Source organism: Aureimonas pseudogalii (genome assembly GCF_014196835.1).
Lineage (GTDB): Bacteria > Pseudomonadota > Alphaproteobacteria > Rhizobiales > Rhizobiaceae > Aureimonas > Aureimonas pseudogalii.
In genome coordinates this window covers 1-111,499 of the sequence record NZ_JACIEK010000013.1, presented here as the reverse complement: position 1 = coordinate 111,499, position 111,499 = coordinate 1, and the positions used below count along the sequence as shown (strand labels likewise).

The window sequence follows — 111,499 nt, the reverse complement described above, 5'->3', positions numbered from 1 at the left end:
AGGACGTTCTGCGAGAAGCGCGTGCCGAGTTCGGCGAGGCGCGCGTTGAGGTCGGCGAAGCGCTCGCGATGGGGGCCTTGGAGCCGGGCGCCGGAGCGCAGGAAGCCTCCATGCACGCGCTCCAGCAGCCGCAATTGCTCCGGCGTCAGCGCCAGCGCCGCGCGGCGCTCGTGCAGCGCGTCGATGCGGGCGAACAGCGCCGGGTTGAGCGAGATCGCCGAGCCGTGGCGCGAGAGCTTCGGCGAGACCTCGCGCTCCACCGCCTGCAGCGCGTCGCTCGTCTCGGCGCCGGCAAGCGCGTAGAAGAGGGAGGCGACGCGCGAGAGCGTCCGCCCCGAGCGCTCGAGCGCCAGGATCGTGTCGTCGAAGCCGGGCTCGCCCGGCGCGTTCGCGATGGCCTCGACCTCGGCGAGCTCCTCTGCCATCGCGCGGTCGAAGGCGTCCGCGAAGTCGGCGGGCCCGATCGCGACGATCTCCGGCAGGGCCGTCGCCGAGGCGAAAGCGAAGCGCCGATCGAAGGCGGCGATGTGGTTTTCCAGCATGAGTTGTTCCATCGGGTCGTCGCTATGTATCAAGATTGCGCCACACTTGTATCATGATCACGCTACTGTAGGGGAAAGGACTTTCCCCTCGTCCCGTGATACGCTAGTCCCGTCCGAACGGTCGGATTTTTTTCGCGCGTCAATATCGAGGTCGGATCCGCTGCGAGCGGTCTATAGGCGGGAACAGACGTGTCAGAACTCACTTCGGGTAATACGTTCGGTTTCCTCCTCACCGATACGTCGCGCCTTTGGCGGCAGTATTTCGAGCGCACGGTGGCGGAAAACGGCCTCGGCCTCACGCCCGGCGAGATCCGCGCGCTCGGCAACGTCATCCGCTTCCGCGGGTCGCGCCAGGCGGCGCTGGCCGAGCGCATGGGCGTCGAGCCGATGACGCTGTCGGCCTATCTCGACCGTCTGGAAGGGCGTGGCCTGATCCGGCGCACGGTGGACTCCAGCGACCGCCGGGCCAAGCTGATCGAGCCCACCGACGCGGCCTTCGACATCATGAACAGCCTCGCGCCGCTCTTCGACCAGATCTACCGTCATGCCACCCGCGGCGTGACGAAGCCGGAGATGGTGGCGATGGCGGGCGTGCTGGCCCGGTTGCGCTCCAACTTGACCAACGACGCCGACATCATCGCGCCGATCGATCTCCTCTCGCCGCCCGCCGACACCCCGCGCGAGCGGGTCGTCGGCTGAGACCGACCTGACGCTACTCGGCCGCGATCGCCTCGCGCCCGTTTGCCAGGCGATCCATCGCCCGCGCCGCGATCTCGAAGGACGCGATGCGCGCGGCGGGATCGTGGATCTGTCCCGTGAGGATCATCTCGTCCGGCCGGTAGCGCTCGATCAGGCGTGAAAGATCGGCTTCGACGCGTGCGGGAGAGCCGACGGCGGAGACCCGCATCGCCTCGTCCACCATTGCGCGCTCGCCCGCATTCAGCACCGCGTCGATGTCGTCGACGGGGCGCGGCAATGGGCCGGGATGACCCGAGCGCAGCCGCGCGAAGGCCTGCTGCATCGACGACTGGAGCCGTCGCGCCGCCTCGTCGGTCTCGGCGGCGAAGACGTTGGCCGCCAGCATGAAGTAGGGCTCGGCGAGATATTCGGAGGGGCGGAAGGTGGTGCGGTAGACCTCCACCGCGTCGTCGAGGGCCGCCGGCGCGAAATGCGAGGCAAAGGCGTAGGGCAGGCCGAAATGGGCCGCGAGCTGCGCGCCGTAGAGGCTGGAGCCGAGGATCCAGACGGGCACGTGCGTTCCCTCGCCGGGCACGGCGCGCAGCCGCTGGCCGGGCGCGGCGTCGGCAAAATAGGCGAGGAGTTCCATCACGTCGGACGGGAAGTTGTCGGAATTGTCGAGCGAGCGGCGAAGAGCGCGCGCCGTCATCATGTCGGAGCCGGGCGCGCGCCCGAGACCGAGGTCGATGCGCCCCGGAAACAGCGTCGCCAACGTGCCGAACTGCTCGGCGATCACCAGTGGGGCATGGTTCGGCAGCATGATGCCGCCGGAGCCGACACGGATCGTGCGCGTGTGGGTGGCGACCTGTCCGATGACGATCGACGTGGCGGCGCTCGCGATGCCCGTCATGTTGTGGTGTTCGGCGAGCCAGAAGCGGTTGTAGCCGGCCCGCTCGGCCGCCTGCGCCAGCGCCACGGTGTTGGCGAGCGCGTCCGCCGCGGTGCCGCCTTCGGGAATGGGGGAGAGGTCCAGCACGGAATAGGGGATCATAAGGAAACCATCCTGTCTTTCCCTTCAAATGGGAACGCCGGCCCTCGATGTGTAGGGCGGACCGCTCCAGCATGCGGCCTCGCCCGAGTCACAGGGCGGCGAAGGCCTGTGCGATCTCTCCCGGCCGCGTCAGCCAGATCCGGTCGCGGTGCTCCGTGATGTGCCACAGCGCCCGGCGCAGCGCTCGCAGCCGGTGGGGCTGGCCGACGATGTAGGGATGCAGTGCGACGCTCATCACGCTCGGCGCCTTCACCGACGCCGCGAGCCGCTCGTCGAACTCGGCGACGATCATGTCGGCGAACGCCTCGGCGCTCGCGAGCCGCGTCGTGACGGTCGGGATGTCGTTGATCTCGTGGCTGTAGGGAATCGACAGGATGCCCGACCCGGAGCGGGTGCGCATCGCCACCGGCTGGTCGTCGTGGCACCAGTCGAGAAGGTAGCGGTAGCCCTCCTCCTCCAGAAGGTCGGGCGTCGTGGGGCTCTCCGAGATCCAGGGCCCGAGCCAGCCGCCGGGCAGCCGCCCCTCGTGCCGGCGATAGGCCTCGCTCGCCTCGCGGATCAGCGCCCGCTCGCCCGCCTCGTCGAGATCGCCCTGCCGCTCGGCGTTGGTGCGGCCATGGCCGACGATCTCGTCGCCGCGGGCGCGAAACGCCTCGGCAAGGCCCGGGCAGTCCTCGTAGACGTCGGAGTTCAGGAGCACCGCCAGCGGCAGCGAGAGCTCGTCGGCGAGATCGCGCAGGCGCCAGACGCCGACGCGGTTGCCCCAGTCGCGCCAGCCGTGGTTGAGCACGTCGAGCCCGGCGGGTTTGGGCGCCAGCGCCGCGCCCTCGCCGCTGCCGAAGCGGAAGGTCTCGACGTTGAGCGCCACGTAGACCGCGAGCCGGTGGCCGCCCGGCCAATCGAAGACCAGCCGGTCCGGCAGCGCCGAATAATCGTAGCGGCCGTGGGCGTGCATCGGGCGAGGGGGCATGGTGCGGGGCTCCAAGGTCGGGTTGCCCCCGCAACTGGAGGCCCGCGCCCCGCCGTCAACCGATGCGCTTCGATCAGAGCCCCTGGCGCTTGGCGAGCGTGCGCAGGCGCAGCGCGTTGAGGCGGATGAAGCCCGCCGCGTCCTTCTGGTCGTAGGCGCCGTGATCGTCCTCGAAGGTGACGAGCGCGTCGGAATAGAGCGACTTGTCGGACTCGCGCCCGACGACGATCACGTTGCCCTTGTAGAGCTTGAGGCGGACCGTGCCCTCGACATGCTCCTGGCTCTTGTCGATGGCGGCCTGCAGCATCAGGCGCTCCGGCGAGAACCAGAAGCCGTTGTAGATCATCTCGGCATAGCGCGGCATCAGCTCGTCCTTGAGATGCGCGGCGCCCCGATCGAGCGTGATGCTCTCGATGGCGCGGTGCGCGGCCAAGAGGATCGTGCCGCCGGGGGTCTCGTAGATGCCGCGCGACTTCATGCCGACGAAGCGGTTCTCCACGAGGTCGAGCCGGCCGATGCCGTTGTCGCGGCCGAGATCGTTGAGCCGCGCCAGAAGCTCGTGCGGCGCCATCGCCGCGCCGTCGATCGACACCGGGTCGCCCTTGGCGAAGCCGATCGTGATCGTCGTCGCGACGTCCGGCGCCTCCTCCGGGCTCACCGTGCGCTGGAAGACGTAAGCGGGCGCTTCCTCGGCGGGGTCTTCGAGCACCTTGCCTTCCGAGGACGAGTGCAGGAGGTTGGCGTCGACCGAGAAGGGCGCCTCGCCGCGCTTGTCCTTGGCCACCGGGATCTGGTTCTTCTCGGCGAAGTCGAGAAGGTCGGTGCGCGACTTGAATTCCCATTCGCGCCAGGGCGCGATCACCTTGATGTCGGGGTTCAGCGCATAGGCCGAGAGCTCGAAGCGCACCTGGTCGTTGCCCTTGCCGGTCGCGCCGTGGGCGATGGCGTCGGCGCCGCACTCGCGGGCGATCTCGACGAGGCGCTTGGAGATGAGCGGGCGGGCGATCGAGGTGCCGAGGAGATAGGTGCCCTCGTAGACGGCGTTGGCGCGGAACATCGGAAACACGAAGTCGCGGCAGAACTCCTCGCGCACGTCCTCGATGTGGATCTCCTTGATCCCCATCATCTCGGCCTTGCGACGTGCCGGCTCCAGCTCCTCGCCCTGGCCGAGATCGGCGGTGAAGGTGACCACCTCGGCGCCGAGCTCGGTCTGCAGCCACTTGAGGATGATCGAGGTGTCGAGACCGCCGGAATAGGCGAGGACGACCTTCTTGACGTCGCGGGGAAGAGCCATGCTGCGAGGATCCGAGGCTGGAGGAGATCTGTTCCGCTCTACAGCATGGGACGGCGCCGCGAAAACCCCGTGCGCGCCGATCAGGCCCGAATTCTGCGCCGCGAGAGCCACGCGCGCAGCACCCGCGCGCCGTCCGCAAACGCCTGGTCGAACGCCGCGCCGTGGTGCTCCGCCACGCGATGGAGGCTTGCCAGCACCAGCCCGACGAGCAGCCACGACATCACCACGTCGGAGAGGAAGTGCGAGCCGAAGGCGACGCGGTTGAGCGAGACGGCGATCGCAGGAACGGCGAGCAGCGCGACGCCTGCGCGTCGCCGGGCCGGCGGCAGCAGCATGGCCAGCGCCAGCAGCGCCATGCCCGACCCCGCCTCGCCGGAGGGAAACGAACAGTTTCGCATGCATTCGCCGGCGATCTGCCACGGCGCGGTAAAGAGGCTGTCGCCGCCGAACGCCAGAACGTCCTTCGGCCGCGCGCGCCCGACCAGCGCCTTCAGCCCCTGCACGATCGCCCCGCTCCCCAAGGCGTAGACGAGCAGCACGTACAGCGCCTGATGCGGGCGCAGCCCCCGCATCGCGCCGGGCCGGCAGGCCTCGGCCGCGAGAAGACCGGCGAGCAGGGGCAGAAGGATCTGCGGCACCAGGCGGTTGGCGTCGCGTAAGCCCAGCAGCGCCCGGTCCTGCGAGAGCGGGAAGCCGCCGTCCGCTCCGGCGAACCACGAGGAGACGGAGAGGTCGATCGCGGGGAGCGCGGTGAACACGAAGCTGGCCACGAGGATCGCGGAGACGAGGAACCGCACCGGGCGCCGGGCCATGTCGCGCCCGGCTTCCGCGGGCGCCCGCACGGCACGTATGCGGATCTGCGCGAGCGCGCGGCGCGAGGGTTGCAGCCGCGGGCCGGCGGCTTGGGGCAGAATGGCCGAGGTCATGAGATGCCGCTCCGTCGTGCTGCGCCGATCGCGGCCTTCCCTAGCGCGCCCACATTGCGGGCCGATGATGCCGGGCTGACAAATCCGTATAGTGCGCGCCGTCTCGCTGCTTGCCGGGCGGTGGCGCCCGCCCGCGGATGGGATTATGCAAGGGAAGACCGCAAGACCGGCCGTCGCCGGTCGGTCCCCGCCGCCGGATACGCCCATGGATTTCCTGCCCGCCGCCCCCGCGCTTCTCGGCTTCACACTCGCCGCCCTCGTGCTGACGATCACGCCGGGCCCTGACATGACGCTGTTTCTCGGCCGAACGCTGTCGCAGGGACGCGCGGCGGGTCTGGCGGCGATGTTCGGTGCCTGCGCGGGCGTTCTCGTGCACACGACGCTCGCCGCGGTGGGGCTCTCGGCGCTGGTGGCGGCCTCGCCCGAGGCGTTCCTTGCGCTGAAGCTCGCGGGCGCGGCCTATCTCGCCTGGCTGGCGGTGCAGGCGATCCGCAAGGGCTCCTCCCTCAGCCTCGAGCGCGAGGCGGGCGGGCGCCAGTCGCTCCGCGCGAACTGGCTGACCGGGGTCGGGATCAATCTCCTCAACCCGAAGATCATCCTGTTCTTCGTCACCTTCCTGCCGGTCTTCGTGGGTGCCGACGATCCGCACGCCTCGCAGAAGTTCTTCTTCCTCGGCGTCTACTTCATCGCCATCGCGGTGCCGATCTCGATCGCGATGATCGTGGCGGCGGACAAGATCGCGCTCGCGCTGAAGCGGCGGCCGAAGGTGATGCGGCTGATCGACTGGGTCTTCGCCAGCGTCTTCTCGGCCTTCGCGATCAACATCCTGATGGCCCGCGTCTGATGGGCTGGCTCGGCTGGGCGCTCGCCTCGGCCGCCTTCGCCGCGCTCACCGCGATCTTCGGCAAGGTCGGCGTGTCAGGCATCGCCTCGGACTACGCGACGCTGATCCGCACGCTGGTGATCCTGGCGCTGGTCGCCGCCATCGTCACGGCGAAGGGCCAGTGGCAGAGCCCGGCGGCACTGCCGGGCCGCGCGCTTCTCTTCCTCATGCTCTCGGGGCTCGCCACCGGCGCCTCGTGGCTCTGCTACTATCGGGCGCTGCAACTCGGGCAGGCCGCGCAGGTGGCGCCGATCGACAAGCTCTCGGTGGTGCTCGTGGCCGTCTTCGGCGCGACGTTCCTGGCCGAGCGCCTCGGCCCTGCCAACTGGGCGGGCGTCGCGATGATCGCCGGCGGCGCCATCCTCGTCGCGTGGCGCTGAACCCTCAGGCGTAGGCGTAGGGGCCGCCGCGCGAGAGCGCTTCCCTGTAGGCCGGGCGCGCATGGATGCGCGCGAGAAAGGCCGGAATGTTCGAGCGCAGGCCAAAGCCGAGGCGCGAGCCCACCGCCTCCAGCGGAAAGCTCATCATCACGTCGGCGGCCGAAAAGTCCGCGCCCGCGAACCAGCCGGTGGCGGCGAGCGATCGGTCCCAATGATCGAGATGAGTCTCCAGCTGCGGCCCCAGCAGCCGCTCGTTCACCGCCTTCACCGCCGCTTTCAGAATGGGCTTGGCGAAGAACGGCGCCTCCTGCGGCATGCGCGAGAGGATGAGCTTGAGGAAGAGCGGCGGCATGGCCGAGCCCTCGGCATAGTGCAGGAAATGCTGGTAGTCCCAGTAGTCGGGCGTGCCCCGCTCCGGCACCAGCCGCCCCGCGCCATGCGTCTCGAGAATGTAGGTCACGATCGCGCCGGTCTCGGCGATCGTCCGCTCGCCCTCGGTGAGGATCGGCGACTTGCCGAGCGGGTGCACCGCCTTCAGCTCGGGCGGCGCCTGCATCGTCTTCAGCCGCTCGTAGCGCTTCACCTCGTAGGGAAGGCCGAGCTCTTCGAGCAGCCAGAGCACGCGCTGCGAGCGGGAATTGTTCAGATGGTGGATCACGATCATCGGGGGCCACCTAAGCCGCCGCCGCCTCGCGGCAAGCGGCCGCCGGAAGCATCCGGAATCAGAGCCCGGCGGCGGCGCGCAACGCGGCGGTCATGCGGTCCTGCCAGCCCGGCCCGTCGGCCTGGAAATGCTCGAGCACGTCCGCCTCGACGCGCAGCGTCACGCTCTCCCTCGTGCCGGGAACGCGCGCCGGCTCGGCCGTGCGGCCGGCGGGCGCGGGCTTGGCCGGCTTGAACATCGCCTCGGCGGCGTCGCGCGGATTGATGGGGCGGCGGGACATGGGGCGGACCTTTCGGGGGAGGGGATTGCGTTCGGGACGGGATCAGGCGGGGGGGGGGCGGTGGGCGGCGCAGCGGTGCGGCGCGACCGCCGCCAGCGCCCGGCGCCCCGGCCCGCGACGAGCCAGTAGACGAGCGCGAAGGAGAGGCCGGCCACCGCGAAGGCCGTCTGCAGGCTGGTCTCGGTCACCGGTCCGCCCGGCAGAAGGCGCATCGCCGCAAAGCCCGCGACGAGGCCGGCGCCCATGTGAAGGAGGAGCGAGCGCCACCCGAGGCTCTCGCTCAGCCCCATGAACAGGCCCCAGGGCACCAGCGCCGTCGAGCCCACCTGCGCGGCCTGCGCGGTGAAGCCGAGCACCAGCTGCACCATGAGGAACGGATCCTGCGAGGCGCCGGGCGGCCAGTCGAGGAAGGGCCAGAGCAGCGCGAAGGCCGCGGCGGCGCAGGCCAGCACGAAGCCGATGGGAATGACGACGAGAAAGCGGAGGGCCGTGACCATGGGAGCGTGCGGCGGTGAGGGGAGAGGGCTCCGCTCAGACCGCGATCGCCGCCTCCATCGCCAGCCGGTCGCCCTTCTTCATGCGCTCGCTCTCGGACTTCAGCTGGCCGCAGGCGGCGAAGATGTCGCGCCCGCGCGGGGTGCGGATCGGCGAGGCGTAGCCGGCCTGGTTCACGAGTTCGGCGAAACGCTCGATCTGGTCCCAGTCCGAGCACTCGTAGTCGGTGCCGGGCCAGGGGTTGAAGGGGATGAGGTTGATCTTGGCGGGAATGCCATGCAGCAGCCGCACGAGCTGGCGCGCGTCCGCGAGGCTGTCGTTGACGCCCTTCAGCATCACGTATTCGAAGGTGATGCGCCGGGCGTTGGAGAGGCCGGGATAGGCGCGGCAGGCCGCCATCAGCTCATTCAGCGGATACTTCTTGTTGATGGGCACGAGCACGTCGCGCAGCTCGTCGGTCACCGCATGGAGCGAGATCGCGAGCATCACGCCCATCTCCTCGCCGGTGCGCGGGATCATCGGCACGACGCCCGAGGTCGACAGCGTGATGCGGCGGCGCGACAGGGCCAGCCCGTCGCCGTCGGAAACCACGCCCAATGCCGACTTCACGTTGTCGTAATTGTAGAGGGGCTCGCCCATGCCCATCATCACGACGTTGGAGACGAGGCGCCCCTCGCTCGGCACGATGGCGCCCTGCGGCGTCGCCGCGTCGGGAAAGTCGCCGAGCCGGGCGCGCGCGGTGAGGAGCTGGCTGACGATCTCGCCGGGCTCCAGATTGCGCACGAGGCGCTGCGTGCCGGTGTGGCAGAAGGTGCAGGTCAGCGTGCAGCCGACCTGGGAGGAGACGCAGAGCGTGCCGCGCCCCTCCTCGGGAATGTAGACGGTCTCGATCTCCACCGGGCGCCCGGCGCCCCGCGCGGGAAAGCGGAACAGCCACTTGCGCGTGCCGTCCACCGAGATCTGCTCTTCCACAATCTCCGGCCGGGCGATCTCGAACTTCTCGTCGAGAAGGGTGCGAAGGTCGCGCGAGACGTTCGCCATCTCCGAGATGTCGGAGACGCCGCGCACGTAGAGCCAGTGCCAGAGCTGCTGCACCCGCATCTTCGCCTGGCGCGCGGGCACGCCGGCCTCCACCAGCGCGGCGCCCAGCGCTTCGCGCGACAGGCCGAGCAGCGAGCGCTTGGCCGGCGCGGGTGCCGGGGCCGAGGGGCGGGGGCGGGCGTCGGCGGAGGTCAGGTCGATCGTCGCGCTCATGGGAGAGATCCTGCGGCACGGGCGTCACGCCGGGGCGCGTCGTCGAGAGTGGCGATTTCGTTCGGATGGCCTTCAAATGGGCCGAAACCGGAAAAATCGCAAGTCACGCCGCGGCGGACGCTCGCCGAGCCGCATATTCCGCGTGCCACCGAACGGACGAAGGCGCCGGCGGGGCGGCCGGCGCCTTCGTCACTTCCATGGGCGAAGCAGCTATTTGCAGGTCTTGATCGAGTTCAGCGCCGCCGTCACGCCGGCCAGCGAGTAGGTGTAGTTGGTGGCTGTGCCGCGCTGCGAGGTGGCGTCCACCTTCATCGCCTTGCCGTTGCGCAGCGCCGCCACGATCTGCGGCTCCTCGGCGGCGTTCTCCATCCAGGCGCTCTCGCCGCGGGTGAACATCGAGAAGGCCCGGCCGTCGATGGTCACCACCACCTTCGAGCCGTCCTTCATCGGGTAGCCCATGACCACCTGGGGCTCGTAGGTCGCGGCCTTGCCCTTCTGGGTCACCAGAAAGAAGATGTCGCCATGGTCGACCGAGCTCGGCTGCATGGTCTTGGGCGTCGTCAGCACGTAGCAGACCTTGGCGCCGTTGGCGTCGTAGGAATAGGTGCCCCAGTCGTTGAACTGGTTGAGACGGGTCGGGGTCTGGGCCGCCACGGTCGCACTCGAAAGCACCAGCATCGCCATCGCCGCCGTCAGGACGTATTTCATGGAGTTCAGCTCCCGCTTCGTCGTCAGTCGTATGGCCGCCGAGGCGCCCGGCTCGCGGCCGAGGCGTCCGGTTTCCTCGCCGGTTCGAAGCCGCAGAGTGAGCGAGGAGCTCTTTCCACAGGGTAAACGAACCCCGAATTTTCTCGTGCGATCCGTACCGATCCGCATGCCGCGATCCGCCGCGTCAAACGCCGCGAACCCGCGGGCGCCCGGTCACGGCGGCCCCGAAGTGCCTCCGAACAATCGATAAAATGAGGCGAGAGTTTGTTGCGAACACGGGGGAAAGCCCCCGTCGCGACGCCGTGACCGTCTAGCGCTTGGCGGTCTCGTCGCGGACGCATCGGCACGAGAAGCGCATGCCGATGCGATCCCGTCAGCGCGCGGCTTCGGTCTCCTCGTCCTCGGCCAGCGTCTCGCGCGCCTTCTCGTAGTGCTCCGGGCGGATGTTGGAGCGCACCGCCGTCAGCGCCGCGAGCAGCACCGCGGCGTCGTCGGTGAAGCCGAGGCCGACGATGAAGTCCGGCACCACGTCGAAGGGCAGCACGAAATAGGCGAGCGCGGCGAGGAGGATGCCGCGCGAGCTCGCGGGCGTGCGCGGGTCGAGTGCGCAATGGTAGGAGGCGACGACGTCCTGCGAGAACGGGATGTAGCGCGCGGCCCGCTTCAGCGTGCCGAAGAAGCCGCGGCGCACGCGCTTCTCCTGCCGCTGCTGCTTCTCTTCGTCGCCGGGCAGCAGCACCTCGCCCACCAGCGTCTCGCGCGTGCGCCCCGCGAACACCGCGCCGGCGGCGGCTTTCGGCGGGCCTTCGTCCAGCGGGTCGATCATGCCCGGCGCATCGCCGATGCCCAGCGGGTCGCTCGCCGTCGATGTCTCGCGTTCCCCGCTCATCGGTCCTCTCCTCTGTCGTTCCGCCGTCCCATATGGCGCGGGATCGGCGGCGTTCAAAGGTCCGGTCCAGCCGTTCAGCGTTCGGCGCCGGCGAACGCCGCCCCGATCGGCACGCCGCCGGTACGCGGGGCACGCAGCGCGAAGGCCTCTTCCAGAACGTAAGGCCCGCCGCCCACCGAGTCGCGCGAGGAGTAGAGGACGAAGCGCCCCACCGTGAAGCTCGGCGTGCGGAAGTCGCCGCGCCCCGCGAGGTAGCGCGCCACCTCCTCGACTTTCGGCTGGCGCAGCCGCGCCAGCGTCACGTGCGGCACGAACTTGCGGGCGTCGCAGGGTAGGCCGAGCCGCTTCATCGAGCGGTCGATGTCGCCCTGCAGCTGATCGAGCGCCGTCGAGGGCTCGACGCCGGCATAGACCGAATGCGGCTTCTTCGAGCCAAAGGCCCCGACGCCGCGCAGCGAGAGCGAGAAGGGCGCGCGCGCCACCCGGTCGAGCGCCGCGACGATCTCGTCGGCGGTGGGCGCGTCGACGTCGCCGAGGAAGCGCAGCGTCAGGTGGTAGTGTTCGGCGTCGATCCAGCGGGCGCTCGGCAGGCCGCCGCGCAGGAACGAGAGCGGGAGAGCCGCGTCGCGCGGAATCTCGAGAGCGGTGAACAGTCGCGGCATGAGACGTCCTTCCCGATCGGGAGCGCGTCGCTTCGTCCAGCCCGTTGAGCCTTCCGAAAAGCTCTGCGACCCCAGTGTCTGTCGCCCCACATGTTCACCACGCCAAGCTGACTTCAAGATGACGCATGGGTGCCATGCACAGAAGATCCGTACTCGTTGCCGCGCTGCACAATTACAGTCCGGGACGACCGGGGCTCGAGCCCCGGTCGCCGATTCCCCGTGGAGATGCCCGCCCCGATGCAGTTCGTTGCCGCCCATGCGTCCGGCTCCTCGCCCGCTCTCGGGCTGGTGCGTGCCCTGCGCGTGGGGGATCGCGCGGATGTCGCGGCCCATCTCCTGCGGCTCGACACGGCGAGCCGGCGGCAGCGCTTCGCGGGCTCGGTGGGCGCGGCCTTCGTGGAGCGCTACGCCCGCACCGTCGCCGACCCGAATGCGCACGCCCGCGGCCTCTTCGTCGACGGCGTGCTGCGAGGCCTCGGCGAACTCCGGTTCTTCGGTCCGTCCTGCGTCGAAGCCGAGATGGCCTTCAGCATCGAGGCCGACTGGCGCGGGCAGGGCGCGGGCTCGCGGCTCTTTGCCAGCCTCGTCGACGCCGCCGCCAACCGGGGTGCCGCGCATCTCGTGCTGCACTGCCAGGGAGACAATTCCCGCATGCTGCGCATCGCGCGCCGCCACGGTGCGGCCCTGACCACGGAGGGCGGCGAGGTGGTCGCCCGGCTCTGCTGCGCACCCAGCGAGGCGTCGGCCGCGCGCGAGGCGGCGGAGGAACGGGTATGGCGCATCGCGATGGCCGCCTGCCGCGGCGTCTATCGTCTGGCCATCGAGGCCGGGATCGACCTGCGCCACCGCGCCACCTGAGCGACGCCGGCTTCGCGCCAAACGTCAGCCCGCGCCGAGCGCCGTCTTCACCAGCGGCAGCATGCGCTCCACGATGACGGCGACGCCCCGCGCGTTGGGATGCATGTAGTCGGCCTGGTTCATGCCCTCGACGGTGGCGACGCCGTCGAGAAAGAACGGGTAGAGCGGCACTCGGTAAGTCTTCGCCAACTCGCCGTAGATCGGATCGAAGCTCTGCGCGTAGTCCGGCCCCATGTTGGGCGGCGCCAGCATGCCCGCAAGGATTACCTTCGTGTTGGCCCGCGCCGTCAGCTTGGCGAGGATGGCGTCGAGATTGCGGCGCGTCGTCTCGGGGGGAATCCCGCGCAGCGCGTCGTTGGCGCCGAGCTCCACGATCACCACCGCGGCGCTTTCCGGCACCGACCAGTCGAGCCGCGCCAGACCCCCCGTCGTCGTGTCGCCGGAGACGCCGGCATTGACGACGTTGGCCGCCACCCCCGCCGCCCCGAGCGCCGCGCCGAGCTGCTCGGGAAAGCTCTCGCCGGGGCCGACGCCGTAGCCCGCCGACAAGCTGTCGCCGAAGGCCACCACCTCCGGCGGAGCCGCCGGCGCGTCTTGCGCTCGCGCCGGCGCGCTCGCGAAGGCGAGACCCATCGTCACGAAGAGGAGAAGCGATTGGAACCGCGCGATCATCCACCCATATCCCTGCACTGCGGCATGACGCTGCCGGCGGTCGATCTTCGTTTGCGAAGACGCCCGGTCCGGCGCGTCGCCCGTCCGCATGGATATAGGAAGGCGACCGACGTGGCAGAACCTGCGATCCGATTACGAAAGGTTCATCTGACGCTCGGGTCCGGCCGCAGCGCGGTCCATGTCCTCAAGGGCGTCGATCTCGACGTCGCCCGCGGCGAATCGGTCGGCATCGTCGGGCCCTCGGGCTCGGGCAAGTCGACGCTGCTGATGGTGCTCGCGGGCCTGGAGCGGGCCGACGAGGGCCTCGTCGAGATCGCCGGACAGGATCTCGGCGGCCTTTCGGAGGATCGCCTCGCCGCCTTTCGCGGTCGCCATGTCGGCATCGTCTTCCAGTCCTTCCACCTCATTCCCAACATGACCGCGCTCGAGAACGTCGCGGTGCCGCTGGAGCTCGCCGGCCATCGCGACGCCTTCGCGCGGGCCGAGCGGGAGCTCGGCGCCGTCGGCCTCGGGCCCCGCGTCTCGCACTATCCGGGCGAGCTTTCGGGCGGCGAGCAGCAGCGCGTGGCGCTCGCCCGCGCACTGGCGCCCGAGCCCGCCATCCTCATCGCCGACGAGCCCACCGGCAATCTCGACGGCGAGACCGGCCGGCAGGTCGCCGACCTCCTCTTCGCCGAGCAGCGCCGCCGGGGGATGACGCTCGTGCTGGTGACCCACGATCCCGCGCTCGCCGCGCGCTGCGGGCGCGAGGTCGCCGTGCGCTCGGGCGAGATCCACGCCCCGCTCGGGCTGCCCGCGTGAGCGCGGCTGTCGAGAACGCCGCCGCCGGCGTCGGCGCCGCGTCGCCGGCGGAGCGCGGGCGGCTGCAGGATCTGCGCCTCGCGTTGCGCTTCGCCCTGCGCGAGATGCGCGGCGGGCTCTCGGGCTTCGCGATCTTCCTCGCCTGCCTGACGCTCGGCGTCGCCTCGATCGCGGCGGTCAACTCCGTCTCGCAGATGATGACCGGCGGCATCGAGCGCGAGGGCCGCACGATTCTCGGCGGCGACATGCGCTTCGGGCTCAACCAGCGCCGGGCCAGCCCCGACGAGCGCGCCTATCTCGCCGGCCTCGGCACGGTCGCCGAAAGCGGCTCGCTGCGCTCCATGGCGCGCCTGCCCGACGGCTCCAACCAGACGCTGACCGAGGTGAAGGCGGTCGACCCCGCCGCCTATCCGCTCTATGGCGCGGCCGCCACGACGCCGGCCGAGCCGCTGGCGACGCTGCTGGCCGAACGTGACGGGCGCTTCGGCGCCGTGGTGGCGCCCGAGTTCCTCGATCGCCTGGGCTTGGCGGCGGGCGCGATCGTCCGGCTCGGCACCGCCGAGATCGAGATCCGCGGCGTCCTCGACCGCGAGCCCGACGTCCTGTCGGATGGGTTCATCTTCGCGCCCCGCATGATGGTCTCGCTCCAGGCGCTCGACGCCACCGCGCTGGTGCAGCCGGGCTCGCTCGTCGAATACGACTACAAGGTCCGCTTCACGGAGCCCGCGCGCGATCCCGCCGCGGTGGAGACGGAAGCCAACGCCCGCTTCCCGCAGGCCGGCTGGAGCATCCGCGACGCGGCGGAGGCGGCGCCCTCGCTGCAGCGCAACATCGAGCGCTTCTCGCAGTTCCTCACCCTCGTCGGCCTCACCGCGCTCATCGTCGGGGGCGTCGGCGTCGCCAACGCGGTGTCGGCCTATCTCGACGCCAAGCGGAGCGTCATCGCCACCTTCAAGAGTCTCGGCGCCGGCGGCTCCTTCGTGGTGACGATCTATCTCCTGCAGATCCTCATTCTCGCCACCGTCGGCATCGCGCTCGGCCTCGTTCTCGGGGCGCTTGCGCCCTTCGCCACCGCGCGCTTCCTCGAAGCCTACATTCCCGTCGCCGCCCATGCCTCGGTCTATCCCGGCGCGCTCCTCATCGCCGCGCTCTTCGGCTACCTGACAGCGCTCGCCTTCGCGATCCTGCCGCTCGGGCGCACCCGGGACGTCGCGGCCACCGCCCTGTTCCGGGCGAACGAGCAGCCGGGCTCGCTGCGCCTTCGCTGGACCTATGCCGGCGCGGCGCTGGTCCTCGCCGTCGCCATCGCCGGGCTGGCGCTGGTGATGGCGAGCGACAAGGGCGTCGCGGCCGTGTTCCTCGCCGCCACCGCCGTCGCCTTCATCGTGCTGCGGCTCGTCGCCTTCGCGATCCGCAAGGGCGCGGCGCGGCTGCCGCGCGTGCGCTCGACGCCGCTGCGCCTTGCCATCGGCAACATCCACCGGCCGGGGGCGCTGACCTCGGCCGTGGTGCTGTCGCTCGGCCTCGGGCTGACGCTGCTGGTGACCCTCGCGACGATCGACACCAACCTTCGCAGCGAGATCGGCACCGGCATCGCGGCGCGTGCGCCGAGCTTCTTCTTCGTCGACATCCAGTCCGGCGAGATCGAGCCGTTCCGCGAGCGCATCGCGGCGCTGGCGCCGGGCTCGACGCTCGACGCCGCGCCGATGCTGCGCGGGCGCATCGTGCAGCTCAACGGCGTCGACGTCGGCAAGCTCACCGTGCCGCCGGAGGGCGCCTGGGTGCTGCGCGGCGATCGCGGCGTCACCTATTCCGCCAGCGCGCCGGAGAACGCCACCCTTACCGAGGGCCAGTGGTGGGCACCGGACTATGACGGCGAGCCGCTCGTCTCCTTCTCGGCCAAGGAGGGCGGCGAACTCGGCCTGAAGATCGGCGACACGCTCACCGTCAACATTCTCGGCCGCAACATCACCGCGCGCATCGCCAACTTCCGCGTGGTGGAGTGGGAATCAATGTCGATCAACTTCGTGATGGTCTTCTCGCCCGCCACCTTCCGCGGCGCGCCGCACGCCTGGCTGGCGACGCTGGAGACCCCCGGCGACGACGCGGCGGTGGAGCGCGGCGTGCTGCGCGGCATCTCCAACGATTATCCCGCCGTCACCACGGTGCGGGTGAAGGACGCGCTCGACGCCGTGAACGCGCTGATCGGGCAGCTGGCGCTCGCCATCCGGGCGGCCGCTTCCGTTGCGCTCGTCGCCTCGGTGCTGGTGCTGTCGGGCGCGCTCGCGGCCGGCAACCGGGCGCGGGTGCACGACGCGGTGGTGTTGAAGACGCTCGGCGCGACGCGCGCCACGCTGATCCGCGCCTATGTGATCGAGTATCTCTCGCTCGGCGCGGTGACGGCGGTCTTCGCGGTGGCGGCGGGGGCGCTGGCCTCCTGGTACGTCGTCGCCCGCATCATGAGCCTGCCCTTCCAGTTCGATCCGGTGGTGGCTCTGGCGACGCTGGTCGCCTCGCTGCTGCTTACCGTCGGCTTCGGCCTCGCCGGCACTTGGCGCGTGCTCGGCCAGAAGGCCGCGCCGGTGCTGCGCGAACTCTGAGAGGGCGAGAGGCCGGCCCGCGGAGCCGGCCTCTCGTGGCTCAATTCGAGGGCGCCAGATCCGTCCAGACGTTGCCCGCCCTGGACGAGGCGACGGCGGCCTCGATGAAGCGCATGCCGTCCAGCCCGTCCTCGACGGTCGGGAAGGTGGCCTGCGGGTCGACCGCCGCGCCGGTGCGCGCCGCGACGATGGCGCCGGCGACCTCGCCGTAGATCGTGGCGAAGGCTTCGAGATATCCCTCCGGGTGCCCGCCGGGAATGCGCGAGACGCGCGTTGCCTCGTCCCAGGCGCCCGCGCCGTTGCGGGTGAGGATCTGCCTGGGCTGCCCGAGCCTGGTGAACTCCATCCGGTTCGGCTCGGCCTGCACCCATTCGAGCCCGCCGGTCTCGCCGTAGACCCGCAGCTTCAGCCCGTTCTCGTGGCCGACCGCGACCTGGCTCGCCCAGAGCATGCCCTTGGCGCCGCCTTCGTATCGCAGGAGGATCTGCACGTCGTCGTCGAGCCGGCGCCCCTCCACGAAGGTCGTGAGGTCGGCGAGGAGCGAGCGGGCGCGAAGGCCGGTGACGAAGCCTGCGAGATTATAAGCGTGGGTGCCGATGTCGCCGATGCAGCCGCCGGCGCCCGAGCGCGCCGGGTCGGTGCGCCATTCCGCCTGCTTGGAGCCGGACTCCTCGGCGCGCTCGGCCAGCCAGTCCTGCGGATACTCCACCTGCACGAGGCGCAGCTTGCCGAGTTCGCCGGCCGCCACCATCGCCCGCGCCTGACGCACCAGCGGATAGCCCGTGTAGTTGTGCGTCACCGCGAAGATGCGCCCCGTTCGGCGCTGCAGCGCTACGAGCTCCTCGGCCTCGGCGACCGTCAGCGACAGCGGCTTGTCGCAGATGACGTGGATGCCGGCCTCGAGAAAGGCCTTGGCGGCGGGCGCATGCATGTGGTTCGGCGTCACGATCGACACCGCCTCGATGCCGTCCGGCCGCTTCGCCTCGGCTTCCGCCATCGCGGCGAAACTGTCGTAGGCCCGCGCCGGGTCGAGCCCCAGGTCGACGGCCGAGGCGTGGGCCCGCGCGGGATCGGAGGAGAGGGCGCCCGCCACCAGCGTGTAGCGGTCGTCGAGCCGGGCGGCGATGCGGTGGACGGCGCCGATGAAGGCGCCCTGGCCGCCGCCCACCATGCCGAGGCGGATGCGACCGCCCGTATGGGCGTCGCGGCTGGCTTCGATGGTCATGTCGGTGGTTCCTCGTTCAGCGGTCGGACAGCCCGAGCATCCGCCGGTTCGCGGCGTCGTCGGTGCCGGCGCCCGCGAAATCGTCGAAGGCGCGCTCGGTGGTCTGGATGATGTGGGCGGCGATGAAGGGCGCCCCTTCGGCCGCGCCCTGCTCGGGATGCTTGATCGCGCATTCCCATTCGAGCACGGCCCAGCCGTCGAAGCCGGCCTGCGTGAGCTTGGAGAACACGCCGCCGAAATCCACCTGCCCGTCGCCGAGCGAGCGGAAGCGCCCGGCCCGGTTCTCCCAGGACTGGAAGCCGCCGTAGACGCCCTGGCGCCCCGTCGGGTTGAACTCGGCGTCCTTGGCGTGGAAAGCTCGGATGCGATCCGCGTAGATGTCGATATAGGCGAGGTAGTCGAGCCCCTGGAGCACGAAATGCGAGGGGTCGTAGAGGAGGTTGGCGCGGGCGTGGCCACCGACGCGCTCGAGGAACATCTCGTAGGAGACGCCGTCGTGCAGGTCCTCGCCGGGATGGATCTCGTAGGCGACGTCGACGCCCATCTCCTCGGCATGGTCGAGGATCGGGCGCCAGCGCCGGGCCAGCTCGTCGAAGGCGGCCTCGACGAGGCCGGCCGGGCGCTGCGGCCAGGGGTAGACGTAGGGCCAGGCGAGCGCGCCCGAGAAGGTGGCGTGCGCCCGCAGGCCGAGATGGCGCGAGGCGGTGAGCGCGCGCTTCACCTGATCCACCGCCCAGGCCTGCCGGGCGGCCGGGTCGCCGCGCACCTCGGGCGCCGCGAAGCCGTCGAAGGCGAGGTTATAGGCGGGATGGACGGCGACGAGCTGCCCCTGCAGATGCGTCGAAAGCTCGGTGATCGCCAGCCCGTGGGCGGCGGCCGTGCCGGCGATCTCGTCGCAATAGTCCTTGGATTCGGAGGCGCGCTTCAGGTCGAAGAGCCGGGCGTCCCAGGTCGGGATCTGCACGCCCTTGTAGCCGTGCCCGGCTGCCCAGCCGCAGATCGCGTCGAGCGAATTGAACGGCGCCGCGTCGCCCGCGAACTGCGCGAGAAAGATGCCGGGTCCCTGGATCGTCTTCATGGTCATGCCTGTCGCTCCCTCGACGGGGTGTGAATTCGTATGTCGGGTGGGCACCGAAGCGCGAAGGCCGATGATCGCGCGGGCGCGTCGACGCGCCTTTCGGCCTGCATGGTGTGCTGCATCGAACCCCTCCCGGTCGGCGTTCTCCCGACGCCGTGCACCCGGCGAATACCGCGCACCCCCCGCAGGATGTCAAGCGAAGCCGGGCGTCACAGCGCCGCGAAGAAGCGCAGGCTCTCCACGATCTCGCCCGGCAGCGCCGAGGAATGATCGCCCTCGATGACCCCGCGCTCGACCCGCAAGCCGGCGCTCGCGGCGCGCGAGACCGTAAGCCGGTTTGCTGCGTCCGAGCGCGTCTCCGTGCCGGCGCGCAGCATCAGCACCGGGCAGCGGAAATTCGCGGCGAAGCAGGCGGCCGAGCGCATCTCGAACTCGGCCGGGCGGCCGGGGTCGAAGCGCAAATCCTCGGTAAAATGGCGGAAGAAGGCGGCCGCATCCGGATTGCCGGAAAACGAGGCGGCGCCGCGAAACAGCGGCGAGGCGAGGGCGGCGAGCAGCGTCAGCGTGCCGCCGACGCTGTGGCCGGCGACGAAGAGGCGAGCGGGATCGACGCCGGGCAGCGCGCGCAGCGTCTCGGCCGCCGCCACGACGTCGGCGGTCTCGTCGTAGAAGCCCGAGAAGGCGCCGGGCAGGCCGTTCTCGGCCCGCACCGCCGGCATCAGCGCCACAAAGCCGGCCTCCGCAAAGGGGCGCGCGATGTCCCAATGGCCGGGCCACAGCGCGTTGCCGCCGTGCAGCACGAGGATGCCGGGACGGAGCCTGGCGGGATCGCCGGTCTGCGACACCCAGGCGACGAGGTCGAGCCCGTCCGACCGATAGGAGATCGCGCGAACGCCCGGTGGTGCCTCCAGCGGCGGCGCGTCGCCGGGCGCGGGGCCGCGCCGCAGGAGCCGGGTCTCGAAGCCGCGCCGCGCCGCCGCGTAGTCCTCGCGGATCCAGCGCGGCTCCTGCGGCTCGGCGAGCACCGCGCCGGGCGTGCAGAGACCGGCCGCGAGCGCGGCGAGGACATGACGACGATGGAGGCGCATGGCGGAACCTTCGGAGGAGACGCCGCGGCAGCGTTCCCCCGGCCCACGGCGTGTCGATGGTGCGCCGGCGGCCGGGCGCGTCGGCCGCTGGGCGTCCTCGGTCAGATCCGCGCGGCCTGAACGAAGCGCGGGTCGAAGGTGCGGTCGAAGGCGATGTCGGCGCTCGCGAACTCGGCCGGCTCCAGCGTGCCGAGCATGGAGAGCATGGAGGCGAAGCCGTCCTGCGTGATCATGCCGTCCGGCGAATACATCGGCCGGGCCTTCTCGAAGGCGGTCTTGTAGAATTCGCGGTCGCCGAAATGATAGTCGGCCGGCACGGCGTCGGCGACCTCGTCGGGCGTCGCGGTCTGCAGGAACGTCAGCGACTTCAGGAAGGCGTTGACGATGCGCTGCGTCGTCACCGGATTGGCCTCGATGAAGTCCTGCCGCAGATAGACGGTGGCGGCCGGGTTGGTGCCGCCGAAGAGGGCGCGCGTGCCCTCCTCGGTGCGGGTGTCCAGCAGCACCGCGATGTCGCCGTCCTGTTCGAGGCGCGAGGTCACGGGGTCGAGATGCGAGAGGCCGGCGATCTCGCCGCGCTTCACCGCCGCCACCGCGCTCGTGCCGCCGCCGATGCCGACGAGCGACACGTCGCCCGGCTGCAGCCCGGCCTTCACCATCGCGTATTGCAGCATGAGGGCGGTGGAGGAGCCGGGCGCCGTGACGCCCATGGCGCGGCCCTTGAGGTCGGCAATGCTCTTGATCTCGCCGGCGAGATCCTTCTTCACCGCGATGGTGATGCCCGGGAAGCGGCCGAGATCGCAGACGGCGCGGATGTCCTGGCCCTTCTGCTGCATGCGCAGCGTGTGCTCGTAGGCGCCGGTGACGACGTCGATCGAGCCGCCGACGAGCGCCTGCAGCGACTTGGCGCCGCCGCCGAAATCGTTGATCGCGACGGTGAGGCCCTCTTCCTCGAAGAAGCCCTTGGTCTCGGCGATCGTCAGCGGCAGATAGTAGAGCAGCGGCTTGCCGCCGACGCCGAGCGTCAGCGAGGGCTTCTCGATCGCGGCACCCGCCTCCTGCGCGTAGGCCGGCAGGCGGGCGGCGAGCGCGGTGAGGGCGGCGGCGGCGGCACTGGTTGCGAGGAAGTCTCTGCGGTTCATGATGGTCGTCCTCCCGAGACGCTTGTTTCGTCGTTGTTGTCTGAAGTCAGGTCGCGGCGACCTGGGCCTGCGGGCGCCAGACGAGGAGCCGGTCCTCGACCAATGTCACCAGCGCGTCGATCACCAGCACGAAGCCCATCAGCACGAACATGCCGGCGAAGACGCCGGTGACGTCGAAGACGCCCTCGGCCTGCTGGATGAGATAGCCGAGCCCGGCCGAGGAGCCGAGATATTCGCCCACCACCGCGCCGACCACGGCAAAGCCGACGGCTGTGTGGAGCGAGGAAAACATCCAGGAAAGCGCCGAGGGCAGGTAGATGTGGCGCAGGAGCTGGCGCTCGCTCATGCCCAGCATGCGGGCGTTGGAGAGCACGGTCTGGTTCACCTCCTTCACGCCCTGGTAGACGTTGAAGAAGACGATGAAGAACACGAGCGTGATGCCGAGCGCCACCTTCGACCAGATGCCGAGGCCGAGCCAGAGCGCGAAGATCGGCGCCAGCACCACGCGCGGCAGCGCGTTGGCGGCCTTCACGTAGGGGTCGAAGACCATGGCGAGCAGCGGCTTGCGGGCGAACCAGAAGCCGATGGCGACGCCCGCCGCCGAGCCGATGACGAAGGCCAGCGTCGATTCCAGGAGCGTGATGCCGAGATGGTACCAGATGGTGCCGCTGACGAACCATTCGACGATGCGTGTCGCCACCGCGATCGGCTGGGCGAAGAAGAACTGGGCGTTTTTCGGGTCGCCGAAGAGCGAGGTGGCGGTGGCGAGGTGCCAGAACACCAGCACCACCACGGCCACCGAGATCTGGAGGAGGAGAAGCGTCGACCTCTTCATGGCGCGAGCCCGTTGCTCTGGCGATAGCCCTTCACGACCTCTTCCTTGAGGGCGTTCCAGATCTCGCGGTGGATGTCGTGGAAATGCGGGTCGAGGCGCACGTCCGCGATGGCGCGCGGGCGGGGGATGGGGATCGCGTAGTCGCCGATGACGCGCGCCTTCGGCCCGGCCGACATGATGACGACGCGGTCGGAGAGGGCGATGGCCTCTTCGAGATCGTGGGTGACGAACATCACCGCCTTGCGCTCGGCCGACCAGAGTTCGAGCAGCAGGTCGCCCATGATGACGCGGGTCTGCGCGTCGAGCGGGCCGAAGGGCTCGTCCATCAGCAGGAGGCGGGGATTGCGGATCAGCACCTGCGCGAGGCCGACGCGCTTGCGCTGGCCGCCCGAGAGCATGTGCGGGTAGCGGTCGGCGAAGGCGGCGAGCCCGACGCGCTCCAGCCAGCCCATGGCGCGCTCCCGCGCTTCGCGCCGGGGCGTGCCCGAGACGGTGAGCGCGATGGCGACGTTGTCGACCACGCTCTTCCAGGGCATCAGCGAATCCTGCTGGAAGAGGTAGCCGGCCTCGCCGTTCAGCCCCGTCAGCGTCCTGCCGAAGATGCGCACCGTGCCGGAGGTCGGCTTCAGGAGGCCCGCGGCGGCGTTGAGGAGGGTGGACTTGCCGCAGCCGGTGGGGCCGACGATCGCCACGAACTCGCCTTCGCGAACCACGAGATCGGTGGGCGCCACCGCCTCGAAGCGCCGCCCGTCGGCGAGGCGGAACGCGATCTCGACGCCCGCGAGGCCGATCGCCTCCGAGGCCGGTGCCGCGCCCGCCACCGTGCGGCCGTTCTCAGCGACCACGGTCAGCATGGCCGAAGTCCCGTTCCGTCCGCATGCGTTGGCCGATGAAAACTGCCAACGATCTGTCCTCTCCGGCGCGGTCCGCGCGAAGTCTCTGCATGGCCGTCCTCCCGAGACGTCGTTTCCATCGAACCTAAGCCCGCCTGACTTGGCATGACATGCGTTTGCCCGCAACGGACGTTTCCCGCTCGCGAACAGGGCGATCGTGCTCAGGCCGCGCAGGCGTCCGGACGGGCCCGGAGTACCGCCCGCGCCCGCCCGCCTGGCTGCGCGCCGGGCAGCGCCGCCGCTTCGTCGGCGAGATCGGCGAGCGCGGCGACATCGATGCCGGTGGAAACGCCCATGCGCTCGAACATCCACGCGAGATCCTCGCTCGCGACGTTGCCGGTGGCGCCGGGCGCGAAGGGGCAGCCGCCGAGCCCGGCAAAGGCTCCGTCGAACACCCGCACGCCTTCCTCGTAAGCCGCGAAGACGTTGGCAAGGCCGAGCCCGTAGGTGTCGTGCGCGTGCATCGCCCAGTGCCGCACGCCCGGAAACCGCGCGGTGGCCTCGCCGAAGAGGCGGCGCATCTGGTCGGGCACGGCGCGCCCGGTGGTGTCGCAAAGGCAGATCTCGACGCCGGCGCGCAGCGGCACGAGGCGGTCGAGGAGGACCATCACGGCAGCCGGCTCCACCCGTCCGTCGAAGGGGCAGTCGAAGGCGGTGGCCAGATTCAGCCGCACCGGCGTCTCGTCGGGAATGCCAGCCAGCAACCGCTCGTAGTCGGCGGCCGAGTCCTCGGGCGAACGGCGCACGTTGTTGCGGTTGTGCGCGGGCGAGACCGAGAGCACGTAGGCGATCATCGGCGCGCGCGCGGCCACCGCCTCCCGCCCGCGGCGTTCGGTCGGCACCAGCACCTGCGCGAGAAGCCCCGGCTCGCCGCGAACGGCATCGAGCACCGCCGGCGTGTCGGCCATCTGCGGCAGTGCGGCGGCGCTGACGAAGGAGCCGATCTCGACGCGCCGCAAGCCCGTGGCTTTGAGCCGGCGCACGAACTCGATCTTGGCGCTCGTCGGGATGAACGGCCCGATCGGCTGGAAGCCGTCGCGCGGGCCGACCTCGACGATCTCGACGTCATGGGGCGGGGACAGGGGGGAGACGGGGGTCATCGGATGGTGCCCTCCGCGCGCAGTTCGGCGATGGTCTCGGGGGAGAGGCCGGCCTGCGCCAGCACCTCGTCGGTATGGGCGCCGATCGAAGGGCCGGCCCAGCGCACGGCGCCGGGGTCTTCCGGCACGTGCGGCACGATGCCGGCCTGCAGCACCGGCCCGAGCAGGGGATCCTCGACCTCGCGCACCATGCCGCGCGCCCGGTATTGCGGATCGGCGGCGATATCGGCGGCGGTGAAGCAGAGTGTCGAGGGGATGTCGGCGGCCTGCAGGATGGCGTCGGCCTCGGCCGCGTCGTGCGCGCGCGTCCACGCGGCGATGAGGGCGTCGAGCTCGCCGACATTGGCGAGGCGCGCGGGATTGCCCGCGAAGCGCGGATCGTCGGCAAGTTCGGGCCGGCCGAGAACGCGCGCGAGGCGCCGGAACAGCGGGTCGGAATTGGCGGCGACGAGTAGCCACTGCCCGTCGCGCGTCGGATAGGCGTTGGTCGGCGCCGCCGTCTGGATGCGCGAGCCCTGCGGCTGACGGATCGTGCCGAAGACGCCGTATTCGGGGAGCGTGCCCTCCATCATCGAGAGCATCGCCTCGGTGAGCGCGACGTCGAGCGTGTAGGCCTGCTTCGTGCCGCCCGCCCGGTCGCGCTGCCAGAGCGTGGCGAGCAGCCCGAAGGCGCCGTAGAGGCCGGCAATGGAATCGCCGATCGAGATGCCGACGCGCGAGGGCGGCAGGTCGGTCTCCTCCGGCGGATGGTTGGTGAGGTGGCGCAGGCCCCCCATCGCCTCGCCGATGACGCCGAACGAGGCGCGGTCGCGATAGGGCCCGTCCTGCCCGAAGCCGGAGATGCGGGCGATCGCGAGGTCCGGCCGCGCCGCATGGAGCGCGGCCTCGCTCAGGCCGAAGCGGTCTAGCTGGCCGGGGCGGAAGTTCTCGACCAGCGCGTCCATGTCCTTCACGAGGTCGAGCACGAGCGCGACGGCGCGCGGGTTCTTGAGATCCAGCGCGATGCAGCGCTTGTTGCGCGCGTGCATCGACCACCAGGGGGAGTGGCCGTCGCGCTGCTCGCCCCACTGGCGCACGGGATCGCCGCCGAGCGGCTCGACCTTCACGACGTCGGCGCCGAGATCGGCGAGGAGCCGCGTGCAGAAGGGCGCGGCGACGAAATGGCCGATCTCCAGAACGCGGAGTCCCGCAAGCGGCCCCGCCGCCGGCATGGGAGAGGAAGGGGCCGCGCTCATGCGTGGCAAGCCGGGCGTCGGGTCATCGGGCGTCTCCTCCCATCGGCCGGGCGCCTCCCATTGGGGCGTCGCCGGCCGGCCGTCCTTTGCGCGATCCTGCGGCGGCGGCGGCGCGCCAGTCCAGTCGTCTCCCGTCAAGCCTCGTTCGCGGAGCGTGAACCTCGGGGTTCAAGAAGATGGGCGCGCAAGAGCCGGCAGGCCTGCGGCAGGGCCGCGGGATCGCGCGACACGAGCTTCAACTCGCGATGCGCCCAGCCGTCCGTGAGCGGGATCGCCGCGAGCTGCATCCCCCCGGCGATGACGGCAAAGGCGCGGTCGGGGATCAGCCCGACGCCGAGCCCGCTCTCCACCATGCGCAGCACCGCGTCGAAGCCGGGCACGTGGATGCGCAGCTTCACGTCGCGCCCGGCAAGCGCCGCCTCCACCGCCGAGCGGCGATAGATGGCGCTGTCCTGGTGCAGGCCGATATGCTCGTAGTCGAGCGTCTCCGTGAAGCCGATCTCGGCGCGCGCCGCCAGCGGATGGTCGCGCCGCACCGCCAGCACCAGCCGGTCGCGCCGGTAGGGCGCCGCCGCGAGATCGCGGCTGTCGGTGGTGGAGACGCAGAGCCCGATGTCGCCGACGCCCTCCTCGATGCCCTTCACCACGGCGGCGCTTGTGCGCTCCTCCAGCTCGATGCGCACTCGCGCGTTGGCCCGGCAGAACTCGGAGAGGTCGTCGGGCAGGAACTCCACGATCGAGGAGATGTTGGCGAGGATGCGGACATGGCCGAGCAGCCCCTGCGCGTGGTCGGCGAGCTCGGCGCCCATCTTGTCGACGCTGCGCAGGATCGAGCGGGCGTGATGCAGCAGCGAATCGCCGGCCGCCGTCGGGCTCATGCCGCGGGCATGGCGCACGAAGAGATCGGTGCCGAGCACGCTTTCGAGCTCCGCGAGGCGCTTCGACAGCGCCGAGGGCGCGATTCCCGCGCGCTCGGCGGCGCGCGTCAGATGCTCCTCCTCGCAGACGAATGCGAAGAGCTGCAGCGTCACGAGGTCGATGCGGCGGACGATGTCGGGACGGGCCATGCGGGCGATCTCGGGACGTGGGGCGTGCCGTCCCTCATAGAGCATTTCGCGGGGCCGGGCGCCCCCGCGAAGGGGCCGCCGATCTCGCTCGCCTTCCCCACCGGCTCAACCCGGAACGGTGTCGCTCAAGGTCCGGCGCACGGCGCGGCTCCAGCCGGCGAGCTTGCGGCCGCGCGTCACCGCGTCCATGCCCGGCTCGAAGCGCCGCTCCAGCCGCCAGCGGGCGGTGAAGCCGGCGGCGTCGGGCCAGACGCCGCTCTGGCGCCCGGCGAGCCACGCCGCGCCGAGCGCGGTGGTCTCGAGGACGGTCGGCCGGTCCACCGGCGCGTCGAGGAGATCGGCGAGACGCTGCATCGTCCAGTCGCTCGCCACCATGCCGCCGTCGACCCGCAGCACCGTGTCGGCGGCGCCCGGCCAGTCGCGGCGCATGGCCGACAGGAGGTCGGCGGTCTGGAAGCAGACGGCCTCCAGCGCGGCGCGGGCGATCTCGTCCGGCCCGGTCGCGCGGGTGAGGCCGTAGATCGCGCCGCGCGCGTCGGCGTCCCACCAGGGCGCGCCGAGCCCGGTGAAGGCGGGCACGAGATAGACGTCCTGGGTCTCGTCGGCGCGCTCCGCCATCGGCCCGGTCTCGGCGGCCTGCGCCACGATCTTCAGCCCGTCGCGCAGCCACTGCACCGCGGCCCCGGCGATGAAGATCGAGCCTTCCAGCGCGTAGGTGGTCTTGCCGTCGAGGCGGTAGGCGACCGTCGAGAGCAGGCGGTTGTTCGAGGCGACGCGCTCAGGTCCGGTGTTCAGCACCGCGAAGCAGCCGGTGCCGTAGGTCGCCTTCAGCATGCCCGGCTCGAAGCAGGCATTGCCGAGCGTCGCGGCGTGCTGGTCTCCCGCGATGCCGCATATCCGGATCGCCCCACCGAAATGGGCGGGATCGCTCAACCCGAAATCGGCGGCGCAGTCGCGCACTTCGGGCAGGAGCGAGGCGGGAACGCGCAGCAGACGCAGCAGCTCGTCGTCCCACTCGTTCGCGCCGGTGTCGAAGAGCATGGTGCGCGAGGCGTTGGTGGCGTCGGTGGCGTGGACGCGCCCGCCCGTGAGGCGCCAGAGCAGGAACGTGTCGATCGTGCCGAAGGCGAGCTTGCCGGCCTCGGCGCGTGCGCGGGCACCCGACACGTTGTCGAGGATCCAGGCGATCTTGGTGCCCGCGAAATAGGGGTCGATCACGAGGCCGGTCTTTTCCCGGATCACCGCCTCGGCGCCGTCTTCGCTTAGCCTCCGGCAGATCTCGGCGGTGCGCCGGTCCTGCCAGACGATGGCGTTGTGGACGGGCTCGCCGGTCTCGCGGTCCCACAGAACGGTCGTCTCGCGCTGGTTGGTGATGCCGATGGCCGCGATGTCGCGGGCCGAGAGCGAGGCGTCGGCGAGCGCGGCCTTGGCGGTGGCGAGCACCGAGCGCCAGATCTCCTCGGGATCATGCTCCACCCAGCCCGGGCGCGGCAGGATCTGCGGGAACTCCTGCTGCCCGACGCCGACGATGCGGGTGGAATCGTCGAAGACGATGGCGCGGGACGAGGTCGTTCCCTGGTCGATGGCGAGCACGTATCCCGACATGGCGGCGACGTCTTTCTGGATGGCGGTGATGGGGGCGGATACGAAGAGAGCCGGGACGGGCCCGGCTCTCTCCCCGTCTTGCAGGCGATGCGGCCCTACTTGGCCGGCGTCGCGGAGACCGGCGTCGCACCGGCCGGGGCGGCGTCCGCCCAGCTCTTCACCAGCTCGTCGTAGTTGATGGTGATCGGCTTTTCCTTCTCCTCGGCCTTCTTCGGCTGGGGCGCGATCGTGCCTTCCTTCTTGGCCTCGGCGACCCAGTAGTCGAGGTCGTGCTCCTCGTTGAGCTTCGGGCCCTTGTCGCCCTGGATGCCGGCGCGCTCGAGGCGGGCCATCACCTTCTCCTGCTCGGCGCAGAGCGAATCCATCGCCTCCTGCGGGGTCTTGTTGCCGGCGGCGGCATCGCCGATCGCCTGCCACCAGAGCTGCGCGAGCTTCGGATAATCGGGCACGTTGGTGCCGGTCGGCGACCACTGCGCGCGGGCCGGCGAGCGGTAGAACTCGACGAGACCGCCGAGATCCTTGGCCCGCTCGGTGAAGCTCTTGTCGCGGATCGTCGATTCGCGAACGAAGGTGAGGCCCATGTGGCTCTTCTTCACATCCACGGTCTTCGACGTCACGAACTGCGCGTAGAGCCAGGCGGCCTTGGCGCGCTCGGTCGGGGTGGACTGCATCAGGGTCCACGAGCCGACGTCCTGGTAGCCGAGCTTCATGCCCTCCTGCCAGTAGACGCCGTGCGGCGAGGGGGCCATGCGCCACTTGGGCGTGCCGTCCTCGTTGACCACGGGCAGGCCCTTCTTCACGGCGTCGGCGGTGAAGGCCGTGTACCAGAAGATCTGCTGCGCGACCTCGCCCTGCGCCGGCACGGGGCCGGATTCGGAGAAGGTCATGCCCTGGGCGGCCGGCGGCGCGTAGGCCTTCAGCCATTCGAGATACTTCTCGATGGAGTAGACCGCGGCCGGGCCGTTGGTGTCGCCGCCGCGCGCCACGCACGAGCCGACGGGCTGCGACTGCGCGTTGACGCGGATGCCCCATTCATCGACCGGCAGGCCGTTCGGCAGGCCCTTGTCGCCGTTGCCGGCCATCGACAGCCAGGCGTCGGTGAAGCGCCAGCCGAGCGAGGGGTCCTTCTTGCCGTAGTCCATGTGGCCATAGACCTTCTTCCCGTCGATCTCGCGGCCGGTGAAGAACTTGGCGATGTCCTCGTAGGCCGACCAGTTGACGGGCACGCCGAGGTCGTAGCCGTACTCGGCCTTGAAGTCGGCCTTGTTCTTCTCGTCGTTGAACCAGTCGTACCGGAACCAGTAGAGGTTGGCGAACTGCTGGTCGGGCAGCTGGTAGAGCTTCTTGTCGGGCGCGGTGGTGAAGCTGGTGCCGATGAAGTCGGCGATGTCGAGCGTCGGCGACGTCACGTCCTTGCCCTCGCCGGCCATCCAGTCGGTGAGGTTGCGAACCTGGTTGTAGCGCCAGTGGGTGCCGATCAGGTCGCTATCGTTGACATAGGCGTCGTAGATGTTCTCGCCCGACTGCATCTGCGTCTGCAGCTTTTCGATCACGTCGCCTTCGCCGATGATGTCGTGCGTCAGCTTGATGCCGGTGATGTCGGAGAAGGCCTTGGCCAGCACCTTCGATTCATAGTCGTGCGTGGTGATGTTCTCGGAGACGACCTTGATCTCCATGCCGGCGAAGGGCTTCGCGGCATCGATGAACCACTGCATCTCCTTTTCCTGGTCGGCGCGGCTGAGGCTGGAGAGCTCGCCGATGTCCTTGTCCAGAAAGGCCTTGGCAGCGGTCATGTCGGCCCAAGCGGGGCCGCTGGCGAGCGCGATCGCCAGCCCCGCGGCCGACATCATGCATCGCGTCTTCATGGTGGGCGTCTTCATGGTGGGTTTCCTCCCAGAAACGGTCGATGCCGGAGGGCGACGTTCCCTCCCCGCGCGACCGGCGACGCGCGGGGAGGGCTCGAAAGGCCGCTTCTAGACGAAGCGGAAGACCAGCCCCGCGTAGACGAGGCAGAGGGCGAGGGCGGGCCAGAGCGAGGCGTCCTCGAAGAAGAAGAGCGAGCCGAGGCAGAGGAAGGCCGAGCCGAGCAGCGACACGAACAGGCGGTCGCCGCGCGTCGTCTCGAAGCGCAGGATGCCGTGGCGCGGATGCCCGCCTGGCGAGGCGGCCTCCCAGACGCTCATCATCACGAGCAGCCCGAGGATCGCCAGGAAGAAGGCGGCGGTCGGCCAGGTCCAGGCCATCCAGGTGAAGTTCATCAGACCCTCCCGAGGGCAAAGCCCTTGGCGGTGGTGTTGCGCAGGAACGGGCTCGGACGATCCATCAGACCCTCCCCAGGGCAAAGCCCTTGGCGATGTAATTTCGCACGAACCAGATGACGATCGCGCCGGGGATGATGGTCAGCGCCCCGGCGGCGGCCAGCACCCCCCAGTCCATGCCGGAGGCCGAGACGGTGCGGGTCATGATCGCCGAGATCGGCTTGGCGTCGGTCACCGTCAGCGTGCGCGCGATGAGAAGCTCGACCCAGGAGAACATGAAGCAGAAGAAGGCGGCGACGCCGATGCCCGACGCGATGAGCGGGGTGAAGATCTTGAAGAAGAAGCGCGGGAACGAGTAGCCGTCGATATAGGCGGTCTCGTCGATCTCCTTCGGCACGCCCGACATGAAGCCTTCGAGAATCCACACCGCCAGCGGCACGTTGAAGAGGCAGTGCGCCAGCGCCACCGCGATATGCGTGTCGATGAGGCCGAAGGCCGAGTAGAGCTGGAAGAAGGGCAGCACGAACACGGCGGGCGGCGCCATGCGGTTGGTCAGCAGCCAGAAGAACAGATGCTTGTCGCCGAGGAACCGGTAGCGCGAGAAGGCGTAGGCCGCCGGCAGCGCCGCCGAGACCGAGATCACCATGTTCATCACGACGTAGATGATGGAGTTGATGTAGCCGTTGTACCAGGACGGGTCGGTGAAGATCGTCCGGTAGTTCTGGAGCGTCGGCGCCGCCGGCCAGAGCGTGAAGGCCGAGACGATCTCCTCGTTCGTCTTGAAGCTCATGTTCACCAGCCAGTAGATCGGCAGGAGAAGGAACAGGATGTAGACGATCGGGATCAGCGCCTTCGGGCGGAAGCGCCCGGAGGCCTGGCGGGCGCGCGCCTTCAGCGCGTCCTGCGACTGGAGGGCCGGCGGCAGCGTGCCGGCGGTGTCTGTGAGGCGGGGAGAGACGGTGGCGCTCAATGTCCCGCTCCCTCGTCGCGGCGGTCGGTGCCGGCGTTGGTCATCACGGTGTAGAAGATCCACGACATCAGGAGGATGATGAGGAAGTAGACGAGGCTCATCGCCGCCGCCGGGCCGACGTCGAACTGGCCGACCGCCACCTTGACGAGATCGATCGACAGGAAGGTCGTGGAATTGCCGGGACCGCCGCCGGTGACCACGAAGGGCTCGGTGTAGATCATGAAGCTGTCCATGAAGCGCAGCAGCACGGCGATGAGGAGCACACGGCCCATCTTCGGCAGCTGGATGTAGCGGAACACCGCCCAGCGCGAGGCGCCGTCGATCTTGGCCGCCTGGTAGAAGGCGTCGGGGATCGACACGAGGCCGGCGTAGCAGAGGAGCACCACGAGGCTCGTCCAGTGCCAGACGTCCATGACGATCACCGTCACCCAGGCGTCGACGGGATCCTGCACGTAATTGTAGTCGAGCCCGAGCGCCGCCATCGTGTGGCCGAGGAGGCCGATGTCGGTGCGCCCGAAGACCTGCCAGATCGTGCCCACCACGTTCCAGGGAATGAGCAGCGGCAGCGCCATCAGCACGAGGCAGACGGGCACCCAGATGCCCTTCTTGGGCATGGCGAGCGCCACGAGGATGCCGAGCGGGATCTCGATGGCGAGGATGATGGCGGAGAAGGCGAGGTTGCGGATCAGCGCGTCGTGGAAGCGCGGGGAGTGCAGGATCTCGGTGAACCACTCCGTGCCGGCCCAGAAGAAGTCGTTGTTGCCGAACGTGTCCTGCACCGAATAGTTGACGACGGTCATCAGCGGGATCACCGCCGAGAAGCCGACGAGAACCAGCACTGGCAGGACCATGAACCAGGCCTTGTTGTTCCAGGTCTTCTCCATGGGATCAGGCCCTTTCCTCGATGAGCCAGCTGTCGGCGTAGAGGTTGACGGCGGCCGCGTCGAAGGTGACGGCGGCGTCCGCCGGCAGGCCCTGGCCTTCGGGCACGAGGGCGGCCAGCTTCTCGCCGCCGAGCCGGGCGCGCACGATGCGCTCGGAGCCGATGTCCTCGACCTTGTCGATGGTGACGGGCAGCGAGCCCGGCGTGCCGCGCGTGACGAGGCGCACGAATTCGGGGCGGATGCCGAGCTCCAGCTTGCCGGCGCCGGAGGGCGCGCGGGCGTTGCGGGTGGGGATGCGCTCGCCGCCAATGAGCGCCGCGCCGTCCTCGACGCGGCAGTCCATGACGTTCATGCCGGGCGAGCCGATGAAATAGCCGACGAACGTGTGGCGCGGGCGCTCGAACAGCTCTTCCGGCGTGCCGATCTGCACGACCTCGCCGTCATACATCACCACCACCTTCTCGGCGAAGGTGAGCGCCTCGGTCTGGTCGTGCGTGACGTAGACCATGGTCATGCGGAACTCGCGGTGGAGTTCCTTCAGGAGCGAGCGCAGCACCCATTTCATGTGGGGGTCGATGACCGTCAGCGGCTCGTCGAAGAGGATGGCGTTGACGTCGGAGCGCACGAGGCCGCGGCCGAGCGAGATCTTCTGCTTCTCGTCGGCGGTGAGGCCGCGGGCCTTGCGGTCGGCCTTGGCCTCCAGCCCGATGCGGCCGAGCATCTCGCGCACGCGGGCGGCGATCTCGGGCTCGGGCACCCGGCGGTTGCGAAGCGGGAAGGCGAGGTTCTGCGCCACGGTCATCGTGTCGTAGATCACCGGAAACTGGAAGACCTGCGCGATGTTGCGCTGTTCGGGCGCCAGCATCGTCACGTCGCGCTCGCCGAAGCGGATGTGCCCTTCGGAAGGGGTCAGCAGCCCCGAAATGATGTTGAGGAGCGTGGTCTTGCCGCAGCCGGAGGGGCCGAGCAGCGCATAGGCGCCGCCGTCCTCGAACGCATGGTCGATCTCGCGCAGGGCATAGTTGCCGGCGCGCGCCAGCTCCGGCGTGTAGGCGTGGCGGATGTGGTCGAGGCGAATGCGGGCCATCGGGCTCTCCTCAGGCCGCGTGCGCGAGGGCGGGTGCGGCGGCGCGGCCTTCGGCGTCGAAGACGAGCATCGCGGCGGGATCGAAATGAAGCGGGATCGCGTCGCCGCGCTCCATCCGGCGGATGCCCGGCAGCAGCGCCACGATGCGCGTCGGCCCGAGATCGGCATGGACGAAGGTCTGCGAGCCCGTGACCTCGGCCACCACTACGGTGGCGGTAAAGCGCCCGGCGCCAGGGGCGCCCTCGCCGGGGCGAAGGTGATGCGGCCGGATGCCGACCGAGCAGGGGCCCTCGGGCAGGCCGGGGGCCGCGACGTCGATCCCGAGCGGCGAGACGAGACGCCCGTTTGCCGCTTGCATCGCGAGGACGTTGAGCGGCGGGTCGGAGAAGATGCGGGCGGTCGCAAGGTCCGCCGGGCGGCGGTAGACGTCCGTGGTGCGGCCGAACTGGGTGACGCGGCCTTGCGCGAGCGTCGCCGTGTTGCCGCCGAGCAGCAGCGCCTCGGTCGGCTCGGTGGTGGCGTAGACGAAGATCGCGCCGGAGGCCGCGAAGATGCGCGGCAGTTCCTCGCGCAGTTCCTCTCGCAGCTTGTAGTCGAGATTGGCGAGCGGCTCGTCGAGGAGCACGAGGTCGGCGTTCTTCACGAGGGCGCGGGCGAGCGCGGTGCGCTGCTGCTGGCCGCCCGAGAGGTTCAGCGGCGTGCGCTGCAGATAGGGCTCGAGGCGCATCAGCTTGGCGGCGCGGGCGACGGCGGCCTCGATCTCGGCCTTCGGCCGGCCGGCGACGCGCAGCGGCGAGGCGATGTTCTCGTAGACGGTCATCGCGGGGTAGTTGATGAACTGCTGGTAGACCATCGCGACGTTGCGCTTCTGGACGGGCAGGCCCGTGACGTCGGCGCCGTCCATGGCGATGCGCCCGCTCGTCGGCTTGTCGAGGCCGGCCATCAGCCGCATCAGGCTGGTCTTGCCGGCGAGCGTCGGCCCGAGCAGCACGTTGAGCGAGCCGCGCTCCAGCCGGAGCGTCACGTCGGCGATCTCCGCCTGCGCGCCCACCGTCTTGCCGACTCCCGTCAATTCCAGCACCGAACCCTCCCCGTCTTCGTCTTCTGTCCACGGCCATCCTCCCGAGACGGCAGCGGCTATTCCGCGGCGATGCCCTGCCGCGCCACATGCCCGGCGACATAGGCTTCGAGCGTCGCCGTCTCGGCTGGCGAGAAGCGAATGCCGAGCTTGGAGCGGCGCCACAGAACGTCGTCGGCCGAGCGTGCCCATTCGTGCGCGATCATCCAGTCGACCTCGCGCTCGGCGAGCCCATGGCCGAAATCGCGGCCCAGATCGCCCCGGCCGGCCTCCGCCATCGTGATCGCGTCGGTGCCGTAGGCGCGCACCATGCGGGCGGCAGCGGCGTCACCGATCGAGGGAACGAGGGCGCGCAGGCGCGTTTCCAGCGCCTTGACGCCGTCCACCGGAAAGTCGCCGCCGGGCAGCGGCGCGGTGCCCGTCCAGCTGGCGCCGCGCGGGCCGATCGCCGCGCCGATCGCCTCGATCGCGTCCTCGGCGAGCTTGCGATAGGTGGTGATCTTGCCGCCGAAGATGTTGAGGACGCCGGCCTCGCCGAGATCGCCCTCGACCTTCAGCACGTAGTCGCGCGTCGCTTCCTGCGCCTTCGAGGCGTGGTCGTCGAAGAGCGGGCGCACACCCGAGAAGGTCCAGACGATGTCCTCGCGGCGGAGCGGCGCGGCGAAATACTCGCCGGCGGCCTTGAGGAGATAGTCGATCTCGCCCTCGGTGATCGCGACCTTCGAGGGGTCGCCCTCGAAATCCTGGTCGGTGGTGCCCACCAGCGTGTAGTCGCCCTCGTAGGGGATGGCGAAGATGATGCGGTTGTCGGCGTTCTGGAAGATGTAGGCGCGGTCGTGGTCGAAGAGCTTGCGCATCACGATGTGCGAGCCCTGCACGAGGCGGATGTTGCCAGCCTCGTTGCGCCCGAGCGCGCCCTGGATCACCCGGTCGACCCAGGGGCCGGCGGCGTTGACGAGGAAGCGCGCGCCGACCTGGGCGGTGGCGCCGGTGGCCCGCTCGCGCAACGTCACGAGCCAGCCGCCCGCCTCGCGGCGCGCCTCCGTCACCTCGGTGCCGACATGGATGGCGGCGCCGCGGTTGGCCGCGTCGCGCGCGTTCAGCACCACGAGGCGCGTGTCGTCGACGCGCGCGTCGGAATATTCGAAACCCCTAACGAATTCCGGCTTCAGCGGTGCGCCGAGCGGCCCGGCGAGATCGACGGTGCGGGTCGCCTCCAGGCGCTTTCGACCGCCGAGATGATCGTAGAGGAAGAGCCCGACGCGCAGCAGCCAGGCCGGGCGAAGGCCGGAATGATAGGGCAGCACGAAGCGTAAGGGGCGGATGATGTGCGGAGCGATGGCCCAGAGCACCTCGCGCTCGCGCAGCGCCTCGCGCACCAGACGAAACTCGTAATGCTCGAGATAGCGCAGGCCGCCATGGATCAGCTTGGTGGACCAGGACGAGGTGCCGCCGCCGAGATCGCCGCGCTCGGCAAGACCCACGCTGTAGCCGCGTCCGGCGGCGTCGCGCGCGATGCCGCAGCCGTTGATCCCACCCCCGATCACGAAGACGTCGAAGCGCTGCATGGTCCCACCCACGTTTCGCATTGCAGCATTATGCCGTCTCATCCGAAACTGCCGGCATTAGAAACGAACCGAAACGAAAGTCAATCGCGCTCACGAACCGTCCGCGGATTTCCCGCGGGCGTCGGCGCTCAGGCGGTCTCGACGAGGCGCACGCCCTTGTCGGTGCAGAGCTGGCGGATCTCGGGCGAGGGGCAGCGATCGGTGACGAACGTGTCGATCTGGTCGAGATGGGCGATGCGCACGGGGGCGGTGCGCTCGAACTTCGACGAATCGGAGACGAGGATGACGTGCCGGGCATTGGCGATGATCGCCTGCGCGACGCGCACCTCGCGATAGTCGAAGTCGAGCAGCGAGCCGTCGGGGTCGATGGCGGAGACGCCGATGATGGCGAAATCGACCTTGAACTGGGTGATGAAGTCGATCGCGGCCTCGCCGACGATGCCCCCGTCGGTGTGGCGGATGACGCCGCCGGCGATGATCACCTCCATCTGCGGGTTGGCCCGCAAGGCGCTGGCGACGTTGAGATTATTGGTGATCACCATCAGCCCTGCATGGCGCTGCAGGGCGTGCGCGGCCGCTTCCGTGGTGGTGCCGATGTTGATGAAGAGCGAGGAGCGGTGCGGCACGAGATCGGCGGCGGCCCGCCCGATCGCGGTCTTCTCGGCTGCGGCGATGGTGCGGCGCGCGTCGTATCCGACATTCTCGGCGCCCGCGCCGATCACGGCGCCGCCATGGATGCGCGAGAGGAGGCGCTCGTCGCAGAGCTCGTTCAGATCCTTGCGGATCGTCTGCACGCTGACCTCGTAGAGCGCGGCGAGCTGGTCGACCAGCACCTTGCCCTCGGTGCGCGCCCGCTCGACGATCTGCAGCTGGCGCTCCGACAGCATGGCCCCATCTCCCCCGACGCCACCCGTGCTAAACGAAATCCCGTCGGATCGAAAGCGAAACCTGAAGCGGGGCGAAAGCGAAGGCGGGGCGGCCGGTCTGCAAAGGCGGCCTCAGTCGTCGACGAGCTTCAGCGCCTTGTCGAAGACGCGCAGCACCTGGGAGAGATCCTGTCCGCGCTTCATCACGAGGCCACCGGCGGCGACCACGCTGAAGGCGCCCTGCTTGCGGGCCAGCTTCGGCGTCTTCTCGACACGGTAGAGCGGCATCTCGCTGAAGCGGCGGAAGATCGAGAACACCGCGCGGTCGCGCAGCGTGTCGATGGCGTAGTCGCGCCATTCGCCGGCCGCCACCATGCGCCCGTAGACCCGCAGGATCGCGCCGAGCTCGTGCCGGTCGAAGGAGACGACGGGCAGCGAGGCGGCGCCCCGGATCTCGGCCAGATCGATGAGGGTGGCGGACCGCTCGTTCGTCGTTTCGGTCAATCGGTTTCCCCTTCCCGGCGGCACGGGGTCCGGGCGATGTTCGCCCGAGGCCTCCCAGCGTGCCGCCGCCAGAGTGCATCGTCAATCTGTCATCAAGATGGGATGCACACGGCGCGATGCAACGCAGCCGCCGAGGGGAAGGGCGATCGCGAGGGGAGGCGCTCAGAAGTCGATCGCGGCGGCGGCGAGGATGCGGCCCGGACGGTCGTGGCTGCCGACCGTCTGCAGGAGGGCGGCGCCGCCGCTGCGCAAGCCGTCGGGATCGGCGAGGAGGCCGATCGGCATGTCGACGCGCATCGGCTCGCCCGTCAGCGTGCCGACCACCCGCCAGTCGCGCACGGCGTGGGTGCTGACGAGGCGCTGGCCCTTGTTCTCGCCGCGCAGCACCTCGGTGCGCGCCTCCGCGACGTAGGTGACGAGGATGAGGACGCGCGGGCTGGCGTCGCGGTCGCCTTCGCCGAGGCGGGCGAAGATGTGGAGCGTGTCGCCCTCGCGCGCGAGGCGCACCTCGGGGGCGGCGGGGCCGGTGGGGATCGGCTCGGCGGCGAGACGCGCCTCGATGGCTGCCGCGTCGCCGCCCGGCACCGCCGCCGCGCCGTTGACCACGGCCTGGGGCGTGGCGAGGGCGCCGAGGCGCAGGCCCTTCACGTAGTCCTTCTGGCGCTCGACGTTGCGGCGCGAGCCCAGCGTGTCCTGCCAGCCGATATAGTCCCAGTAGTCGACATGATAGGCAAGGGCGACGATGCCGGTGCCGGCCGCCGCGTAGCGCGCCAGCATCGCCTCGGCCGGCGGGCAGGAGGCGCAGCCCTGGCTGGTGAACAGCTCGACGACGCCGCGAACGCCCGCGCTCGTCGCCTTGGCGTCGTCCGCCCGTGCCGGTGCGAGGGCGAGCCCGGCCGTGAGAGCGGCGAAGAGAAACGACAGCGCTGGGTGGGCGGACTTCGGCACGGGGGCGCTCGCTCCTTCGGTCAGTTCGAGCCGCAGCGGGATCGTCAGGAAGGACATGGCACAGATCGGCGCGATCCCAACAGCGCGATCGATGCCGCGGGGTTCACTTGGGGGTGAAGCCATGGGGCCGGAGGCGCGCAGGACGCAAAAAGGACCGCCGCCCGCAACCGGGCGACAGTCCTTCGTTGAAAAGACCCGGGACGGCGCGAGGTGCGTCGTCCCGGGCGGATGCGGAAGGCGGCCGCCCGTCAGGCCGCGAGCTGGCGCAGCACGTAGTGCAGGATGCCGCCGTTCTTGAAGTATTCGAGTTCGTCCAGCGTATCGATGCGGCAGAGCAGCGGCACGGTCAGCACCTCGCCGTTTGCGCGGGTGATCACCGCGTTCATCGTCTGGCGCGGCTTGACCGTCGTCAGGCCCTCGATGGTGACGGTCTCGTCGCCCTTGAGGCCCAGCGTCTGCCAGGAGGTGCCCTCCTCGAAGACGAAGGGCACGACGCCCATGCCCACGAGATTGGAGCGGTGGATGCGCTCGAAGGACTGCGCGATCACGGCGCGAACGCCGAGGAGCACGGTGCCCTTGGCCGCCCAGTCGCGCGAGGAGCCGGTGCCGTATTCGCGGCCAGCGAAGACCACCAGCGGCACGCTCTCGGCCTGATACTTCATCGCCGCGTCGTAGATCGGCATCACCTCGCCATCCGGGAAGTGCTTGGTCATGCCGCCTTCGATGCCGTCCAGCATCTGGTTCTTGATGCGGATGTTGGCGAAGGTGCCGCGCATCATCACTTCATGATTGCCGCGACGCGCGCCGTAGGAGTTGAAGTCGATCGGGCGCACCTGATGCGAGACGAGGTAGTCGCCCGCCGGGCCGTTCTTCTTGATCGAGCCGGCCGGGGAGATGTGGTCGGTGGTGATCGAATCGAGGAAGAGCGACAGGATGCGCGCGCCGTGGACGTCGGTGACGGGCTCCGGCGTCATCGTCATGCCCTCGAAATAGGGCGGGTTCTGCACGTAGGTGGAGCGGTCGTCCCAGTCGTAGGTCAGGCCGCCCGAGACCGCGATCTTGCGCCAGTGCTCGTCGCCCTTGAAGACGTCGGAATAGCGGCTCTCGAAGAGATCGCGCGTCACCGTCTTGCGGACGATCTCGGCGATCTCCTGCGTCGTCGGCCAGATGTCCTTGAGGAAGACGTCCACCCCGTTCTGGTCCTGGCCGAGAGGCTCGGTGGTGATGTCGACGAACATCGAGCCGGCGATGGCGTAGGCCACCACGAGCGGGGGCGAAGCGAGGTAGTTCGCCCGCACGTCCGGGTTCACGCGGCCCTCGAAGTTGCGGTTGCCCGAGAGCACCGAGCAGGCCACGAGGTCGTTGGCGTTGATCGCCTCGGAGATCTCCTCCGAGAGCGGGCCGGAATTGCCGATGCAGGTGGTGCAGCCGTAGCCAACGAGGTTGAACCCCATCGCGTCCAGATCCTTCTGGAGGTCGGCCTTTTCCAGATATTCGGTGACGACCTGAGATCCCGGCGCCAGCGAGGTCTTGACCCAGGGCTTCACCTTGAGGCCGAGGGCGTGCGCCTTGCGGGCGACGAGACCGGCGGCGACCAGCACGTTGGGGTTCGAGGTGTTGGTGCAGGAGGTGATCGCGGCGATCACCACGTCGCCGTCGGAGATGCCGTGGTCGCGGCCCTGGACGGCGTGGCGCACGGTGTCGGGCGTCTTGTGCGGGGGCACGGCGCCCTCGTCCATGAAGCGGGAATCGCCCACCGAGGAGGGCAGCTCGCTCTTCTTGCGCCCGCCCTGCAGCTCGGTCAGCGCGATGCGGAACTTGGCGGCGGCCTCGGTCAGCGCGACGCGGTCCTGCGGGCGCTTGGGGCCGGCGAGCGAGGGCACGACGGTGGCGAGGTCGAGCTGCAGCGTGTCGGTGAAGACGGGCTCCTGCGAGGCCGCGTCGAAGAACATGCCCTGCGCCTTGGCGTAGGCCTCCACCAGCGCGATGCGGTGCTTGTCGCGGCCGGTCGCCTCGAGATAGGCGAGGGTGTCCTTGTCGACCGGGAAGAAGCCGCAGGTGGCGCCGTATTCGGGCGCCATGTTGGCGATCGTCGCCTGATCTTCCAGCGTGAGGTTGGCGAGGCCCGGACCGTAGAACTCGACGAACTTGCCGACGACGCCCTTCTTGCGCAGCATCTCGGTGACGGTGAGCACGAGGTCGGTCGCGGTGGTGCCCTCGGGCAGCTTGCCGTCGACGCGGAAGCCGATGACCTCGGGGATCAGCATCGAGATCGGCTGTCCCAGCATCGCAGCCTCGGCCTCGATGCCGCCGACGCCCCAGCCGAGCACCGACAGGCCGTTGACCATGGTGGTGTGCGAATCGGTGCCGACCAGCGTGTCCGGGTAGGCGATCGTCTCGCCGTTCTCCTGCTTGGTCCAGACGGTCTGCGACAGGTACTCGAGGTTCACCTGATGGCAGATGCCGGTGCCGGGCGGCACGACGCGGAAGTTCTGGAAGGCTTCCGAACCCCAGCGCAGGAACGTGTAGCGCTCGCCGTTGCGGTCGTACTCGACCTCGACGTTCTTCTCGAACGAATCCTTCTGGCCGAAATAGTCGACCATCACCGAGTGGTCGATCACGAGATCGACGGGCACCAGCGGATTGACCTTCTTGGGGTCGGCGCCGAGCTGCTCGGTGGCGTCGCGCATCGCGGCGAGATCCACCACGGCGGGCACGCCCGTGAAATCCTGCATCAGGACGCGCGCCGGGCGGTAGGCGATCTCGTGGCCGGCCTTGCCCTTGTCGTCGAGCCACTTCACCACGGCGCGGATGTCGTCGGCCTTGACGGTGCGGTCGTCCTCGTTGCGAAGCAGGTTCTCGAGGATCACCTTCATCGAGAAGGGCAGGCGCGAGGCGCCCGCGAGGCCGTTCTTCTCGGCTTCCTTCAGGTCGAAATAGACGTAGGGCTTGCCGTCGACGTGAAGCGTCTTGCGGCTCTTGAAGCTATCGGGGTGGGACATTGGGGCTCTCGTTCCTTCTCGAACCATGACATGTCCGAAAGGCGAACGACCGCCGCACCCGCGAGACGCGGGCACGTTGGAAGATGCGGGTACGACCATTTCCGCCCGTCCGCCCCGGGACCCGCCACGGAGGCAGGCCACTTGAGATCGGCGCTGATGACTCCACGCCGGTCGCTGGAGTGGTTGGCCGCCTTATAGGCAAGTTTGTAATCGCTATAAAGGCCCCCGCACCCGCAAATCCCGCCTCGCGCCAAGTTCCGCGTACGTTCGGGCGTGGGGAGGCGGGGCTGCCGCCCCGAACCCCGCCCGAGGGCCGACGCCCCCGGACCCCCGCTTTCATTTGTCGATGACCGGGGAGGGCCGCCGGCCCTCCCCGGTCATCGAAACACGAGAGGGGATCCAAGGGCCTCGAGGCCCTTGGTGGGTCGAGGGCGAAGCCCCGTCTTGCCAACGTCCGCCCCACGCGACAGAACGCGGGGGAATGGATGCCGAGGAGCCGGGGCCGTTGATCACGCTGCGTTTGAGAGGGCTGGCGGCGGGGCGAGGCGGGCGGCTCGTGGTGCCCCCGCTCGACCTCGTGCTGGGCCCCGGCTCGGCGCTTCTGGTGACGGGGGCGAACGGGGCGGGCAAGTCGACGCTGCTGCGCACGCTCGCGGGGCTGCTGCCGCCGCTGGCGGGCGAGGTGAGCGTCGAGGGCGCCGTGGCGGCGGACGGCGAGCCGGCGCGGCGCGTGGCGGAGGTCGCGCATTATCTCGGCCATCGCAACTCGCTGAAGGCGGGACGCAGCGTGGCCGAGGAACTCGGCTTCTGGCGGCGGTTTCTTGGCGACACAGGGCTCGGCGTGCGCGAGGCGCTCGCGGCGGTGGATCTCGGCGCGGCCGGCGACCTGCCGGCGGGCGTCCTCTCGGCCGGGCAGGGGCGGCGGGCGGCGATGGCGCGGCTTCTGGTGAGCGAGCGGCCGGTGTGGATCCTCGACGAGCCGACGGCGGCGCTGGACGAGCGCGCGCAGGCGCGCTTCGCCGCGCTCTGCCGCGAGCGCCAGTGCACCGGCGGCATCGTGATCGCCGCGACGCACCAACCGCTCGCGCTGGAGGCGCCGCAGGAACTGCGGCTGGAGGCGCTGCGACCGGCCGGCGTCGGGGAGGCGGCCGCGGCGGCGCCCGGCGGCGGCTGGGACGAGCTCTGGTGATGCGCGCGCTCTTCCTGCGCGATCTCCGGCTGCAGCTCTTGGCCTCGGGCGGCGGCCTCGTCGGCATCGTGTTCTTCCTCGCCGTCGTCGCCACCATTCCCTTCGGCGTCGGGCCGGATCTGGCGCTCTTACGGCGCATCGGGCCGGCGATCCTCTGGATCGGCGCGCTGCTGGCGACGCTCCTCACGCTCGACCGATTGTTCCAGGCCGACCGCGACGACGGCACCCTCGACCTCTACCTCGCCGGGCCGCTGGCGCTGCCGCTCGTGGTGCTCGCCAAGGCCGCGGCGCTCTGGTGCGCCGCCTGCCTCCCGCTGGTCGTGGCCTCGCCGCTCCTCGGCCTGCTCCTTTCGGTGGAGCCGCGCGCGCTCGGGGCCACCGCGCTGACGCTGCTGGTCGGCACGCCCGCCATCGTCCTCATCGGCGCGGTGGGCGCGGCGGTGGCGGCGGCCTTGCCGCGCGGCGGGGTGCTCGTCTCGGTGCTGGTGCTTCCGCTGGCGCTGCCCGTCCTCATCTTCGGCGTCGCCGCGACGTTCGGCGCGGTGAACGACGCCGCGCCCTTTCGCGCGCCCTTCCTCATCCTCGCCGCGCTGACGCTCGTCTACGGCCTCCTTGGCACCTTCGCCGCCGCGGCGGCGCTCCGCCTTTCCACCGACTGACCCGCGCACGGACCTCGCCCCATGCCCTTCGATCCCGCCCGCTACGCCTTTTCCGCCGAGACGCCCAGCGTCGAGGACTATCGCCGGCTGCGCGCCGTCTCCGGCCTCAGCGCCAAGACGCCCGAGGCGGCCGAGCGCGGCCTGCCCGGCACCTGCCACGGCGTCGTCGTTCGCTGCGAGGGGCGGGCCGTGGCGATGGGCCGGGTGATCGGCGACGGCGGCTGCTTCTTCCAGATCGTCGACATGGCGGTGGAGCCGGCGCACCAGGGGCAGGGCCTCGGCAAGCGCATCTTCGGCGATCTCATGGACTGGCTGCGCGAGACCGCGCCGCCGTCGGCCTATGTCAGCCTGATCGCCGACGGCGAGGCGCGCCATCTCTACGCGAAGTTCGGCTTCGAGCCGGTGATGCCGGCCTCGATCGGCATGGCGCTGTGGATCGGCGGGCGGTCGGGCGGGGCGGCACCGACGCAAACTTGAGGGGCCTCCGCATGGACGCCCTCGCCAACTCGTTCTAGACCATGGCGAAACCACCCGAGCGAGACGCCCCATGAGCGACACCGCCGCCCGCCCCTCGCGCTTCGCGCTTCTGGCCAACCCCACGCGCTTTCTCGAGCTCACCGGCCAGCTCGTGCCGTGGGTCTGGGTGGTGGCGCTGGCGCTGCTCGGCTTCGGGCTGCTCTACGCGCTGCAGGCGCCGGAGGACTACCAGCAGGGCATCACCGTGCGCATCCTTTTCATCCACGTGCCCTTCGCCTGGCTGTCGATGATGGTGTGGACGGTGATGAGCGCCTCGGCGCTCGGGCTTCTCGTCTGGCGCCATCCGATCGCCGAGGTCGCGATCCGCACGGCCGCGCCGATCGGCGCGGTGTTCACCTTCCTTTGCCTCTTCACCGGCTCGGTCTGGGGCCGGCCGATGTGGGGCACGTGGTGGGTCTGGGACGCGCGGCTCACCTCGGTCTTCGTTCTCTTCCTCATGTATCTCGGGCTGATTGCGCTGACGCGCGCCTTCGAGGAGCCGCAGCGGGGCGGGCGCATGGCCGCGATCTTCGTGCTCGTCGGCTTCGTGGTGATCCCGATCATCAAGTTCTCGGTGGACTGGTGGAACACGCTGCACCAGCCCGCGAGCGTCCTGCGCCTCGGCGGCCCCGCCATGCCCGCGGCCTATCTCGGGCCGCTGTTCCTGTGCGCCGCCGGCTTCACGGCCCTCTTCTTCGCGCTGCACCTGACGGCGATGCGCACCGAGATCCGCCGCCGGCGGTGCCTCAGTCTCGCCCGCCGCCAGGCCCTGAGCGTCGTCTGATGCAGGCCGACTACGCCCTCTTCGTCGCCAGCGCCTACGGCATGGCCGCGCTCGTGCTCGGCGGGCTGGTGGCCTTTACGATGCGCGACGCCCGCCGCGTCAAGGCGCGGCTCGCCGAGCTGGAAGCCTCGGGCTCACGGGCGCGGCCGGGGACGGCGCGCCCGTGAGTGCGCCGGATTCGCCCGCCGGCGAGCCTGCCGCGGCGCCGCGGCGGCGCTCGAAGCTCGCCTTCGTGCCGGTCGGGGTCTTCGCGCTGCTCGCCGGGCTCTTCCTCTACCAGCTCGCCTCCGGCCACGACCCGCAGACGCTCCCTTCCGCGCTGATCGGCCAGCCCGCGCCCGCCACCGTGCTTCCGGCGCTGGAGGGGCTCCGTGGGCCGGACGGGGCGCCCGTACCGGGGCTCGCCATGGCGACGGGCGGCGACGGGCGGCCGCGCCTCGTCAACGTCTTCGCCTCCTGGTGCGTGCCCTGCCGCGACGAGCATCCGATGCTGCTCGCACTGTCGCGAGACCCCGCGGTGCGCGCCACCGGGTTGGAGATCGTCGGGCTGAACTACAAGGACAAGCCGGAAAACGCGCGCGACTTCCTCGCCGGCCTCGGCAATCCCTATGCGGCGGTGGGCGTCGATCCGGCGGGGCGCGCCACCATCGACTGGGGCGTCTACGGGGTGCCCGAGACCTTCCTCGTCTCGCCGGCGGGCACGATCCTCTGGAAGCAGACGGGGCCGCTGACGCCGCAGGCGGTGAGCCAGGGCCTGCTGCCGGCGCTGCGCGGAGCCGTGGCGCCGGCACGCTGACGCGAGCGGCGGGCCCGCCTTTTTGCCGCCGGCCCGTCGCCGCCGCGGATCGCCCGCCCATCTAGCCCTCGATGGACAAGACCCCTTCCTTCTCGCTCCGCATTCCCGAAGGCGACGGCGTCGCCCACAAGGTCTGCGACCATTGCGGCTTCGTCGCCTACGAGAACCCCAAGATCGTGGTGGGATCGGTGGTCCGGCACGAGGGACGCGTGCTGCTCTGCCGGCGCGCCATCGAGCCGCGGCGCGGCTTCTGGACGATCCCCGCCGGCTATATGGAGCTGAACGAGACGCCGGAGGAGGGCGCGCGGCGCGAGGCGCGCGAGGAGGCGGGCGCCGATCTCGCGATCGAGCGGCTGCTCGCGGTCTATTCGGTGCCGCGCATCAGCCAGGTACAGCTGATCTTCCGCGCCGCGCTCGCCGATCCCCGCATCGAGGCGGGGGTGGAGAGCCTGGAGGTGCGGCTCTTCGAGTGGCACGAGATCCCCTGGAACGACCTCGCCTTCCCCTCCGTCCACTGGGCGCTGAACCACGACCGCGAGGCCGAGGACGGCGCGCCGCCGGTGCCCTTCGGCAATCCGGCGGGCGACGTCGGCGACCGGATGCCGGACGGGCGGATGCTGGCGACCGACGAGTTCTGAAAGCTCGGAGCCGCCCGGCGGCGGCGCGAAGGCGACGACCGGGCGACGTCGGATGGGCTGGGATCAGCCGGCCGTGGCCTCGTCGGCGGTGCGGCGGATCTCGGCGACGAGCTCGGCCGGCAGGTTGAGCCGCGCGGCCAGCATGTCGAGATAGGCGCGCTCGGCCGGCTGGTCGGCGTCGATCGCCAGCACCGAGGCCGTGTAGACTTCGACGCCGACCTCGGGCGAGGTGACGCCGGCCACGAGATCGTCGATCGAGAGCGGACGGCGCATCTCGTCCATGAGGAGGCCCTTCTCGTCGGATTCGAGGTCGAGATCGTCGATCTTGCCGAAGATGCGCTCCTGCTCGGCGGCGTCAATATGGCCGTCGGCCTTGGCCGCTGCGATCATCGCCGAGAGGAGCAGCCGGGCGCGCGCGTCCGCCTCGTGCGCGGCGGGGTGGAAGGGCGTGCCGGCCGCCTCTGGGATCTCGCCCGCCGCGATCGGCCGGGGCAGGGCGCTGCCGGTGGGGCCGGCGAGCTGGCCGCCGGCGGCGGCCTGCTGCTGCGCCTGATAGTTGGTCCAGGCCTTGTAGCCGAGGCCCGCCACGAGCGCGAGGCCGCCGAGCTTCAGCGCCGAGCCGCCGAGGCCACGCGTCGCCTTGCCGCGCAGGATCTGCGAGGCGAGGCCGCCGGCGAGCGCTCCGCCGATCGCCTTGCCGGCCAAGCCGCCCCCGAGGCTGCCGCCCAAGCCCCCCGAGCCGCCGCGCGAGCCGCCGAGCACCTGGCCGACGAGCCCGCCGATGCCGCCGCCGGAGCCGCCCCGGCCCGACGAGCCGCCCAGCACCTGCCCGACGAGTCCGCCGAGCCCGCCGCCGAGCGGGTTCGACGAGGGCGTGCGCCCCCCGCCATATCCCGGCGTGCCGCCGGGGCGGCCGTGGCCGGTGCCGAGGAACTGGTCGAGAAGCTTCTGGGCGTCGATCATCGGGGGTCTGTCTCCGGGAAGGCGCGATGCGCCGGGAGACCCGCATCTGGGGAGTTTGCCGCCGGCCGCAATCGCCGAGGGCGCTCTCCCGTCGCGATCACGGTTTCTTGTCGAAGAGCGGCTCGGTGGCGTGGCGCTTCAGAAGCGGGATCTGCAGCAGCATGAAGCCCATGGTGATGGGCATCGTGCCCCAGACCTTGAAGGCGGCCCAGGCGTCGGTCGAGAAGTTGCGCCAGACCACCTCGTTCAGCACCGCCAGCACCACGAAGAAGAGGCCCCAGCGGAAGGTGAGCTTGCGCCAGCCGTCGTCGTCGAGCTTGAACGCCTGGTCGAAGACGTAGCCGAGCAGCGGCTTGCCGAGGGCGAGGCCCCCGAGAAGGATCGCCGCGAAGAGCCCGTTCACGATCGTCGGCTTCATCTTGATGAAGGTCTCGTTCTGCAGCCAGAGCGTCAGGAAGCCGAAGACCACCACGAAGACGCCGGAGACGAGCGGCATGATGGGGAGGGTGCGCGTCATCGACCAGGAGACCGTGAGCGCCACGACGGTGGCGGCCATGAACAGCGCGGTGGCGATGAAGAGTGGGCCGCCGAGTTCACCGAGCGCGGGAAAGCGCTCCGCCAGCCAGGCGCCGCGCGAATTGGCGAAGAAGAAGACCACGAGCGGCCCGAGTTCCAGCGCGAACTTCAGGAGCGGGTTGAACTCCCGCTTGCCCGGCGCGTTCGGGGCCTTTTCGATGATGCGGTCGGACATGAGCGTCAAAGCCCCTCGGGCGGGATCGGATGGGCGCATCGCTTAGGTCTGCGATGCGGCGGATGTCAGGCGGTGCCGGCGCGGCCCGCGATGGCCTCGGCGAAGTCGCGCGCCTTGAAGGGCTCGAGATCGTCGATCCCCTCGCCGACGCCGACGAAGAAGACCGGCAGCTTGTGCTTGGCGGCGATGGCGACGAGGATGCCGCCGCGCGCCGTGCCGTCGAGCTTGGTCATCACGAGGCCGTTGACCCCCGCGACGTTGCGGAAGATCTCGACCTGGGAAAGCGCGTTCTGCCCCGTCGTGGCGTCGAGCGTCTGCAGCACCGTGTGCGGCGCGTCGGGCTCGCGCTTCTGGAGGACGCGCACGATCTTGGCGAGCTCGTCCATCAGCTCGGCGCGGTTCTGCAGCCGGCCGGCGGTGTCGATGATGAGGACGTCGGACCCGTTGCGCACGGCCTCGTCATAGGCCTCGAAGGCGAGGCCCGCGGCATCGGCGCCGATGGCGCGCGCGACCACGGGCGATCCCGTGCGCTCGCCCCAGATCTTCAGCTGCTCCACGGCCGCGGCGCGGAACGTGTCGCCTGCGCCGAGGGTCACGCTCAAGCCGCCGCGCACGAGCTTGGCCGTCAGTTTGCCGATCGTGGTGGTCTTGCCGGTGCCGTTGACGCCGACGACGAGGATGACGTGCGGCTTCACCGACAGGTCGAGTTCGAGCGGCAGCGCGACGGGGGCGAGCGCCCGCTCCACCTCCTCGGCGAGGATCTGGCGCACCGCGTCGCCCGTGATCTCCTTGCCGAAGCGCCCGTCCGACAGGCGGTCGGTGATGCGCATCGCCGTCTCGACGCCGAGATCGGCCTGGATCAGCACGTCCTCGAACTGCTGCAGCGTCTCCTCGTCGAGCCGGCGCTTGGTGAAGAGCGCGGTGATCTGGCCCGACAACTGGTTGGAGGAGCGCGAGAGCCCCTCGCGCAGGCGCTGGAAGAAGGGCTTGCGCGGCTCGGCGGCGAGCACGGCGTCGGCGCGTGCCTCGCGCAGCGCCCAGCCCTCGCCCTCCGCCGCCGCGCGGCCGGGAATGGGGGCACGCGCCGTTTCGCCGGGCTCGGGCGGCAGCGGCGCGTCGAGCCAGGAGAAGGCGTCGCGGTCGTCGTCGTCCTCGTCGGGCGCCGCCGCGGCATCCGGCGCCTCTCGCGGTGCCAGGGCGGGCGGGATCGGGGCGAGCGGGGAGGGCAATTCCGGTGAGACGCCGCCATCGGCTCCGACGATCTCGGCTTCGGCCGGCGTCATGACCGCGGCTGGCGATGGCGTCGCGGGCTCGGGCGTGAAGGGAGATGCAGGCGGGGCGGCCGGCTGGTCCGCGTCGTCCTCCGCCGGGGCATCGAGCCAGGAGAAGTCGGCGTCCGGCTCGGCTACGGGCACGTCGGGCTCGTCGAGGAAGGCGAGCGCGGGGTCGGTCTCGGCGGCGGTGATCGGCTCGTCGGCGAGCGGCGCGTCCGTCACCGGGCGGTCGAGGAAGCTCGTGTCGGCGGGGGCGGCCGTGTCCGGCGCGGCTTCCGCGGAGGCCGGCGCGGGCGGGACGAGGGTCTCCGCGGCCGGCACGAAGGGCGAGGGCTCGGCGGCGGCTGCCCCCGCCTCCGGCTCTATTTCAGAGTTTTTTTTTCAGCCTCGACGCTGGAAGCGTCGCCTGCGTCACGGGGCGTCAGCGGCGTGATGCCGCCGCCCGCCGGCTCGGCGGCGCTGGCGCCGGCCTCGGCGTCGGTCTCGGTGGAGGCGGCGGCCGGCTGGTGGATCTCGGCGGCGGTCGCGTCGGGGCGCTGGCCGGTGGCGTCGTTGACGCGTGGCAGGCCGGTTTCGTCGGTCTTGCGATCCTCCTCCTTCGCTCCGAACGAGAAGATGCGGCGGAAGAAGCCCTTTTGTTCGCTCATCTGGGGTGTGCTTTTCCGTTCGAGAGGGTCGGGCCGCGCCGGAAGGCGCGTCCGGGGTCGAGAGGGTCAGGCCGCGCCGGAAGGCGTGGCAGAAAGGGGGCGGGCCTGGAGGGCGCCGGCCCCGTCGAGATGGAGAATAGCGTCCACGATCTCGCCGGGGAGGCCGAAGCCGATCGCCGCGAGCGTGAAGTCTTCGGTGCGCGCCCGCCCGCCGCGCTCCACGAGGAGGCGCTGGCGCGTGCCGGCGAGCCGGCGGCGGTGCCGGTCGAGGGCGCGCTCGCCGCGCTCGCGCAGCGTTGCGGCCCGCGCCTTCGCGACGGAGACAGGCACCTGCGGCATGCGCGCGGCGGGCGTGCCCTCGCGCGGGCTGAAGGGGAAGACGTGGAGATGCGTCAGCCCGCAATCCTCGATCAGCGCCAGCGTGTTCTCTGCCATCGCGTCGGTCTCGGTCGGGAAGCCCGCGATGAGATCGGCGCCGAAGACGATGTCGGGGCGGCGCGCCCGGATGGCGGCGGCGATGCGCACGGCGTCGACCCGCGTGTGGCGCCGCTTCATCCGCTTGAGGATCAGGTCGTCGCCGGCCTGCAGCGAGAGGTGGAGATGCGGCATGACGCGCCGCTCGCCGGCGATCGCCTCCATCAGCGCGCCGTCCACCTCCACCGAATCGATCGAGGAAAGACGCAGGCGTTCGAGCGCGGGCACGAGGCGCAGGATCGACTGCACGAGCGCTCCGAGGCGCGGGGCGCCCGGCAGATCATGGCCCCAGCTCGTGAGGTCGACGCCGGACAGCACCACCTCGCGATAGCCGAGATCGACGAGGCGGCGCACCTGATCGACCACCGGGCCGGCCGGCACCGAGCGCGAATTGCCGCGCCCGAACGGGATGATGCAGAAGGTGCAGCGATGGTCGCAGCCGGTCTGAACCTGCACGATGGCCCGCGCCCGGCCCTCGATGGCGTCCACCATGTGGCCGGCGGTCTCGCGCACGCTCATGATGTCGTTGACGCGCAGCTTCTCGTGCGGCTCGACGCTCCAGGTCGGCAGATCGCGATAGGCGCGCGCGTGCAGCTTGTCGTCGTTGCCGATCACGGCGTCGACCTCGGGCATGGCGGCGAAGCTCGGCCCTTCGGTCTGCGCGGCGCAGCCGGTGACGAGGATGCGTGCCCCGGGATCGTCGCGCCGGGCCCGGCGCACGGCCTGGCGCGCCTGTCGCACCGCCTCGGCCGTCACGGCGCAGGTGTTGACAAGGACGGTGCGGCGCCCGTCGCTCCCGAGGCCCGCGGCGCCCGCCTCGCGGCGCATCACCTCGGCCTCGTAGGTGTTGAGGCGGCAGCCGAAGGAGACGATCTCGAGCGTCGGGGCGGGGTCGGCCGTCAAGAGGCGATCTCGGCGGTGGTCGGCTCGGGGTCGCGGGCGAAGTCGCCGGTCGCGGGGTCGAGCGTGCCCGACCATTCCCACTCGGCCGGCCCGGTCATCAGCACGTGGTCGTCGCTCTCGCGCCAGTCGATCAGGAGATCGCCGCCGGGCACGGTGACGGTGACGCGGCGGCCGGTGCGCCGGGTGCGGGCGCCCGAGACGGCCGCCGCGCAGGCCGCCGAGCCGCAGGCGCGGGTCAAGCCGGCGCCGCGCTCCCAGGTGCGGATCGTCATCGCGTCCGGGGCCGTGACGCAGGCGATCGAGATGTTGGCGCGGTCGGGAAAGATCGGATGGTTCTCGAGGATCGGCCCGAACCGGTCGAGCGCGTAGGCCCAGACGTCATCCTCGACCCAGAAGATCGCGTGCGGATTGCCCATCGAGGCGACGGAGGGCGAATGCAGCACCGGGGCGTCGATCGGGCCGATCTGCAGCTCGATCGCGCGGGTGTCGGCGAACTCCTCGGCGAGCGGGATCTCCCGCCAGCCGAAGCGGGGCGGCCCCATGTCGACGGTGACGAGGCCGTCCTCGCGCTCGAAGGCCTCGAGAAGCCCGGCCCTGGTCTCGAACGTGAACGCGGTGAGGCCGGTCTCGCCTGCCAGCGCCTGCACCACGCAGCGCGTGCCGTTGCCGCAGGCGCCGGCCTCCGAGCCGTCGGCGTTGAGGATGCGGATCAGCGAATGGGTGCCGGGCGTGCGGGGATCGTGGATCGCCATGATCTGGTCGAAATGCGTCTCGGGCCGCGCGGCGAGGGCGCGCGCCGCCTCCGGCGAGATGCGAGCCGGCGTGCCGCGGAGATCCGCGACGAGGATCTCGTTGCCGAGGCCGTTCATGCGGGCGAAGGGGATGGGATGCGTCATGGCGGGCGCGATCGGTTGGGCGACGGTCGTCTCCTATAGGACGAGACGGCCGCCGGATGCTACCCGGCGTCGATCCGCGGCGCGGCGCGCCTCAACTCTCCCAATCGACGCCGATCGGGTCGCGGTCGAGCTGCTTGGCCTCGGCCACGATCTCGCGCGCCTCCTCGCGGTCGGCCTCGTCGGCCTCGTCGGGCATCTCGGCCTCGCCGGGACCGCGTGCCAGACCGAGTTTGAAATACATCGGGAAGTGGTCCGAGCCCCCCGCGGGCAGGCGCTTCATCTCGACCAGCCGGAAGCGCACGTCGTGGAAGAGATGGTCGAGCGGCCAGCGCAGGAAGACGAAGCGCGCGTCGAACGTGTTGAAGAAGCCGCGTCCGACGCGCGGGTCGAGAAGGCGCGACAGGCGCTGGAAGAGACGCGTCGTATTGGACCAGGCGACGTCGTTGAGATCGCCGGTGACGACCGCCGGCAGCGCCTGCGAGGTGACGAGCGCGGCGACCTTCACGAGTTCGGCGTCGCGCCCGAGCGAATCGATGTGGGGCACCGGCGGCTCGGGATGGACACAGAAGAGCCGGAAGCGCTGGCCGTCGCGAAGGCGCACCGTGGCAACGATGGAGGGCACGCCCTCCATCACGAGATAGTCCGAATCGATGCTCGAAAGCGCCAGCTTCGAGAACAGCACCATGCCGTAGGCGTTTTCGAGGGGATGGCGCACGACATGCGGATAGCGCGTGGCGAGCGGCTCCAGCGCGTCGACCCAGGCCTGGTCGGTCTCCATGAACAGCGCGAGATCGGCGTCGGCGCCCTCCGCCAGACGCAGCGCCGCGGCATAGTTGCGGTTGGACTGCTTGATGTTGGCCGAGAGGATCGAGACCGTGTCCGGCCCGTTCGGATCGCCCTCGAAGCGCACGGACTGTTTGGGCCGAACGGGGAGGAACTGCGCGATGCAGGCCGACTGCACGCCGATCACCACGATCAGCCCGAGGAGCGTGAACCAGCGCCAGCCGCTTGGCGGCAGGAAAGCGAGCGCCACGGCTAGAAGCACGAGCGCGGCGGCGAGGAACTGCAGGCGCGGAAACGAGAAGATGCGCACGAAACCATGGGCGACGCGCAGGAACGACAGTCCGGTGGCGAGCAGAAGGAGGGCGGTCAGGGCCGCCAGGATCGTCGTCGTCACGTCGGCCGCCCCTCGTGGCGAAGCCGGCCGGGATGGCGGGCCTCGCGTCTTCTCGTCGTCTCAACCGCAATGAAGGGTCCGGCCCGTCACAAACAAGGGTGAGGGAGCCATCGCCTCGCCTCGCGCGCCTCAGCCCGCCGCGTTGCGCCAGAAATAATAGGCCGCAAGCGCCGAACCCACGGCGATGACGACGAGGCGCACGGCGAGCGCCGGCACGCGCCGCGCGATCCAGACGCCGGCATAGCCGCCGAGCGCGACGCCCGGGATCATCGCGAGCGCCTGCGGCCACGCCACGACGCCACCCGAAACGAAGACGACGATGGCGACCATGGCGATCACCGTCGCCAGCATGTTCTTCAGGGCGTTGAGGCGGTGGTAGTCGTCGCTCTCGGTGAGCCCCAGCGTCGCCAGCATCATGATGCCCATGCCCGCGCCGAAGAAGCCGCCGTAGATGGCGGTGAGGAACTGGAGGAGGGGGCTCGCGAGGCTGCGCCCGCGTGCGGCGTCCGCCTCGTGCCGGGGTTTGGGCTTCAACCACGGGCCGGCGGCGAAGAGCGCGGTGGCGGCGACCAGCAGCCAGGGCACCAGCCCCTGGAACTGCGGATTGTCGAGCGACAGGAGCACGAGCGCGCCGACGAGCGAGCCGGCCACCGAGACGCCGGCGAGCACCAGCGCGCCGCGCCACATGCGGCGGATGTCCGTCCAGTAGGCGAGCGTCGAGGTGACGTAGCCGGGAAACTGGGTGATCGAGGAGGTGGCGTTGGCCGAGATCGGCGGCACGCCGACCAGCGTCAGTGCGCCGAAGGTGAGGAAGGTGCCGCCGCCGGCGACGGCATTGATGGCGCCGGCGAGGAAGCCGGCGGCGAAGAGGAAGGCGATGGCGGTGATCGTCATGGGCGAGGCGGCTGAGCTTTCGGGGCGCCGGTCGGAGCGGTGGGCCCGCGGCGTCTGGCGGATGGCTGATCCGGCATAGGCGACGCCGCCCGTTGCGGGAAGGGCCGGGGATCGCCTGGGTCTGCTGCGCTGCGGTAAGGAGGGGTCGGGGGCGTCGCGGCCGGCCAAAAAAGCACGGGGCGCGATCTCGACAGAACCGTCATCCTCGTGTAACAGCCGCCTCGATTTCCTCAGAATAACTTGACCGTATCAGACACGGCCATGACCGGCTCGCCGGCATGCAACGAATTGAGGCTCTGCCATGGACATCATCAAGGAACTGGACGCCCAAGAGGTCGCCCGCATCGCCGCCATCCGCACGCTGCCGGCCTTCTCGCCGGGCGACACGCTGCGCGTCAACGTGCGCGTCACCGAGGGCACCCGCACCCGCGTGCAGGCCTACGAGGGCGTGTGCATCGCGCGCTGCGGCGGCGGCATCCAGGAGAACTTCACCGTCCGCAAGATCTCCTACGGCGAGGGCGTCGAGCGCGTCTTCCCGATGTACTCGCCGATGCTGGAATCGGTCGAGGTCGTGCGTCGCGGCCGCGTTCGCCGCGCCAAGCTCTATTACCTGCGCGATCGTCGCGGCAAGTCGGCCCGCATCGTCGAGGCCACCAACGTGCGCGCCCGCAAGCTGAACGACGACGCCCGCGGCGTGGCCGCCGAGGCCCGCCAGAAGGCCGAGGCCGACAAGGCCGCCGCGAAGGCCGCCAAGACCGCCGCCGAGTAAGGCTCCGGTTTCCCGCGAGATGTTGGAAAGGCGGCCTCCGGGTCGCCTTTTTTCGTTTCGGGCCATGCGCTGTCTTGCCGTGCGGTCGGCGGGCGGTTCTCCATAGGCGTGAAACTTTCAAACGGCCGAGGCAGATGGTGCAGCATGCTGACGAAAAGGCAGGTCCTTCGGGCGCTTACGGCATCCGCGCTGACATTTCTTGTTCTAACGATTTACGGTTTCCTCGCGTATGATCCGAGATTAGACAGCCTTTTGAATACAGTAGTTGAAATATCAATATTAATATCTATTTTTATAGTTTTTTACATGACAATCATATGCGTGTTCTCGTTCGTGTTCTCGGCAACGTTCAGGCAAAGCCGAACAGTGCGGGATCAATACGTTCAGGAACCCGTCATCAAACTCATGGTCTGGCGCGAAGTGCTCAGCGTGGGTCCGGAGGAGAAGGGGCGCGATGCCTGATGCTGAACGCATGGCAGACATCGCGGCGCTCGGGTTTCCCCGTCCGCAGATTCGACAAGGAGAGCATGAGATGAGCGACACGCAAGCCTTCTTCGCCGCCAACCTCGCCAACTGGAACGAGCGTGCCGCGCTGCACGCCACCGACACGACGGGCTCCTATCGCATCGCCAAGGTTCTGGCCGGCGGCTCGTCGCTGCACGCAATCGAGGCGGACGAGATCGGCGACGTCGCCGGCCTCGACGTGGTGCATCTGCAATGCCACATCGGCCTCGACACGCTGTCGCTCAAGCATCTGGGCGCGCGCTCCGTCACCGGGCTCGACTTCTCGCCCACAGCGCTCGCGGCGGCGCGCGACTTCGCGGCCCGCGCGGGGACGCAGGCGCGCTTCGTCGAGGCCTCGATCTACGACGCGCCCGAAGCGCTCGGGGAGCGCTACGATCTCGCCTTCGTCACCTGGGGCGCGATCAACTGGCTGCCCGACATCGCGGCCTGGGCGCGCGTCGTGGCCGCCGTGCTGCGGCCGGGCGGGCGGCTCTACCTCCTCGAAGGCCATCCCATGATGAACCAGTGCGATCTCGTCGAGGGCCGTCTGGTGGTGACCTACGACGCACGCACGCCCGAAGACCGGCCGCTCGTCTTCGACGAGGAGGAGACCTACACAGGCGACGCCCGCAAGCTGACGGCGACGCGCAACTACGAATGGATCCACCCCGTCGGGGTGGTCGTCGGCGCGCTGCTGGCCGCGGGGCTGCGGCTCGACTTTCTGCGGGAGCACGACCGGCTGGCATGGCAAGCCTTTCCCGGCATGGTGGAGGCCGGCGAGGATCTCTTCGCGCTGCCGCCGGGCGTCGCCGGCATCCCGCTCGCCCTCTCGATCGGGGCCACCAAGCCGGCCTAAGCCGCGCGGAGCGCGCACCTGAGCCGCGCGGAGCGCGCAGGGCAGACCGGCGGGATCGGCAGGCGCCCGGAGGTATGCACACCGGACCTCCTTGTGTATCGATGACGCGACGACCAGTGTCCCGAACCGTTCCGGCCCGCCCCATGTCCCTTCGATCCGCCCTTCGCCGCGTTCCCGTCGATCGCTTCCTCCTGATGCTCCTCGCGACGATCGCCGTGGCGGCGGTGGTGCCGGCGCGTGGGCAAGTGGCCGAGGCCTTCGACGGGATCACCTACGGCGCCATCGCGCTGCTGTTCTTCCTCTACGGCGCGCGCATCTCGCCGCAGGCGGTGTGGCAGGGCCTCTTGCACTGGCGCCTGCAGGGGCTGGTGTTCCTCTTCACCTTCGCCTTCTTCCCGCTGGTCGGCCTCGCGATGGCGCCGCTGGCGAACCACGTGCTGCCGCCCGAGCTGGCACTGGGGCTGCTCTACGTCTGCCTCCTGCCCTCCACCGTGCAGTCCTCGATCGCCTTCACCTCGATCGCGGGGGGCAACGTGCCGGCGGCGCTCACCAGCGCCTCGGTGTCGAACCTTCTCGGCGTCGTCGTCACCCCGGCGCTGGTGCTGCTGGTGGCGAGTTCACAGGGCGGCGCCTTCTCGTTCGACGCGATCGAGAAGATCGCCGTGCAGATCCTCGTGCCCTTCGCGCTCGGCCAGTGTGCCCGCCCGCTCATCGGCGGCTGGCTGGCGCGCCACAGGCCGCTGACGCAGGTGGTCGATCGCGGCTCGATCCTGCTCGTGGTCTATGCCGCCTTCTCGGAAGGCATGGTCGCCGGCGTCTGGACGCAGCTCGGCCTCGGCGACCTCGCCACCGTCGTCGCCTTCGACATGGTCATCCTCGCGATCGTGCTGGCGGCCACCACCTTCGCGGCGCGCCGGCTGAAATTCGCGAAGTCCGACGAGATCGCCGTGGTCTTCTGCGGCTCGAAGAAGAGTATGGCAACGGGCATCCCGATGGCGGGCATCCTCTTCGCCGGCCACGCCATGGCGCTCGTGGTGCTGCCGCTGATGCTGTTCCACCAGATCCAGCTCTTCGCCTGCGCGGCGCTGGCGCAGCGCTATGCACGCCAGACACAAGGGGCGGCGGCGCCCGAGAGCGTCACCGAGGTGGTGGCCGAGGAGCAGGACGCGGTGGGCCTGAAGGTCTAGAGGCGGGCGTTCGTTTCGCTCCGGGCGCGAAAAGCGCAAGGCCCGTGCTTGGCAAGGCGGGCGGGCGCGTGACAGGCTCGGGCCGACCCGACCTTACGGAACGCCGCCCCATGAACCGCCGCACGCTTCTCCTCGCCGCCCTCGCGCTTTCCTGCGCCGGCCCCGCCCTCGCGCAGACCGCGCTGCCCGATCTCGGCGGGCGCGCCGTCACGGTGGTGACCGAGAACGCCTATCCGCCGCTGCAATATCTCGACCCCAAGACCGGCGATGCGGTGGGCTGGGAATACGACGCGATGAACGAGATCGCCCTGCGGCTGAATTTTCAGGTCACCTACGCCAACGCCTCGTGGGACGCGATGATCGAGGCGGTGGCCGGCGGCCAGTACGACATCGGCATGACCGGCATCACCATCCGCGACGACCGCAAGACGCGCGTCGATTTCTCCGATCCCTACATGCGCTCGCAGATGGTGATGCTGGTGCGTGCCGACGAGGCGCGCTTCGCCGACGCCGCCTCGTTCAAGGCGCTGCCGGACGCGCTGGTGGGCGCGCAGAGCGGCACGACGCCCTTCTACGTCGCGGTGAACGAGGTGCTGGACGGCAACGAGCAGAACCCGCGCATCAAGCTCTTCGAGACCTTCGGGGCGCAGGTGCAGGCGCTGCGCACCGGCGACGTCGATCTCGTGCTCACCGACGGCACCGCGGGAGCGGGATACGTCGCGGCCTCCGGCGGCGCGCTGAAGCTCGTCGGCCAGCCGCTCGGCACTGAGGATTTCGGCTTCGTCTTCGCCAGGGGATCCGACCTCGTGGCGCCTGTGAACGCCGCGATCACCGCGCTGAAGGTGGACGGCACCTTCGAGGCGCTGACGAAGAAATGGTTCCTGGACACGAAGCTCGGCGAGTGAGCGGGACCCCTCTCGGCGCCGGGTCGCCCGGGCTCCGCGCGAGGCTCCGCGCGCCCGACTTCCCGTGGTGGCTGGTCGCGCTCGGCGCTCTGGCGCTCGGCGCCGGCGCGGCGATCCTCGGGGACGCCGGGCTCCGGCAGACGCTGCGCATCCTCTCCGTGGGTCTCGGCACCACCGTCCTCGTCACCGCCATCGCCTTTGGCGGCGCGCTGGCGCTCGGCCTTCTCGTGGCGCTGGCCGGGCGCTCGCGCCACCGGTTCGCGCGCAATGCGGCGCGGCTCTATGTCGAGATCGTGCGCGGCGTGCCGGTGCTCGTGCTCCTGTTCTGGATCGCGTTTGCCGGCGCGCCCGGCCTCGTCGCGGGCTGGAACTGGCTGGCGACGCCGCTGCGCGACGCCGGCCTCGTGGACATGCTGATGGTGCGCGACGTCTCGCTGCTGGCGCGCGCGGTGATCGCGCTCGTCGTCGCCTATTCGGCCTTCGTCGCCGAGATCCTGCGCGCCGGCATCGAGGCGGTGCCGGCGGGTCAGGTGGAGGCGGCCAAGGCCCTCGGCCTCGGGCCGCTCCAGCGATTTCGCCTCGTGATCCTGCCCCAAGCGATCCGCACCGTGCTGCCGCCGCTCGGCAACGACCTCGTGGCCATGGTGAAGGATTCCTCGCTCGTCTCGGTGCTCGGCGTCGCCGACGTCACGCAGATGGGCAAGGTCTACGCCTCCGGCTCCTTCCGGTTCTTCGAGACCTATTCGGTGGTGGCCTATCTCTACCTGCTGATGACCGTCTCGTTGTCGCTCGGTGTGCGCGCCCTGGAGCGGCGCCTTCGCCGCGCCGCGTGACGGCGGCTCCGTTCGCGAGGGTCGTTGCCAAGGACGAACCGGCAGCGTATTTTGGAACCATGCCAGGAAACGCCGCCCGTCCTGCCCGCCTGCCGACCACGCTGGGGTTCTCCCCGGTGGAGGATCGCGCGCGCATGCCCGGCCGCTTCTTCTACCGGCAGATCTCGGCCGTCCACCTTCGGCGCTGACGCCCTGCGGCCCCGCGGCCGACGACGCCTCCTTCCCTTCTTCGTTCCGTCTTGGGCGGCCGCGCGCCGGCCGGCCCGATCCATCCGTCAGGACCCTTCCGATGACCGCCACCGCAAAGCCGCGCACGATCTACGACAAGATCTGGGACGACCACATGGTCGAGACCGACGAGAACGGCGCCAGCCTCCTCTATATCGACCGCCATCTGGTGCACGAGGTGACGAGCCCGCAGGCCTTCGAGGGTCTGCGCGTCGCCGGACGCCGGGTGCGCCACCCCGCGCGCACGCTCGCCGTGGTCGATCACAACGTGCCGACCTATGACCGTCGCGGCGGCATCCACAACGACGAGAGCCGGCTGCAGGTCGAGACGCTCGCCAAGAACGCCGCCGAGTTCGGCGTCGAGTATTTCGACGAGATCGACCGGCGCCAGGGCATCGTCCACATCATCGGCCCCGAGCAGGGCTTCACCCTGCCGGGCATGACGATCGTCTGCGGCGACAGCCACACCTCCACGCACGGCGCCTTCGGCGCGCTCGCGCACGGCATCGGCACTTCCGAGGTCGAGCACGTGCTGGCGACGCAGACGCTGATCCAGCAGAAGGCCAAGAACATGCTGGTGGAGGTGAACGGGCAGCTGCCGCCCGGCGTCACCGCCAAGGACATCATCCTCGCGATCATCGGCGAGATCGGCACGGCCGGCGGCACCGGCTACGTCATCGAATATGCCGGCGAGGCCATCCGCGCGCTCTCGATGGAGGGCCGCATGACCATCTGCAACATGAGCATCGAAGGCGGTGCCCGCGCCGGCCTCATCGCGCCCGACGACACGACCTTCGCCTACATCGCCGACAAGCCGCGCGCGCCGAAGGGCGCCTCCTTCGAGCAGGCCGTCTCCTACTGGCGCACGCTCGCCTCCGACGAGGGCGCTCATTACGACAAGATCGTGCGCCTCGACGCCGCCGCCCTGCCGCCCATCGTCTCCTGGGGCTCCTCGCCCGAGGACGTCGTCTCCGTGCAGGGCGTGGTGCCCGATCCCGACGCGATCGCCGACGAGGCCAAGCGCGAGACCAAGAAGCGCGCCCTCGACTACATGGGCCTCACCCCCGGCACCAAGATGACCGACATCGCGATCGACCGCGTCTTCATCGGCTCCTGCACCAACGGGCGCATCGAGGATCTGCGCGCCGTCGCCGCGGTGGTGGAAGGCCGCAAGGTGGCCGACACCGTCTCGGCGATGATCGTGCCGGGCTCCGGCCTCGTGAAGGCGCAGGCCGAAGCCGAGGGGCTCGACCGCATCTTCCTCGACGCCGGCTTCGACTGGCGCGAGCCCGGCTGCTCCATGTGCCTCGGCATGAACGAGGACCGCCTCAAGCCCGAGGAGCGCTGCGCCTCCACCTCGAACCGCAACTTCGAAGGCCGCCAGGGCTTCAAGGGCCGCACCCACCTCGTCTCGCCCGCCATGGCGGCGGCCGCGGCGGTGGCCGGGCGGTTCGTCGACATCCGCGAGTGGCGGTAGGAAGACCGGGGCTCTGCCCCGGACCCTGCCAAGGGCCTGAGGCCCTTGGAACCCCTCTCGCGTTTCAGTCTCCGGGACGGGCCGCTGGCCCATCCCGGAGACTGACAAATGAAGGGAAGGGTCCGGGAACTCGTTCCCGGGCGGGGCCCGGGGCGGCAGCCCCGCCTCCACACCCGCTGCCCGCGCTTGACGCGGCAGGCGGTCCGGCCCAGATGGTCGAGCATGAGCCTGCCTGCAACCGTTCCCGACATCGAGATCGGCGCCCTGCGCCTGCGCGACGCGCGCGAGTTGGCGCCGCTGCTCGCGGCCTACAATCAGGCGATGTTCCGGGGTGCGCCGGGGGCGCCGGATACCTATTATGCCGAGCAGCTGCTGCAGGACCGCACGGGCGAAATTCTCGGGGCGCGGCTGAACGGCGAGCTCGTGGCGTTCCTCGTCTTCTACGACCTGCCGGACCCCTGGACGGGGATGCGGGCCGGGCTGGCGGACCACGTGTTCGTGGACCAGCGGCACCGGCGCAAGGGCATCGCCAAGGCGATGGTGGATCTCCTCGCCGACGAGGCGGACGCGCGGGGCTGGTCGCGGCTCGTGCTGCATGCGCCGCGCAACGGCGGCTCGGGGCGCCATCTCTACGAGAAGGTGGCCGGGCCGGCCGACTGGTCGAGCTACGTGATCCGCTTCATCGACCGGTAATTCCGCGCGTTCGGGCTGCGGCCAAACGCCATTCAATCGGTTTGGGCCGGGCGCGCCGCGGAAAGGCCGGGTCCGACGCTTGATTTCGCGGGGCGGAGAGGTCTTTTAGAGGGCTTCCAGCCGCGCTGCAGCACGACGAGCCGCTTCGTGGCGGCATCGATTCGCGACCGCTTGGGGAGTCGTCCTTGTCCGAGATCAAATCCGCCCGACCGCTGTCGCCGCATCTCACGGTCTACCGCTTCCGGCCGACCATGGCGATGTCGATCCTCCACCGCATCACCGGAGCTGCGCTCTATGTCGGCACCGCGCTCGTGGTCTGGTGGCTGGTGGCGGCGGCGAGCGGCCCGGTCGCCTTCTCCTACGCGTCGGGCTTCTTCGGCTCGATCATCGGGCGGCTGATCCTCTTCGGCTATTCCTGGGCACTGCTGCACCACATGGCCGGCGGCATCCGCCATCTCGTGTGGGATACCGGCACGGGGCTGGAGAAGGAGACCTCCACCAAGTTAGCCATCGGCACGCTGGTCGCCTCGCTCATCGGCACAGTGCTGCTCTGGCTCGCCGTCATCGTCTTCTGAGGAGGTCCGTCATGGACATGAGAACGCCGCTCGGCCGCGTCCGGGGCCTGGGTTCCGCCCGCGAGGGCACCGGCCATTTCTGGATGCAGCGGCTCACCGCCGTCGCCAACCTCTTCCTCATCTCGTTCTTCGTGGTGCTGCTGGTGGCGCTGCACGACGAGCCCTACGACGCGGTCCGGGCGGCCTTCGCCAACCCGATCGTCGGCCTCGTGATGGCGCTGGTGGTGATCGCCGCGACGATCCACATGCGGCTCGGCATGCAGACGATCATCGAGGACTACGTCCATGGCGGAGCCCGCGTCGCGCTCGCCATCGCCAACAATTTCTTCGCGATCCTCGTCGCCGCGGCCTGCGTCTTCGCGATCGTCAAGATGAGCTTCGGAGCCTGAAGATCATGGCCACTGCCCAGCCCCATCGCACGGCCTCGCAGACCGGTCCCGCCCAGAACGGGAAAGCCTACCAGTTCGTCGACCACACGTTCGACGTCGTCGTGGTGGGCGCCGGGGGCGCCGGCCTTCGCGCCACGCTCGGCGCGGCGCAGGCCGGCCTGAAGACCGCCTGCATCACCAAGGTCTTTCCGACCCGCTCGCACACGGTGGCCGCGCAGGGCGGCGTCGCCGCCTCGCTCGGCAACATGGGCGAGGACAACTGGCGCTGGCACATGTACGACACCGTGAAGGGGTCGGACTGGTTGGGCGACCAGGACGCCATCGAATATCTGGTGCGCGAGGCGCCGAAGGCCGTCTACGAGCTCGAGCATTTCGGCGTGCCCTTCTCGCGCACCGTGGACGGCAAGATCTACCAGCGCCCCTTCGGCGGCATGACCACCGACTTCGGCAACGGCCCGCCGGCGCAGCGCACCTGCGCCGCCGCCGACCGCACCGGCCACGCCATCCTGCACACGCTCTACGGTCAGTCGCTGCGCTACTCGTCGGAATTCTTCATCGAGTATTTCGCGATCGACCTGATCATGGACGAGGACGGCGCCTGCCGCGGCGTCGTGGCGCTCAACATGGACGACGGCTCGATCCACCGCTTTCAGGCCAAGAAGACGATTCTCGCCACCGGCGGCTACGGCCGCGCCTATTTCTCGGCCACCTCGGCCCACACCTGCACCGGCGACGGCAACGCCATGGTGCTGCGCGCCGGCCTGCCGCTGCAGGACATGGAGTTCGTGCAGTTCCACCCGACCGGCATCTACGGCGCGGGCTGCCTCATCACCGAGGGCGCACGCGGCGAGGGAGGCTACCTCACCAATTCGGAAGGGGAGCGCTTCATGGAGCGCTACGCACCGTCCGCCAAGGATCTCGCCTCGCGTGACGTCGTCTCGCGCTCGATGACGATGGAGATCCGCGACGGGCGGGGCGTCGGCAAGGGCAAGGACCACATCTTCCTGCATCTCGACCATCTGGACCCGAAGATCCTGCACGAGCGCCTGCCCGGCATCTCCGAGTCCGCGCGCATCTTCGCCGGCGTCGACGTGACCAAGGAGCCGATCCCGGTTCTGCCGACCGTCCACTACAACATGGGCGGCATCCCCACGAACTATCACGGCGAGGTTCTGACCAAGCAGAACGGCAATGCCGACACGGTGGTGCCCGGCCTGATGGCGGTGGGCGAGGCGGCCTGCGTGTCCGTCCACGGCGCCAACCGGCTCGGCTCCAACTCGCTGATCGATCTCGTGGTGTTCGGCCGCGCGGCGGGCCTGCGCTGCGCCGAGACGGTGACGGCGGGCGAGGGCCACGCGCCGATGCCGAAGGACGCCGGCGAGAACTCGCTCGCGCGCCTCGACCGCTTCCGCTACGCCAAGGGCTCCACCGGCACGGCCGAGCTTCGCGACAACATGCAGCGCACCATGCAGTCCAACTGTGCGGTGTTCCGCACCGGCGAGATTCTGGAGGAGGGCCACCAGAAGATCCACCAGGTCTGGCAGGGCTCCGATGACGTACGTGTCACCGACCGCTCGCTGATCTGGAACACCGATCTCATCGAGACGCTCGAATATGACAATCTCATCGCACAGGCGGTGGTGACGATGGACTCGGCGCTCGCCCGGCAGGAATCGCGCGGCGCCCATGCCCGTGAGGACTTCCCCGATCGCGACGACGCCAACTGGATGAAGCACACGCTCTCCTTCGCCGACACGGTGGCCAAGACCGTGACGCTGGAGGACCGCCCGGTGCATACCTACACGATGTCGAACGAGATCGAGTACATCCAGCCGAAGAAGCGGGTGTATTGATCCGGCGCAGGGTCGGTCGGCACGAGTGACCCAAGGGCGGCTTCCCGGAGAAGTCGCCCTTTTCTCATGGGGCGCGATGTCTTTCCCATCCCTGTCGGCTTTGCTATTTGCGATCGGATGAAACCGGAACCGCTGCGCACGTTCGGCCGCAAACTCCTCAAGCGCAGCCGCATCCTGCGCTTCGCCGCCAAGCAGGCGCTGCGCTTGACCGAGCGGCCGACGCTCGTCGTTTATCCCGGGTTTGTCGCCGGCGGCAAACTGACCATGCTGGGCCGGGTGCTGGAGGATGAGGGCGTCTTCGACGCGCCCCATTCCAATTCGGTGATCCGCAATCTCTGGCTGACCTTCAAGCGCTACGAGACCGACGAGATCGGCGGCGCGCGCATCGCTTGGCGCGGGCTCGGCCGCTCCGGCGAGGCGGTGAGCGACACCAACGGCTATTTCCGGGTCGAGGTGGAGGGGTTCGCCGCGGCGGAGGCCGACGGCCCGTGGGCGCCGATCGACTTCACCCTCGAGACGGCGGCGGGCTACCGGTTCGACGCAGTGCGGGTGGAAGGCCAGGCGCGCCTCGTCTCGCCGCGCGCGCGCTTTGGAATCATCTCCGACATCGACGACACGATCATCCACACCGGCGCCTTCAAGATGCTGCGGCACTGGCGCATCGTCACCGCCAACTCGCCAGAGGCGCGTGCCGCCTTTCCCGGCGTCTCGCGCTTCTACCAGGCGCTCTGCGCGGGCGAGGCCGGGCCGGAGACGAACCCGGTCTTCTACGTCTCCTCCAGCCCGCGCAACCTCTCCGACATTTTCGAGCGCTTCATGGCGCAGAAGGCCATTCCGCTCGGGCCGATGCTGCTGCGCTCGCTCTCGGACGACGCGCTCGGCTGGCTGCTGCGGCGCCATCGCGGCCACAAGGACGTGATGATCGACAAGTTGCTGGCCGATTATCCGAACTTGCGCTTCGTGCTGATCGGCGACAGCGGCCAGAAGGACGCCAGCGTCTATGCCGCGGCTGTGGAGCGCCATCCCGGCCGGGTGTTGGCCGTGCACATTCACGACGTGCGTCCGAAGGGCCACGCCGCGGGGATCGTCGAGGCCGAGTTGAAGCGCATCGAGGCGATGGGCGTGCCGACGACGCTTGGTCGGACGCTGCGCGACGCCGCGCGCCACGCGGAGGAGACCGGGCTGGCGGCGGCGGGTACGCGCGCCGGGGTCGAGGAGGAGATCGCCGCCGAGGACGAGAAGCGCGAGCGCTTCGGGCGCTTTCCGGTGATCGTTCAGCCGTGAACCGAGCTCGAGCCCGCCGACGCCGGGCGGGGTGCGACGATGCCGCGCAAGTCCGGCGCGAGCTTACAATCGGTTGAACCCCGCCCGCGCGGGTTCGCCATGTTGCGCCGCATCGGGTTTCGGTTTAGCCCCATTCTAAAGACGCATCTTCGCAGGGACCCCGCAGATGGTGGAACTCAGCCTTCCCAAGAACTCCGTGATCGGCAAGGGCAAGATCTGGCCGAAGCCGGCGGGGGCCAAGACCGTGCGCGAGTTCGGCATCTACCGCTGGTCGCCCGACGACGGACAGAACCCGACGGTCGACACGTTCTACGTCGACACCGACGATTGCGGCCCGATGGTGCTCGACGCGCTGCTCTGGATCAAGAACAACGTCGATTCGACGCTGACGCTGCGCCGTTCCTGCCGCGAGGGCATCTGCGGCTCCTGCGCCATGAACATCGACGGCTCCAACACGCTCGCCTGCACCAAGGGCATGGACGAGGTGAAGGGTGCGGTGAAGGTCTATCCGCTGCCGCACATGCCGGTGATCAAGGACCTCGTGCCCGATCTCACCGTGCCCTACGCGCAGCTGCGTTCCATCGAGCCCTGGCTGCAGACCGAGACGCCCGAGCCCGAGAAGGAATGGCGCCAGAGCCATGCCGACCGCGAGAAGCTCGACGGGCTCTACGAGTGCATCCTCTGCTTCTGCTGCCAGACCTCGTGCCCGAGCTACTGGTGGAACGGCGACCGCTATCTCGGCCCCGCCGTGCTGCTGCAGGCCTATCGCTGGCTGATCGACTCCAGAGACGAGGCGACCGGCGACCGGCTGGACCAGTTGGAGGACCCGTTCCGCCTCTATCGCTGCCACACGATCATGAACTGCACGCAGACCTGCCCCAAGGGCCTGAACCCCGCCAAGGCCATCGCCGAAATCAAGAAGATGATGGTCGAGCGCCGGGTCTGAGGCTTTCGCGCGATCGTTTCGTCGGCACGCCTTGCATCCGCCGCGATGCCCGCCTCGTATAAGGGGCAGCACGAAGACGACGGAGCTTGTTCGATGATGCGATCCTCATTCCTCCAGCCGGGCGTCGTGGCGCTCGGCCTCTTGGCATCGCTCGCGCCCGTGGCCGCGCAGGCCGATGAGGCGATCTTCGCCGGCGGCTGCTTCTGGTCGATGGAGACCGATCTCGACCGGGTCGAGGGCGTGACCTCCACCACCTCCGGCTATATCGGCGGCACGCTGGCCAACCCCACCTATCAGGACGTGGTGACCGAGCGCACCGGCCATTACGAGGCCGTGAAGGTGACGTTCGACCCCGCTGTCATCTCCTACGACCAGTTGCTCTCGGCCTATTGGCATTCGATCGACCCGACCGATGCGGGCGGCCAGTTCTGCGATCGCGGCGATTCCTATCGCACCGCGATCTTCCCGATGGACGAGACACAGCGCAAGGCCGTGAAGGCCAGCAAGACGGCGGTGGCTGCCGATCTCGAGCAGGACGTCGCCACGAAGATCCTGCCCGCCGCGACCTTCTATCCGGGCGAGGACTACCACCAGGACTACGCGCGCAAGAACCCCGACCACTACAACCGCTACCGCATGGGCTGCGGACGCGACCGCGCCGTTCGCGCGGTCTGGGGCGACAAGGCGCAGATGGGCATGAAGCCAGCTCATAGCTGACGTGGGGCGACAGGGCGTCGCTTCCTCGCGAAAGACAGGGGAGCCCCCGGAACCAACGGGCGTCTCCGCACTTCTTCCGTCATGATGCCGGTGCGGCGTGAGCGCCGGCCCCCGCACGGAATTTTCGCAGGAGCCTTCGATGTCGAAGCAGGGCAAGACCCAGATCCATCCCACCAAGAACTCGATGAACGAGAACCTGAGGGCCTCGATGATCGAACTGCTCCAGGTTCATCTCGCCTCGTCGATCGACCTCAGCTACTCCGCCAAGCAGGCGCATTGGAACGTCAAGGGCTCCAACTTCATCGGCGTGCACCTGCTCTTCGACCGTCTGCACGAAGAGGCCGAGGGCTATGTCGACACGATCGCGGAGCGCCTGACGGCGCTGGGCGGGCAGGCTCGCGGCACGGTGCAGGCTTCGGCCGAGGCCTCGATCCTCGATCCCTATCCGCTCGACATGGTGGATTCGATGGATCACCTGAAGCGCCTCGCCGACAACTACGCAAAGTGGGGCGGCGCGCTGCGCGAGGCGGTGTCCGAGTCGGACGAAGCCGGCGACGACCTGACCGCCGATCTCTTCACCGAGGTGGCCCGCGGCATCGACAAGTCGCTCTACTTCCTCGAAAGCCATTTCCAGCGCGCCTGAATCGGGGCGTCTGTCGGATCTGAAGAAGGGGCGGCTCTCGCGAGCTGCCCCTTCTTCATTAGAGGTCTTGTCTCGTCATGCGTGGGTTAGGTCAGACCGAGCGCGTGATGCCGCCGTCGATGCGGATGTTCTGGCCGGTGATGTAGGTGCTGCGATCTCCCGCGAGGAAGGCGATGAGGTCGGCCACCTCGTCCGCTCGGCCGTATCGGCCCATGGGAATACGACCGCGCCGCTCTTCCTTTTTGGGCAGGCTGTCGATGAAGCCGGGCAGGACGTTGTTCATCCGCAGCCCTTCCGCGCCGTATTGGTCGGCGAAAAGCTTGGCGAAGGAGGCGAGGCCCGCGCGGAAGACGCCGGAGGTCGGGAAGTCGGCTTCCGGCTCGAAGGCCGCGTAGGTGGAGACGTTGACGAACGATCCGCCCCGGCCTGCGCCCTGCATGATCGGCGTGACCAGACGGGCGATGCGCACGACGTTGAGGAGGTAGAACTCCATCGCGCGGTGCCAGTCCTCGTCGGTGATGTCCAGCACCGGCCCCTTCGGCCCGTGACCGGCCGAGGAGACCACGGCGTCGATCCGCCCGAAGCGATCGAGCGCACCGGCGACGAAGCGTTCGAGATCGGCGGGAACGAGGTTGGAGCCGGTCATCCCGAAGCCCCCAAGCTCGGCCGCCAGCGCCTCGCCCCGGCCCGACGACGAGAAGATGGCGACGCGGAAGCCCTCGGTGGCGAGCGCACGGGCGGCCGCAGCGCCGAGGCCGCTGCCGCCGCCGACCACGAGAGCGACCTTGGCGTCGGCGGAGGGGAGGGGTGTCGTCATGATGGGGGTCTCCGTTGGACGGGCGCCGGAGCCGGTCTCTCGGGCGGCACGGCGAGGGTAGCGGAACGCGGGCGGGCGGCGATAGGCTTGGCGCTTCCCGTCCGCATGGCGGAGTCTTGGAGCCCGCCGCGCCGCCTCTCGCACCCACCGGGTGTTTTGCAGCGGCCGGCGATCCCATCTAAGGACGGAACCCTGCCGACCTGCGCGCTCGCCGCCTGCCGGTCGATCGCATGCCATCCAGCCCGAGACGCATTTGACCAAAGCCACGCCCGCGGGAGCCTCCTCCCGCCTCCTCTTCGGCGACGTGCCGCCGGCCCGCCGGCCCGGCGCCGAGGCCGGGCGCGTGGTGCCGGTGCTCGTGCCGGTGCCGAGCGAGCGGCCCTATTCCTACCGCGTTCCCGAAGGCATGCACGTCGAGCCCGGCTCGATCGTGCAGGTGCCGCTCGGGCCTCGGCAAGTGGCCGGCGTCGTTTGGGAGGGCGAGAGCGACGTCGTGGACGCACGCAAGCTGCGCGAGATCACCCACGTCTTCGACTGTCCGCCGCTCGACGGCCCGATGCGCCGCTTCGTCGACTGGGTGGCCGACTACACGCTCTCGCCGCCGGGACTGGTGGTGCGCATGGCACTGCGCGCCCCCGTGGCCTTCGATCCCGAGCCGATGATCGACGGGTTGCGGCTGACCGGTGGACGGCCGGAGCGGATGACCCCGGCGCGCCTGCGCGTCGTCGAGACCGCTGCGGGAGGCGAGGACTGGACGCGTTCGGGTCTGGCGGGTGCGGCGGGCGTCACGGCGTCGGTGGTGGACGGGCTGATCCGCGCCGGCGCGTTCGATCCGGTGCGCCTGCCACCGCACCCGGTGGTGCCGGCGCCCGACACCGCCCACGCGCGCGCCGACCTCAGCCCGAATCAGGGCGCGGCAGCGGCCGAGCTCGCCGCGCGGGTGGAGGCCGGCGGCTTCTCCGTCAGCCTCCTCGAGGGCGTCACCGGCTCGGGCAAGACGGAGGTCTATTTCGAGGCGGTGGCGCGCGCGCTGGACGCGGGACGGCAGGTGCTGATCCTCCTGCCCGAGATCGCGTTGACGCAGTCCTTCATCGACCGCTTCGAAGCGCGCTTCGGCGCGCCGCCCGCGCAATGGCATTCCGACGTCGCGCCGCGCACCCGCGAGCGGGTGTGGCGGCAGGTGGCGGAGGGGCGGGTGCGGGTGGTCGCCGGCGCGCGCTCGGCGCTGTTCCTGCCCTTCGCCAAGCTCGGGCTCGTGGTGGTCGACGAGGAGCACGACCCCGCCTACAAGCAGGAGGACCGCACCTTCTACCACGCCCGCGACATGGCGGTGGTGCGTGCGCGCGGCGGCGGCTTTCCCGCCATTCTCGCCTCCGCCACGCCCTCGCTGGAAACCCGCGTCAACGCGCGCTCCGGTCGCTATTCCCACGTGACGCTGGATGCGCGCTACGCCGCCGCCGCGCTGCCAACGCTCAGCCTCGTCGACATGCGCCGCCATCCGCCGGCGCGCGGCTCCTTCGTCTCCCCGGTGCTGCTCACGGCGATCGAGGAGACGGTGGCGCGCGGCGAGCAGGCGCTGCTCTTCCTCAACCGTCGCGGCTACGCGCCGTTGACGCTCTGCCGCGTCTGCGGCCATCGCTTCCAGTGCCCGCAATGCTCGACCTGGCTCGTCGATCACCGGCTGCGCGGCACGCTGCAATGCCACCATTGCGGCCATGCCGAGCGCCGGCCCGGGGCGTGTCCCGCCTGCGGCACGCTCGACCATCTCGCCGCCTGCGGGCCGGGCGTCGAGCGCATCGCCGAGGAGATGCTGGAGCGCTTTCCGGCGGCCCGCACCATCCTTCTCTCCTCCGATCTGCCGGGCGGCGCGCGCCGGCTGCGGCGCGAACTCGACGCGGTGGCGGAAGGGGAGGCCGACATCGTCATCGGCACGCAGCTAGTGGCCAAGGGCCACCATTTTCCCTTGATGACGCTGGTCGGCGCGATCGACGCCGATCTCGGCCTCGCCAACGGCGACCCGCGCGCCGCCGAGCGCACCTTCCAGCTGCTGCATCAGGTGACGGGCCGGGCCGGGCGCACGGGACGCGCCAGCCGAGGCCTGATCCAGACCTACTGCCCCGAGCACCCGGTGATGCGGGCGATCGAGGCGGGCGATCCCGAGCGTTTCTACGAACGAGAGACGATGGAGCGCGAGCGGGCCGGGCTGCCGCCCTTCGGTCGGCTCGCAGCGCTCATCGTCTCGGCCGACACGCGGCGCGAGGCCGAGGAACACGGGCGTCAGCTGCGGCTCGCCGCCCCCGATGCGGAGGGCATCGAGGTGCTCGGGCCCGCCGAGGCGCCGCTCGGCGTCCTGCGCGGGCGCCACCGCTTTCGGCTGCTCGTGCAGGGCGGGCGCGGCGCGGCGATCCAGTCTTTCCTGCGGGAGATGACGGCACGGGCGCCGCGCCCGCGCGGCAGCGTGCAGGTGCAGATCGACGTCGATCCGCAGAGCTTCCTCTGATGCGCGATCGCCGGCAGGTCGCCGATCTCAAATCAATGTGAACGGATCGACGGCGATCGGTCCCATCGTGCCCCCGCCGTCGCAGGGTGGCGACTCAACCCGTCGCCGTCATGGGTGCCTGCGCCGCCAACGGATCTTCGCCTTGGGTTTTGCACGGCTTTTGCGGCCCCGTGCGAATTCCTGTAAGGCCGGCCGACGATCCCGTGTGCGGCCCCGGTGCCGCCGCCTGCCTGTTCGAGAGCGCCCGCCGATGCAGTTCACCTTTCCCGAGACGCTGCCCGATCTCCTGCCCTTCATGGCCGGCGTGGCGAGCCTTCTCTACGGTCTCGCGGCGCTGTTCGCGCCCCGACTGATGCTGCGGATGCTGCATCTTGGACCGGTCGGGCCCTCCATCGCCGGACTCTCCGAGGTGCGGGCGATGCTCGCGGGGTTCCCGCTCGGCTCGGGCCTCGTGATGCTGTTCTTCTACGACCAGCCGCTGCTGCAGATCATGCTCGGCTCGGCCTGGCTCTTCGTGGCGTTCGGCCGGCTCGTGTCGATTCTCTCCGACGAGGCCTCGACGATCGCCAACTGGTGTCTCCTGCTCCTGCATCTCGCACTGGCCGCCGCGTGCCTCGCCCCGGCCTTCGGGCTCGTGCAGGCCTGAAAGAAGGCTTCACGAGACGCTTGTGTCAGGGCGGGACGAGCGCGGAAACCTCTGTTGTCGCGCCGGAAACGCTGTGCTAGACGACCTTCATTCCGGCGCGGCGATGGGCAGTTTCCTCGGGTCCGCGGCCTTTTTTTTGACCAGCTTCGAGGTGTTGCGGATCTGCCGTGACGGGGCCCTTGAACGAAGCCTGAAGAGAAGCGATCGTCCGTGGCAAAGTCATCCTCTCCGGTCTCCGGAGTCGCAGAACGCTACGCCCTGTCCCTCTTCGAACTGGCTCGCGATGACGGTTCGATCGAGACGACCGAAGCGGAACTCGCGGAGTTTCAGCGCCTGATCGACGACAACGCCGACTTCCGGCGGCTCGTCGAAAGCCCGGCCTTCACCTCCGAGGATCAGTTGCGCGCCATCACGGCGGTCGTGGCCGAGGTTCGCCCGCTGCCGCTCGTCGGCAACTTCCTCAAGGTCGTGGCGTCGAACCGCCGCCTCTTCGCGCTGCCGGCGATCATTCGCGGTTTCCGCCAGATGGCCGCCGCGCATCGCGGCGAAGTCGAGGCCGAGGTCACGAGCGCCCACCCGTTGAGCGACGAACAGCGCCGCGAGCTCGGCCAGGTGCTCTCGGCTTCGTCGGGCAAGACAATCACCCTGCGCGAAAGCGTCGACCCCTCGATCCTCGGCGGCCTCGTGGTCCGCATCGGCTCGCGCCAGATCGACACGTCGCTTCGCACGAAACTCTCATCCCTTAAGCTTGCGCTGAAAGAGGTCGGCTGATGGACATCCGGGCCGCGGAAATTTCCGCAATCCTCAAGAACCAGATCAAGAACTTCGGCAACGAGGCGGAAGTCTCCGAGGTCGGTACGGTTCTCTCGGTCGGCGACGGTATCGCCCGCGTCTACGGTCTCGACAATTGCCAGGCCGGCGAGATGGTCGAGTTCCCCGGCGGCGTGCGTGGCATGGCGCTGAACCTCGAGTCCGACAATGTCGGCGTCGTGATCTTCGGCTCCGATCGCGAGATCGGCGAGGGCGACACGGTGCGCCGCACCGGCGCGATCGTGGACGTTCCCGTCGGCATGGGCCTTCTCGGACGCGTGGTCGACGGTCTCGGCAACCCGATCGACGGCAAGGGCCCGATCGAGTCGACCGAGCGCCGCCGCGTCGACGTGAAGGCTCCCGGCATCATCCCTCGCAAGTCCGTGCACGAGCCGATGTCGACCGGCCTCAAGGCGATCGACGCGCTCATCCCGGTCGGCCGCGGTCAGCGCGAGCTGGTGATCGGCGATCGCCAGACCGGCAAGACCGCGATCCTGCTCGACACGTTCCTCAATCAGAAGCCGGCGCACGACGCGGGCAACGACAAGGAAAAGCTCTACTGCATCTACGTCGCGATCGGGCAGAAGCGCTCGACCGTCGCGCAGTTCGTCCGCACGCTCGAAGAGCGCGGCGCGATGGCCTATTCGGTCGTGATCGCCGCCACCGCTTCCGATCCGGCGCCCATGCAGTACATCGCGCCCTTCGCGGGCTGCGCCATCGGCGAGTATTTCCGCGACAACGGCATGCACGCCGTGATCGGTTATGACGATCTGTCCAAGCAGGCCGTCTCCTATCGTCAGATGTCTCTGCTGCTGCGCCGTCCGCCGGGCCGCGAGGCCTATCCGGGCGACGTGTTCTACCTGCATTCGCGCCTGCTCGAGCGCGCCGCCAAGCTCAACGACGCCCTCGGCGGCGGCTCGCTGACGGCGCTGCCGGTCATCGAGACGCAGGCCAACGACGTGTCGGCCTACATCCCGACGAACGTGATCTCGATCACCGACGGCCAGATCTTCCTCGAGACCAACCTGTTCTACCAGGGCATTCGCCCGGCGGTGAACGTCGGCCTCTCCGTCTCGCGCGTCGGCTCGGCCGCGCAGATCAAGGCGATGAAGCAGGTGGCCGGCTCGATCAAGGGCGAACTCGCGCAGTATCGCGAGATGGCGGCCTTCGCGCAGTTCGGCAGTGATCTCGATGCCTCGACGCAGCGCCTCCTCAACCGCGGCGCGCGCCTGACCGAACTCCTGAAGCAGCCGCAGTTCTCGCCGCTGAAGACGGAAGAGCAGGTCGCCGTGATCTTCGCGGGCACGCAGGGCTATCTCGACAAGCTCAAGGTCTCCGACGTCGGTCGGTTCGAGGAGGGGCTCCTCTCGTCGCTGCGCACCGAGCACAAGGCGGTGCTGGAGACGATCGCCACCGAGAAGCAGCTGTCGGACGACACGCGCGCCAAGCTCAAGGCCGCTCTCGACGCCTACGCCAAGTCGTTCGCCTAAGGGCGGGCGACTTACCAGGGCGAGCGACTTCGCCACCGAACTCGGCCGCGGCCACGCAGGAGACCGACCAGACCCATGGCTTCGCTCAAGGATCTGAGAAACCGCATCGCTTCGGTGAAGGCGACGCAGAAGATCACCAAGGCCATGCAGATGGTGGCGGCGGCGAAGCTTCGCCGCGCCCAGGATGCGGCCGAGGCGGCGCGCCCCTATTCCGAGCGGATGGCCTCGGTCCTCGCCAACATCGCCGGTGCGATGGAAGAGGGCGAGGCCCTGCCGCTGATGACCGGCACGGGCCGCGACCAGACGCATCTCCTCGTGGTCTTCACCTCCGACCGCGGCCTCTGCGGCGGCTTCAACGGGCAGATCGTGCGTCTCGTGCGCGAGCATGTCCGCCGGCTCGAGGCCGACGGCAAGACGGTCAAGATCGTCTCGGTCGGCAAGAAGGGCACGGATCTGATGCGGCGCGACCTCGGTGACAAGATCGTGGTGCGGATGGATCTGAACGCCGGCAAGGGTATCGGTTTCGGCAATGCAGAAATCGTCGCCGACACGGTGATGGATCTCTTCGCTGCCGGCGAGTTCGACGTGGCGACGATCTTCTACTCGGCCTTCGAGAACGTCATCACGCAGCGCCCGACCGCGCAGCGCATCATTCCCGCCGACGTGCCGACCGCCGCCGAGAACGCTGCCCCGACGGACGCGAACAACGCGCTCTACGAATACGAGCCGGAACCCGAGACGATCCTCGCCGATCTCATTCCGCGCAACATCAAGATCCAGATCTTCCGCGCGCTGCTCGAGAACGGCGCATCGGAGCAGGGCGCGCGCATGAGCGCGATGGACAACGCGACGCGCAACGCCGGCGACATGATCAACAAGCTGTCGATATCCTACAACCGCCAGCGGCAGGCGCAGATCACGACCGAACTGATAGAGATCATCGCCGGCGCCGAGGCGCTCTAGACCGGACGATCCGCCCTCCGCCGAGGGCGACTGCAGACGAGCGACCGATGGTGCGGGAGGCATTCGATGCCCGGACGCGCCGACCCAGACGATTGAAGAGGAGGCCTCGATGGCTGACACATTGAACAGCAACGGCGCGATGGGCCGCGTCGCCCAAGTGATCGGCGCCGTCGTCGACGTCGAGTTCGAGGGCCATCTGCCCGAGATCCTCAACGCGCTGGAGACGCAGAACAACGGCAACCGCCTCGTTCTCGAAGTCGCGCAGCATCTCGGCGAGAACACGGTTCGCACCATCGCGATGGACCTGACCGAAGGTCTGGTGCGCGGCCAGCCGGTGACCGACACCGGCAGCCCAATCACCGTGCCGGTGGGCGACGGGACGCTCGGCCGCATCATGAACGTCATCGGCGAGCCGATCGACGAGGTCGGCCCGATCGAGCATACGCAGAAGCGCGGCATCCATCAGCCGGCCCCCGCCTATATCGACCAGAACCCGGAATCGCAGATCCTCGTCACCGGCATCAAGGTGATCGACCTGCTCGCGCCCTACGCGCGCGGCGGAAAGGTCGGCCTGTTCGGCGGCGCCGGCGTCGGCAAGACCGTGCTGATCCAGGAGCTGATCAACAACGTCGCGAAGGCCCATGGCGGCTACTCGGTGTTCGCCGGCGTCGGCGAGCGCACGCGCGAGGGCAACGATCTCTATCACGAGATGATCGAGTCCGGCGTGAACAAGGACCCGCACGAGAACGGCGGTTCGACCGCCGGCTCCAAGGCGGCCCTCGTCTACGGCCAGATGAACGAGCCGCCGGGCGCCCGCGCCCGCGTCGCGCTGACCGGTCTCACCATCGCGGAGAACTTCCGCGATCAGGGCCAGGACGTGCTCTTCTTCGTCGACAACATCTTCCGCTTCACGCAGGCGGGCGCCGAGGTGTCGGCGCTTCTTGGCCGCATTCCCTCGGCCGTCGGCTACCAGCCGACGCTCGCCACCGACATGGGCCAGATGCAGGAGCGCATCACCACCACCCACAAGGGCTCGATCACCTCGGTGCAAGCGATCTACGTGCCAGCCGACGATCTGACCGATCCGGCCCCCGCGACGTCCTTCGCCCACCTGGACGCTCGTACGGTTCTCAACCGCGCGATCTCCGAGAAGGGCATCTACCCGGCCGTGGATCCGCTGGACTCGACCTCGCGCATGCTCTCGCCGCTCATCGTCGGCGAGGAGCACTACAACGTGGCCAATCAGGTCCAGCAGATCCTCCAGCGCTACAAGTCGCTGCAGGACATCATCGCCATTCTTGGGATGGACGAGCTGTCGGAAGAGGACAAGCTGACGGTGGCGCGCGCCCGCAAGGTCGAGCGCTTCCTCAGCCAACCCTTCTTCGTCGCCGAGGTCTTCACCGGCTCGCCCGGTCAGCTGGTGCCGCTGGAGGACACGATCAAGTCGTTCAAGGGCCTCGTCGAGGGCGAGTACGACCACCTTCCCGAGGCCGCCTTCTACATGGTCGGCTCCATCGAGATGGCCGTCGAGAAGGCGCAGAAGATGGCGGCGCAGGCCGCCTGAGATGGCCGATCTGGCGATCGCCGACGCGGTGAACGAGACTTGCCCCTGGTCGGGCAAGCCGATCGCGGGCGACTCGCTGACGCTCTATCGCAACGCGGTGGTCGGGTTCTGCAATCCCGGCTGCCGCGACAAGTTCGAGATCGCGGTCGCCCATTTCGAGGCCGCGCTTCAGGCAAAGCTCCGTATCGAGGAGCGCGGAAGGCAGGACCATCGTGGCTGACGGCTTCAAGTTCGAACTGGTGTCCCCCGAACGCCTGCTCCTTACGGAACAGGTCATGGCCGTGGTCGCGCCCGGCTCCGAGGGCTATTTCACCGTCATGGCGGGACATGCCCCGCTGATGACGACGCTGAAGCCCGGCATCGTCCACGCCACGCTCGCCGGCGGCGGCGAGAAGCGGATCTACGTGCAGGGCGGCTTCGCCGACATCAACCGCGAAGGCTTCACGCTGCTCGCCGAGCACGCGACGCCGGTCGAGGACATCGACATGGCCGATCTCGACCAGAAGATCCGAGACAGCGAGGAAGACGTCGCGGACGCCACCGACTCGGTGGTCAAGTCTCGCGCGGAGCAGCGGCTCGCCGATTTGCGCAACGCCAAGGCCGCGCTCGCCGCCTGATCATGGGCGGGGTCTGCGAGGACGGCGTTCGATCGTAGACGGGTCGCGCAGGCCTCCGGGTCGCCGCGACGGCGATGCTGTGCTGCCGGCAATTGATGAAGCACGCCTTGTTCCGTGTTCCGCGGAACGGCGTGGAATGGCGGTCGGCATCTGCAACGATGCCCGTCGCGGGTCGAGGCGCGAACGGGTTCCCCGATAGGTACGCCGTGAAACGCGGTTGCTCGAATAGCCCGGGCGAACGACGAACCTCTTTTGCACGTGGCGCCCATTGGCTTGTCGCGCCCATGCCGGGCCGATCCTAGAGCAGATCCGGTTCACGTTGCATCGTATCCTGCGGCGTGGAAGCAGTTGGTGCATTCTGCGGGCGTGAAGACCGGGACGATGTCGCCGACGGCCCGCCACAGCGCATCGACGGTGCGCTCAGCTCTGGCGCGCAGCAGAGCCTTGAGCTTGGCGAAGGCGTTCTCGATCGGGTTGAAGTCGGGCGAGTCGGGCGGCAGGAAGCAGAGGGCTCGTCCTCGCCGCCTCGATGGTGGTCCGAACGTCCAGCCCTGCCGACGGAGCCAAGCGCTCAGCGCCGAGCGGCTCAGATGCAGATCACGTTCGGTGGCCCGGCGCTCCACCATCTCGTCCAGCGTGATGTCCTTGCGATCCCGAATCATCGTCTCGACGAACTCGGCATGGGCGTCCAGGCGCGAATCCCGTCGACCGCCCCCAGGCTGAGCCGAACGTTCGCCAAGTCTGGCGCGTGCCGCCCAACGCACCGCCGTCGCTGCGCCGATCCCAAACCGGACCGCAGCGCGCCGAGCCGAAGACCGCTCCGCCTCCTTCAGAACGCGCTCACGCAGATCGTCGCTGTATGGCCGTCCCATCGTCCACCTCCGCGGAAGACAGGACCTGAACCTGAAATAGCCCCCCGAATGACCCGGACACGATCTCCCACTCCCGCAAGGGTTAGGAGTAGTGTTGTGTCTATGACTGGTTCCTATCCGAAGGCAGAGGTTCTGCCCGGTCCCGAGCGTCGTCGATCGTGGTCGACGGCCGAGAAGCTGTCGATCGTCCAGGAAACTTACGAGGCCGACGTGACGGTGAGCCTGGTGGCGCATCGTCATGGCGTTGCGCCGAACCAGCTCTTCCGCTGGCGCAAGCTGGCTTCGCAAGGCGCTCTGGTCGCCACGCGAGCGCAGGAGGAGGTCGTCGCGGCCTCGGAGTATCGCGCTCTCCAGGCGCAGATCCGCGAGTTGCATCGCCTTCTGGGCAAGAAGACGCTGGAGACCGAGATCCTCAAGGTTGAGACGACCGTTGGCGTCGAACGTCGAGGCCGCCGCGGGCCCAAAAAAAGCGCTGTTGCGCTCGCTGTCGTGGCCCAAGGACGGTTCGCGGTGAGCGCCGTCTGCACGGTGCTCGACGTCGCCCGATCCAACATAGCGGAGCGCATGGCGGGACGTTCGCATCGGCGGCTCGGCTGACCGCCGCTGCCCGACGACGATCTCGTCTCAGCGATCAAGACGGTGATCGCCGACATGCCGACTTATGGCTACAGGCGTGTCCATGCCGTCCTCTGCCGCAAGGCACGGGCCGCCGGCACGCCGCTTCCCAACCACAAGCGCGTCTACCGTGTGATGAAGGCGCACGGCCTTCTTCTCCAACGCCACGCCGGCAATCCCGACGGGCGACGTCACGATGGGCGCGTGGCCATCGAGCGCTCGAACCTGCGCTGGTGCTCGGACGGGTTCGAGGTCGGCTGCGACAACGGCGAGAAGGTCCGCGTGGCCTTCGCGCTGGACTGCTGCGACCGCGAGAGCATCGGCTTCGTCGCCACCACCGAAGGCATCAAGGGCGAGGACGTCCAGAACCTCATGCTCCTCGCCGTCGAGGCGCGCTTCGGCCGCGTGAACCGCCTGCCACAGACGATCGAATGGCTCACCGACAACGGCTCGGGCTACATCGCCGGCGAGACCAAGCGCCTGGCACGCGACATCGGCCTGGAGCCCAGAACCACGCCCGTGCAGAGCCCGCAATCCAACGGCATGGCCGAGGCCTTCGTTCGCACCATCAAACGCGACTACGTCCGCGTCTCGTCCCTTCCAAACGCTCGAACCGTCATCGACACGCTGCCGATCTGGTTCGAACACTACAATACCGTTCACCCGCACAAGGGGCTCGGCTATCTCTCACCGCGTGAGTTCATCGCGTCCCGGCAATCCGTCTGATCCTGTCCGATCAATCGGGGGCAACAACAGTTGCTTTCAGCCGGAACGCTTCGAGGCCAATGCCTCCGTCGCTGCGGCGGTCGCGTCTTTCGAAGAGCGATGAGGTGGCGGCAAGCCTTGAGTCGGAGTGCCCGCACATTGGCCTCCGATCCGTCGTCGAACGATCAGTCCGCGTCGCCCTGGCCGAACGCGGCGGGATAGCGCAGCAGGCCGGACCAGCCGGCGAGGCTGCCTGGAACGAGTTCCAGCGCCTGGAACGAGGGGCCGGCCCACGGCACGACGGCGCCGAGTGCCAGATCCCGCCGAAAGCCGAGACGCTTGTAGAAGGCGGGGTCGCCGAGAACGAAGACGCTGCGCCAGCCGCGCTCGCGGGCGAGATCCAGTCCGTAGCGCACGAGGCGTGTGCCGGCGCCCTCGCCCTGGTGGTCGGGCACCACCGCGACGGGACCGAGCGCCAGGGCGCGCTCTGCGCCCTCCAGGGCGCTGAACAGGGCATGCGCGATGAGGTAGTCGCCCTGAGCGGCCACCACCGAGATGACGTCGTGTCCGGCTTCGATGATCGCCTGTGGCAGGCGCGCTTCCTCCTCGCGCCCGAAGGCGCTGGCGTGGATCGTCTCGATGAGCGCGAGTTCGCCGGGGGTCGTCTCGCGAAACTGCGTCTCGCCGGTGGCGGAAAAGCTCACGACGCCGTCTCGAGATGCCGGAACTCGGCGATCACGGCCTCGTAGACCGGCCGTTTGAAGGGAACGACGAGATCGAGGACCTCGTCCATGCTCTTCCAGGCGAAGGCGTCGAATTCGGCGGAATGGCCGCCCGGCGGGGGATCGATGGCAATCTCCGCGTCCGTTCCGGAAAAGCGGAAGGCGAACCATTTCTGGCGCTGGCCGCGAAACCGGCCCTTGAGGGCGATGCCGACGAGGTCTGCAGGAAGGTCGTAGGTCAGCCAGTCCTTCGTCTCGGCGAGCAGCGCGACCGAGCGCATGCCGGTTTCCTCGAAGAGCTCGCGCTCGGCGGCGAGACGCGGGTTCTCATCGGTGTCGATGCCGCCCTGCGGCATCTGCCAGAGCTTCTCGGCGCCCTCCATCTCGCCGTTGGGCTCGGCGATGCGGCGGCCGACGAAGACGCGGCCCTCGGCGTTCAGAACCAGGATGCCGACGCAAGGGCGGTAGGGCAGGGAAGCCGAGGGGGCGGCAGGGGTCATCGCGCGGGGATCTCCGTGTTGCCCTGCAAACGGTAGAGGATCGCGGACGCCGACGAAACGCTGGAGACGGCGTTTACCCGGATTAAACGACGCGCGTGTGTTCGGCCGTCAGCCCTTGGTTTCCGGGTCGAAGGCGAGCGCCGAGACCGGGACGATCTCGATGCCGCGAGCCGCGGCGCCATCGGCCCAGGCCGCGATGGCGGCGACCGTGACGTCGAAGGCGCTGGCGACGCCCACCGCTGTGCCGCGGGCGCGGGCGACGCGTTCGAGCGCGTCGAGCTGGCGCGCGATGGCCTGCGGATTGCGATCGTCGTCGAGCACGAGGTCGGCGGAGGCGAAGGGCGTGCCACCGGCGGTGGCGACGTCGCGGGCCTGCGAGCGCGCGGAGGTGCCGTCGTCGAGATAGAGAAGGCCGCGGCGGTTCAATTCGCCGAGGAAGGGCTCAAGGGCTTTGGTCTCGGCGTTGAAACGCGCGCCCATGTAGTTCATCACGCCGACATAGTTGGTCAGCCGCCCGAGCGACCAGTCGAGTGCCTCGAAACGCCGGGCCGCGGCGTCGGCGACGGTAAGCGTGTGCTCGCCCGGCGAGACGTCGGGGTAGCCGAAGGGCTCCAGCGGCGCCTGTAGCAGAAGCTCGTGGCCGTTGCGCCGGGCCGTCTGCATCCAGCGGTCGAGGCTGTTGCCGCTGGCGGCAAAGCCCAGCGTGACGCCGGCGGGGAGCCGCTCCACCGCCTGCTGCGTTCCGGTCTGGCTGATGCCGAGGCCGCCGACGACGATCGCGATGCGGGTGCCGAGCGTGCCGTTCGAGGTGCCGGCGTAGACGTCGAGCGGGCGCCGGCCGTCGCCCGAGCGGATCGGCAGCGGACCTTCGTCGCTCGGCTCGATCAGGGCCTGGTCGGGCAGGTGGGCGAAGGCCTGCGGCTGGCGCAGCGAGCCGGGTTCGAGCACGCGGATCGAGCCGGTGTAGGGATTGGTGGTGCCGTCGACCCGTGGCACGCCGTCGCCACCGGTGATGGTGACCCCGCCGCTCTCCTCCATGCGCACGATCTGCGGGCCGGGGCCCTCCGCTGCGGCGACGCGGGACGGTGCCAGGGCCTCAACCGGCGCGGCCTGGCGGGCGGGCGGTGTGAAATCCGGCTGCCCGAGCACCGCGAAGGCTGAGCCGCCGGCGAGCCCTGCAACGAGCATCGCGGCGACGCCGGCCGTACGCCATCGACGGTGATCGCGCGGCGACGTCGAGGTCAGGTTCTGGCCGAGAGGGCGGTACAGCTCGTCATGCATGCCTCCTGTGTAGGACAGCGAACTGGATCGGGGCTTTTCCCGAACGAAGAGGAGCCCCGATCTGGCGATCGGAGCCCCTATTCGTTCGGTGCCGGTTTCTGCGCCTTCTCGATCCGTCAGTTGGCGATCGAAGCCGAGTCCTGCTTGGGCGGGAAGGCCGCGTTGGTCTTCACGCCGCGCAGGAGATCGAGCGCGTACTGCATCTGCAGGTCGTCCTTGGCCTCTGGCGGCACGTAGTCGAGCGAGCCCGAGCCCTCGTCGCCCTCTTCGACGCCCTGGATGTGCCCACGCAGCGAGGACTCGCCGAGCTTGACGTCCTCGTCGGCCTTGAGGCCCATCTGCGCCTTGATCTCCTCGGGCAGCGGCTGCTCGACCTCGATGTCGGGCTTGATGCCGCGACCCTGGATCGAGGTGCCGGCGGGCGTGTAGTAGAGCGCCGTCGTCAGGCGCAACGCGCCGTTGGCGCCGAGCGGGATGATGGTCTGCACCGATCCCTTGCCGAAGGAGCGCGAGCCCACCACCGTGGCGCGGCGCTGGTCCTGCAGGGCGCCGGCGACGATCTCGGAGGCCGAGGCCGAACCGCCATTGACGAGCACCACCAGCGGCTTGCCGTCGATGTCGTCGCCCGTGCGGGCGTTGTAGCGGCGCGTCTCCTCGGCGTTGCGGCCGCGGGTGGAGACGATCTCGCCGTTCTGCAGGAAGGCGTCGGAAACGCTGACGGCCTCGTCGAGCAGGCCGCCGGGGTTGCGGCGCAGATCCAGCACGAAGCCCTTCAGCTTGTCCTCGGGGATCTTGGTCTTGATGTCGGCGATGGCCTCTTCCATGCCCGACGTCGTCTGCTCGTTGAAGCGCAGCAGCTTGATGTAGCCGACGTCGTTCTCGACGGTGTGGCGGACCGAGGGCACCTTGATCTCGGCGCGCTCGATCGACAGGCGCACGGGCTGCGTGGCGCCGGTGCGGATGATGGTCAGATCGACGGAGGAGCCGATCTCGCCCTTCATCTTCTCGACGGCCTCGGCGAGGGTCAGCCCCTTCACCTGCTCGCCGTTGATCTCGGCGATGAGATCGCCCGCCAGCACGCCGGCCTTGTCGGCGGGGGTGCCGTCGAAGGGCGAGATCACCTTGACGAGCTCGTTCTCCATCGTGACCTCGATGCCGAGGCCGCCGAACTCGCCGCGCGTTTCCGTGCGCATGTCCGCCGTTTCCTTGGCGTTCATGTAGCTCGAATGCGGATCGAGCGAGGTCAGCATGCCGTTGATCGCGGTCTCGATCAGTTTCTGATCGTCGGGCACGTCGACATATTGGGCGCGCACGCGCTCGAACACGTCTCCGAAGATCGCAAGCTGACGGTAGGTGTCCGATCCCGCGGCATTGGCGACGCCGGTGTGCGGGCCGACGAGGCTCGTCATCGCCGTGGCACCCAGAAGCGCCCCGGCGAAGAGAATGGAGAGCTTACGTATCATTCCTCGTCCTTCCAGATGATCCATCCGTCCACCAGGGCTGCGGATCGACCGGTTTCCCGTCCTTGCGAAATTCCACGTAGAGCGAAGGGTCGGTCTTGGCGACGCCCGCACCCGCCGAACTGGCGATCCGCGTCGCTCCCATCACGGCCACCGGTTCACCCGATAGCACGAACTGCCCGACCGAAACGTCGATCCGGCTCATTCCGGCCAGAACGATATGATAGCCATCGCCCGCGTTCAGGATCAAGAGCTGCCCATAGGAGCGGAACGGACCGGAATAGAGGATCTGACCTTCCGCAGGGGCCGTCACCGTGTCGCCGGGCCGCGCGGCGATGAGGACGCCCGAGGCTGCCCGACCGATCCCGTCGGACTGTCCGAAGCGGCTGGTTTCCTGACCCGCGACCGGACGAATCAGGCTCCCCTTCAATGTCGAAAATGCGGCGGCGGGCTCCATCCGCGCCATCTCACGCCGAAGTTGAGCGATGTCGTAGCTCGGCGTCTCATTCGTCGCAGGCGCCGTCAGCGGCGCGGCGTCCGGCGGCGTGGCCGCGGTCGCGGGCGGCGGGGCGGCCTCGGGCGTGCGCGCGGCGAGTTCGGCCTCGGCCGCGGCCCTTTGGCGCGCCTCCTCGGCGGCGCGGATCGTCGCCAGCCGTTCGCGCTCCTCGGCGGCGCGGGTGCGCTGCGTCTCGGCCTCCAGCGAGGCGATGAGCTCCTGCAGCGTTGTGGCCTGCGAGGCGAGCTCGGCGGCGCGCCGGCTCTCTTCGCCGATGCGCCCGCGCCCGTCCGCCTCCAGCTTTTCCTTTTCGGCGAAGAGCAGCCGCAGCCGTTCCTCGTCCTCGCGCCCCTTGGCGAGCGCGGAGGCGAAGCTCTCCTTCTCGCCGGCGAGTTGCGTCTTCACGGTCACCAGGCGGTCGAGATCGGCGGCGAGGGCCTGCGTCTGATCGCGGATCTCCGGCACCACGGCGCCGAGGAGAATGGCGCTGCGCACCGAGCCCAGCGCATCGCCGGGCTTGACGAGCAGCGCCGGCGGCGGCTTGCGGCCCATGCGTTCGAGCGCGCCGAGCACCTCGGCGAGAAGGCCGCGCCGCTCGCGCAGCGAGGCCTTGATGCGGGTTTCCTCGTCGGCGAGCGAGCCGATGCGGGCCTCACTACCGGCGATGGCGACCGAGGCCTTGCGCTGTTCCGCGGCGGCATCGACCATGGCGGCGCGAATGCGCTCACGGTCGGCGGCGAGCGCCGCGACCTCGGCGGCCAGCCGGTCGGCGGTGGATTTCGACAGATCGATCGCCGCGCCGATGCGCTGCAGCTCGGCCTGCGTGCGGGCGCGCTGCGCGATGAGGGCGATGCTCGTGGCAGCATCGGTGGCGTCGGAGGCGGGCGTCCCGGTGGTGCGCTCGGTGATCGAGGCCTCGCGCACCGGCGCCTCGCCGCTCGGCGGTTCCCCATCACGCGCCGCTGCCGCTGATCCGCCCGCCGCCAGCGCGAGCGCCAGCACGAGGCCGCGGGCGGCACCGAGCCGTCGCGCGGGGAAAGCGGGGGGGAGGGCCTGCGGCAAGCGTTCGTCCTCTGGTCGGCCGTATCAAACCGACGGTAGCGGGGCGGACCTTAAGATTCGATCAACCATGTCGATCGTCCGGTCGCTTCACGCGGACCGACCGCGCCATCCCGCGGCGTCAAAACGGCAGGAGGAAGGTCGCCAGGCTCCCGCTCTCGGTTTTCGCGCCGCCGTTGCGGCCCTGCAACGAAGCGCCGCAAGGCGTTCGTGTGTCAGGAGCGGTGGTAGGGATGGCCGGCGAGGATCGTGGCGGCACGGTAGAGTTGTTCGGCGAGGAGAATGCGCACGATCTGGTGAGGGAAGGTGAGGCGGCCGAAGGCGATCGTGGCAAGCGCGCCCTGCCGCATCTCGGGCGCCAGCCCGTCGGGGCCGCCGATCACGAGGGCGAGATCGCGCAGGCCCTCGTCTCGCCAGCGGGCGAGATCCCCAGCGAACTCATCGGAGGAAGGGGTGCGCCCGGTCTCGTCGAGCACCACGAGCCGACAGCCCTCCGGCAGTGCAGCGACGAGCCGCTCCGCCTCGTCGCGCTTGCGTTCCATGACGCCGGCATGCCGGGACTCGGCGAGTTCGACGACGCCCGCGAAGTCGAGTCCGAGCGGCGCGCCGCTCTTCTTCAGGCGGTCGAGATAGCGACCGGCAAGATCCTGTTCCGGCCCCGCCTTCATCCGCCCGACCGCGGCGATGCGCAGCCTCACGGCTGCGCCGCCGGGAGGCGAGGCGCGCCTGAGCGCGCGTCCCGCGCCCGGCGACGACGCGCCATCCTAGTGGACCTTCGCGTCTCCGCCGTCCGCCACGGTCCACATCTTCTCGATGTTGTAGAAGGAGCGGACTTCCGGGCGGAAGATGTGGATGATGATGTCGCCGGTGTCGATCAGCACCCAATCGCCGTTCTGCAGGCCTTCGACCTTGGCGTTGCCGTGGCCGGCCGCCTTGAGGTCGCGCAGCACGTGGTCGGCGACCGCCGAGACGTGGCGGTGCGAGCGCCCGGACGCGATCACCATGTGGTCGGCGAGTGCGGAGCGCCCGCGAAGGTCGATGGCGATCACCTCTTCGGCCTTCGAATCGTCGAGGCTGGCGGTCACGGTGTCGATGGCGGAGCGCGCGGATGCGGGCGGCGTGGAAACGGGGTCGGCGGCGGCGTCGGACGAGGCGGGGATGCGATCGTTCGTCAGTTCAGCGGCGGGGTTCAGGTAACTGTTCCTTTCGGGTTGCAGGCGCAAGTCTGGCTGGACTGTGCCCGACACAAGTAAAGTGGCAAGGTTCGGTGACGGATTCAAGACGGCGCCTCCGCGCGGTCGGTCGGTTCGGTCGGTGTGCCACGCTCGCGCAGCAGCGTCGAGGAGAGGGGCGAGCGCGGCCCGTGCAGGAAGACCCAGGCCGGCGGATCGCTGAGCGCCAGGAGCGGCGCGTCGGCTTCCGCCAGGCGGAAGCGCCCGAGCGCCCGCGCGGCGGGCGAGGAGAGAAGCGAGAGCGTCGCGCCCGGCCGGTCGATCACGGCCAGCGGCACCTGCCGGGCGATCGTGCGCCAGGACTGCCAGCGGTGGAAGCCGGCGAGACTGTCGGCGCCCATCAGCCAGACGAAGCGCACGTCGGGCTTGCGCCGGCGCAGCAGCGCCACCGTGTCGGCGGTGTAGCGGATCTGGTGCACCGCCTCGAGCGCGGTGACGAGGATGCGGGGATCGCGCACCAGCCGGCGCGACAGCGCCACGCGCTCGGCCAGCGGCTTGAGGTTGCCGTGGTCCTTCAAGGGGTTTCCCGGCGTCACCATCCACCATACGCGGTCGAGCCGCAGCCGTTGCAGCGCCGTCTCGGCGACGAGAAGATGCCCCTCGTGCGGCGGGTTGAACGAGCCGCCGAACAGGCCGATGCGAAGGCCGCGCTCGGTGTGCGGCAGGCGGAGATCCGCCGGCCGCAGCGGGGGGGCCGGGTGGAGGGCGTGGGTCACGGGCGGGTCTGGCCCGATCCGGAAATGCGGTAGTTGAAGGTCGTCAGCTGTTCGACGCCCACCGGCCCGCGCGCGTGCATCTTGCCGGTGGCGATGCCGATCTCGCCGCCGAAGCCGAACTCGCCGCCGTCGGCGAACTGGGTGGAGGCGTTGTGGAGGAGGATCGCCGAATCCACCGCGCGGAAGAAGCGGTCGGCGACGGCGTCGTCCTCAGTGACCACGGCCTCGGTGTGATGCGAGGAGTAGCGCGCGATATGCGCGAGCGCGCCTTCGACGCCGGGAACGAGCGCCACCGAGAGGATCGCGTCGAGATACTCGGTGCGGAAATCCTCGTCTGTGGCCTCCAGGGCGGCGGGATAGAGCGCACGCACCGCGAGCGTGCCGCGGATCTCGCAGCCGGCCGCCGCGAGATCGTCGAGGATCGGGACGAGATGCGTCGCTGCCACCGCCTCGTCGACGAGCAGCGTCTCGGCCGCGCCGCAGACCCCGGTGCGGCGCATCTTGGCGTTCACCGCGAGGGCGCGGGCCATGGCCAGATCCGCCGCGCCGTCGATGTAGAGGTGGCAGAGGCCCTCAAGATGGGCGAAGACGGGTACGCGCGCGTCGCGCTGCACGCGCTCCACGAGCGAGCGCCCGCCGCGCGGCACGATCACGTCGATCGCACCATCGAGCCCGGTGAGCATGGCGCCCACCGCCGCGCGGTCGGCCGTCGGCACGAACTGGATGGCGTCCGCCGGCAGGCCGGCGGCTTCGAGCCCGGCCATGAGCGCCCGGTGGATCGCGGCCGAGGAGCGGCGCGCGTCCGAGCCGCCACGCAGGATCACCGCGTTGCCGGCCTTGAGGCACAGCGCGCCGGCGTCGGCGGTGACGTTCGGCCGGCTCTCGTAGACGACGCCGATCACGCCGATGGGCGTGCGCACCCGCCGGATGCGCAGGCCGTTGGGGCGCGTCCACTCTTCCGCCACCGCGCCCACGGGGTCGGCCAGCGCGGCGATGGCGCGAAGGCTGGCGGCGACCCCGGCGACGCGCGCCGCGTCGAGCCGCAGGCGATCCAGCGTGGCGGCGGAGAGGCCGGCGCGTTCGGCGTCGGCCACGTCCTCGGCATTGCCGGCGAGGATCGCGGGCAATGCCGCCTCGACGGCGTCGGCCATGGCGAGGAGCGCGCGGTCCTTCGTGGCCGCGTCCGCCTGCGCGAGGTGGCGTGCGGCAGCGGTGGAGCGCTCGCCCATGTCGCGCATCAGCGCGTCGACGTCCTGCGTGTCACCCTGCATCGTTCGGCTCCGCCATCTCGTCCCATTGGCGCGACATCGCCAGATCGTCGCGGTGGATCATCGCCGTGCGCGCGCCGACGCCGAGCCTGGCCTCGATCGCGTCGGAACGAAGCCCCGCCACCTCCCGCGCCTCGGCGGCATCGTAGGCGATGAGCCCGCGGGCGATCTCGTGGCCGGCCTCGTCGAGGACGAGGATCGTGTCGCCGCGCCGGAAGTCGCCGTCCACCGCGCGCACGCCCGCCGCGAGCAGGCTGCGGCCGGCCTGCAGCGCCTGCACCGCGCCGGCATCCACCGTCAGCCGGCCGGAGGCGTCGAGATGGCCGGCGATCCAGCGCTTGCGCGAGCGCACGGGGTCGCTCGACGCCTGGAACAGCGTGGCCCGCTCGCCCCGCGCGATGGCGGCGAGCGGGTTCATCCGGTCGCCCGCGGTGATGATCATCGCGGTGCCGGCGGCCGTGGCGATCTTGCCGGCATCGATCTTGGTCTTCATGCCGCCCCGCGACAGGATGGAGGCCGCGCCCCCGGCCATCGCCTCGATCGGGGGCGTGATCGCCTCCACGAGAGGAATGTGCTCGGCCGCGGGATCGCGGGCCGGCGGCGCCGTGTAGAGCCCGTCGATGTCGGAGAGGAGCACGAGAAGGTCGGTCGACATCATGGTGGCGACGCGCGCCGCGAGGCGATCGTTGTCGCCGTAGCGGATCTCGGCGGTGGCCACCGTGTCGTTCTCGTTGATCACCGGCACGGCGCCGAAATGGATGAGCGTGCCCACCGTCGCGCGCGCGTTGAGATAGCGGCGGCGCTCCTCGGTGTCGCCGAGCGTGAGCAGCACCTGCCCGGCCTCGATGCCGTGGGCGCCGAGCGCCTCGCTATAGGCGCGCGCCAGCGCGATCTGCCCGACCGCGGCGGCCGCCTGGCTCTCTTCCAGCTTCAGGCCGACGGGGGGAAGGCGCAGGATCGAGCGGCCGAGCGCGATCGCGCCCGACGAGACGATCATCACCTCGCCGCCGCGCGCATGCAGCATCGCGACGTCGGCGGCGAGCGAGCCCAGCCAGTCGCGGCGCAGGCCCGTGGCGGGATCGACGAGCAGCGCCGATCCGATCTTGACGACGATACGCTTCGCCGCCCCGAGCGCCTCGGCGCCGGTTTTCAGACCCGTCATCCCCGCCAGTCCTCTTCCTTCAGCGACGCCCCGAAGCGGCGGCGGTCGTCGGCCGCGAGATCCTCGGCGGCAGTGTCCTCCATGCCGGCGATCTCCCGCCGCAGGCGCCGCAGCGCCTCCGGCATGCCGTGCTTGGTGACGGCCGACAGCGCCAGCGGCTTGACGCCGGAAGCCTCTGCCAACTGGTCCAGCTTGTCGCGCCGGGTCTCGTCGTCCACCGTGTCGATCTGGGAGAGCGCGACGATCTCGGGCTTCTCGATCAGCTCGGGATCGTAGAGTTCGAGTTCGCGGCGCACCGTGGTGTAGGCGAGGGCGACGTCCTCCTCCACCGCCGAGACGAGATGCAGGAGCACGCGCGTGCGCTCGACATGGCCGAGGAACCGGTCGCCGATGCCGACGCCCTCGTGCGCCCCCTCGATGAGGCCGGGAATGTCGGCGATGACGAACTCGTGGCTATCGACCGTCGCGACGCCGAGATTGGGATAGAGCGTGGTGAACGGATAGTCGGCGATCTTCGGGCGCGCGGCGGTGACCGAGGCGAGGAAGGTCGACTTGCCGGCATTGGGCTTGCCCACCAGCCCGGCGTCGGCGATGAGCTTCAGCTGCAGCCAGATCGTCAGCTCCTCGCCCTCCAAGCCGGGATTGGCCCGGCGCGGCGCCTGGTTGACCGAGGACTTGAACTGCCAGTTGCCGAAGCCGCCATTGCCGCCGGCGGCGATGCGGAACACCTGGCCGATCTCCGTCAGGTCGCAGATCAGCGTCTCCTCGTCCTCCGAGAAGACCTGCGTGCCCACCGGCACCTTCAGCGTGACGTCGTCGCCCTTGCCGCCGGTGCGGTTGCGGCCCATGCCGTGCATGCCGGTCTTGGCCTTGAAGTGCTGCTGGTAGCGATAGTCGATCAGCGTGTTGAGGCCCGACACCGCCTCGATGAAGACGTCGCCGCCACGCCCGCCGTCGCCGCCGTCCGGGCCGCCGAACTCGATGAACTTCTCGCGCCGGAACGACACCGCGCCGGCCCCCCCGTCGCCGGAGCGGACATAGACCTTGACCTTGTCGAGAAACTTCATGGCGTTGGCTTTCGGGTCAAAGACGCCCCGCGGACGCTTCCAGAATACTGAGGTTCGCTCGTTCCTAGCGCCGACGGCGCCGGGACGAAATGGGGTCGCGCCTCACGGGCGCGGCAAATGCGCGGCAAGCGCCGCGGCGGACTTGGCAAAGGTGACGTCGGACGTCGCCACAGGCAGCCCGAACTTCGTGACGCTCACGTGGTTCGAGACCGTGCCGTCGGTGTTTGCCGTCATCTCGTGGCGGAAACCGAAGAGCGTGGCGCCGCCGCCCGGCGCATGCCCTCGGTAGGTCAGCACCGCGCCAATGGGCGTGCGCGTTCCCGCCACCGGGACGGGCGCGGCGAGCGTGCCGTCGCCAAGCTCGGTTTCCACCGTTCCGGAGATCTCGGCGCCCCGCTGCGTCAGATCCCAGCGCTGCAGCCGCGCGCCGTCGCGGAAGGCGAAGCGCTCGTCGAGCCGGAGCCGCTCGCCGTCGCGCCGACCGGTGAAGGTGGCGGTAAAGGCCTCGCGGAAGACGAGGAGCGTTCGCACCTCGCCGGCGCTTTGCGACGACCCCGCGAAGAAGTCCGCAAGATCGAACGGCGCAGCGGCCCGCGCCGAGCCGGCCACTGCAAGCCCGGCCACCGCCAGGATGGCGAGGGCAGCGAGACGCCGTGTCATCGGCTGGTGCTCCAACTCTTCAGCGATTCCCAGCAACGCCGATCCATCCGATAGGTCTCGCTGGCGACCCGCCCGCTGACCAGCGAAGTCGAGAGGCCGGTGCCGCAATAGGCGAAGCCGCACTTGCGGATGACCCGCCGCGAGGCTCCGTTGACGACCCGGCAGCGAACCTCCACCACGGCCATGCCGAGCGTGGCGAAGGCATGGTCGATCACCGCCTGCGCGGCCTCCGTGGCGAAGCCCTGCCCCCAGAAAGGCCGGCCGATCCAGTAGCCGAGCTCGACCGCGCCGTCCTCTTCGAGCGCCTGCAACGAGGCGAGCCCGAGAAAGGCGCCGTCCGCACGGCGCGTCAGCGCCAGGATCAACTCGTCCTCGACGCCGCTGAGGAAGGCCTCGGCATTCCCCAGCGTGTAGGGATGGGGAATGCGCGAGGTCATCTCCGCGATCTGCCGGTCGTTGGCGTATCGGGCGATCGCCGGGGCGTCCGCCAGCACCGCCGGGCGAAGCCGGAGGCGGCGCGTGGAGAGGGAACACTCGTCTTCGTCGAGCGTGCTGGCATCGTCGCATGTCATCGGATCGGACCTTCGGCTCGGGCGGAAACGAAAAAACGGGGAGATGGCGGCCCATCTCCCCGGTTCGTTCCTCGAAGCCGACGATCCGTCGGGGTCAGAGGCCGGGTCGTTGGGACGCCGGCGCTCTGAAGCGACCGGTCACTCGGCGGCTTCTGCCTTCGGCATGACGGAAATGTAGGTTCGACCCTGCGCCCTCTTCTGGAAGGTCACGACGCCCTCGGAGGTCGCGAAGAGGGTGTGGTCGCGGCCGATGCCGACGTTCACGCCGGGGTGCCAGCGCGTGCCGCGCTGACGCACGAGGATGTTGCCGGAGATCACGTTCTCGCCGCCGAACTTCTTCACGCCGAGGCGCTTGGACTCGGAATCGCGACCGTTGCGGGAGGAACCGCCTGCCTTTTTGTGTGCCATCTGTCAGTCTCCTGATTGTCTGTCGGGGTCGGCGCGGGGCTCGAAGGCCACCGGAGCGCCGCCCCGTGAATTCGATTGCAGGTCCGCCGGCCTTCGAGAGACGGCGCCCGGTTCCGGGTGCCGGTCCGTTCGAGCCGAATGGGCGTCAGGCGGTCTCGCCGTCGGCCTTCTTCTTCGCCGCGCGTGGCTTCTTCGCGGCCGCAACGTCGCCCGTTCCGGCATCGGTCGCGGTCTCGGCGGGCGTCTGAGCCGTGGCGGCCTGCGCGGCCGGGGCGTCGTTCGAGGCGGCCGTGCGCTCGCTCGGTGCCTTGCCGTCGGTGAGGATCTCGCTGATGCGGATCAGCGTCAGGTCCTGGCGGTGGCCGCGGGTGCGCTTGGAGTTCTGCCGGCGACGCTTCTTGAAGGAGATGACCTTCTTGCCGCGGGTCTGCTCGACGATCTCGCCCACCACGGTGGCGCCGGCCACGAAGGGCGCGCCGATCGTGGAGCCGACCATCAGCACTTCGGCGAAGGAGACCTGGTCTCCCGCGACGCCCGGCAGGCGCTCGATCTCGAATTCGTCGTTGGCGGCGACGCGGTACTGCTTGCCGCCGGTCTTGATCACTGCGAACATGGATTTCACCTTCTCGGTCCGGCTCTCGTCCCAAGGGTGGGATCGGGCCGTCTTCTTGTGGTTCTTGCGGTTCCATCCCGGGCCGGCACGAGACGCGCACCATCCGGGACCGGGTGGCCGTAGCGGGAATCCTCGATTTCGTCAAGGTGTCACCGGGGGCTTCGCCAAGAGGTCGCCGGGGGCCGATGGTGGCCGCCGGGCGACGCTCGAGATCGCCGCCGGGGCATGGGCGAGATGCCGATGCCACCCGATGTCGCCGGGATCGCCGCGATGGCCGAGCCATCGGCGGCGCCGGTCGTCGCGTCCCACGGTGCCACCGGACCGGTCGTTGCTTGCCTCTCGTCCCGGCTCCGTGTCCATCGAGCGTTTGCGGAACCCCGTCCGCCGCTTGCGGTCGCCCCATCGAGCGCAACGAGCTGCTGCCGTTCCCCTCGGTGTGGGTTGCGCCACGAAACGCGGCTTCCAAGAAGAAACGACCAGAACCGGTGAGGCCCCGGCCAGCCCCGGCCATGCCGACCTCCCACGTCGGCATGGGAGAAGCGCCGGTCGCCGCCGATCACGATGAAGGGCGGCGTTCGGCTTCTGCCCGCGATGCGCAACCGTGTTGCGGATGAGGGATCGACCTGTGCGATACGCGTCGGCGCACCTGCGGCGACAGAAGTTCGGGAGGGGCAGGTGAGGCGGGTTCGAGCGGGGAGATGACGACACGATGACGATTGCCCCTTGTCAGGAGGGCCGGGTGTTTGTAGAGAGCCCACGCGTCGATGAGACGCCGACCACGCCGTGGAATGATCGTTCAGACAGGAAGCCGGTTCGCCGGATCCGCCGGACGGAGAGGTGGCAGAGTGGTTGAATGCACCGCACTCGAAATGCGGCATGCCTGCAAGGGCATCGGGGGTTCAAATCCCTCCCTCTCCGCCACACCACTATTAAGTCTTTGATTGTGATATAAGTCTTGCGTCTTAAGATTCCGTAATCGCTTGGTGGTACACGCGGGTGGTACACACGCGATGGCCCTGTCGATGGGGCAACCTTGGAAACATCCGAAGACCGGCGTCTATTATCTCCGGAAAAGATTACCCTTCGATCTCGTCACCATTGTCGGTCGCCAGATCGAAAAGTCGTTTCTGCGTACAAAAGATGTAGACGAAGCCCGGCGACTGCATGCCGAGGCGCTTGCTACGTTGGAAGCGCGCTGGCGAAACCTGCGTGTCGGACTTCTCCGTCCGACACCCCGAAAGATCGCGGCGCTTGCAGGAGAGTTCTATCGATCGATCGCAGGTAACGAGGGAAAGCGAGATGGTCGCCGTTCGCCTCCCCATTCCGAACTCAGTTCGCCGCGGATCGGGTGGACAAGTGGAGCGATCCGACCGTCCGTGAGGACTTCCGTGTTGTCTTTAGTGCTGAGATCGAACCTCGTCTACGAAAGCACGGCATCACCATCCATCCGGATTACGTCGATGATTTCGAGCTGAGTGTCGCTCGAGCCTTCCGTGACGGAGAGATCAAGCGTGTGTCGATTGCGTTCGAAGGGGACCACTCGCCGGATCCGGCGTCGATGCGGTTTCCGCCGATGGATGAGACGTTTCCGGGTGGCGTTCCCGGCAACTCCATGAAGGACGACGCGCTGCGGATTGCAGAGCAGTTTGATGCATGCGCGACGGCGGCTCAAATGCGGCCTCAACGAGAAAGCGATGGGGCCGGGCGTTGGGTCATCTGGCAGCGCATCTTGGATATGACGATCTTCGCAAGATCTCGTCCGACGACCTCGGCGACTGGATTGCACACCTCAGAAAAACCGATCTTTCTGCGCGAACGATCCGGGACGTTCATCTGTCTGCACTGTGCGCCCATCCTCGGATGGCTTGTTGAGCAACGGACACTCAGGACGAATGCAGCGACCGGGATACGTGTTCGTGTTCCAAAAACAAGCGTTCTGTGCAGCAGATCGTTGTCCGATGACGACGCGGCGTTGATTCTGAAGAACGCGCTCGAACCGCAGTCATCTCGTCTTGGCGACAAGCATGTAGCCGCTAGGGCTGTCCGCAACTCGTCGATCGAGATGTCGGGTTTGGCCTCGTCGAGCCTCAGGATCTCTCCCGCACGTCCCCCGGTCTGACCGGAACGGCGGTCGCCGCCTTGCCTTGGGACGAACATCCCCTTTCGCCTGTTCCAGGTTGCGCCAACGGCTGGCACTGGCGGCGCTGACCCCAATCCGCTGCGCCGCTTGGCGGCCCGATATTCCCGCCGAGATCGCCGCCAGAACACGCATGCGAAGATCCACCGACAAAGCCTTCGACCTCCTGTTCGCCATCCTCTCGGATCAGAAAGCCGTCGTTGAGAAAAACCCTCAACGATTCAGTTCGGGCGAATGCCGCTTTCGAACTTAAAGCGCCGGTTCGGAGACGGTCGAGTGGTTGGGTCAGGGCCTGTTCTAGCAAATGCCCGGCTCAAGAAATAAAAGGTGCCGCCATCGCCAATGCACATCGTATCGGCCGGACGGCACCTTGGCCATGCAGGACTCAGCGAGCCGTATCCTGCATGGCCAAGCCGGGTGTCGCAAGTCGAAGGGGTGTCGCACCAGAGGCAATGACGACGATCCCATTCAAAGACTGCGAGAACGCGGCTTCGAGCACAGCGCCACCCGCCTCGGGTCGCAGCCGGAAGGTCACGACCTCACCACTTCGACACCAGTCCGCAGTTTCCCCATCGTCGACATAGAGATATCCGAGGCCGTTGGTCGCGGCCGAGGCGAAAACGCGGATCTTCGTCTCACCGCCGTCGTCGATGGGCACGATCGAACCCGCCCGCGCGAAGACCGGAAGGTGCCCGAGCGGCGCGGCGACGGTGACGAAACCGCCTCCTTCATGGTGATGTCCAGCGTGCCAATCGTACCAGCCGCCGGGGTGACGGGGAAGATAAAGCGTTCGGCTCGCCGCGCCCTCTTCCAGGACGGGCGCGACGAGGAGGTTCGGTCCCAGCATGAAGGCGTCGTCGATTCGACGAGCCGTGTCGTCCTCGGAGAAGTCCCAGTGAAGCGGCCGGATGGGCGGCGTGTCGTCCTTGGCGGCCTGCCACATCTGGGTGTAGAGATAGGGGATCAGGCGATGGCGCAGATCGATCGCGCCACGCACCTCGTCAAGGACCTCCGGGTGCATCCACGGCGTGTTGACCGTGCCGTCGTCCTTCCAGGAGTTCATCACCATGCGCGGCCAGAGCGCGCAGAACTCGACGAAGCGGCAGAAGAGCTCCGGCGTCGGCACCGGGCCGTGAAAGCCGCCGACGTCGTGGCCGGTGCTGTAATAGCCCGACAGGCTCATGTTCAGCCCTTGGGCGAGGTTGTAGCGCAGGGTCTTCCAAGCGGTCTCGTTGTCGCCCGTCCAGGTCTGGCCATAGCGCGAGATCCCCGCGCCGCCGCCCCGCGTGATGACGTAGGGGCGCTTGTCCGGCGCGTGCGCTCTCTGCGTCTCGAAGGCCAGCTTGTTCATCAGCAGCGCCTGCGCCGGGCGGGCGAGGCTCTGCGGGAAGGGCCGCCCGTCGCCCTCGCAGACGGCGTCCTCGTCCCAGATCTCGTATTCGTTGTTGTCGTTCCAGATCGAGGCGACGCCATAGTCGAGCAGCGCGGTCCGCAGCCCGTTCGCCCACCAGGCCCGTCCGCCGGGGCTGGTGAAGTCGAGGTGGAAGCCGAGCCCGTCCCAGAACTGCGCGATCGCCGGCGTCCCGGTATCGCCGTCCATGACTAGCCCGCCCGCCGCCTGCACCTCGTGAAGCCGCGGATGGTCGTCGAGCAGGCAGGGCTTGAGGTTCGTGACCGGCTGCATGCCGGCCTCCTTCAGCCGCTGCATGGTGGCGGCGGGGTCGGGGAACTTGTCGCGGTTCCAGTTGAAGGCGTAGCGGCGACCGTTGATCGAGGTGTAGCCCGAGCCGAAATGGAAGCTGTCGCAGCGGATGCGGTGCCGGCGGCAATCCTCGATGAAGGCCGAGATGCGGGCGTCCGCGTCGGGCGCGTCGGCGATCGTCATCGTCGTCATGCCGAAGCCGAGCGACCAGCGCGGTGCGAAGGCCTGCCCGCCCGTCAGCCAGGAGAAACGCCGCGTCACCGCGGGCACCGTCGGTCCGGCAAGGACGTAGTAGTCGAGATCGCCGTCCTCGGCCGCGTAGAAGCGGAAGAGGTTGTGATAGTTGTCGACGGTGCAGCCGAGATCGACGACGGCCTTGGCGAGGTTGTCGTAGAAGATGCCGTGCGCGCCTGCGGCGCCGTCGACGATGAAGAACGGCAGCATCTTGTAGAGCGGATCGGACAGCTCGGCGTCGAAGCCGCAGGGGTCCACTGCGTCGATGGCGAAGCGGCGCCCGGTGCGGTCGAGCGGGCCAGCCTTGTCGCCGAGCCCGTAGTGACGATCGTCCTTAGATCGCGCCATGGCGTGGGTGAGCGCGCCGGTCTTGCGCGACAGGAGATAGGCCTGCGTCGGGCGGTCGCGCAGGAAGGGCGTGTCCTCGCCGGCCCGGCGCCAGTCGATGCCGAACGGATGCAGACGCACCTCGGCGCTGAGCCCGGCGCTGCGCAGCGTGACGACGCCCTCGCCCTCCTCGATCTGCGTCGCGGGATGGGCAAAACCGGTCTCGTCGTCGCGCGCCCGGCCTTCGAAGCTCGGCTCCAGCCCGCCCGGCGCGATCTGCCAGCCCCGGTCCAGCCGGTAGCCGTCCGGACGCTTCAGCGTCACGCGGCCGATATCGTCTTCCAGGATGGCGACACGCAGCGTCGCCATCGGCTCGCCGCCGGTGCCGAGATCGAAGAGCAAGGCGTCGCCGTCTCGGCCGCGCAGGCGACCGTGGGTCAGGGCTTTCATCGGGAGATCTCCGGTGGATCAGGGACGGGCGAAGGCCGCGCCGTCCTCGTTGAACAGATGGATGTGCCGGGGCTCGAAGCGGATCGAGGCCGCGTCACCGCGGCGGATGGCGGCCTGCCCGTCGAGGCGCAGCGTCATCTGCGGCAGGCCGGGCGCGGTGGCGTAGAAGAAGGTCTCGCCGCCGAGCTGCTCGACGAGATCGACATGGAGCGAGAGGTCGCCGCCGCCGGAGGGATCGACCGCGATGTGCTCGGGACGGATGCCGAGCGTCAGGCGTGCGCCCTCGACGACGCCGGGCGCGAGGGCGGCGGGCAGTTCGATCGGCGTGCCGCCGACATCGAGGCGGAGCGCGGCGCCGGTGGCGCGCACGGTGGCGGGCAAAAGGTTCATCTGCGGCGAACCGATGAAGCCGGCCACGAAGACGTTGGCGGGCCGGTTGTAGAGATCGAGCGGCGTGCCGACCTGCTCGATGCGCCCGGCGCGCAACACCACGATCCGGTCGGCGAGCGTCATCGCCTCCACCTGGTCGTGGGTCACGTAGATCATCGTGCCGCCGATCTCGGCGTGGAGGGCGGCGAGTTCCTTGCGGGTGGCGACGCGCAGTTCGGCGTCGAGATTGGACAGCGGCTCGTCGAACAGGAAGATCTTGGGATCGCGCACGATCGAGCGGCCGATCGCCACGCGCTGCCGTTGCCCGCCCGACAGGGCCTTGGGCTTGCGATCGAGATAGTCCGTGAGGCGCAGCATGGCGGCCGCCCGGTCCACGCGGGAGGTGATCTCGGCCTTGGGCAGCCCCATGTTCTCCAAGGCAAAGCCCATGTTCTCGCGCACGCTCATGTGGGGATAGAGCGCGTAGGACTGGAACACCATGGCGAGCCCGCGTTCGGAGGCGGGCCGGTCGGTGACGCGCACGCCATCGATCTCGATCTCGCCCGCCGAGACCGGCTCCAGCCCGGCGATGACGCGCAGCAGCGTCGACTTTCCGCAGCCGGAGGGTCCGACGAAGACGACGAACTCGCCGTCCTTCACGTCGAGGTCGATGCCGTGCAGCACGTCGACCGCGCCGAACGACTTTCGGGCACCGATGATCTTCAGGTCAGCCATGGGGTGGGGTCCGGTCGCTCACTTCATGCCCGTCGAGCCGATGCCCGTGGTGATGAAGCGCTGGAGGAAGACGAAGACGAGGGAAACGGGAACGAGCGTGACGACGGTCATCGCCAGGAGATAGTGCCACTGGGTCTGCAGCTCGCCCTGGAAGGCGGCGAGGCCGATCTGCAGCGTGTAGGACTCGGTCTTGGTCAGCACCGCCAGCGGCCAGAGGAACTCGTTCCAGCGCCACATGATCGAGAAGATCGCAAGCACCGCCAGCGCCGGCAGCGACAGCGGCAGGACGATGCGCCGGTAGATTTGCCATTCCGAGGCCTTGTCCATGCGCGCCGCCTCGATCAGGTCCTTCGGTAGGGTCAGCATGTACTGGCGCAGGAGAAACACGCCCGTCGGCGTCGCCGCGCCCGGCAGGATCACCGCCCAGAGCGAGTTGACGAGCCCAAGCTGGGTGACCACGAGATAGACCGGCACCAGGATGATGGTGATCGGGATCATCAAGGTGCCGATCACCGCCAGCATGGCTGCGTTCTTGCCGCGAAATTCGTAGACCGCCAGCGCATAGGCGGCCATCGAATTGACGATCAGCGTCAGGACCGTCGCCACCACGGTGACGAACAGCGAGTTGGAGAGGTAGCGCAGGAACGCGAAGCGCTCGAGCGGCTCGGTGTAGTTCGACACCGCGAAGGCGGTGCGCCGCACCGGCTCGCGCTCGGCGACGGGCACACGGACGATCTGGGTGGGATCGGCGGGGTCGGCCATCTGCGCGACGAGGCCGACGCGTCGGATCTGCACGAGCTCGCGGCTGGTGCCGTCGGGCATGCGCACCCGAAACAGCGGGAGCGGATTGGGCTGGCCGGCGACGCTCACCTCGACCTGCGCCGTGGGCAGCAGCGAGGGCGGAAATTCCAGGAGCGCGCTCTGCGTCTTGAAGGACGAGAGCACGAGCCAGGCCACCGGCCCGAACATCAGCACCACGCCGAGTGCGAGATAGGCGTAGGCCGCGACGTCGGTCCAGTGCATCGGCGCACCGGCGCCGCCGCGGCGCGAGGTAAGGAGGGTGCGAAGCTTTCCCGCAGCCATGTCAGGCCTCCTTGCGACGGGTTGCGAGAAGCTGGAGCATGGTCAGCGCGAAGAGCACCACGCCGAGCACCACCGAGGCGGCGGCCGCGAGCCCGAAATTCTGCACCTGGTTGGCGAAGGCGGTCTCGTAGATGTACTGGACGATCATCAGCGTCGCCGTGCCCGGTCCGCCGCCGGTGAGCACGAAGACCTCGTCGAAGGTCTGGACGCCCTTGATGAGGGCGAGCACGATCACGACGATCATGTTGGGCCAGAGCAGCGGTAGGGTGATGCGGGTGAGAATGCGCCAGCGCGGCGTCGCGTCCATCTCGGCCGCCTCGTAGAGATCGGCGGGAATGGCCTGCAGCCCGGCCAGCAGGATCAGCGTGTAGAAGCCCATATGGGCCCAGACCGACACGAAGACCGCCCAGAACATGGCCCAGCCGGGATCGATGAAGAAGAGGATCTTTTCCCCGCCCATCGTGGTGAGCGCCGCGTTGAGCAGGCCGTCGCGCTGCAGGATCCACTTCCAGATCAGCGCCACCACGACGGGCGACAGCAGCACGGGGAAGAAGTAGACCGCCCGGAAGAAGCCGCGGGCGCGAATCTTCATGTTGAGGACGAGCGCCGTGACGAGGGCGAAGAGCACCATGCTCGTCACCTGGAAAGCGACGAAGCGCAGCGTGTTGGAGACGCCGCGCCAGAAATGGTCCTCGCGGCAGCTGTTGGGATCGAGATAGGAGCCGCAGTCGAGGAGATATTCGTACTGGCCGAGGCCGACATAGGGGCGATCGGCGGGAAACAGCGCGGTTCCGCCTGTCACCGAGAAGACGACGTTGATGGCGATCGGCAGGAAGACGAAGAGGCCGAAGAGCAGGAAGTTCGGCAGCAGGAACACGTAGGCCATGCGCCGCGCGCCGATGCGGGTCTGGATCCAGCGCATGGGCTTGTCGACGAGGGCATGGGCGAGGGCGGCAACCGGCGCGACGGCGCCCCGGAGGGCGGCGGCGGCGCGTCGCCGCGCGCCGTCTGCTTGAGGGGGGCGGACCGTCGACATCGGGGTCCCGCCTTACTTCTTGTTGCGTTCGGCGATCTGCTGGGCGACCTCGGTCGGGATCCGCCCATAGGCATCCTCCAAGCTCGTCTCGCCCGAAATGGCCTGACCCAGCCGGCTGATCACCGCGTTGAAGACGATGCGGCTGTTGGTGTAGCCCTGCACCTTGTAGGCGAGCGGCGCGATCGCGCTGGCGCTCGCGGTGAAGACCTTGAGGGCGGCTGCGGCCTGCGGCCCGGCGCTCGGATACTCGACCCCCTTCTGGGCCAGTCCGAGATGGCCGGGCACGAAGAGCGAACGCGAATAGAACTCGGCCAGCACCGGTTCGCTGGCGAGATAGTCCATGACCCGCGCCACGGCTTCCGGGTTCTTGGTCGACTTGAAGGCGACGAGCCCCGCGCCGCCCGGCATGCTCGAGCAGCCGCCGACGCCGCAGGGGTTGGGCACGGCGACCCAGTCGAAGGCGTCGCCGATCGTCTTGTCGAACTGGTTGGCCTGCCAGGAGCCCGAGAGGTAGAGGACGACCTGCGCGTTCTTGAACTCCTCGTTGGCGCCGCGATAGGCGGTGCCCGCGACCGAGCCCCAGAGCTCCTTCGACATCACGCCCGACTGGTGCCAGTCGTAGACGAGCTGGGCCGCGCGCTTGAAGCCGTCGTCCACCACCACGGGCGCGCCGGCGGCGTCGAAGACCTCTGTCCCCTGCGACAGGGCGAGGCCGTAGAAGCGGTGGCCCGAGCGGTCGAGCGCGATGGGGAAGGGCACCTCGGCGGCCTTGGCCACGGCACTCGCGGCCGTCGCCCAATCCTCCCAGGTCGCCTTGTCGCCGGGCATCGCGATGCCGGCCTGCTCGAACAGGGTCTTGTTGACGTAGGCGCCGGTGACGGTGAGCTGGGTCATGAAGCCCGGGATCGACTGCGTGTCCCCGGCCGGGCGCATCCATTCGAGGAAGGGCCCGAAATTGGCCTCCCAATAGGCCGCGTCGTTGAGATAGGGCCGCAGGTCGAGGGCGAAGCGGGAGAGGCCGCCCATGTCGACGACACGCGCGATGTCCGGCCCCTGACCGGAGGCCAGCTGCACCGGCAGGGTCTCGTTGATCGCCTTGAACGGCACCTCGTCGAGGACGACGTCGATATCGGGATTGGCCGCCTCGAAGCGTGACAGCAGGTCGGCCATGACCTGGCCTTCGTTGCCGTCCGAGTACCAAGTCATCCGAACCGTGGTGTCGGCCGCCTGGACGCAGGCCACCCCCGTCGTGGTCGTCATGAGCGCAAGCAGAAGCGGCGTGAAAACACGCATGGGTTCGATCTCCTCCCGATGACCCGCGTTGGCCGCGGTGTCTGGTCGCGCCGGGCCGCACCGTGCAGGCGGTCGCAACACTTGTCGTTGGCGTCTTGGTTCGTCCTGAAAATATTTTGGCAAACGTTTGCCAAGCAAGTCAACGACTATCTTTCGGCCTCGACAAGATGGGAGGGCGATGAAACAACCGTGCCCTTACCAACAGGCCCTCGATTTGGAATGGACGGCGATTCTGGACATATCCCTGGCAACCGTGGCCGAGCGTGCCGGCGTCTCCGTTTCCACGGTCTCGCGCATCGTCAACGGCGAGACGCGGCGCGCCTCGCCCGAAACCGTGGCGCGCGTGCTTCGGGCCGTCGAGGAGGTCGGCTACCGGCCCAATTCCGTCGGCCGGGCGCTGCGCACGCGCCAGTCGCAGGTCGTCGCCATGCTGGTCGCCAATCTCGACAATCCGGTGATGGCGACGATCGCATCATCCACGGAAGCGGCGCTGCGCAATGCCGGCTACGTAATGATTCTTTGCGATACGCACGACCGGGCCGATCTTCAGGACGAATATCTTGAGGCGATGCGCTCGCAGTTGGTATGTGGGTTCGTGTTGGTGGCAGCCGTGCCGAGCAGGGTCCTCTCCAAGCTCTGTCACGAACGCGCGCCATTGGTCTTCGTGACACGCCGCTCACCCCACGGTGTTGGCGCCTTCGTCGGCATCGACGACAGGGCTGCTGGCGCGGCTGTCGCCGAATGCTTTGTCTCTGATAAGAGGCAAAGACTTGGCGTCGTGTTGCCAGTCCATTCTTCTCCAGCGGCGAAGGCGCGCGTCGCAGGCTTCGCCGATCGTCTTGCCGAACTCGGCGTAGATCCGCGTACGGTTCGCCACGAAATGGGTGAGGGCACTTCACATCTCGACGTCGGCTACGATGCGGCCCATCGCATCTTCGAAGCTGGTCCGGTGCATGACGCGCTCTTCTGCCTCAGCGATCAGATTGCCTACGGCGTTCACCGTAGGGCACGAGAGCGCGGGATCGAAATTCCTGAGGCCTGTTCACTGATCAGCATCGACGGCAGCCCGCTCAATGCCTGGATCGCACCTTGGCTCTGCTCGATTCAGATCCCCTATGCCAATTATGGCGAGGAGATCGTATCCTCGTTGAAGTGCGTCACAGCGGAAGAGACCGCCGAAGACCGGATTCTACCGATCCAAATGGCAAGCTACTACGGGCCTATTGCAAAAGACTGAACGCGGTGAAACCTTGCTCGTCTGAAGACGGCGACCCAGGCAGGATTTTGGCGTTCGCCGGCCAATACTACACCCAACGTCATCATCCTCCGCATGCTCTGGTGCCGCCGCTGTGGCCTGACCTTATTCGGTGGCCCGGTTCAACTCTAATGCATGCTGGTTTTGTTGGCGACGTCTTCGAGCGGTATTCGACCGGGCTGAGTCGTTGAGGGTTCTCGCGGCGACGGCTTTCTGTTCCTTAGTTGATAGGTAGGCATCAACCTACAGGGTCATGACGAGAAGCAGGCGTTCAGGAAGCATGGCTGTGAAGATAATGATCCGGGACGCCACGGTGTCCGATGCATCCAGCTTGGCTGCTCTGTCGATCGAGGTGTGACTGGCGACCTACATCCGGGAGGGCATCAACGGCTTCTTCGCCGACCATGCGCTCAACGAGTTCACCATCGATCGCCTTCGCGATCGCCTGGCAGACCCGCGACGCACCATTCTCGTGTCGCAGAATGTCGTGGGCATCGACGGCATGATCGAACTGGTGGTGGAAGCGTCGGCACCCGTGGCAGGCTGTTCGAACGTGGAGATTTCGACCCTCTACGTTCAGCCACGTCATCAAGGGAGCGGCAAGGGGGTCGCCCTTCTTCAAGCGGGTCTGGTACATGCCCGGTCCAGCGGGCATGCCGGCGTCTGGCTCGCTGTGAACGCAGAGAACCATGGTGCGGTCGCCTTCTACGAGCGTCAGGCCTTCCAGAAGGCTGGCGAGACGAATTACGAAATCGAGGATCAGCGCTACCTCAACTCCGTTATGCGCCGGAACCTCTAACTCTGCCCGTTCCTCGTCAGGACCTATCTATCCGCAGGTGATCTCAACGGCCGATGTCGTGAACCAATTGCTTGTCGTCTACGGTGCCTACCGTCTGGCGACGGCACGCCCTGGGACCCAGCAACATGGCGATCATGGGCGTGGCCATAAGCCAAGGCCGACGTCCTGCTCTCGTGGTCGTGGCAGGCGTCGTCGCGGGTAGCTTGACGTAGGCGGTGCTGGCGGCGACCGCCTGTCCGTCATCCTCGCAGCCGGGGCACACGCCCTGTGGACTTACCCCGCGAAAGTGGAGAGCTCTTTTGAAGGAAAGAGGAGCATTTCATGGGCAAGCCGCATCGTCGGTTCGGCAAGGAGTTCGAAGCTGAGGCCGTTCGTCTGGTGGAGGCGAGCGGGCGCACGCAGCGGGAGATCGCCGAGGCTCCTCCTTGGAATTGAACGGGCTCGACCACGAGACCGTCATCGTCATCGCAGCTCTCATCAAGAGCCGCCGGGCAGCCGCCGCATGACCCGCGCGGGCCTGGACAAGCCACCGCGGCTCTCTTCCCCTCACACCGTCACAGCAAGCCGTAGGAGGCTCACCCATGCGCTTCAAACGATGGCCCTGGTCGAGGGCTACACCGAGACCCCGCGCAAGCGAGCCGCCTTCATGTGCTCGCAGCGCCAGAAGTGTGAGAAGCTTCCGCTGTTCGCGAAGCTGATCCGCGAGACACAGCACGACGTCGAAACGGAGATGGCGCGGCGGCACGAAAGCTGGCCGCGCGCTCAGCAGTGCGAGCGCGACCAGCGCGCCGCCAAGCGGCGTGAGGCTCGTCGTCGGCTCTGGAGCCATGGCGACAACATGCACCAGCTCCTGCGCGTTCTCTGGCGTGACTGCCCCCTATCCCGGCGATCCCTCCTACCTTCTCGATCCGTTCCATCAGATCGATGTCGGCCATCTCGATCCCGAACGTCCGCCCCGGCGCTTCCACCGGGAGATCAAACCGCGGATGACGCCCAACCCGGCGAGCTTCGACGAGGCGTTCCGGCAGATCGGCGGCGTGAAGGTCGGAGGCGGCCCCAAGACGATCCCCGCCGACAAGTTCGCCTTCTGCGGAAGCATCGGATCGGGCTTCCTGATCCTCACGTCTCAGGTGCGGCTGAACGAGCCCAACGAGAGCTTCTATACCTCGTCCCACCATCGCCTTCGCGACAGCCATGTCGGGAGCGGCGGCCATTGGGTCGACATCGAGGTGTTCGGCCGGGCAAGCGACGAGGATCTGGCGACCATCCGGCGTCTGGCGCAGATGGCCGACACGCGAACCGTCCATGTCCGCCGCTCCGGCAATTGGGCCAGATCGTCGATCAAGGACATGGAGCAGGTTCGCGCGGCATGCGTCTGCGCCATCTCACGCTTGCTTCAAAATATCCAATCATACATATTCGAATATGCACCAGGGATATTCCAATGGCCCTCTACATCAAGGACGCCGAGGTCGACGCGCTTGCGGATGAGCTCAAGCGCCTGACCAAGGCTTCCACCAAGGCCGAGGCCGTGCGTGCCTCTCTCAAGCGCAGTGTCGATGAGGCTCGCGCGCAACTTCCAATTCGTCAACGCTTGGCGAAAACCTTGGCTATGGCCAAAGCCGCCGGTCCGTACGCGCCTGGCGACCACAAGGCAGAAACCGACGACATGTGGGGCGATCAGTGAGCCTCTTCATCGATGCCTCTGTCATGGTCGCCATTCTCGTCGAAGAAGCGGACGGGGAAGCCCTCCTCGATCGCCTCGAGCATGACGCTGGCCCTTTCTACGTATCGGCCGTCGCCCGCTTCGAGGCGGTCCTGTCCATCGCGGGACGCATGTCACGCGCTCGCACCGGGCAGGGGCCGACGTCGCCCGACGACATCGCGACCGCCCGACAGATGGTCGACGGGTTCATCTCAGACATGGAGGCGAGCGAGCTTCGCATCAGCGGCGATATCACCGAGAAGGCGATCGATGCCGCTACCCGCTTCGGCAAGTTCGTCGGACACCCCGCCAAGCTCAACATGGGCGATTGCTTCGCCTACGCTTGCGCGCGCGGCAATCGAGCCCGTCTCGCGTTCAAGGGCGACGACTTCCCCCACACCGACATCGGTTGGGATCGCACCGGAAGTTCCCTGCCGAGTCGGAAGGGCGCATGACGATAACCAGAGTCCAGTTCGACGACTTCAACCGTCGCCCCCTCGACGCCGCCACCATGGTTTGAAGACCCGCCTGCGAAACCAGCCGGTGCCCCATCACATCGGGGCCGCAGACCGCATCCGCTGATCCGGACCCGACGATGGCGCCCGACGGCCGCGGCGCACGATGAGAGGGAGAGGCAAGGGAGCCCGTGTGACGGGCTTTGGAGGAGAGCGAGGCTTTCCCGGCTCGTCGATGAAGATCGACATGCCTCTGGACCCCACACGCTTCCCCCTCGTGTATCCGGAGATCCTGGACCACATCCAGCAGCCCGACGTGCTGCTTCAGATCGGGCCGAGCCAACGAGCGAGCCTCGGCTGCCCGACCGAGACGGCCAGCACGTCGTGGTCCGGGTTCTCGATGGCAATGCTCGAACAGCTCATCCCGGCAGCGATCGAAGCCGGTGTGACCGTCATCGATGCGCGCGAATGCGAGATCGACGCCTATTGCTCGCTCGTCATCTGCGGTCCGATGGTCGCGGTCGGACCATCGAAAGCATGGCGGATCGACGGCGCGCGACATTGCCTCTCGTCCCTGAGGATCGCCGACGACGCGCTGCTCTACGCCGCGATCGGCGCGCTCGTTCACAACATGCCGGCGCTTCCCGACGAACCCGAAGCGATCGCGGCATGAGCCATATTCCCGACGCTTCCCCTCTCGATCCCGAAACCGCCGCGCGCATCGAGCGCGAGAACACGACCGTCGGCCAGTTCGAACGCCTCGCCGGCATTGGCCAGACCCATGAGGAACGCCGTGATTTCTGGATGCAGTTCCGGCACGAGGACGGAAACGAATGCATCCGCCTTGCGATGAACGAATGCCGACGCCGGATTGGCTTGCCACAGCGACCGCCGCCCAAAGCCAGGCTGATGAACCGACCCTGATCGCTTCGCCACGTTCAAAGGAGATCCCGCCATGCAGACCGATACGATCGAAACGATCTATCGGCTTCCCGTCTTTCGCCATCAGGTCATCAACGCTGAAAGCCTCGCGGACGCCTGCGCGGAAGCGGTTGCGGAGGAAAATTGGGATGGCGCCAGAAAGGCCTCTGACTCGTCCGGCGACGTCTTCGTCTCCGGAATCTGGAAGGGGACCGTCGAGCCCTATGGCGCTCGTCCCATGACTGTTCCGCCGGCGTTCGAGGAGGAGATCCAGCAAGAAGTCGCCCTGGATTCCAGGCTTACATCGATCCTGAAGGAGCCAGCCCGACCCATGGGCCTCTTGCAAGTGGAGGTCGAACGTTGGCTCCCGCGTGCGCTGGCCCTGATCGCAGAGGCCGAGAGAACCAGATCCGGCGATCCGCAACCTACGGTGTGATCCCCTACGTCGACGTCCCGTCGGCTTCGACTTGAACGACGGATCACGACCATGACTCCGGCGTCGATGATGGCGAAACCGATGGGCGCTAAGCTCGATCCAGAAACCTCAACCTCCGCCACGCTTGTTCAGGGGATTCGCATGGGAACATACGTTACAACCCTTCTGCTGGGTGGCGTGGTCGCCATGCTCAGCATGATGTAACCGACCAGCTTGGGCCTCGCGTTCTCGCAGGGCGCCGGCATGGCGCTGATCGCTATGGGAACGGTCTATTCGGCTGAGCTCTACCGTTTTCTCGAGCGCCGGATCGGTCGCTTTCCATGTCCCTGATCGAGCTTCCGCCTCGACGGCCATCAGAGGCGCCTTTCCTTGACGGAAAGGCGCCTTCTTCGTGCCGCCCAGTTGCAGGCGTGTTCACGCGTTGCTTGGGGGTCCAAGCCAGCCTGCTGAAGCTCGACTGGAATTTGAATCGCAGGCGTCCCGTCTCGTACGCCTCTCGCTTGCAGGGCGTGCGTCCGTGCGGATCGAACCGATCCGCATTGAGGTCTTCGGCGCTCGGTGCGGGCTGCGTCATGCCGCCGGTCAGCACCGAGGCAGCGGAGAGGAGGGAGAGGCGTTTGCGCCTCGGTGGCTCCCGTCGATCCGACTTCGATGAGACCTGCTTGCACGATCGACCATGAGACGTCGAACGGGCCACTCGGCCTCGAAGTCAATCCTATCGCCAGAATGGGCATCACCCTGTCGAAGCCTAACAGGCGTCTTGCGGAGCCAGTCGCGCCGTCGCGAAGGAAACCGCCCTCGCGACGCAGCGTCATATCGCAAACTGATCCTTCTTCGACGGAGACCGGTAACGATTTTTCCATTACATGGCTGTCGATCCGACCGGATCGTCCTCGCGAGCGGAGCCCTTGTCATGTTCTACATCTACCTCCCCTTCGACGACGAGGAGCTGAAGCATGGGGCAGACCATTACAGCCAGGTCGCGAAAGTGTTCCTGCACGGAACCAAGGTCGATCTGTCGTCGATCGGTAGCGGCGACATCCTCTACATCTTCGCGCACGGGCGATACGGTGGCGGGTCGCAGATCGTCGGGACGGTGAAAGGGTTCTTTGGCGGCAATAAGACCGCCTACAAGACGGCAAGCGAGGTGGCCTCCGAACTGGCCGGCTACAAGCTTCCCAAAAACTTCAAGGATCTGCGGGCGCTCGTGTGCTGGGGGGGCTATGTCGGCGGAAACACCGAGTGGGGCAAGCACACCCTGCGGCGGGTCGAGGGCCAGGCGCCGTTCGCCGGGCAGCTCTGCTCGGCCCTCAAGGGCAAGGGCTATACCAATCTCAACGTCACGGGCTACACGGGGACGGTCTCGTTCGTCGGCGCGAAAGCGCCGAGTTACCTGTCCGACATCCTGGTGACGCAGGGTGGCGCCGGAGCTCAAGCGGTCAAGGTCGGCAAGCTCGGGGATGCCAACAGCTTCGCCGAAAGGGACATGCCGCAGACACGGGCGCGCAGCGGCATGTCGGAGCAGCAAGGCGTCAACCGGTCCTTGAGCGATAGCAACCGCACCGTCTGGTACTGACGCGTCTCGACTTTCCAAAGGGTGGCCTGACGAGCCGCCGCTTCCCGGGCCCGTGCTCATTGACGCCCACCGCGCGACGGTGGCCGATGCCTCGATCGTCGCTGCATCGAGGCGCCGGGTTCTGCGCGTCAGGCTCGCCGGCAAGCCGGGTTTCGGCTTTTGCGCCGCCTTTTCGGGCGCATCTGCGTTCGCCAGGCCCGACGCGGGAGGTAAAGATCGATGGCGAGCTGGTCGATCGGATCTATGGGGCGGCGGCAATGCCGGAGCTCTGCCGAGGCGTCTTCCAGGACCGGACCCGTGTCGACGACGCCAAAGGGGGCGTGCTCCTGGTTGGAAACGGCGACACGTATCGCTGAATCGGCAGTTCCCCCTTCGTCGAGGAGATCACCGAGCGACATTGCACCTATGCCGACGCCTTCCTCGAGCGCCGGATCGGTCGTTTTCCACGTCCCTGATCAAGCTTCCGCTTCGACGGCTATCAGAGCGCCCTTCCTTGACGAAAAGGCGCTTTCCTGCCGCCCCAGTTGCAAGTTCATGGCCACTTTCGACCCGTTCAAGGCATTCTCAGCAGCGATCGGCGGTCTCGAATCCGGTCATTGGCCGTTCGCCGCAATTTCGAGCCTGATGCCCGCGACCGATCGCCGATCGTCGGATGGTAGTGGACGGAGCAGCCGGTGACGACGAGGAGAAGGTCTCGGTCCGCCCGCCGGGGCACGTTTCCGCGTGGTGGGTTATCCGAAGCCAGCACCTCCAGATGCCCGTCCGGCTGGGGCTCGGATCGTTGAAACGGGCTCACCGGGTCGGGAACGACCGGCACCATGATGCAGGCAAGCCGGAGTTTTTTGAGCAGATTGTCCTGGCAGTTCGGATGGTTCGGGTATCCCGCCCGCTCGTAGAGACCGCGATTGCAGGCGGGAAACAGCATGTCGTGCGGACAGGGCGAGTTATCGGCAACCAGCGTCAGCAGCGGTTTAGCCGGCTCGCTGTAGAAGCTCTCACCTACCTTGGGGAACAGGGCGCTCGTCCGGTCTCAGGTGATCACTGAATCGGGCCTGCGAAAGCTGACCGGACACACTTGCGTGGGTTTCGCCTTTGTTCCACACCCCAAGCTGTCTCCCTTGGCCTGCTAACGTTCTCGGGAGGGAAGGCGTCTAGGAGGCGGCATTGGAAGTTTTGCGTATCTCGGCATTTTCTGAGAATGGCGCGGGTGGCAACCCCGCCGGTGTTCTGATCGCGGACGCGTTTCCGAGCGATACGGACATGCACCGCATCGCCAGCGAAATCGGCTACTCAGAAACGGTCTTCGCCGTCCGGTCCGGTCCGGACTGGCGGGTGCGCTATTTCTCGCCGGAATCGGAAGTTCCCTTCTGCGGCCACGCCACCATCGCCTTGGGCGCTGCACTCACCATGCGAGAAGGGCCAGGCGTCTTCGCGTTAGCTCTGAATCAAACCCGGATCACAGTCGAAGGGCAGCGACGAGGGGATGCTTTGGTCGCGACCCTACAATCTCCGCCGACACATAGCACGCGCCCCTCCGACGAGCTCACCGAAGAGGTGCTGGACCTATTCGGCTACACGCCATCGAATCTGAACCTCGATATCCCGCCGGCTTTGGCCCACGGCGGAGCGGACCATTTCGTACTCGCCCTGAACTCCCGTATCGCGCTCGCCTCGATGCGGTATGATCTGGACGCAGGGCGCACCCTCATGTTGAGGGAAGGCTGGATCACGATCCTCCTCGCCTATGCCAAGACGCCGAACCTGTTCCATACCCGCAATCCCTTTGCCTCCGGCGGGGTGTACGAAGATCCGGCGACCGGAGCGGCAAGTGCGGCTCTGGGCGGGTACTTGAGAGACCTCGACTGGCCGCACGGCGGAGCGATCGAGATCGTGCAGGGAGAAGACATGGGAACGCGATCTCGCATCGGAGCGGTCATTCCCTCGACGCCCGGAAGCTCGATCCGCATATCCGGCGAAGCTCGTTTGTTGACCTAGCCGAACAGCTGCGATGCCCGCTTCCGATAAGCTGCTTCTCCAATCCTGCCCGACCAAGAACCATCCATCCTTCGCGTCAGCAAGCGTTCGAACGGCATGGTTCAACGGACCATCATCGCCGGAAGATCTGCCATGATCGCCGCAAGGGCGAGCCCGACGGCTCGACGGTGGACAGCCTGACGATCAACGCCCGGAGCGTCGATCCAGATCTCCGGTTCGCGGTCTCGTCCCTCCCGCGTTCCGCCACAGAGAAGCGTGTAGTGCCCGACATCCCGGCCGAGCGAGTGAAGTTCGCTCTTCGGCAGTTGCTCGTTCAGCCAGGCGGCGCACGGCGCCATCGGCGCTTCCCGGTCGTCTTCACCCACCATCAGGGTCACGGGAACCGTGATGCCGGCGAGGCTTTTCGGGGTGAACGCCCGGACGGTCGGCGCGGGAGCAAGGGCAACGGCCACGACGACGCGCGGATCCAGACAAGACGCCGATTGCCGCTCCCATGATGATCTGAAGACGGCGCTGTCGCGGCGCAACGGTTCGATCCGATCGCCGAGGTCGGGAAACTCACGAGGTCCCCGTCCGAGCTGCGTGGAGCCCGCCCATCGACCGAAACGGTCCATGTCCGTGATGGACTTACCCCGGGAAAGTGGAGAGCGGTTTCGATATTACGCGGCTTGTCTCTCGAACTGAAGCGGGCTGATGAAGGTTAGCGCCGAATGTCG

At 68.9% G+C, this 111,499-nt stretch carries 111 protein-coding genes, 1 tRNA gene and 4 pseudogenes (1 of these 116 cut by a window edge); 48 read left to right on the top strand and 68 right to left on the bottom strand.

Features of this window, described 5'->3' with window-relative positions; translation table 11 throughout:
* Positions 1–542, bottom strand: the 5' portion of a protein-coding gene (locus GGR04_RS18990; RefSeq protein WP_183201498.1) for a M3 family metallopeptidase. 1,507 nt of this gene lie to the left of the window's left edge; 542 of the gene's 2,049 nt are visible here — the first part of the coding sequence; the start codon lies at positions 540–542; the stop codon falls past the left edge of the window.
* Positions 543–731: 189 nt separating this feature from the next.
* Here GGR04_RS18990 and GGR04_RS18985 point away from each other — a divergent pair, with 189 nt between their 5' ends.
* Positions 732–1,241: a MarR family winged helix-turn-helix transcriptional regulator gene (locus GGR04_RS18985; RefSeq protein ID WP_183201476.1), complete on the top strand. Its 510-nt coding sequence runs from the start codon at positions 732–734 to the stop codon at positions 1,239–1,241.
* 13 nt (positions 1,242–1,254) lie between these two features.
* On the opposite strand, the gene GGR04_RS18980 is transcribed toward GGR04_RS18985, so the two are convergent.
* The 4 genes from GGR04_RS18980 to GGR04_RS18965 form a co-directional block, all read right to left on the bottom strand.
* The gene (locus GGR04_RS18980) at positions 1,255–2,271 is read right to left on the bottom strand and encodes an LLM class flavin-dependent oxidoreductase (protein ID WP_183201475.1); all 1,017 of its coding nucleotides are present in this window, start codon (positions 2,269–2,271) and stop codon (positions 1,255–1,257) included.
* Between the two features lie 88 nt (positions 2,272–2,359).
* Positions 2,360–3,241, bottom strand: a complete 882-nt coding sequence (locus GGR04_RS18975) for a polysaccharide deacetylase family protein (RefSeq protein ID WP_246393359.1) — start codon at positions 3,239–3,241, stop codon at positions 2,360–2,362.
* A gap of 73 nt (positions 3,242–3,314) precedes the next feature.
* Complete coding sequence (locus GGR04_RS18970) at positions 3,315–4,535, bottom strand: argininosuccinate synthase (protein ID WP_183201474.1); 1,221 nt, start codon at positions 4,533–4,535, stop codon at positions 3,315–3,317.
* Positions 4,536–4,615: 80 nt separating this feature from the next.
* The gene (locus GGR04_RS18965; RefSeq protein WP_183201473.1) at positions 4,616–5,461 is read right to left on the bottom strand and encodes a phosphatase PAP2 family protein; all 846 of its coding nucleotides are present in this window, start codon (positions 5,459–5,461) and stop codon (positions 4,616–4,618) included.
* Positions 5,462–5,666: 205 nt separating this feature from the next.
* Between GGR04_RS18965 and GGR04_RS18960 the strand changes: the two genes are divergently transcribed.
* Both GGR04_RS18960 and GGR04_RS18955 read left to right on the top strand, forming a co-directional pair.
* On the top strand, positions 5,667–6,305 hold the full coding sequence (locus tag GGR04_RS18960) for a LysE family translocator (RefSeq protein WP_183201472.1): 639 nt from the start codon (positions 5,667–5,669) through the stop codon (positions 6,303–6,305).
* Positions 6,305–6,724, top strand: coding sequence for an EamA family transporter (locus GGR04_RS18955; RefSeq protein WP_183201471.1), 420 nt, complete (start codon positions 6,305–6,307; stop codon positions 6,722–6,724). Before GGR04_RS18960 ends, GGR04_RS18955 begins: the two co-directional genes overlap by 1 nt.
* A gap of 4 nt (positions 6,725–6,728) precedes the next feature.
* On the opposite strand, the gene GGR04_RS18950 is transcribed toward GGR04_RS18955, so the two are convergent.
* From GGR04_RS18950 to thpR, 7 genes are all read right to left on the bottom strand, one after another.
* Positions 6,729–7,388 (bottom strand): glutathione S-transferase family protein, encoded by a 660-nt coding sequence (locus GGR04_RS18950; protein WP_183201470.1) that lies wholly within the window; start codon positions 7,386–7,388, stop codon positions 6,729–6,731.
* Between the two features lie 58 nt (positions 7,389–7,446).
* Positions 7,447–7,626 carry a BrnA antitoxin family protein gene (locus GGR04_RS18945; protein ID WP_246393357.1) on the bottom strand — a complete coding sequence of 60 codons (180 nt, stop codon included), beginning with the start codon at positions 7,624–7,626 and terminating at the stop codon, positions 7,447–7,449.
* Positions 7,548–8,165 carry a hypothetical protein gene (locus GGR04_RS24060; protein WP_246393355.1) on the bottom strand — a complete coding sequence of 206 codons (618 nt, stop codon included), beginning with the start codon at positions 8,163–8,165 and terminating at the stop codon, positions 7,548–7,550. Before GGR04_RS24060 ends, GGR04_RS18945 begins: the two co-directional genes overlap by 79 nt.
* 34 nt (positions 8,166–8,199) lie before the next feature.
* Entirely contained in the window at positions 8,200–9,417 is a 1,218-nt protein-coding gene (gene rlmN, locus GGR04_RS18940) for a dual-specificity RNA methyltransferase RlmN (RefSeq protein WP_183201468.1), read from the bottom strand.
* Positions 9,418–9,627: 210 nt separating this feature from the next.
* A complete protein-coding gene (locus GGR04_RS18935) occupies positions 9,628–10,125 on the bottom strand; it encodes an invasion associated locus B family protein (RefSeq protein ID WP_183201467.1) in 498 nt (165 codons plus the stop codon).
* 373 nt (positions 10,126–10,498) lie between these two features.
* Entirely contained in the window at positions 10,499–10,903 is a 405-nt protein-coding gene (locus GGR04_RS18930) for a YkvA family protein (RefSeq protein ID WP_376769876.1), read from the bottom strand.
* A gap of 185 nt (positions 10,904–11,088) precedes the next feature.
* On the bottom strand, positions 11,089–11,676 hold the full coding sequence (gene thpR / locus GGR04_RS18925; protein WP_183201466.1) for an RNA 2',3'-cyclic phosphodiesterase: 588 nt from the start codon (positions 11,674–11,676) through the stop codon (positions 11,089–11,091).
* Between the two features lie 237 nt (positions 11,677–11,913).
* On the opposite strand from thpR, the gene GGR04_RS18920 reads away from it, so the two are divergent.
* Complete coding sequence (locus GGR04_RS18920; RefSeq protein WP_183201465.1) at positions 11,914–12,534, top strand: GNAT family N-acetyltransferase; 621 nt, start codon at positions 11,914–11,916, stop codon at positions 12,532–12,534.
* A gap of 24 nt (positions 12,535–12,558) precedes the next feature.
* Here GGR04_RS18920 and GGR04_RS18915 read toward each other — a convergent pair whose 3' ends face one another.
* A complete protein-coding gene (locus GGR04_RS18915; RefSeq protein WP_183201464.1) occupies positions 12,559–13,206 on the bottom strand; it encodes an arylesterase in 648 nt (215 codons plus the stop codon).
* Positions 13,207–13,317: 111 nt separating this feature from the next.
* On the opposite strand from GGR04_RS18915, the gene GGR04_RS18910 reads away from it, so the two are divergent.
* Both GGR04_RS18910 and GGR04_RS18905 read left to right on the top strand, forming a co-directional pair.
* On the top strand, positions 13,318–14,007 hold the full coding sequence (locus GGR04_RS18910) for an ABC transporter ATP-binding protein (protein ID WP_183201463.1): 690 nt from the start codon (positions 13,318–13,320) through the stop codon (positions 14,005–14,007).
* Between the two features lie 104 nt (positions 14,008–14,111).
* Complete coding sequence (locus GGR04_RS18905) at positions 14,112–16,607, top strand: ABC transporter permease (RefSeq protein ID WP_183201495.1); 2,496 nt, start codon at positions 14,112–14,114, stop codon at positions 16,605–16,607.
* Positions 16,608–16,647: 40 nt separating this feature from the next.
* Here the strand turns inward: GGR04_RS18905 and GGR04_RS18900 are convergent, their stop codons facing one another.
* The 21 genes and pseudogenes from GGR04_RS18900 to acnA all read right to left on the bottom strand — a co-directional run bounded on the left by GGR04_RS18900 (position 16,648) and on the right by acnA (position 41,040).
* The gene (locus GGR04_RS18900) at positions 16,648–17,832 is read right to left on the bottom strand and encodes a Gfo/Idh/MocA family protein (protein WP_183201462.1); all 1,185 of its coding nucleotides are present in this window, start codon (positions 17,830–17,832) and stop codon (positions 16,648–16,650) included.
* A 16-nt stretch (positions 17,833–17,848) separates the two neighbouring features.
* Positions 17,849–18,910, bottom strand: coding sequence for a sugar phosphate isomerase/epimerase family protein (locus GGR04_RS18895; RefSeq protein WP_183201494.1), 1,062 nt, complete (start codon positions 18,908–18,910; stop codon positions 17,849–17,851).
* Between the two features lie 209 nt (positions 18,911–19,119).
* Positions 19,120–19,998 carry an alpha/beta hydrolase family protein gene (locus GGR04_RS18890; RefSeq protein ID WP_183201461.1) on the bottom strand — a complete coding sequence of 293 codons (879 nt, stop codon included), beginning with the start codon at positions 19,996–19,998 and terminating at the stop codon, positions 19,120–19,122.
* Between the two features lie 101 nt (positions 19,999–20,099).
* The gene (locus GGR04_RS18885) at positions 20,100–21,140 is read right to left on the bottom strand and encodes an ABC transporter substrate-binding protein (RefSeq protein ID WP_183201460.1); all 1,041 of its coding nucleotides are present in this window, start codon (positions 21,138–21,140) and stop codon (positions 20,100–20,102) included.
* 46 nt (positions 21,141–21,186) lie between these two features.
* Positions 21,187–21,975 carry an ABC transporter permease gene (locus GGR04_RS18880; RefSeq protein ID WP_183201459.1) on the bottom strand — a complete coding sequence of 263 codons (789 nt, stop codon included), beginning with the start codon at positions 21,973–21,975 and terminating at the stop codon, positions 21,187–21,189.
* A complete protein-coding gene (locus tag GGR04_RS18875; protein WP_183201458.1) occupies positions 21,972–22,829 on the bottom strand; it encodes an ABC transporter ATP-binding protein in 858 nt (285 codons plus the stop codon). Before GGR04_RS18875 ends, GGR04_RS18880 begins: the two co-directional genes overlap by 4 nt.
* Positions 22,830–23,029: 200 nt before the next feature.
* The gene (locus GGR04_RS18870; RefSeq protein WP_183201457.1) at positions 23,030–23,968 is read right to left on the bottom strand and encodes a hydroxymethylglutaryl-CoA lyase; all 939 of its coding nucleotides are present in this window, start codon (positions 23,966–23,968) and stop codon (positions 23,030–23,032) included.
* Positions 23,965–25,203, bottom strand: a complete 1,239-nt coding sequence (locus GGR04_RS18865; RefSeq protein WP_210291873.1) for a CaiB/BaiF CoA transferase family protein — start codon at positions 25,201–25,203, stop codon at positions 23,965–23,967. Before GGR04_RS18865 ends, GGR04_RS18870 begins: the two co-directional genes overlap by 4 nt.
* A gap of 134 nt (positions 25,204–25,337) precedes the next feature.
* Positions 25,338–26,270, bottom strand: a complete 933-nt coding sequence (locus GGR04_RS18860) for a LysR family transcriptional regulator (protein WP_183201456.1) — start codon at positions 26,268–26,270, stop codon at positions 25,338–25,340.
* A gap of 105 nt (positions 26,271–26,375) precedes the next feature.
* Positions 26,376–27,875: a glycerol kinase GlpK gene (glpK, locus tag GGR04_RS18855; RefSeq protein ID WP_183201455.1), complete on the bottom strand. Its 1,500-nt coding sequence runs from the start codon at positions 27,873–27,875 to the stop codon at positions 26,376–26,378.
* A 95-nt stretch (positions 27,876–27,970) separates the two neighbouring features.
* The gene (locus tag GGR04_RS18850; protein WP_376769875.1) at positions 27,971–29,725 is read right to left on the bottom strand and encodes an ABC transporter substrate-binding protein; all 1,755 of its coding nucleotides are present in this window, start codon (positions 29,723–29,725) and stop codon (positions 27,971–27,973) included.
* Positions 29,726–29,848: 123 nt separating this feature from the next.
* The gene (locus GGR04_RS18845; RefSeq protein WP_183201454.1) at positions 29,849–30,133 is read right to left on the bottom strand and encodes a DUF2160 domain-containing protein; all 285 of its coding nucleotides are present in this window, start codon (positions 30,131–30,133) and stop codon (positions 29,849–29,851) included.
* A 64-nt stretch (positions 30,134–30,197) separates the two neighbouring features.
* On the bottom strand, positions 30,198–31,028 hold the full coding sequence (locus GGR04_RS18840; RefSeq protein WP_246393387.1) for a carbohydrate ABC transporter permease: 831 nt from the start codon (positions 31,026–31,028) through the stop codon (positions 30,198–30,200).
* A 71-nt stretch (positions 31,029–31,099) separates the two neighbouring features.
* The gene (locus tag GGR04_RS18835; RefSeq protein WP_183201453.1) at positions 31,100–31,987 is read right to left on the bottom strand and encodes a carbohydrate ABC transporter permease; all 888 of its coding nucleotides are present in this window, start codon (positions 31,985–31,987) and stop codon (positions 31,100–31,102) included.
* A gap of 4 nt (positions 31,988–31,991) precedes the next feature.
* Positions 31,992–33,074 (bottom strand): ABC transporter ATP-binding protein, encoded by a 1,083-nt coding sequence (locus tag GGR04_RS18830; protein WP_183201452.1) that lies wholly within the window; start codon positions 33,072–33,074, stop codon positions 31,992–31,994.
* Positions 33,075–33,084: 10 nt separating this feature from the next.
* Positions 33,085–34,155, bottom strand: a complete 1,071-nt coding sequence (locus tag GGR04_RS18825) for an ABC transporter ATP-binding protein (RefSeq protein ID WP_183201499.1) — start codon at positions 34,153–34,155, stop codon at positions 33,085–33,087.
* Between the two features lie 56 nt (positions 34,156–34,211).
* The gene (gene glpD / locus GGR04_RS18820; protein ID WP_183201490.1) at positions 34,212–35,720 is read right to left on the bottom strand and encodes a glycerol-3-phosphate dehydrogenase; all 1,509 of its coding nucleotides are present in this window, start codon (positions 35,718–35,720) and stop codon (positions 34,212–34,214) included.
* A 128-nt stretch (positions 35,721–35,848) separates the two neighbouring features.
* Positions 35,849–36,607: a DeoR/GlpR family DNA-binding transcription regulator gene (locus GGR04_RS18815; RefSeq protein WP_183201451.1), complete on the bottom strand. Its 759-nt coding sequence runs from the start codon at positions 36,605–36,607 to the stop codon at positions 35,849–35,851.
* Positions 36,608–36,718: 111 nt separating this feature from the next.
* A pseudogene (locus GGR04_RS18810) lies at positions 36,719–37,012 on the bottom strand (DUF2794 domain-containing protein); the annotation flags it as partial.
* Between the two features lie 240 nt (positions 37,013–37,252).
* Positions 37,253–38,095, bottom strand: a complete 843-nt coding sequence (locus tag GGR04_RS18805) for a DUF1223 domain-containing protein (RefSeq protein WP_183201449.1) — start codon at positions 38,093–38,095, stop codon at positions 37,253–37,255.
* Positions 38,096–38,286: 191 nt separating this feature from the next.
* Positions 38,287–41,040: an aconitate hydratase AcnA gene (gene acnA / locus GGR04_RS18800; RefSeq protein WP_183201448.1), complete on the bottom strand. Its 2,754-nt coding sequence runs from the start codon at positions 41,038–41,040 to the stop codon at positions 38,287–38,289.
* Positions 41,041–41,386: 346 nt separating this feature from the next.
* Between acnA and ccmA the strand changes: the two genes are divergently transcribed.
* The 7 genes from ccmA to GGR04_RS18765 all read left to right on the top strand — a co-directional run bounded on the left by ccmA (position 41,387) and on the right by GGR04_RS18765 (position 45,622).
* A complete protein-coding gene (gene ccmA / locus GGR04_RS18795) occupies positions 41,387–42,229 on the top strand; it encodes a heme ABC exporter ATP-binding protein CcmA (RefSeq protein WP_446680286.1) in 843 nt (280 codons plus the stop codon).
* Positions 42,229–42,888 (top strand): heme exporter protein CcmB, encoded by a 660-nt coding sequence (ccmB, locus tag GGR04_RS18790; protein WP_183201446.1) that lies wholly within the window; start codon positions 42,229–42,231, stop codon positions 42,886–42,888. The genes ccmA and ccmB overlap by 1 nt, the downstream gene beginning before the upstream one ends.
* A 21-nt stretch (positions 42,889–42,909) precedes the next feature.
* Positions 42,910–43,365 carry a GNAT family N-acetyltransferase gene (locus tag GGR04_RS18785; protein WP_183201445.1) on the top strand — a complete coding sequence of 152 codons (456 nt, stop codon included), beginning with the start codon at positions 42,910–42,912 and terminating at the stop codon, positions 43,363–43,365.
* 70 nt (positions 43,366–43,435) lie between these two features.
* A complete protein-coding gene (locus GGR04_RS18780; RefSeq protein ID WP_183201444.1) occupies positions 43,436–44,188 on the top strand; it encodes a heme ABC transporter permease in 753 nt (250 codons plus the stop codon).
* Positions 44,188–44,355, top strand: coding sequence for a heme exporter protein CcmD (gene ccmD / locus GGR04_RS18775; RefSeq protein ID WP_183201443.1), 168 nt, complete (start codon positions 44,188–44,190; stop codon positions 44,353–44,355). The genes GGR04_RS18780 and ccmD overlap by 1 nt, the downstream gene beginning before the upstream one ends.
* Positions 44,352–44,984 (top strand): DsbE family thiol:disulfide interchange protein, encoded by a 633-nt coding sequence (locus GGR04_RS18770; RefSeq protein ID WP_183201442.1) that lies wholly within the window; start codon positions 44,352–44,354, stop codon positions 44,982–44,984. Before ccmD ends, GGR04_RS18770 begins: the two co-directional genes overlap by 4 nt.
* Positions 44,985–45,055: 71 nt before the next feature.
* Complete coding sequence (locus tag GGR04_RS18765; protein WP_183201441.1) at positions 45,056–45,622, top strand: NUDIX hydrolase; 567 nt, start codon at positions 45,056–45,058, stop codon at positions 45,620–45,622.
* A 63-nt stretch (positions 45,623–45,685) separates the two neighbouring features.
* Here the strand turns inward: GGR04_RS18765 and GGR04_RS18760 are convergent, their stop codons facing one another.
* The 8 genes from GGR04_RS18760 to GGR04_RS18725 all read right to left on the bottom strand — a co-directional run bounded on the left by GGR04_RS18760 (position 45,686) and on the right by GGR04_RS18725 (position 53,601).
* On the bottom strand, positions 45,686–46,585 hold the full coding sequence (locus GGR04_RS18760; protein WP_183201440.1) for a tellurite resistance TerB family protein: 900 nt from the start codon (positions 46,583–46,585) through the stop codon (positions 45,686–45,688).
* A 97-nt stretch (positions 46,586–46,682) separates the two neighbouring features.
* A complete protein-coding gene (locus GGR04_RS18755; RefSeq protein WP_183201439.1) occupies positions 46,683–47,336 on the bottom strand; it encodes a septation protein A in 654 nt (217 codons plus the stop codon).
* 65 nt (positions 47,337–47,401) lie between these two features.
* The gene (gene ftsY, locus GGR04_RS24465; RefSeq protein WP_312857487.1) at positions 47,402–48,931 is read right to left on the bottom strand and encodes a signal recognition particle-docking protein FtsY; all 1,530 of its coding nucleotides are present in this window, start codon (positions 48,929–48,931) and stop codon (positions 47,402–47,404) included.
* Between the two features lie 41 nt (positions 48,932–48,972).
* On the bottom strand, positions 48,973–49,257 hold the full coding sequence (locus GGR04_RS18745) for a hypothetical protein (protein WP_183201438.1): 285 nt from the start codon (positions 49,255–49,257) through the stop codon (positions 48,973–48,975).
* 66 nt (positions 49,258–49,323) lie between these two features.
* Positions 49,324–50,559 carry a tRNA (N(6)-L-threonylcarbamoyladenosine(37)-C(2))-methylthiotransferase MtaB gene (gene mtaB, locus GGR04_RS18740; RefSeq protein ID WP_246393384.1) on the bottom strand — a complete coding sequence of 412 codons (1,236 nt, stop codon included), beginning with the start codon at positions 50,557–50,559 and terminating at the stop codon, positions 49,324–49,326.
* A gap of 71 nt (positions 50,560–50,630) precedes the next feature.
* The gene (gene dapF / locus GGR04_RS18735) at positions 50,631–51,530 is read right to left on the bottom strand and encodes a diaminopimelate epimerase (protein ID WP_183201436.1); all 900 of its coding nucleotides are present in this window, start codon (positions 51,528–51,530) and stop codon (positions 50,631–50,633) included.
* 91 nt (positions 51,531–51,621) lie between these two features.
* Positions 51,622–52,707, bottom strand: a complete 1,086-nt coding sequence (locus GGR04_RS24055) for an endonuclease/exonuclease/phosphatase family protein (protein ID WP_183201435.1) — start codon at positions 52,705–52,707, stop codon at positions 51,622–51,624.
* Between the two features lie 129 nt (positions 52,708–52,836).
* Positions 52,837–53,601, bottom strand: a complete 765-nt coding sequence (locus tag GGR04_RS18725; RefSeq protein ID WP_183201434.1) for a sulfite exporter TauE/SafE family protein — start codon at positions 53,599–53,601, stop codon at positions 52,837–52,839.
* 301 nt (positions 53,602–53,902) lie between these two features.
* On the opposite strand from GGR04_RS18725, the gene rplS reads away from it, so the two are divergent.
* From rplS to dps, 15 genes are all read left to right on the top strand, one after another.
* Positions 53,903–54,370: a 50S ribosomal protein L19 gene (gene rplS, locus GGR04_RS18720; RefSeq protein WP_183201433.1), complete on the top strand. Its 468-nt coding sequence runs from the start codon at positions 53,903–53,905 to the stop codon at positions 54,368–54,370.
* A 532-nt stretch (positions 54,371–54,902) separates the two neighbouring features.
* Positions 54,903–55,730, top strand: coding sequence for a class I SAM-dependent methyltransferase (locus tag GGR04_RS18715; protein WP_183201432.1), 828 nt, complete (start codon positions 54,903–54,905; stop codon positions 55,728–55,730).
* A gap of 143 nt (positions 55,731–55,873) precedes the next feature.
* Positions 55,874–56,917 (top strand): bile acid:sodium symporter family protein, encoded by a 1,044-nt coding sequence (locus GGR04_RS18710; RefSeq protein WP_183201431.1) that lies wholly within the window; start codon positions 55,874–55,876, stop codon positions 56,915–56,917.
* 110 nt (positions 56,918–57,027) lie between these two features.
* On the top strand, positions 57,028–57,822 hold the full coding sequence (locus tag GGR04_RS18705; protein ID WP_183201430.1) for a transporter substrate-binding domain-containing protein: 795 nt from the start codon (positions 57,028–57,030) through the stop codon (positions 57,820–57,822).
* Positions 57,819–58,655: an amino acid ABC transporter permease gene (locus GGR04_RS18700; protein WP_312857486.1), complete on the top strand. Its 837-nt coding sequence runs from the start codon at positions 57,819–57,821 to the stop codon at positions 58,653–58,655. Before GGR04_RS18705 ends, GGR04_RS18700 begins: the two co-directional genes overlap by 4 nt.
* A 59-nt stretch (positions 58,656–58,714) precedes the next feature.
* Positions 58,715–58,843, top strand: a complete 129-nt coding sequence (locus GGR04_RS24320) for a hypothetical protein (protein WP_281383130.1) — start codon at positions 58,715–58,717, stop codon at positions 58,841–58,843.
* 101 nt (positions 58,844–58,944) lie between these two features.
* Positions 58,945–60,360 (top strand): 3-isopropylmalate dehydratase large subunit, encoded by a 1,416-nt coding sequence (leuC, locus tag GGR04_RS18695; RefSeq protein WP_183201428.1) that lies wholly within the window; start codon positions 58,945–58,947, stop codon positions 60,358–60,360.
* A gap of 222 nt (positions 60,361–60,582) precedes the next feature.
* Positions 60,583–61,053 (top strand): GNAT family N-acetyltransferase, encoded by a 471-nt coding sequence (locus GGR04_RS18690; protein WP_183201427.1) that lies wholly within the window; start codon positions 60,583–60,585, stop codon positions 61,051–61,053.
* A 185-nt stretch (positions 61,054–61,238) separates the two neighbouring features.
* On the top strand, positions 61,239–61,628 hold the full coding sequence (sdhC, locus tag GGR04_RS18685; RefSeq protein ID WP_183201426.1) for a succinate dehydrogenase, cytochrome b556 subunit: 390 nt from the start codon (positions 61,239–61,241) through the stop codon (positions 61,626–61,628).
* 11 nt (positions 61,629–61,639) lie between these two features.
* On the top strand, positions 61,640–62,017 hold the full coding sequence (sdhD, locus tag GGR04_RS18680; protein WP_183201425.1) for a succinate dehydrogenase, hydrophobic membrane anchor protein: 378 nt from the start codon (positions 61,640–61,642) through the stop codon (positions 62,015–62,017).
* Between the two features lie 5 nt (positions 62,018–62,022).
* Positions 62,023–63,870: a succinate dehydrogenase flavoprotein subunit gene (gene sdhA / locus GGR04_RS18675; RefSeq protein ID WP_183201424.1), complete on the top strand. Its 1,848-nt coding sequence runs from the start codon at positions 62,023–62,025 to the stop codon at positions 63,868–63,870.
* Positions 63,871–63,987: 117 nt separating this feature from the next.
* Positions 63,988–65,154: a phosphatase domain-containing protein gene (locus GGR04_RS18670; protein WP_183201423.1), complete on the top strand. Its 1,167-nt coding sequence runs from the start codon at positions 63,988–63,990 to the stop codon at positions 65,152–65,154.
* Between the two features lie 166 nt (positions 65,155–65,320).
* A complete protein-coding gene (locus GGR04_RS18665) occupies positions 65,321–66,100 on the top strand; it encodes a succinate dehydrogenase iron-sulfur subunit (protein WP_183201422.1) in 780 nt (259 codons plus the stop codon).
* A gap of 93 nt (positions 66,101–66,193) precedes the next feature.
* On the top strand, positions 66,194–66,817 hold the full coding sequence (gene msrA / locus GGR04_RS18660) for a peptide-methionine (S)-S-oxide reductase MsrA (protein WP_183201421.1): 624 nt from the start codon (positions 66,194–66,196) through the stop codon (positions 66,815–66,817).
* 139 nt (positions 66,818–66,956) lie between these two features.
* A complete protein-coding gene (gene dps / locus GGR04_RS18655; protein ID WP_183201420.1) occupies positions 66,957–67,460 on the top strand; it encodes a DNA starvation/stationary phase protection protein Dps in 504 nt (167 codons plus the stop codon).
* 91 nt (positions 67,461–67,551) lie between these two features.
* Here the strand turns inward: dps and GGR04_RS18650 are convergent, their stop codons facing one another.
* Positions 67,552–68,277 (bottom strand): SDR family oxidoreductase, encoded by a 726-nt coding sequence (locus GGR04_RS18650; RefSeq protein WP_183201419.1) that lies wholly within the window; start codon positions 68,275–68,277, stop codon positions 67,552–67,554.
* A 304-nt stretch (positions 68,278–68,581) separates the two neighbouring features.
* Between GGR04_RS18650 and GGR04_RS18645 the strand changes: the two genes are divergently transcribed.
* The 8 genes from GGR04_RS18645 to GGR04_RS18610 all read left to right on the top strand — a co-directional run bounded on the left by GGR04_RS18645 (position 68,582) and on the right by GGR04_RS18610 (position 76,867).
* Positions 68,582–70,777 carry a primosomal protein N' gene (locus GGR04_RS18645; protein WP_183201488.1) on the top strand — a complete coding sequence of 732 codons (2,196 nt, stop codon included), beginning with the start codon at positions 68,582–68,584 and terminating at the stop codon, positions 70,775–70,777.
* Between the two features lie 250 nt (positions 70,778–71,027).
* Positions 71,028–71,423 (top strand): AGROH133_08824 family phage infection protein, encoded by a 396-nt coding sequence (locus GGR04_RS18640; protein WP_183201418.1) that lies wholly within the window; start codon positions 71,028–71,030, stop codon positions 71,421–71,423.
* Positions 71,424–71,633: 210 nt separating this feature from the next.
* Positions 71,634–72,194 (top strand): F0F1 ATP synthase subunit delta, encoded by a 561-nt coding sequence (locus GGR04_RS18635; protein WP_183201417.1) that lies wholly within the window; start codon positions 71,634–71,636, stop codon positions 72,192–72,194.
* Positions 72,194–73,723 carry a F0F1 ATP synthase subunit alpha gene (gene atpA / locus GGR04_RS18630; protein ID WP_183201416.1) on the top strand — a complete coding sequence of 510 codons (1,530 nt, stop codon included), beginning with the start codon at positions 72,194–72,196 and terminating at the stop codon, positions 73,721–73,723. The genes GGR04_RS18635 and atpA overlap by 1 nt, the downstream gene beginning before the upstream one ends.
* Before the next feature lie 75 nt (positions 73,724–73,798).
* Positions 73,799–74,686 (top strand): F0F1 ATP synthase subunit gamma, encoded by an 888-nt coding sequence (locus GGR04_RS18625; protein ID WP_183201415.1) that lies wholly within the window; start codon positions 73,799–73,801, stop codon positions 74,684–74,686.
* 109 nt (positions 74,687–74,795) lie between these two features.
* Positions 74,796–76,250 carry a F0F1 ATP synthase subunit beta gene (gene atpD / locus GGR04_RS18620; RefSeq protein ID WP_210291871.1) on the top strand — a complete coding sequence of 485 codons (1,455 nt, stop codon included), beginning with the start codon at positions 74,796–74,798 and terminating at the stop codon, positions 76,248–76,250.
* Between the two features lies 1 nt (position 76,251).
* On the top strand, positions 76,252–76,470 hold the full coding sequence (locus GGR04_RS18615; RefSeq protein WP_183201414.1) for a glutathione S-transferase: 219 nt from the start codon (positions 76,252–76,254) through the stop codon (positions 76,468–76,470).
* Positions 76,463–76,867, top strand: a complete 405-nt coding sequence (locus GGR04_RS18610) for a F0F1 ATP synthase subunit epsilon (protein WP_183201413.1) — start codon at positions 76,463–76,465, stop codon at positions 76,865–76,867. The genes GGR04_RS18615 and GGR04_RS18610 overlap by 8 nt, the downstream gene beginning before the upstream one ends.
* A gap of 314 nt (positions 76,868–77,181) precedes the next feature.
* On the opposite strand, the pseudogene GGR04_RS24725 reads toward GGR04_RS18610, so the two are convergent.
* Positions 77,182–77,385: pseudogene (locus GGR04_RS24725) on the bottom strand (IS630 family transposase); the annotation flags it as partial.
* 456 nt (positions 77,386–77,841) lie between these two features.
* Between GGR04_RS24725 and GGR04_RS18600 the strand changes: the two are divergent.
* A pseudogene (locus GGR04_RS18600) lies at positions 77,842–79,080 on the top strand (IS3 family transposase).
* 164 nt (positions 79,081–79,244) lie between these two features.
* Here GGR04_RS18600 and GGR04_RS18595 read toward each other — a convergent pair.
* The 15 genes from GGR04_RS18595 to rplU form a co-directional block, all read right to left on the bottom strand.
* Positions 79,245–79,763 (bottom strand): GNAT family N-acetyltransferase, encoded by a 519-nt coding sequence (locus GGR04_RS18595; protein ID WP_183201411.1) that lies wholly within the window; start codon positions 79,761–79,763, stop codon positions 79,245–79,247.
* Entirely contained in the window at positions 79,760–80,281 is a 522-nt protein-coding gene (locus tag GGR04_RS18590; RefSeq protein ID WP_183201410.1) for an RNA pyrophosphohydrolase, read from the bottom strand. The genes GGR04_RS18595 and GGR04_RS18590 overlap by 4 nt, the downstream gene beginning before the upstream one ends.
* A gap of 108 nt (positions 80,282–80,389) precedes the next feature.
* Positions 80,390–81,562: a divergent polysaccharide deacetylase family protein gene (locus GGR04_RS18585; protein WP_183201409.1), complete on the bottom strand. Its 1,173-nt coding sequence runs from the start codon at positions 81,560–81,562 to the stop codon at positions 80,390–80,392.
* Between the two features lie 116 nt (positions 81,563–81,678).
* Positions 81,679–83,025, bottom strand: coding sequence for a S41 family peptidase (locus GGR04_RS18580; protein ID WP_183201408.1), 1,347 nt, complete (start codon positions 83,023–83,025; stop codon positions 81,679–81,681).
* Positions 83,015–84,580: a murein hydrolase activator EnvC family protein gene (locus GGR04_RS18575; protein ID WP_183201407.1), complete on the bottom strand. Its 1,566-nt coding sequence runs from the start codon at positions 84,578–84,580 to the stop codon at positions 83,015–83,017. The genes GGR04_RS18580 and GGR04_RS18575 overlap by 11 nt, the downstream gene beginning before the upstream one ends.
* A gap of 212 nt (positions 84,581–84,792) precedes the next feature.
* On the bottom strand, positions 84,793–85,275 hold the full coding sequence (gene rlmH / locus GGR04_RS18570; RefSeq protein WP_183201406.1) for a 23S rRNA (pseudouridine(1915)-N(3))-methyltransferase RlmH: 483 nt from the start codon (positions 85,273–85,275) through the stop codon (positions 84,793–84,795).
* A 66-nt stretch (positions 85,276–85,341) separates the two neighbouring features.
* Positions 85,342–85,800, bottom strand: a complete 459-nt coding sequence (gene rsfS, locus GGR04_RS18565; protein WP_246393351.1) for a ribosome silencing factor — start codon at positions 85,798–85,800, stop codon at positions 85,342–85,344.
* Between the two features lie 53 nt (positions 85,801–85,853).
* Positions 85,854–86,525, bottom strand: a complete 672-nt coding sequence (locus GGR04_RS18560) for a nicotinate-nucleotide adenylyltransferase (RefSeq protein ID WP_312857485.1) — start codon at positions 86,523–86,525, stop codon at positions 85,854–85,856.
* The gene (locus tag GGR04_RS18555; RefSeq protein ID WP_246393342.1) at positions 86,522–87,796 is read right to left on the bottom strand and encodes a glutamate-5-semialdehyde dehydrogenase; all 1,275 of its coding nucleotides are present in this window, start codon (positions 87,794–87,796) and stop codon (positions 86,522–86,524) included. Before GGR04_RS18555 ends, GGR04_RS18560 begins: the two co-directional genes overlap by 4 nt.
* Complete coding sequence (gene proB / locus GGR04_RS18550; RefSeq protein WP_183201405.1) at positions 87,786–88,955, bottom strand: glutamate 5-kinase; 1,170 nt, start codon at positions 88,953–88,955, stop codon at positions 87,786–87,788. The genes GGR04_RS18555 and proB overlap by 11 nt, the downstream gene beginning before the upstream one ends.
* Complete coding sequence (gene obgE, locus GGR04_RS18545) at positions 88,952–90,022, bottom strand: GTPase ObgE (RefSeq protein WP_183201404.1); 1,071 nt, start codon at positions 90,020–90,022, stop codon at positions 88,952–88,954. The genes proB and obgE overlap by 4 nt, the downstream gene beginning before the upstream one ends.
* A 102-nt stretch (positions 90,023–90,124) precedes the next feature.
* Positions 90,125–90,682 carry a DUF3833 family protein gene (locus GGR04_RS18540; RefSeq protein WP_183201403.1) on the bottom strand — a complete coding sequence of 186 codons (558 nt, stop codon included), beginning with the start codon at positions 90,680–90,682 and terminating at the stop codon, positions 90,125–90,127.
* Positions 90,679–91,254, bottom strand: a complete 576-nt coding sequence (locus GGR04_RS18535; protein WP_183201402.1) for a GNAT family N-acetyltransferase — start codon at positions 91,252–91,254, stop codon at positions 90,679–90,681. Before GGR04_RS18535 ends, GGR04_RS18540 begins: the two co-directional genes overlap by 4 nt.
* Before the next feature lie 138 nt (positions 91,255–91,392).
* Positions 91,393–91,662 (bottom strand): 50S ribosomal protein L27, encoded by a 270-nt coding sequence (gene rpmA / locus GGR04_RS18530; protein WP_183201401.1) that lies wholly within the window; start codon positions 91,660–91,662, stop codon positions 91,393–91,395.
* Positions 91,663–91,807: 145 nt separating this feature from the next.
* Complete coding sequence (gene rplU, locus GGR04_RS18525; protein WP_183201400.1) at positions 91,808–92,275, bottom strand: 50S ribosomal protein L21; 468 nt, start codon at positions 92,273–92,275, stop codon at positions 91,808–91,810.
* An 831-nt stretch (positions 92,276–93,106) separates the two neighbouring features.
* Here rplU and GGR04_RS18520 point away from each other — a divergent pair.
* Together GGR04_RS18520 and GGR04_RS24605 are read left to right on the top strand one after the other, a co-directional pair.
* Positions 93,107–93,196, top strand: a tRNA-Ser gene (locus tag GGR04_RS18520).
* A gap of 89 nt (positions 93,197–93,285) precedes the next feature.
* Positions 93,286–93,750, top strand: a complete 465-nt coding sequence (locus tag GGR04_RS24605) for a DUF6538 domain-containing protein (RefSeq protein WP_183201399.1) — start codon at positions 93,286–93,288, stop codon at positions 93,748–93,750.
* A 556-nt stretch (positions 93,751–94,306) separates the two neighbouring features.
* On the opposite strand, the pseudogene GGR04_RS24045 reads toward GGR04_RS24605, so the two are convergent.
* The 6 genes and pseudogenes from GGR04_RS24045 to GGR04_RS18485 form a co-directional block, all read right to left on the bottom strand.
* Positions 94,307–94,589, bottom strand: a pseudogene (locus tag GGR04_RS24045) (helix-turn-helix domain-containing protein); the annotation flags it as partial.
* A gap of 208 nt (positions 94,590–94,797) precedes the next feature.
* Entirely contained in the window at positions 94,798–97,125 is a 2,328-nt protein-coding gene (locus GGR04_RS18505; RefSeq protein WP_183201397.1) for a glycoside hydrolase family 31 protein, read from the bottom strand.
* 18 nt (positions 97,126–97,143) lie between these two features.
* Entirely contained in the window at positions 97,144–98,229 is a 1,086-nt protein-coding gene (locus tag GGR04_RS18500) for an ABC transporter ATP-binding protein (RefSeq protein ID WP_183201396.1), read from the bottom strand.
* A gap of 18 nt (positions 98,230–98,247) precedes the next feature.
* Positions 98,248–99,312: a carbohydrate ABC transporter permease gene (locus tag GGR04_RS18495; protein WP_183201395.1), complete on the bottom strand. Its 1,065-nt coding sequence runs from the start codon at positions 99,310–99,312 to the stop codon at positions 98,248–98,250.
* Between the two features lies 1 nt (position 99,313).
* Positions 99,314–100,348 carry a carbohydrate ABC transporter permease gene (locus tag GGR04_RS18490; RefSeq protein WP_183201394.1) on the bottom strand — a complete coding sequence of 345 codons (1,035 nt, stop codon included), beginning with the start codon at positions 100,346–100,348 and terminating at the stop codon, positions 99,314–99,316.
* 12 nt (positions 100,349–100,360) lie between these two features.
* A complete protein-coding gene (locus GGR04_RS18485; protein ID WP_183201393.1) occupies positions 100,361–101,641 on the bottom strand; it encodes an ABC transporter substrate-binding protein in 1,281 nt (426 codons plus the stop codon).
* A gap of 178 nt (positions 101,642–101,819) precedes the next feature.
* Between GGR04_RS18485 and GGR04_RS18480 the strand changes: the two genes are divergently transcribed.
* The 6 genes from GGR04_RS18480 to GGR04_RS18455 all read left to right on the top strand — a co-directional run bounded on the left by GGR04_RS18480 (position 101,820) and on the right by GGR04_RS18455 (position 106,528).
* Positions 101,820–102,878, top strand: coding sequence for a LacI family DNA-binding transcriptional regulator (locus GGR04_RS18480; protein ID WP_183201392.1), 1,059 nt, complete (start codon positions 101,820–101,822; stop codon positions 102,876–102,878).
* Between the two features lie 376 nt (positions 102,879–103,254).
* A complete protein-coding gene (locus GGR04_RS18475) occupies positions 103,255–103,695 on the top strand; it encodes a GNAT family N-acetyltransferase (protein WP_281383131.1) in 441 nt (146 codons plus the stop codon).
* Positions 103,696–104,561: 866 nt separating this feature from the next.
* Positions 104,562–105,200, top strand: coding sequence for a hypothetical protein (locus GGR04_RS24040; RefSeq protein ID WP_246393340.1), 639 nt, complete (start codon positions 104,562–104,564; stop codon positions 105,198–105,200).
* A complete protein-coding gene (locus GGR04_RS18465) occupies positions 105,140–105,382 on the top strand; it encodes a type II toxin-antitoxin system VapB family antitoxin (RefSeq protein ID WP_183201391.1) in 243 nt (80 codons plus the stop codon). The genes GGR04_RS24040 and GGR04_RS18465 overlap by 61 nt, the downstream gene beginning before the upstream one ends.
* Positions 105,379–105,855 carry a type II toxin-antitoxin system VapC family toxin gene (locus GGR04_RS18460; protein WP_312857484.1) on the top strand — a complete coding sequence of 159 codons (477 nt, stop codon included), beginning with the start codon at positions 105,379–105,381 and terminating at the stop codon, positions 105,853–105,855. The genes GGR04_RS18465 and GGR04_RS18460 overlap by 4 nt, the downstream gene beginning before the upstream one ends.
* A 235-nt stretch (positions 105,856–106,090) precedes the next feature.
* Entirely contained in the window at positions 106,091–106,528 is a 438-nt protein-coding gene (locus GGR04_RS18455; RefSeq protein ID WP_183201389.1) for a hypothetical protein, read from the top strand.
* Here the strand turns inward: GGR04_RS18455 and GGR04_RS18450 are convergent.
* Entirely contained in the window at positions 106,480–106,797 is a 318-nt protein-coding gene (locus GGR04_RS18450; RefSeq protein WP_210291870.1) for a hypothetical protein, read from the bottom strand. The genes GGR04_RS18455 and GGR04_RS18450 overlap by 49 nt on opposite strands.
* A gap of 13 nt (positions 106,798–106,810) precedes the next feature.
* Here GGR04_RS18450 and GGR04_RS18445 point away from each other — a divergent pair, with 13 nt between their 5' ends.
* Both GGR04_RS18445 and GGR04_RS18440 read left to right on the top strand, forming a co-directional pair.
* Positions 106,811–107,212, top strand: coding sequence for a hypothetical protein (locus GGR04_RS18445; RefSeq protein WP_183201387.1), 402 nt, complete (start codon positions 106,811–106,813; stop codon positions 107,210–107,212).
* Positions 107,213–108,125: 913 nt separating this feature from the next.
* A complete protein-coding gene (locus GGR04_RS18440) occupies positions 108,126–108,788 on the top strand; it encodes a hypothetical protein (RefSeq protein ID WP_183201386.1) in 663 nt (220 codons plus the stop codon).
* Positions 108,789–109,341: 553 nt separating this feature from the next.
* Here the strand turns inward: GGR04_RS18440 and GGR04_RS18435 are convergent.
* Positions 109,342–109,746 (bottom strand): DUF1989 domain-containing protein, encoded by a 405-nt coding sequence (locus tag GGR04_RS18435; protein ID WP_246393367.1) that lies wholly within the window; start codon positions 109,744–109,746, stop codon positions 109,342–109,344.
* Between the two features lie 206 nt (positions 109,747–109,952).
* Here GGR04_RS18435 and GGR04_RS18430 point away from each other — a divergent pair, with 206 nt between their 5' ends.
* Entirely contained in the window at positions 109,953–110,783 is an 831-nt protein-coding gene (locus GGR04_RS18430) for a PhzF family protein (protein ID WP_183201385.1), read from the top strand.
* A gap of 101 nt (positions 110,784–110,884) precedes the next feature.
* On the opposite strand, the gene GGR04_RS18425 is transcribed toward GGR04_RS18430, so the two are convergent.
* Positions 110,885–111,397 carry an alpha/beta hydrolase gene (locus tag GGR04_RS18425; RefSeq protein ID WP_183201384.1) on the bottom strand — a complete coding sequence of 171 codons (513 nt, stop codon included), beginning with the start codon at positions 111,395–111,397 and terminating at the stop codon, positions 110,885–110,887.
* Positions 111,398–111,499 lie beyond the last annotated feature (102 nt).

Excerpts from the sequence above, each read along its gene's own strand:
- GGR04_RS18480 (WP_183201392.1), top strand. The coding sequence starts at position 101,820 with ATGAAACAACCGTGCCCTTACCAACAGGCCCTCGATTTGGAATGGACG.
- GGR04_RS18920 (WP_183201465.1), top strand. The coding sequence starts at position 11,914 with ATGCAGTTCGTTGCCGCCCATGCGTCCGGCTCCTCGCCCGCTCTCGGG.
- GGR04_RS18625 (WP_183201415.1), top strand. The coding sequence starts at position 73,799 with ATGGCTTCGCTCAAGGATCTGAGAAACCGCATCGCTTCGGTGAAGGCG.
- GGR04_RS18640 (WP_183201418.1), top strand. The coding sequence starts at position 71,028 with ATGCAGTTCACCTTTCCCGAGACGCTGCCCGATCTCCTGCCCTTCATG.
- rlmN (WP_183201468.1), bottom strand. The coding sequence starts at position 9,417 with ATGAGCGCGACGATCGACCTGACCTCCGCCGACGCCCGCCCCCGCCCC.
- sdhA (WP_183201424.1), top strand. The coding sequence starts at position 62,023 with ATGGCCACTGCCCAGCCCCATCGCACGGCCTCGCAGACCGGTCCCGCC.
- GGR04_RS18880 (WP_183201459.1), bottom strand. The coding sequence starts at position 21,975 with ATGAAGAGGTCGACGCTTCTCCTCCTCCAGATCTCGGTGGCCGTGGTG.
- ccmB (WP_183201446.1), top strand. The coding sequence starts at position 42,229 with ATGCGCGCGCTCTTCCTGCGCGATCTCCGGCTGCAGCTCTTGGCCTCG.
- GGR04_RS18830 (WP_183201452.1), bottom strand. The coding sequence starts at position 33,074 with ATGGCCCGCATTCGCCTCGACCACATCCGCCACGCCTACACGCCGGAG.
- acnA (WP_183201448.1), bottom strand. The coding sequence starts at position 41,040 with ATGTCCCACCCCGATAGCTTCAAGAGCCGCAAGACGCTTCACGTCGAC.
- GGR04_RS18885 (WP_183201460.1), bottom strand. The coding sequence starts at position 21,140 with ATGAACCGCAGAGACTTCCTCGCAACCAGTGCCGCCGCCGCCGCCCTC.
- GGR04_RS18755 (WP_183201439.1), bottom strand. The coding sequence starts at position 47,336 with ATGTCCGACCGCATCATCGAAAAGGCCCCGAACGCGCCGGGCAAGCGG.
- GGR04_RS18490 (WP_183201394.1), bottom strand. The coding sequence starts at position 100,348 with ATGTCGACGGTCCGCCCCCCTCAAGCAGACGGCGCGCGGCGACGCGCC.
- leuC (WP_183201428.1), top strand. The coding sequence starts at position 58,945 with ATGACCGCCACCGCAAAGCCGCGCACGATCTACGACAAGATCTGGGAC.
- ccmD (WP_183201443.1), top strand. The coding sequence starts at position 44,188 with ATGCAGGCCGACTACGCCCTCTTCGTCGCCAGCGCCTACGGCATGGCC.
- proB (WP_183201405.1), bottom strand. The coding sequence starts at position 88,955 with ATGACGGGTCTGAAAACCGGCGCCGAGGCGCTCGGGGCGGCGAAGCGT.
- GGR04_RS18455 (WP_183201389.1), top strand. The coding sequence starts at position 106,091 with ATGAAGATCGACATGCCTCTGGACCCCACACGCTTCCCCCTCGTGTAT.
- msrA (WP_183201421.1), top strand. The coding sequence starts at position 66,194 with ATGATGCGATCCTCATTCCTCCAGCCGGGCGTCGTGGCGCTCGGCCTC.
- GGR04_RS18850 (WP_376769875.1), bottom strand. The coding sequence starts at position 29,725 with ATGATGTCGGCCGCGGGGCTGGCGATCGCGCTCGCCAGCGGCCCCGCT.
- GGR04_RS24320 (WP_281383130.1), top strand. The coding sequence starts at position 58,715 with ATGCCAGGAAACGCCGCCCGTCCTGCCCGCCTGCCGACCACGCTGGGG.
- GGR04_RS18975 (WP_246393359.1), bottom strand. The coding sequence starts at position 3,241 with ATGCCCCCTCGCCCGATGCACGCCCACGGCCGCTACGATTATTCGGCG.
- GGR04_RS24060 (WP_246393355.1), bottom strand. The coding sequence starts at position 8,165 with ATGGTCACGGCCCTCCGCTTTCTCGTCGTCATTCCCATCGGCTTCGTG.
- glpK (WP_183201455.1), bottom strand. The coding sequence starts at position 27,875 with ATGTCGGGATACGTGCTCGCCATCGACCAGGGAACGACCTCGTCCCGC.
- GGR04_RS18540 (WP_183201403.1), bottom strand. The coding sequence starts at position 90,682 with ATGACACGGCGTCTCGCTGCCCTCGCCATCCTGGCGGTGGCCGGGCTT.
- rplU (WP_183201400.1), bottom strand. The coding sequence starts at position 92,275 with ATGTTCGCAGTGATCAAGACCGGCGGCAAGCAGTACCGCGTCGCCGCC.
- GGR04_RS18965 (WP_183201473.1), bottom strand. The coding sequence starts at position 5,461 with ATGACCTCGGCCATTCTGCCCCAAGCCGCCGGCCCGCGGCTGCAACCC.
- GGR04_RS18890 (WP_183201461.1), bottom strand. The coding sequence starts at position 19,998 with ATGCGCCTCCATCGTCGTCATGTCCTCGCCGCGCTCGCGGCCGGTCTC.
- GGR04_RS18945 (WP_246393357.1), bottom strand. The coding sequence starts at position 7,626 with ATGTTCAAGCCGGCCAAGCCCGCGCCCGCCGGCCGCACGGCCGAGCCG.
- GGR04_RS18835 (WP_183201453.1), bottom strand. The coding sequence starts at position 31,987 with ATGGAGAAGACCTGGAACAACAAGGCCTGGTTCATGGTCCTGCCAGTG.
- GGR04_RS18710 (WP_183201431.1), top strand. The coding sequence starts at position 55,874 with ATGTCCCTTCGATCCGCCCTTCGCCGCGTTCCCGTCGATCGCTTCCTC.
- GGR04_RS18870 (WP_183201457.1), bottom strand. The coding sequence starts at position 23,968 with ATGACCCCCGTCTCCCCCCTGTCCCCGCCCCATGACGTCGAGATCGTC.
- GGR04_RS18465 (WP_183201391.1), top strand. The coding sequence starts at position 105,140 with ATGGCCCTCTACATCAAGGACGCCGAGGTCGACGCGCTTGCGGATGAG.
- GGR04_RS18895 (WP_183201494.1), bottom strand. The coding sequence starts at position 18,910 with ATGAAGACGATCCAGGGACCCGGCATCTTTCTCGCGCAGTTCGCGGGC.
- sdhD (WP_183201425.1), top strand. The coding sequence starts at position 61,640 with ATGGACATGAGAACGCCGCTCGGCCGCGTCCGGGGCCTGGGTTCCGCC.
- GGR04_RS18905 (WP_183201495.1), top strand. The coding sequence starts at position 14,112 with ATGCGCGGCGGGCTCTCGGGCTTCGCGATCTTCCTCGCCTGCCTGACG.
- GGR04_RS18955 (WP_183201471.1), top strand. The coding sequence starts at position 6,305 with ATGGGCTGGCTCGGCTGGGCGCTCGCCTCGGCCGCCTTCGCCGCGCTC.
- mtaB (WP_246393384.1), bottom strand. The coding sequence starts at position 50,559 with ATGCGCCGCGAGGCGGGCGCCGCGGGCCTCGGGAGCGACGGGCGCCGC.
- ccmA (WP_446680286.1), top strand. The coding sequence starts at position 41,387 with ATGACCGGGGAGGGCCGCCGGCCCTCCCCGGTCATCGAAACACGAGAG.
- GGR04_RS18815 (WP_183201451.1), bottom strand. The coding sequence starts at position 36,607 with ATGCTGTCGGAGCGCCAGCTGCAGATCGTCGAGCGGGCGCGCACCGAG.
- GGR04_RS18875 (WP_183201458.1), bottom strand. The coding sequence starts at position 22,829 with ATGCTGACCGTGGTCGCTGAGAACGGCCGCACGGTGGCGGGCGCGGCA.
- GGR04_RS18665 (WP_183201422.1), top strand. The coding sequence starts at position 65,321 with ATGGTGGAACTCAGCCTTCCCAAGAACTCCGTGATCGGCAAGGGCAAG.
- GGR04_RS18555 (WP_246393342.1), bottom strand. The coding sequence starts at position 87,796 with ATGCAGGGTGACACGCAGGACGTCGACGCGCTGATGCGCGACATGGGC.
- GGR04_RS18935 (WP_183201467.1), bottom strand. The coding sequence starts at position 10,125 with ATGAAATACGTCCTGACGGCGGCGATGGCGATGCTGGTGCTTTCGAGT.
- GGR04_RS18805 (WP_183201449.1), bottom strand. The coding sequence starts at position 38,095 with ATGTCCTTCCTGACGATCCCGCTGCGGCTCGAACTGACCGAAGGAGCG.
- GGR04_RS18760 (WP_183201440.1), bottom strand. The coding sequence starts at position 46,585 with ATGATCGACGCCCAGAAGCTTCTCGACCAGTTCCTCGGCACCGGCCAC.
- GGR04_RS18495 (WP_183201395.1), bottom strand. The coding sequence starts at position 99,312 with ATGGCTGCGGGAAAGCTTCGCACCCTCCTTACCTCGCGCCGCGGCGGC.
- GGR04_RS18785 (WP_183201445.1), top strand. The coding sequence starts at position 42,910 with ATGCCCTTCGATCCCGCCCGCTACGCCTTTTCCGCCGAGACGCCCAGC.
- GGR04_RS18500 (WP_183201396.1), bottom strand. The coding sequence starts at position 98,229 with ATGGCTGACCTGAAGATCATCGGTGCCCGAAAGTCGTTCGGCGCGGTC.
- GGR04_RS24605 (WP_183201399.1), top strand. The coding sequence starts at position 93,286 with ATGGCCCTGTCGATGGGGCAACCTTGGAAACATCCGAAGACCGGCGTC.
- GGR04_RS18900 (WP_183201462.1), bottom strand. The coding sequence starts at position 17,832 with ATGACCATCGAAGCCAGCCGCGACGCCCATACGGGCGGTCGCATCCGC.
- GGR04_RS18960 (WP_183201472.1), top strand. The coding sequence starts at position 5,667 with ATGGATTTCCTGCCCGCCGCCCCCGCGCTTCTCGGCTTCACACTCGCC.
- GGR04_RS18780 (WP_183201444.1), top strand. The coding sequence starts at position 43,436 with ATGAGCGACACCGCCGCCCGCCCCTCGCGCTTCGCGCTTCTGGCCAAC.
- GGR04_RS18690 (WP_183201427.1), top strand. The coding sequence starts at position 60,583 with ATGAGCCTGCCTGCAACCGTTCCCGACATCGAGATCGGCGCCCTGCGC.
- obgE (WP_183201404.1), bottom strand. The coding sequence starts at position 90,022 with ATGAAGTTTCTCGACAAGGTCAAGGTCTATGTCCGCTCCGGCGACGGG.
- GGR04_RS18950 (WP_183201470.1), bottom strand. The coding sequence starts at position 7,388 with ATGATCGTGATCCACCATCTGAACAATTCCCGCTCGCAGCGCGTGCTC.
- atpA (WP_183201416.1), top strand. The coding sequence starts at position 72,194 with ATGGACATCCGGGCCGCGGAAATTTCCGCAATCCTCAAGAACCAGATC.
- thpR (WP_183201466.1), bottom strand. The coding sequence starts at position 11,676 with ATGCCGCGACTGTTCACCGCTCTCGAGATTCCGCGCGACGCGGCTCTC.
- GGR04_RS18580 (WP_183201408.1), bottom strand. The coding sequence starts at position 83,025 with ATGATACGTAAGCTCTCCATTCTCTTCGCCGGGGCGCTTCTGGGTGCC.
- GGR04_RS18535 (WP_183201402.1), bottom strand. The coding sequence starts at position 91,254 with ATGACATGCGACGATGCCAGCACGCTCGACGAAGACGAGTGTTCCCTC.
- GGR04_RS18670 (WP_183201423.1), top strand. The coding sequence starts at position 63,988 with ATGAAACCGGAACCGCTGCGCACGTTCGGCCGCAAACTCCTCAAGCGC.
- GGR04_RS18650 (WP_183201419.1), bottom strand. The coding sequence starts at position 68,277 with ATGACGACACCCCTCCCCTCCGCCGACGCCAAGGTCGCTCTCGTGGTC.
- GGR04_RS18505 (WP_183201397.1), bottom strand. The coding sequence starts at position 97,125 with ATGAAAGCCCTGACCCACGGTCGCCTGCGCGGCCGAGACGGCGACGCC.
- GGR04_RS18445 (WP_183201387.1), top strand. The coding sequence starts at position 106,811 with ATGCAGACCGATACGATCGAAACGATCTATCGGCTTCCCGTCTTTCGC.
- rpmA (WP_183201401.1), bottom strand. The coding sequence starts at position 91,662 with ATGGCACACAAAAAGGCAGGCGGTTCCTCCCGCAACGGTCGCGATTCC.
- GGR04_RS18725 (WP_183201434.1), bottom strand. The coding sequence starts at position 53,601 with ATGACGATCACCGCCATCGCCTTCCTCTTCGCCGCCGGCTTCCTCGCC.
- GGR04_RS18745 (WP_183201438.1), bottom strand. The coding sequence starts at position 49,257 with ATGAGCGAACAAAAGGGCTTCTTCCGCCGCATCTTCTCGTTCGGAGCG.
- GGR04_RS18705 (WP_183201430.1), top strand. The coding sequence starts at position 57,028 with ATGAACCGCCGCACGCTTCTCCTCGCCGCCCTCGCGCTTTCCTGCGCC.
- GGR04_RS18980 (WP_183201475.1), bottom strand. The coding sequence starts at position 2,271 with ATGATCCCCTATTCCGTGCTGGACCTCTCCCCCATTCCCGAAGGCGGC.
- rplS (WP_183201433.1), top strand. The coding sequence starts at position 53,903 with ATGGACATCATCAAGGAACTGGACGCCCAAGAGGTCGCCCGCATCGCC.
- GGR04_RS18425 (WP_183201384.1), bottom strand. The coding sequence starts at position 111,397 with ATGGACCGTTTCGGTCGATGGGCGGGCTCCACGCAGCTCGGACGGGGA.
- GGR04_RS18615 (WP_183201414.1), top strand. The coding sequence starts at position 76,252 with ATGGCCGATCTGGCGATCGCCGACGCGGTGAACGAGACTTGCCCCTGG.
- GGR04_RS18590 (WP_183201410.1), bottom strand. The coding sequence starts at position 80,281 with ATGACCCCTGCCGCCCCCTCGGCTTCCCTGCCCTACCGCCCTTGCGTC.
- GGR04_RS18970 (WP_183201474.1), bottom strand. The coding sequence starts at position 4,535 with ATGGCTCTTCCCCGCGACGTCAAGAAGGTCGTCCTCGCCTATTCCGGC.
- GGR04_RS18865 (WP_210291873.1), bottom strand. The coding sequence starts at position 25,203 with ATGAGCGCGGCCCCTTCCTCTCCCATGCCGGCGGCGGGGCCGCTTGCG.
- GGR04_RS18585 (WP_183201409.1), bottom strand. The coding sequence starts at position 81,562 with ATGCATGACGAGCTGTACCGCCCTCTCGGCCAGAACCTGACCTCGACG.
- GGR04_RS18485 (WP_183201393.1), bottom strand. The coding sequence starts at position 101,641 with ATGCGTGTTTTCACGCCGCTTCTGCTTGCGCTCATGACGACCACGACG.
- dps (WP_183201420.1), top strand. The coding sequence starts at position 66,957 with ATGTCGAAGCAGGGCAAGACCCAGATCCATCCCACCAAGAACTCGATG.
- GGR04_RS18860 (WP_183201456.1), bottom strand. The coding sequence starts at position 26,270 with ATGGCCCGTCCCGACATCGTCCGCCGCATCGACCTCGTGACGCTGCAG.
- GGR04_RS18440 (WP_183201386.1), top strand. The coding sequence starts at position 108,126 with ATGTTCTACATCTACCTCCCCTTCGACGACGAGGAGCTGAAGCATGGG.
- GGR04_RS18765 (WP_183201441.1), top strand. The coding sequence starts at position 45,056 with ATGGACAAGACCCCTTCCTTCTCGCTCCGCATTCCCGAAGGCGACGGC.
- GGR04_RS18845 (WP_183201454.1), bottom strand. The coding sequence starts at position 30,133 with ATGAACTTCACCTGGATGGCCTGGACCTGGCCGACCGCCGCCTTCTTC.
- glpD (WP_183201490.1), bottom strand. The coding sequence starts at position 35,720 with ATGCAGCGCTTCGACGTCTTCGTGATCGGGGGTGGGATCAACGGCTGC.
- atpD (WP_210291871.1), top strand. The coding sequence starts at position 74,796 with ATGGCTGACACATTGAACAGCAACGGCGCGATGGGCCGCGTCGCCCAA.
- GGR04_RS18715 (WP_183201432.1), top strand. The coding sequence starts at position 54,903 with ATGAGCGACACGCAAGCCTTCTTCGCCGCCAACCTCGCCAACTGGAAC.
- dapF (WP_183201436.1), bottom strand. The coding sequence starts at position 51,530 with ATGACGCATCCCATCCCCTTCGCCCGCATGAACGGCCTCGGCAACGAG.
- GGR04_RS18915 (WP_183201464.1), bottom strand. The coding sequence starts at position 13,206 with ATGATCGCGCGGTTCCAATCGCTTCTCCTCTTCGTGACGATGGGTCTC.